Source organism: Nonomuraea sp. NPDC050478 (genome assembly GCF_044458265.1).
Classification (GTDB): Bacteria; Actinomycetota; Actinomycetes; order Streptosporangiales; family Streptosporangiaceae; genus Nonomuraea; species Nonomuraea ferruginea.
This window is the reverse complement of sequence record NZ_JBITHT010000007.1, coordinates 224,165-336,429: the sequence shown is the minus strand read 5'-3', so window position 1 is coordinate 336,429 and position 112,265 is coordinate 224,165. Positions and strand designations below refer to the sequence as shown.

Sequence of the window (112,265 nt, the reverse complement as noted above, 5' to 3'; positions counted from 1 at the left end):
CCCTGGCCGCCTTGACGGCCTCCAGCGCGGGCACCGGGTCGTGCCACTTCACCAGCCGGTCGGTGCCGAGCGCGGTCTTGCCCGCCTTCGGGTTGGTGGGCGGGGTGGCGTTGCCGGCCAGCCAGATCTGCTCCACGCCGAACGCCGCGGCGGTACGGAAGATCGACCCGACGTTGAACGGGCCGGTGACCGACTCCAGGATCAGCGCCAGGCGGTTGGCGGTGTTCCTGCGCCAGGTGCGGTTGAGCCGCTTGACGTCGGTGGGGCGCAGCTGCCTTCTCATCTTTCGACCTTCAGTACGCGGTAGGAGGCCCTGGAGGCCTCGCGGGAGGCCCGCCAGCCCTGCTCGCCGAGCCAGCGCTGCAGGGAGTCGGAGCCCAGGTGTTTCTGGACGACCAGGTGGGCGGCGCCGCCGGGGGCCAGCCGCGTCAGCCACCTGGTGAGCATGTCGTGCAGGGCCGCCTTGCCGATGCGGATCGCGGGGTTGGACCAGATCGCCTGGAACGTCACGTCGTCGGGGACCTCGTCGACATGCATCGACCTTACTTTGTCAAGGCCCGCGGCCCGGGCGTTGCGCGCCGTCAGCTCGACGGCCCGCCGGTTCACGTCGACGGCCCACACGGTCGCCTCGGGCGCCCGGGAGGCCATCGTCAGCGCGATCGGGCCGTAGCCGCAGCCGAGGTCGAGCAGGTCGCCGTGCGGGGGCGGCGGCGGGACCGTCTCCAGCAGGATCTTCGTGCCGAGATCGACCCGCTCGGGCGAGAACACGCCGCTGTCGGTCTCCAGCCGCAGATGGAGGTCGGGCAGGACGAGGTCGGCCTGACCCGGCCTGCTCTCGGCCCCCGGCCGTTCGGAGAAGTAGTGCCCCACAGCGGAGAACGTTACGGGATCCGGCTGCCGAACAAGACCGCCGCGCCCCCGACCAGCAGCCCGGCGAAGAGCGCGGCCAGGATGAACTGCTGGGTGATCTCCTGTTCGACCACCTTGTAGCCGAGCGAGGTGCCGATCTGCTCGTAGACCTCGCGCAGCTCGCTGCCGGACTCGGCGGTGTAGGCGCGGCCGCTGGTGCCGTCGGACAGCGCCTGCAGGGTCTGCTTGTTGACCGGGACGTTCACCGGGCGGCCGTCGATGGAGACGGTGCCGTCGGGGGTGCCGTAGGCGATCGTGGAGACCGGCACGTGGGCCTGCTGCGCGGCGTCGGTGGCCTCGCGGACCGAGCGGCCGGAGGTGTTGTCGCCGTCGGACAGCAGTACGATCGCCGAGGGCGGCGGGTCGCTGGTGGCGTCCTGGTCGAAGGAGCGGACCGCGTCGAGCGAGTTGAAGACCGCTTCGCCGATGGCGGTGCCTGGCCGGGTGCTCAGGTTGCCGATGGCGGTCGCCACGGCCTGGTGGTCGGTGGTGGGGGAGATGACCACGTTGGCGGCGCGGGCGAAGGCCACGACGCCGACGTTGAACCGGTCGGGCAGCTCCTGGACGAACGCCTGGGCGGCGGTCTTGGCCGCGGAGATGCGGTCGGGCTCGACGTCGCCGGCGTCCATGGACAGCGAGACGTCGAGCGCGATCATGATGGTGGCGCGGTCGCGCGGCACCCGTACCTCGCCGGCGGGCCGGGCGGCGCCGACGACCAGCAGCGACATCATGACCAGGAACAGCACGGGGGGCACGTGGCGGCGCCAGCCGGGGCCGCTCGGCGCGACGAGGTTGAGCAGGGCCAGGTTGGTGAAGCGCACGGTGTAGCGGCGCCGGGCGAACTGCGCGGCCACGTAACCGGCGATGAGGAGCACCACCAGCACGAACAGCCACAGCCAGGCGGGCGACAGGAACGTCAAGGGTTCACCTTCCGGTGTGCCAGGTGGCTCATGCGCCGCTGGCGCAGGACGAACTGGGCGACGTCGAACACCCAGTCGCGGTCGGTGCGCAGCACCAGGTGTCCGACGCCCGCACGGCGCAGCGCGAGGCGGGTGCCCTCCCGCTGGAGGGCGGCGGCCTCCGCGTAGTCGCGGCGGATTTTCGGGGAAAGGTGCACTTCGCGTACCTTCCCGGTCTCCGGGTCGGCGAACGCGACGCGGCCCACGTCGGGCAGTTCGAGTTCGCGCGGGTCGATGACCTCGACGGCCAGCGTCTGGTGGCGGGCCGACAGGCGGCGCAGCGGGCGCTCCCAGGGGCGTTCCGCGTCGGGGTCCAGGGTGGGTGCGGCATCCAGGAAGTCGGAGACGATCACGCGCATGCCGCGCCGCCTGCGGGTGGCGGCCAGGACGTCGATGCCCTCGGCGAGGTCGGGCGGGTCGGCGACCACCTGGCCGCGCGGGGCGTCCATGAGCGCGCTGAGCAGCCCGTACAGGGCGGGCCTGCCGGTGCGGGCGGGCATGCGGTGGATGTGCTCGTCGTGGATGACGAGCGCACCGAACCGGTCGGCCATCCGGCTGGACAGGAACCCGATGGCGCCGACGGCGGCGACGACCAGGTCGCGCTTGTCGGTGTCGGCGGTGCCGAAGTCCATGCTGGGGGACAGGTCGGCCAGCGCCCAGGTCTCCAGCTCGCGGTCGGCGACCAGGTCGCGCACGTGCGGGACGGTCGTGCGGGCGGTGACGTTCCAGTCCATGCGCCGCACGTCGTCCTCGCCGGGCACGTAGACGCGGCTGTCGCCGGCCTCGCTGCCGGTGCCGGGCAGCAGGCCCTGGTGGGCGCCGTGCAGCAGCCCGTCGAGCCGCCGGGTCACGGTGAGCTCCAGGCGGCGCAGGGCCTGTTCGGCTGTGCTCATTCGGTGCTCATTCGGTGCTCATTCGGTGCTCATTCGGCTCAACGGTTCTGGTTCCAGACGACGAGGGGCGGGGGGACGGCGTGCAGGATCTGGCGTACGACCTCTTCGGGGTCGACGCCGTCGGCGAGGGCGTCGAAGGTGAGCATGAGCCGGTGGGACATGACGTCCACGGCCACGTCGCGCACGTCGTCGGGCAGCAGGTAGTCGCGGCCGCGCAGCACGGCCAGCGCCCGCCCGGCGGAGACGAGGCCGAGCGTGGCGCGCGGGCTGACGCCGACCTCGATGGTGTCGACCAGGTCGGGCAGGCCGTACTCGGCGGGGGAGCGGGTGGCCATGACCAACCGGACGACGTAGTCGGCGACGAGCTGGTGGACCGAGACGTTCTCGGCCGTCTCCTGCAGCGCGGTCAGCCGTTCGGGGTCGAGCACCCGGGAGGGCGCGGGCGGGGTGACGCTCATGCGCTGGAGGATCTGCAGCTCCTCGTGCGCGCTCGGGTGCGGCACCCGCACCCGGAACAGGAAGCGGTCACGCTGCACCTCGGGCAGCGGGTAGACGCCTTCGGACTCGATCGGGTTCTGGGTGGCCAGCACGATGAACGGCCTGGGCAGCGGATGGGTGACGCCCGCGAGCGTGACCTGCCGCTCGGCCATGACCTCCAGCAGCGCCGACTGGACCTTCGCGGGGGCGCGGTTGATCTCGTCGGCGAGCAGGAAGTTGACGAACACCGGGCCCAGCTCGACGTCGAACTTCTCGGTGGACGGATGGTAGACGCGGGTGCCGACGATATCGCTCGGCACCAGGTCGGGCGTGAACTGGATGCGGGCGAACGTGCCGCCCACGACGGTGGACAGGGTCGAGGCGGCGAGGGTCTTGGCGACGCCGGGGACGCCTTCCAGCAGGCAGTGACCACGCGCCAGCAGCGCGACGATCAGCCTCTCGACCATGTGATCCTGCCCGACGATGACCCGCCGGACCTCGTCGAGGGTCTGACGCAGCACGTCCGCGTCCGTTCCGCCTGGCAACTCTTCGGCGACGCTCATGACGCTATTCCACCAAAGGTGTCGCAAACGTGCACGACGCCACGTCTGTGCTTTCATGGCAGATGTGGCCAGTCCGCTTCAGTACGGCGATCCACCACGGCTCGGGCCGTACGTGGTGCAGGCGCGCCTGCACACCGCCCCGGCCGGTTTCGTCTACCTGGGCCAGGGGCCCGACGGCCGCGCGGTCTCACTGGCCCTGCTGACGAGAGGCGCGGCGTTCGACCCCGCGGCGCGCGACCGGTTCGTCACCGCGATCAGGCAGGCGGCGCCGGAGCAGGAGCGGCCGGGCGTGCGCGGCTGGTTCGGGCGCGGCGGCAGGTCGCGGACCGCGGTGCTGGACGAGACGCCGCCGGTGCTGGCGATCAACACCGGCCGGGCGCCGTGGGTGGCGGTCCCGTACGCGCCGGGCCGCCCGGGGGCCGAGCGGTTCCTGGACCCGGTGATGGTGGGCGGCACGCTCATCGGGCAGGCGCACGGCCCGGACTTCGTCCCGTACTGGCTGACCGACCGGGCGCCGGCGCTGGCGCCGCCGGTCAGGCGGCGGCCGCTCACCGAGACGCGCAATCGGGTGCTGATGGCGGCCCTGGCCCTGGTGCTGCTGCTGTTGCTGGTGACGGTGTTCCTGCTGCTGATGCTGCTGGGACGCTCCGGCGGCGACCCGATGCCGCAGCCGCTGCCGCCGACGCAGTTCCTGCCGACCCCGCCGCCGACGCCGACCTCGCCGGAGCCGCAGGAGCCGACCCCGTCGCCGTCGCCCTCGCCGTCGCAGAGCGGTGAGCAGACGCCCGGCCGCTCGCCCGGTGACGACTCCTCGCAGGATCCGCAGCTTTGACTCTCCCGTAACGGGAGGCTTTAGCCTCGCCATCATGGAGTTCATCGTTCACGACACCGTTTCCGCCATGGCCGCGACGCTCGGGGAGCCGCTGGAGCGGCGGCCGGACGCGCTGCGGGAGATGCTGGCCCCGATGCGCGAGGTGATCCCGATGCCCGGCGACATCGTCGACATCCACCACCAGGGCGGCGGTTTCCGTGTCGACGGCGAGGACCCCCGCTACCTGGAGGCGCTCGACCGGCTCGCCGCGGCGGACGTGCTGGGCCAGGTGGAGCGCGAGCTGGAGCGCGCCTCCGCGGCGCTGGGGCACCTGAAGCAGGCCGAGACGCTGCAGGTGATGTTCGTGCTCGGCAACCCGGACAACGCCCATCTGATGGGCACTGCGGGCGGCTACTACGGCATGGGCGGCGCCCCCGGCTGGCTCTACCTGCTGGCCTGGCCGGACGAGCGGGTCATCGGGCGGATCGCGCACTGCGCCGTGCACGAGTTCCACCACAACGTGCGGTACACGAACGTGGAGTGGGACCCGGAGAACGTCACCGTCGGGGAGCACGTGATCTCCGAAGGGCTGGCGGAGGCGTTCGTGCGCGAGCTGTCGGGGCCGGAGGCGATGGGGCCGTGGTCGTCGATGGTGACCGGCGCGGACTTCGACCTGGCGTACGAGCGGATCATGGCGGACTTCGGGCTGCGGGGCATGTGGAACACGCCCGCGTACGTGCTCGGCGACGACGCGACCCGGGCGTTCGGGCAGGAGCCCAAGGGGATCCCCAACATGGCCGGGTACGCGGTGGGGCTGCGGCTGGTGGACCGGGCGCTGGCCGGGACGGGCATGACGGTGGCGGAGCTGTCGGGGCTGCCGGTCGCCGAGATCGTCCGTACGGCCGGGCAGGGGCGCGCCGGTCAGCCGGGGGAGACGAAGCCGGACTCGTAGGCGGCGATGACCGCCTGCGTGCGGTCGCGCGCGCCGAGCTTGGTGAGCACGTTGCCGACGTGGGTCTTGACGGTCTCGGGGCTCACCACCAGCTCGGCGGCGATCTCGCCGTTGGACAGCCCTCTGGTCATGAGCCGCAGCACGTCGCCCTCGCGCCCGGTCAGCCGGTCGACGCCGGGCACGCGGGCGCCGGGCCGTCGCGCGGCGAGCGCGCGGATGGCGGCGGGGAACAGCAGCGACTCGCCGGACGCCACCAGCTTCACCGCCCGCACCAGCTCCTCCGGCCTGGCCCGCTTGAGCAGGAACCCGTCGGCGCCGGCGCGCAGCGCGTCGTACACGTAGTCGTCGTTCTCGAACGTGGTCACCACCAGGACCTTGGGCGGCTCCTCCAGGGCGGTCAGGCGGCGGGTGGCCTCGATGCCGTCGAGCGCGGGCATGCGCACGTCCATGAGCACCACGTCGGGCCGTTCGCGCCGCACCACCGGCAGCACCGCGGCGCCGTCGGCGGCCTCGCCGACCACGGCCAGGCCCGGCTCGGTGTCGATGATGATCCGCAGCCCGGCCCGGATGAGGTCCTCGTCGTCGGCCAGCACGACCCTGATCGTCATGGCTCCGACCGTAGCGGCAGCCGGGCCGAGACCCGCCAGCCGCCCCCGTCAGGCCCCGCCGTGATCTCGCCGCCGAGGAGCCTGACCCGCTCCCGCATCCCCTCCAGCCCTCTGCCCCCGCCCCGCGTGCCGTGGTTCGCGCCGGTGCGGTTGCCGATCCGCAGGCAGAGGTCCCCGTCGCGGACGTGGGCCGACAGGCTGATCGGGCCGCGGCCGTGTCTGATGGCGTTGGTGAGGGCCTCCTGGACGATCCGGTAGGCCTCGCGGGAGACCACGGCGGGCACGGACGACAGGTCGCCCACCTCCTGCCGCACCTCGGCCCCGGTGGAGCGCACCAGCGCGTCCAGGTCCGCCAGGGTGGCCCGCGGCGCCCGGTCGCGGTCGTCGCCGGCGCGCAGCACGCCGAGCACGTGGTCCAGGTCCTCCAGGGCGGCGCGGGCCGACTGCTCGATCGCCGCCAGCGCCGTCCTGGCGGTGCCGGGGTCGCGGTCGAGGACCCGGCCCGCGGCGGCGGCCTGGAGCGTGACGACGCTGAGCGCGTGCCCCACCGAGTCGTGCAGCTCGCGGGCCAGCCGGTTGCGCTGGGCCAGCACGCGGGCCCGCGACTCGGCCGCGGCCAGCCGCTCGGCCGGGGTGGGGCCGAGCAGCGCCGGGGCGAGCCTGGCCAGCAGCCCGCCGGACGCGGACACGAGCAGGACGAGCAGCGCCAGCATGGCCAGCCCCGCGGCGGGCCAGCCGATCGCCGACCAGCCTGGCTGCACGCGCACGCCGAGCACGTCGGCCGGATCGCCGGTGAACGGCAGCGCCATCGTCACCGCCGTGAACGGCACGATCGCGAGCGTGCAGCCGCTGGCCAAGCCGCCGATCGCCAGGTGCAGGGTGTACCAGGCGGCGGTGCGCCGGCGTTCCTGCCAGGAGCGCCGGCCCTCCTGCGGGGCGGTCTCGACCGCGACGCCGAGCAGGCTCTGCGCCGCGTTCACCTCCAGCGCGCGCACCGGCAGGAACAGCCCGGTGAGCGCCACCACCGGCAGCGCCGCGGCGAACACGCCGAGCTGCAGGGGCAGCAACAGCAGGGTCGTCGACTCCCGCTGCGCCCATCCGGCGATCAGCACCCCGGCCATCATGTACGGCATCAGCAGCGCCCCGCCGAGGATCAGGCACGCCCACCGCCGCGCCAGGCGCCGATTCCATGTCACACCGGTGATTCTATGTCGAGCTTTATTCGCTCTCGGTGGAATGCGCTTTCGGAGAAATGCGCCCAAGGCGAAAAGATTCCTTAGTCGAGGGCGCGCGGGTCTAGCGTCGACCATGCAATTGGTTCGAGTCGGAAAGGGCGACGTCCATGACGGAGAACGCGCGCACGCAATGGCCTGACCAGCTCAGCCAGCGCCTTCTGAAGGAACGCATCCTCGTTCTCGGCCAGGAAGTCGACGACGACATATGCAACCGGCTGTGCGGTGAGCTGCTTTTGCTGGCGGCCGAGGATCCCAAGCGCGACATCACGCTTTACATCAATTCGCCGGGCGGTTCCGTGCAGGCCGGCATGGCGCTGTACGACATGATGCAGTTCGTGCCGTGCGACGTGGCGACGGTCGCGATGGGGTTCGCCGCCTCGATGGGGCAGCTGCTGCTGTGCGCGGGCGCGCCCGGCAAGCGCTACGCCCTGCCCAACGCCCGCGTCGTGATGCACCAGCCGCTCGGCGGCATCGGCGGCTCGGCCACCGACATCCAGATCCAGGCCGAGAACATGATCTACACCAAGCGGCGGATGGCCGAGATCATCGCCCACCACACCGGCCAGCCGCTGGAGCGCATCCAGGCCGACTCCGACCGCGATCGGTGGTACACCGCGCAGGAGGCTCTGGAGTACGGATTCGTCGACCACATCGCCGAAGGGATGAACTGACATGAGCGGGCGATACGTCCTGCCGTCCTTCACCGAGCGCACCTCGTACGGCATCAAGGAGATGAACCCGTACAACAAGCTCTTCGAGGACCGGGTGATCTTCCTCGGCACCCCCATCGACGACACCGCGGCCAACGACGTGATGGCCCAGTTGCTCACGCTCGAGTCGATCGACCCCGACCGGGACATCAACCTCTACATCAACTCGCCGGGCGGTTCGTTCACCGCGATGACCGCCATCTACGACACGATGCAGTTCGTCCGGCCGGAGATCCACACCGTCTGCGTCGGCGAGGCGTCCTCGGCGGCGGCGGTGCTGCTGGCGGCGGGCACGCCGGGCAAGCGGGCCGCGCTGCCGCACGCCCGGATCCTGCTCCACCAGCCGGCCACCGAGGGCGGCCGGGGCCAGTCGAGCGACCTGGAGATCCACGCCAGGGAGATCCTGCGGATGCGCGACCAGCAGGAGGAGATCCTGGCCCGCCACACCGGGCGCACCGCGCAGGAGATCAGGCGCGACATCGAGCGTGACCGCGTCTTCACCGCCGAGCAGGCGCGCACCTACCGGCTGATCGACGACATCTACGCCTCCCGCAAGCGGTCCCTGGTGACCGCCCGCTGAGCCGCGGGCGCCCGGAAGATGGGCTCCGGGCGCCCGCACCTGTAAGCCCTGGACCCGTGCCCTCCGGCGCTGGACGAAGGTCGCTACGCTTGCGGGGATTTGTCGGGGTCTCGGGGGAGAAGTGGCGTGCCGCTGGAGCAGGTCCTGATGTTGCTGGTGGCCGCCGCCGGAGCGGGCTGGGTGGACGCCGTCGTGGGCGGCGGCGGGCTGCTGCAACTGCCCGCGCTGATGATGGCCGGGGTGGCGCCGGTCGAGGCGATGGCGACGAACAAGTTCTCCTCCGTGTTCGGCACCGCGTCCGCCGCCGTCACGTACACCCGCACCACCAAGGTGGACCGGCCGGTCGCGCTGCCCGCGGCCGGGCTGGCCGTGCTCAGCGCGGCGCTCGGCGCGTCGGCCGCGGCGGCGATCTCGGCGGAGGTGCTGCGGCCCCTCGTGATGGTGATCCTGCTCGGCGTGGCGGCGTTCGTCACCCTGCGCCCGGCCATGGGCGCGGTCGCCCGCCCGCAGCTCCGCACCCGGGCCCGCGTGACCGTGGCGGTGCTGACGGCGGGCGTGGCCATCGCCTTCTACGACGGCATCATGGGCCCCGGCACGGGCACGTTCCTGATCATCGCGTTCACCGCCCTGCTCGGCCTCGACTTCGTCTCCGCCTCCGCCTCGGCGAAGATCATCAACACCGGTACGAACATCGGCGCCCTGCTGTTCTTCGGCTGGCACGGCCACGTGCTGTGGGTGCTCGGCCTCGGCATGGCCGCCTGCAACATCGCCGGCGCCCAGGCCGGCGCCCGCATGGCGATCCGGCGAGGCACGGGTTTCGTCCGGATCGTGTTGCTCTGCGTCGTGGCGGCCATGGTGTCCCGGCTCGCCTGGCAGCAGTTCGGCTGACGATCAGGTGACGCGTTCGTACGGACACCGTCAGCGGGCGCGCAGGGCGGCGGCGGCGAGGGCGACGAAGGCGGCCAGGATCGCGGGGATGGCCAGGGCCCGGGGCAGGCCGGTCAGCTCGGCGGCGGCGCCGATGAGCACCGGGCCCGACAGGAAGCCCAGGTAGCCGATGCTCGCCGTCCTGGCCAGGGCCCGGCCCGCGAAGGCCGGGTCGCGGTGCCCGGCCGCCGAGAAAACCTGCGGCACGATGCACGACAGCCCGGCCCCGAACAGGCCGAACCCCGCCACGCCCGCCACCGGGTGGCCGACGAGCAGCGCCATCCCGAGCCCGGCCGCCGCCAGCAGGCCGCACGCCCGGACCAGCGGCACCGGGCCGAACCTGGCCGCCAGCCGGTCGCCCGCCAGGCGGCCCGCCGTCATCATGATGGAGAAGGCGGCGTAACCGGCGGCGGCGAAGCCGGCCGCGGCCCCCATGTGCTCGCGCAGGTAGACCGCGCTCCAGTCGGCCGCCGCGCCCTCGCCGACCAGGCAGCAGAACGCCAGCACGCCCAGGAACACGATCCCCTTCGGCCGGCTCCCCGGCCCGGCGGGCTCCCTGACCGGCGGCGGGCGCAGCGCCCACAGCGACGCCCACAGCGCGAGCGCGGTGATCGCCGCGCCTGCCGACCAGAACGTGACCGCGGGGGAGAGGCCGGCCTGCGCGAACACCCCGCCGGCGGCGGCGCCCGCGAACCCGCCGAGGCTGAAGACGGCGTGGAAGGAGGACATGACGCGCCGCCCCCACGCCCGCTCCACCACCACCGCGTTGGCGTTCATGGACACGTCCAGCACGCCGTGCACCGCGCCGAAGGCCAGCAGGGCCAGCGCCAGCGTCGCCAGGTTCACCGCGTACGCGGGGGCGACCAGGGCGGGGCCGTGCAGCAGCGCGGCGGGGATCATCACACGGGCGCTGCCGAACCGGTCCACCAGCCGGCCGACCGCCTGCATGCCCGCCATCGCGCCGGCCGCCAGCCCCAGCAGCGCGAGGCTCAGCTCGCCCTCGCCGAGCCCGAGGTCCTGCTTGATGGCCGGGATCCGGGCCGTCCAGGTGCCTATCGCGGCCCCCGCCAGCAGGAACAGCAGGTAGACGGCGACCCTGGCGCGCCGGACGTCGCCCGGGTCGAGGCCCGTGTCCCCGCCTCCCGCACCGCCACTTCCCACCGGATCGGTCGCGGGGTCCTGGGGAGGTCGGCGGTTGTGGCCGGGTGCGGCGGTCTCGGGGTTCTCAGGGGGCCGGGGGGCGCGGCCGGGTGTGGCGGTCACGAGGGTTCCTGGACGACGCGGACCGTGACCCCTGCCGCGAGGAGGGCGTCGTGCTCCTCGCGGGGGATCCCGTCGTCCGTCACGACCACGTCCAGCCGCGAGATCGGGCACACCGCGCCGAACGCCGTGCGCGCGAACTTGCCCGAGTCGCACACCGCGATCACCCGCCGGGCCGACGCGATCGCCGCCCGCTTGATCGCCACCTCCGGCAGGTCGTGCGCGGTCAGCCCCTGCGCGGCCGACAGCCCGCAGCAGCCCACCACCGCCGTGTCGAACCGCAGCGCCCCGATGGACGTCTCGGCCAGCGGGCCCATGAAGTTCAGCTCGCCCGGCCGCACCTCGCCGCCGGGCAGCACCAGCCGCACCCGCGGCGCCGCCGACAGCAGCGACACCACCTGCAGCGCCAGCGGCACCACGGTCAGCCGGCGGTCCACCAGCGCCCGCCCCACCTCGGCCGCCGTGGTGCCGCCGTCGAGCACCACCGCCTCCCCGTCGGCGATCAGCGAGGCCGCCTCGGCGCCGATGCGCCGCTTGGCCTCCACCGCCTCCCGCTCCCTGAGCGCGTACGGCGGCTCCTCGCCGCGCAGCAGCAGCGACAGCGCGCCGCCCCTGATCCGCCGCACCACCCCCTGCTGGGACAGCTCCTCCAGGTCGCGCCTGATCGTCATCTCCGACACCCCGTGCTCCTCGGCCAGCTCGGCGACGGAGACGGTGTCGTTCGTCCGCAGGGCGTTGAGTATGCGATGTAAACGATCCATATGTTCATATAAACATGGACAATGTGCGCTCTACAATAGGTGCATGCGCGCCAGCCGTCTGCTCTCCCTCCTCCTGCTGCTGCAGACGCGCGGCCGGATGACCGCGCCCGAGCTGGCCGAGGAGCTCGAGGTGTCGATCCGTACGATCTACCGCGACGTGGAGGCCCTGTCGGCCGCCGGCGTGCCGGTCTACGCCGACCGCGGCCCCGCCGGCGGCTACCAGCTGCTCGACGGCTACCGCACCCGGCTCAACGGGCTGACCGCCGAGGAGGCGTCGTCGCTGTTCCTGGCCGGGCTGCCGGGCCCCGCCGCCGAGCTGGGCATGGCCGAGCTGGCCGCCAACGCCGAGCTGAAGCTGCTGGCCGCGTTGCCGCCGGAGCCGCGCTCGCAGGCCGCGAGGATGCGCGAGCGGTTCCTGCTGGACGTGCCGGGCTGGTACCGCGGGCCCGACGACGTGCCCCACCTGAGCGAGGTGGCCGAGGCGGTGTGGGCGCAGCGGCCGCTGCGGATGACCTACCGGCGCTGGGGGCGGCAGGTCGTCGAGCGGCTCGTCCACCCGTACGGGCTCGTGCTCAAGGGCGGGTCGTGGTACCTGGTCGCCGCACCGCCCGGCGAGAGCCCGCGCACCTACCGGGTGGCGCGCGTCCTCACCCTCGCCGCCGAGCCCGGCCGCTTCGACCGGCCGGAGGGCTTCGACCTGGCCGGGTTCTGGAAGGCGTACGCGGCCGAGTTCCGCGAGCGGATGTACACCGCGACCGCCGACATCAGGCTCGCCCCCGGCATGGAGGAGCTGCTCGCCTACACGATGGGCCAGGACGTGGTGGCGGGCGCCCTGGCCGGGGCCGCCGAGCCCGACGCCGAGGGGTGGCGGACGCTCACCCTGCCGGTCGAGTCGATCACCCACGCCCGCTGGCTGCTGCTGCGCATGGGCGCGGGCGTGGAGGTGCTCGGCCCGCCCGAACTGCGCGCTCTGATGGTGGAGGCGGTGGCGGAGCTGCGGAAAATGTATGAGTAAGTCGGGCCCGTTCCTGGCACGATGCCCGGTATGTATCTCCTAGCGTTCATCGGCGCGTGTGTCCTGGTGGCGATGGCCCCGGGCGTCAGTACCGCCGTCATCCTGCGCCAGACGCTCCGCTCCGGCCGCGGCTCCGGCATGGCGGCCACGCTCGGCAACGAGACCGGCATCCTGCTGTGGGGGCTGGCCGCCGCCTTCGGCCTGTCGGCGCTGCTGCTCGCCTCACAGCTCGCCTACGACGCCATGCGGGTCACCGGCGCGGTCGTCCTGGTGGTGATGGGCGCGCAGGCGCTGTGGCAGGCCCGTAAGGGCGGGGCCGCCGCCGTCGAGGTCGCGCCGGTGGACGGGCGCCGCCGCGCGTACCTGGCCGGGCTCGGCACGTGCGTGGCCAACCCGAAGGCGGCGGTGTTCGCGATGTCGTTCCTGCCGCAGTTCGTGCCGCAGGGCGCTGACGTGCCGCTCACCCTGGTCACGCTCGCCGTCGTCTGGGTGCTGGTCGACATGCTCTGGTACGGGCTGCTGGTGTGGGCGGTGACCCGGGCCAAGGACCTGCTCGGGCGGCCCGCGGTCAAGCGGCGGCTGGAGCAGGTGTCCGGCGCCGTCCTCGTCGGGCTGGGTGTGCGACTGGCGCTGGAGGGCCGATGACGATCTGGTACGAGCGGGCGGGCGAGGGCGAGCCGGTGGTGCTGCTGCCGTCGAGCGCCGCCGACGCCGGCATGTGGGACGGCCAGTGGGACGCGCTCGCCGCGCGGTTCCAGGTGATCAGGGTCGACTACCGGGGGTTCGGCCACACCCCGTACCAGGCCGACCGGCCCTACAGTGACGCCGGCGACGTGGCCGAGGTGCTCGCCGAGCTCGGCGTCGAGCGGGCGGCGCTGGTCGCCTCCTCGTACGGGTGCCGGGTCGCGCTGCAGCTGGCCGGCCTGGCCACCCGGCTGGTGCTCATGAACCCCGGCTCCGGCCTGCCCGAGACCGAGGACGTGGTGGCGTTCGGCGAGGAGGAGGACCGGCTGCTGGAGGCCGGCGACGTCGAGGGCGCCGCCGAGCTGAACGCCCGCACCTGGCTCGGGCCGGAGGCGGACGAGGCCACCCGGCGGCGGGTGGTGGAGATGCAGCGGCACGCGTTCGCGGGGCAGCTGGCCGCCGACCCCGAGCCTTCGCAGTTCTCGCCGGAGTACGACCTCGACGCGATCACGGTGCCCGCCCTGATCGTCACCGGCCCGTACGACCTGCCGTACTTCCGCGCCGGCGCCCGCCACCTGGCCGGCCGGCTGGCGGACGCCGAGCTGGTCGAACTGGAGTGGGCCGGCCATCTGCCCGCTCTGGAGCGGCCGGAGGAGGTCACCCGGCTGTTGCTGGACTACCTTTAGACCATGGCGGACGATCTGGCCGAGCTGGTGCGGCAGGCCCAGGACGAAGACCCGCTGCGCGCGCTGCAGGCCACCGCCGCGCTGCGCCGCGAGATCGAGCGGGTGGAGGCCGTCCAGGTGCGGCGGGCCCGGGTGGCCGGCCTGCCCTGGGCGCAGATCGCGCACGCGATCGGCGTCACCAAGCAGGCCGTGCACAAGAAGTACGGCAAACGCTAGGCCCACCGGCCGGCGAACCAGCCCAGCACGATGTTCCACGAGTAGCCGCGCCGGATCCGCCCGGCCACGTCGGGCGGCAGCGTGTCGAGGCCCCGGTGCTCCAGCGTCACCTCGGTGCCGCCGTCGACCTCGGTGAACGCGACCTCGATCTCCATCCGGCCGGTCGGGTTGATCAGGTCGGCCCAGACCAGGCGGTGCGGCGGATCCCAGGTGAGGATCCGGCCGGTGTCGACGTGGCCGCCGTCGGACCACAGCTCGCGCAGGTAGCCGTGCTGGAACCGGATGCCGACGGCCCGCTCCGGGTCGACCCAGCTGTGCCGGCCGCGCACGTACCAGGCGTCGATCTCGTCGGTGAAGACCCGGAAGGCGGTCGCGGGGTCCACCGGCACGGTGACGCCGGCCCTGACGGTGTTCACCGGCCGCGCTCCACGTGGTCCTTGAACGAGCCGAGCTGCTCGGCCCAGAACGCCTGCACCTGGTCGAGCCAGGCCTGCAACGCGGTGAACGGCTCGGGCCGCAGGGTGTAGACGCGCAGCCGGGCGTCGTCGCCGCCGGCCTCGGCGCGTACCAGGCCGCCCGCGCGCAGCACCCGCAGGTGCCTGCTCAGCGCGGGCGCGCTCATGCTGACCGCCTCCGCCAGCTCCCCGGCCGGCCGGGGGCCGTCACGCAGCAGGTCGATCACCTTGCGCCGGGTCGGGTCGGCGAGCGCGGCCAGCGTCGCGTCCAAGTCGTTAACGTGTTGGTTAATCGTTGCCTTCTCGGTTAGATTAGTGCTTAACGTTGTCGTTGAATATTATCGCGGAGGTTTCGCGTATGCCTACCGAGCTCGGCTACTACACCCTGTCGGTGAAGGACCTGGACCGGGCGGCGGCCTTCTACGGGCCGCTGTTCGGCTGGGAGTTCACGCGCGAGCACGAGACGTATCTGCACGTCACCAACAGCACCCTGCCCATGGGTCTGAACGCCGGCGGCCCGTCGTCCCAGCCGAACCTCTACTACAAGGTCGACGACCTCGACGCCGCCATCGCCCGGGTCCACGAGCTGGGCGGCACCACGGACGAGCCGTACGAGAGCAAGTCGGGCCGCGGCTGCGCCTGCACCGACGACCAGGGCACGGTCATCAGCATCTGGCAGCCCGCGCCCGGCCTCTAGCCTCCTTCCGGGCCCCGGCCGCCCGGCCTGGCCGGGCGGCCGTACGGTGCGTCCCCGGTGAAAGGCCCCGCTCGCGGACAGGAACTGACCGCTAGATCTCCTACCGTTCGGACGTCACCGACCGAAGGAGATCCGCATGACCATCCTCGTCACCGGCGCCACCGGCAACGTGGGCCGCCCGCTCGTGGAGCGGCTGCTGGCCGCCGGCCACCGGGTGCGCGCGCTCACCCGCGACCCGGCGCGCGCGAACCTGCCGGAAGGCGCGCGGGCCGTCGCCGGGTCCCTGGCCGCCGCCTTCGAAGGCGTCACCGCCGCCCATCTGATCACCTTCGACGGGGCCGACTACTCGCCCCTGGCGAACGGCCCCGCCATCGTGGCCGCCGCCGTCGAGGCCGGGGTGCGCAGGGTGACGGTGCTCCAGGGCGGGCTGTCCAGGAGCCCGCTGGAGGAGGCGGTCGCGGCGAGCGACCTGGAGTGGACGTTCGTGGGACCGGTGGAGTTCATGTCGAACGTCCTCGAATGGGCCGGCTCCGTCAAGGAGGAGGGCGTGGTCCGCGACGGGTTCCCCGAGGCCAGGAGCGCCATGGTGCACGACGCGGACATCGCCGCCGTGGCCGCCGCCGCGCTCACCTCCGGCGGGCACGCCGGGCGGGAGTACGTGGTGACGGGCCCGGAGGTGTTCACCACGGCTGACAAGGTACGGGTGCTGGGCGAGGTGCTCGGCAGGGAGATCCGCTTCGTCGAGCTGAGCCGCGAGCAGATCACCGCCGAGTGGCGGCGGCAGGGCTACTCCGAGGAGGACGTCGCGTTCTTCCTCACCGTGCGCGCCGACACCCCGGAGGTGGGCCGCACGGTGCGGCCCACCGTCGAACAGGTCACCGGACGGCCGCCCCGAACCTTCCGCCAGTGGATCGAGGAGAACGCCGCCGCGTTCTCCTGACTACGGCTTGCGGCCCACGCCCGCGTAGTAGACGGCCTCCCGGTCGGCGTAGAGCGTCTCGGGCGTGGGGCGCCAGCGCGGCAGCGCCACCACGCCCGGCTCCAGCAGCTCCAGCCCGTCGAAGAAGCCGGTCAGCTGCTCGTGCGTGCGCAGCGTGATCGGTACGGCGCCGCTCTCGTTCCAGCTGCGCACCCCGTCCTCCAGCTGCTTGCCGACCAGGCCGTGGGAGATGGCCAGGTGACTGCCCGGCGCCATGGGGGCCATCAGCCGCTGGATGATCTCCTTGGGCCGGTCGCTGTCGGGCAGGAACTCCACCACGCCCAGCAGCACCAGCCCGACCGGCTGCGAGAAGTCCAGGTACTCGGCCGCCGCGGCCACGATCTCGGCGGGCTCGCGCAGGTCGCTGTCGATGAACCAGGTGTCGCCCTGCCCCGGCCCGCGCAGCAGCGCCCGCGCGTGGGCCAGCACCACAGGGTCGTTGTCGACGTACACGACCTTGCAGTCGGGCGAGACCGACTGGGCGACCTGGTGGGTGTTGTCGGCCGTGGGGATCCCGGTGCCGATGTCGAGGAACTGGCGGACGCCCGCCTCCCCGGCCATGTAGCGCACCGCCCGGCCGAGGAACTCGCGGTTCGTCTTGGCCAGGATCGGCAGCTCGGGGACCGCCTGGAGGATCTGCTCGCTGACGACGCGGTCGACCTCGTAGTTGTCCTTGCCGCCCAGCCACAGGTCGTAGATCCGGGCCGGGCTCGGGATCTCGGTGTTCACACGGCTGAGCGGATCGTCGGTCATCGTCGTGCCTTCCGGGAAGGGGCTGTACGCGACAGAGCCTAACGCGAGGAAGATCCCAAGTCTCGATCTTGCCCCGAGAGCTCCCGTTCCGCGGGACTTCGTGCCCTCCCGGAGATGCGGGCGCCGGGACCTCAGGGGGCTGAGGTCCCGGCGCCGGTCGGTGGGCGGCCGGTCAGTCGATCGTGATCAGCCCGTAGCCGCCGTCGTAACGGTGGTAGATCAGCCGGCCGCGGCCGGTGTCGGCGTCGGCGTAGAACTCGAACGCCCGCCCGCTGACCTCCAGCCGGTCCACCGCCTCGGCGGTGGTCAGCCGGGGCGCCGGGCCCGGATCGATCGCGAGCGGCACCGCCACCTCGCCGAGCGCTTCCGGCCGCGGCTCCACCTGGGCCATCCGGTAGCCCTCCTCGGCCCGGTACAGGACGCTGTCCTGACCGCTGCCGGCCTCGGTGAACAGGTAGAAGCCGAAGTCGAGCTGCTCCATGTCGAAGGCGGCCTCGTCCGGGGTGGCCCGGTAGGCGGCCAGCGTCTTGCGGCGGACGATCTCCCGCTCGGCGTCCGCCGGGCGCGGCAGGACCGGCAGCGAGGACTCCCGCCGCTCCGGCGAGTAGCGTCCGCGCGTCTCCTCCCAGTGCCTGGCGGTGCGCCGCAAGCGGGTACGCGCCCGGTCCTCCAGCAGGTCGAGTGCCTGGTACATGGACGGGCCGGCGGCCTGGGCGCGGATCAGGCGCCCGTTGACGTCGAGGTTGGCCTGCGCGGTGTACGGCCGCTTCGCGTCGGGAGCGTCCGGGGCGGTCAGCTTGACCCGCGCGAACAGCACGGGCTCGCCGGCCAGCCGGGTGAGCGCGGCAACGGCCTCCCTGGCGTGCTCGACGGCTCCCTGGCGGACCGGGCCACGTGTCTCGACCCGAACGTCGGCGGGGTCGATGGCGACCGGCGCGTTCCGGCGTCTCATGTCGTGCCTCCTTCTGCCGTTCCTTGCGAGCTCAGCCAACCGCGGAACGCCAGGACGCCGGTAGAGGAGAAAGACCATCGGAAAGGGACCTTCAGCCCTACGCGTCTCGTCGGCCGTGACCTCGGCGGTTGCGTCTTTCCGACGCAGTGTTGGTATCTTGCCAACGGCGCGTCGGGAAGTCGGGGCGCTCGTCCGTCCCGTGAAATCCCTTCCTGTGAAGGAGTGCCATGTTCCTGGCCTGGCGCGAGCTGGTCTTCGCCCGCGCACGTTTCGGCCTGATGGGCGGAGTCGTCGCCCTCATAGCGATCCTCGTCGTCCTGCTGTCCGGCCTCTCCTCCGGGCTCGTCAACGACGGTGTCTCCGGGCTCCAGCGGTTGCCCGTCACCGCGTTCGCCTTCGCCGAGGGGACCAAGACCGACTCCGCCTTCTCCCGCAGCACCGTCAACGTGAACCAGGCCGAGACGTGGAAGGGCCGCGACGACGTCGGCGACGCCGTCCCGTTCGGCAACATGCTGGTCAACGCCAAGGTCACGACCGCCGCGGGCGCCCAGACGCCGATCGACCTGGCCCTGTTCGGCGTCGACCCCGGCTCGTTCCTCGCACCCGCCGTCTCCGACGGCGCCGGACTCGGCGACCCCGACGGGATCGTGGTCAGCCAGACCGTCCTGGACGACGGCGTGGCCATCGGCGACACCGTCGTCATCGACCGCCTGGGCACCCGGCTCAAGGTCATCGGCACCACCGGCGACCAGCGCACCTTCGGCCATGTCGACGTGGCGTACCTGCCGTTGCGCGCCTGGCAGCAGGTGCACGCGGGCGCCGGGCCGGGTGACGAGGCGCGCGAGGGAGCGTACGAGGAGGCCACGGCCATCGCCCTGCGCGCCCGGGACGGTAACGAGATCGACCTGTCCGGCGGCGACGCCGCGGCGGGCACCACGAGCATGACGCTGGAGGACTCCTTCGGCGCCTCCCCCGGCTACACCGCCGAGATCTCCACGCTCACGCTCATCCAGGTCTTCCTGTACGCCATCTCCGCGCTCGTCGTCGGGACGTTCTTCACCGTGTGGACGATCCAGCGCAAACACGAACTCGCCGTCGTACGGGCCATGGGCGCCTCGACCGGCTACCTCATGCGCGACACGATGATCCAGGCGACCGTCATCCTGACCGTGTCCACCGCCGTGGGCTTCCTGATGGGAGTGGGCGGCGGCGCGCTGCTCACCACCACCCCCATGCCGTTCGCCCTGGAGGCGGGCCCGCTCGTCGTCGCCGCCCTGCTGCTCGTCGGCCTCGGCCTCGCCGGCGCCGCGGCGGCCGTGGGCCGCATCGTCCGAGTCGACCCGCTCGCAGCCCTGGGAGGGCAGAGATGACCACCAGCCACACGTCCCCGCGCCCGGACTCCCGCCGGACCGGCGCCGAGGAACGCGGCGGCCTGCGGGTGGAGGGCGTCACCCTGGCCCTCGGCGACGGCGACGCCACCGTCACCGCGCTCGACGACGTCCACCTCCACGTGGCGTCCGGCGAGTTCGTCGCCGTCGTCGGGCCCTCCGGTTCCGGCAAGTCGAGCCTGCTCGCGGTCGCCGGCGCGCTCACCACGCCCGACACCGGCCGGGTCCTGCTCGACGGCGTCGACATCTCCCGGGCGAGCTCCCGGGAGAAGGCACGCCACCGCCGCGAACGGATCGGGTTCGTCTTCCAGTCCGGCAACCTCATCCCGGCCCTCACCGCGCTGGACCAGCTCCGCTTCGCGCTCGACGTGGCGGGCAGGCGCGCGGGTGACGGTCACGACCCGCGAGAGCTGCTCGACCGGGTCGGCATGGGCCACCGCGCTGGACACCGGCCCCATCAGCTGTCCGGCGGCGAGCGGCAGCGCGTGGGCATCGCCCGCGCACTCGTCACCCGCCCGGCGGTGTTGCTGGTGGACGAGCCGACCGCCGCACTCGACCGCGCCCGCAGCGACGACATCGTCACGTTGCTCGCGCACGAGACGCACGAATCCGCCGTCGCGACGATCATGGTCACCCACGACCACGATGTGCTCGGCCACTGCGACCGCGTCCTGTCGATGGTCGATGGGAGACTGTCGGAGTAGGCCGACCATGGTGGAGGAGGGCACGTGCCGCGCATCCGGGCGTCGACCGTCGCCGAGCATCGGGCCGCCCAGCACCGGGCGCTGCTCGACGCGGCCAGGGAGATCCTCGCGGAGACCGGCCGGCCGCCCACGCTGAGCCGGGTCGCGGCGCGCGCCGGGCTGGCCCGGCCCAGCCTCTACCAGTACTTCCGGTCATCGGAGGACCTGCTCAACGCGGTGGTGGAGGACGTCTTCCCCCGCTGGTCGGCCCGGGTCGCCGCCGCGATGGACGCCGCCGCGACCCCGGCCGACCGCGTGCTCGCGTACGTGCTGACCAACTTCGAGCTCATCACCGAGGGCGAGCACGCGCTGGCCACCGTCCTCGCGGAGGTCGCACCGGGCGACACGGTCGCCGAACAGAGCCGCACCATGCACCAGCAGCTCCTGGAGCCGCTCGTGGAGACGCTGCACAGCCTCGGCGTCCCCGCGGTGCCCGAGACGGCGGAGATGATCAACGCCATCGTGTTCGCCGGGTCCCGGCTGATCGAGTCCGGCACCGACCTGCGGACCGTCTGGGAGTCGGCCAGGGCCCTGCTGGAGCCGTTCCTGCGCGCGACCGGCACGGGCCCGGCCCCTCCCGAGGCGACGTGACCGCCGGCCGGCCGGGGGCGCCCGCCCCCGGCGTACGGGTCAGGCCGCGGGGGCCTGGTGGTAGACCGAGTGCCACACCTCGTTGCGGATGCGGGAGAACTCCGGTGACAGCCGCACCTCCTCGGTGCGCGGGTACGGCAGGTCCACGTCGATGATCCGGTGGATGCGGCCCGGCCGCGCCGCCATGACCACGACCCGGTTGGCCAGATAGACGGCCTCGTCCACGTCGTGCGTGATGAACATGACCGTGCGCCGCTCCCGGCTCCACGTGTCCAGCAGCTGATCCTGCAACTGCACGCGGGTGAGCGCGTCCAGCGCGCCGAACGGCTCGTCCATGAGCAGCACCTGCGGCCCGACCGCGTAGGCGCGGGCGATCGCGCAGCGCTGCTTCATCCCGCCCGACAGCGTCTTGGGCAGCGCGTCGGCGAAGTCCGTCAGCCCCACCAGGTCGATCGCGTGCTGGGCGCGGCGGTGCCGCTCCTCGGCGGAGATCGGCTGGAGCCTGAGCCCGAACTCGACGTTCTTGCGCACGGTCAGCCACGGGAACAGCGCGTACTGCTGGAAGATCACCCCGCGGTCCGGCCCCGGTCCGGTGACCGGCGCGCCGTCCAGCAGGATCCGGCCCGTCCCCGGCTCGACCAGCCCCGCCGCCATGCCCATCAGCGTGCTCTTGCCGCACCCCGACGGGCCCACGACGGTGACGAACTCACGGTCGGCGATGTCCAGGTCCACCCGGTCGAGGGCGAGGAACCGGCCGCCCTTGAGCTCGAACGTCTTCGACACGCCCTGGAAGGAGATCTTGGTGTTCATCGGCGTTCCTGCCATCCGGTGAATCGGCGCTCGGCCAGCAGCAGCAGCCGGTCCATGATCAGGCCGAGCACGCCGATGCTGATCAGACCCACGAAGATCGTGGGCAGGTCGTAGTAGAGCTGCGCCTGCTGCATCCGGTAGCCCAGCCCTTCCTGGGCGGCGATCAGCTCGGCCGCCACCAGCGTCCCCCAGGCCGCGCCCAGCCCGATCCGCATGCCGACGATGATGAAAGGCGTCGAGGCCGGCACCACGACCTTCAGGAAGATGGTCCGGTCCGAGGCGCCCAGCACCCGGGCGGCGTTGATGAGCGTCTTGTCCACGTCGAGCACGCCCTGGAACGTCGAGACCACGCTCGACAGGAACGCCGCCAGGAAGATGACGAACACCTTCGGCGTCTCGCCGATGCCCATCAGCAGGATGGCCAGCGGGATGATCGCCAGGGGCGGGATCGTACGGAAGAACTGCACGTACGGCTCGATCAGGGCACGCGCGGTGGCGTACCAGCCCATCAGGAAGCCGACAGGGATGGCGAGCAGGGTGCCCAGCGCGAAGCCGGTGAACACGCGGCGCAGGCTGGCCAGCATGTCGTTGGTCAGGGTGCCGTCGGCGACCAGCTCGACGCCGCGAGCGGCCACCTCGACGGGGCCGGTCAGGCCCGTGATGCCGGACATCGACAGCGCCGTCCACGCGCCCAGGCCCGCCAGGACGGCGACCACGTTCAGGACGAGGGTGCGGCCCGGCCGCCGGAGCCGGCGGCCGGGGGAGGGGGGAGGGTCGGTCACGCTCACGGCGGTCATGTTCTGGGACTCTTCATGGCTCAGTGGAGATCCTCTTCGGTGGCGCAATAGCCCACAGGGTCCTGAAATATTGGGCTTTTTCGGACAAATCACGGTAGTGCGGGACGGAGGTGGGCGGGGATCGACGGCTCCTCGTGCAGCAGGAGCGCGATCGCGCCCATCGCCGAGGCGTTCACGCCGAGGTCGGCCTGGGTGACCTCGATCTGGCGGGGCGACCGGGGCAGCGCCTGACGGGAGATCGCGTCCCGGATGGGGTCGAGGACCAGGCTGCCCAGCGCGGCCAGCTCGCCGCCCACCACGACCAGCGCGGGGTCGAGCTGGGTGACCGTGCCCGCCAGCACCCGGCCCAGGTCGGCCGCCGCCGAGGCGACCACCTCGCACACCGCGGGCACCCGGTCCTGAGCGGCGGTGACCAGCTCGTCCAGGCCCGCCAGCGGCACCCGGCGCGCGGCGCAGGCGTCCAGCAGGCGCTGACCGCCGATGCGGCCCTCCAGGCAGCCCCGGCCGCCGCAGTGGCAGGGCGGGCCCCCGGGGTCGAGCGAGACGTGGCCCACCTCGCCGCCCGCGCCGTGCGCGCCGCGCAGCAGCCTGCCGCCGGCCAGGAACCCGCCGCCCACGCCGACGGACCAGCGCACGTACACCATGTCCCGGACCGGCCTGGCCACCCCCCAGGTGGCCTCGGCCAGCGCCGCCAGCCTGGCGTTGTTGTCCACCGCCACCCGCACGCCGAACTCCTCGGCGACCCGCAGGGCGAGCGGCAGGTAGCGCGCGGGCACCCCTTCCGGCAGCCCGCCGGAACCCGCGCGCGTTCCCGACGGTCCGGCCGGTCCCGCAGATCCGGCAGTGCTGGATCGCGCGTGGGGTCCGGGAGGTCCGGCCACGCCCGCCGGTCCGGCATTGCCGGACCGCGCGTGGGGTCCCGCAGGTCCGGCCGCGTCCGCGGAGTCCGAGGGGTTGGACGGCGCGTTCGCGGGTTCCCAGGGGCCGGACGGTGCGTCCGTGGGTTCCCACGGGCCTGACGGTGCGTCTGCTGGTTCCGAGGGGGAGGGTGTGGTCGGTGCTGGGGTGGGGACGTGGTCGTCGAGCACTCCGACCAGGCCCAGCCCGACCGCCTCCAGCGCGCCCAGGCTGATCCCGCGCTCCGCGGCGACCTCGCGGACGAGCCGCACCGCCGCCTCCGCCTGCTCCGCCGGGGCGGCGTCCTCGCGCAGGGCGGCCGAGGCGGTGGCGACGACCTGGTGCGCGGCGTTGGCCACGGCCAGCCGTACCCGGCCCCGCCCCAGGTCGAGGCCCAGGAGCAGGCCGGCGGCCGGGTTGAGCGAGACCAGCGCGGCGGGCCTGCCCCGGCCGCGCGGCTCGGCAGGCACCGCCTCGGTCTCGATCACCGCATCCCTTTCCATCAGGTCGGAGATGATGGCGAACAAGGTCGTACGCGACAAGCCGGTGCGCTCGGTGAGCTGGGCGCGGCTCAGCGCGCCCGCCGAGCGCAGCGCGGACAGCACGGCGTCCTCGTGCACCCGCCGCAGCCGCTGCAGCGCGTCAGTGGGGGTCGACATGGCACCATGATGGTGGGCGACGGATTTCTGTCATCTTCTCGCGGAAAATCAGCCCGCGGCCGCCGACGCGTACAGGTCGGCGGTGAAGTACGTGGCGGGGTCGGGTGACTCGGTCAGCTTGCCCATGGTGACGAAGATGTCGGCCAGGCCCTTGTACCATCCGGCCACCGAGCCGTCCTCGGCCATCTTCCGCAGCTCCGCCGTCGGCACGATCTTCGTCACCGCCGAGGCGCCCTTGAACTGCTCCCCGGGCGCCTTCAGGAACGTGGCCGTCAGCGTCTCGGCCTCGGCCGTGTTGGCCGCCACCCAGTCGTTGCCCTCCTGCAGCACCTTGAGCACCTTGGTGACGGTCGCGGCGTCCTCGGCGACCAGCTCGTTGCGGGCCACGAAGGAGCTGGGGAAGCTGAGCGCGGGATAGTAGTCCTCGCTCTTGGTCAGCTCCACCAGGTCGGGCACGTTCTTCTTGATGGTGTCGATCAGCGGGTACCAGATGGCCGCCGCGTCGATCTGCTTGCCGCTGAAGGCGGTCACCACGGTGCTCGGGTCCATGTTGACCTTCTCGACGTCCTTGCCCGTCAGCCCGGCCTCCTTCAGCGCCAGTTCGAGGATCATGTCGCCGGAGGTGCCCTCGGGCACGCCGATCTTCTTGCCCTTGAGGCCGGCGATCGAGGAGATGCCGGAGCCCGGGTGGACGATCACACGGTCGGCCATGCCCAGCATGTTCGGGGCGATGATCTTGGCCTTGCCGCTGGCGGGCAGCCAGGTGGCGCCGGAGCCGATGTAGCCGAAGTCGATGTCGCCCGAGCCGAGCGCCTGGATCTGCAGCGGGCCGTTGGTGAACACCTTCAGCTCCGGCTCCAGCCCGTGCCTGGCCCACAGGCCCTGCTTGTCGGCGGCGGCGAGCACCGCCGCGCCGGCGAAGTCGGCGATGTAGCCGAAGCGCACCTTCGCGGGCTCGGCGCCGCCCTCCTCGGAGGAGGAGCCGCACGCGGTGACGGGCAGCAGGATGGCCAGGGCCGCGAGGGCGGCGGCCAGTATGCGAGGACGCCTCATCGGGAGGTCCTTTCTGGGTTCACGGGTGGGATGACGGGCGGCATCAGGCCACCTCGTCAGCGACGCCGTCCACGTCGGGGGCTCGGCCCTCGCCGATGTCGGCCATGTAGCTCATCCAGCTGTACGCGGGATCGCCGCGGCGCAGCAGCTCCTGGTAGAGCCGCGCGGTCATGTCACGCCGGACCGCCGCGTAGGCGGGCACGGCGTAGACGTTGCGCAGCTCGTGCGGGTCGCTGTCCAGGTCGTACAGCTCGTGCACGCCTTCGGGGTTGAACACCAGCTTGTGGCGGTGGTCCCGGATCATGCGCTGGGAGTAGGGGAAGTGGTGGCCGTGGAACTCGGTGACCACCGAGTCGCGGCCCTCGGGCGGCTCGCCGCCGATCAGCGGGAGCAGGCTCGCGCCGTCGCACGGATCCTGCGGCGGCAGCCCGGCGAGGTCGAGGATCGTGGGGTTGAGGTCGATCAGCGTGGCGAAGGCGTCCACGGTCCGCGCCGGGGCGCCCGGCACCCGGACGATGCCCGGGATGCGGTAGATGTCCTCGTACATGGCGGGGCCCTTGTCGTTGAGCCGGTGCGCGCCCGTGAACTCGCCGTGGTCGGCCGTGAAGATCACCGCCGTGTCGTCCCACAGACCCAGCTCGCGCAGGGCGGAGAGCAGGCGCCCCACCTGCGCGTCGATCAGCGACACGTAGCCCCAGTAGGCGGCGATCAGCCCGCGCCAGGCGTCGGCGTCGAAGTGGTCGGCCGACCAGTACTCGGAGTAGCGGCGCTGCACCTCGGGTTTGCCGTCGAAGGTCTCGGCCATGGACTCCGGCAGCGGCACCCGCTCCGGGTCGTACATGTCGTAGAACTCGTCCGGGATCAGGTACGGCAGGTGCGGCCCGTACCAGTGGCAGGACAGCACGAACGGCCTGTCGCCGCGGTGGAAGTCGCCGGCGTAGCGCTCCAGCAGTTCCAGCGTGCGGTCGGCGAGGAAGGTCTCCACCGTGGCCGCCGCTGGCTGCTTGAGGCGGCCGGCGATCAGGTGGCCGCGGCCGGTGCCGTTCTGGGCCGTGCCGAAGACGGGCCGCTCCACCGCGAACGGGGGATGGCCGTGCTCCTTCAGCCAGCTCTGGTAGGAGGGGTGGTGGAACGGGTTCAGCGCGCCCGGCAGGTGCTCGCCGTCCATGCCGTAGAACTCGGGGCCCCGTTCGCGGCCGATGTGCCACTTGCCGACGTGGCCCATGTTGTAGCCCGCGACCAGCAGGGGCTCGGACATGACCGGCTGGCCGGCGGCGACCTCGTCGCGTCCGCCGCCGTTGCGCTCCGGGTTGACGAGCATGCCGTGCCGGAACGGGTGCAGGCCGGTGAAGAGCGAGGCCCGCGCCGGGGTGCAGATGGCGGTCGGCGTGTAGAACCGGTCGAAGCGCGTGCCCTCCGCCGCCAGGCCGTCCAGCGCGGGCGTGCGGACCTCCGGGTTGCCGTAGCAGCCGAGAGTGTCCACCCGATGCTGGTCGGTCATCAGGAACAGGACGTTGCGTGGACTGGTCACCCGTACTCCGATCGCTCATTTTTTCCTGGGCGTTTACGTTAAAGGTGACCAGCGCTGACCGCAAGAGGGGCGACCTGGGCGTTACCGCTACTTTATTTCCGCTCTCTTGACGTTAATCGGCAAGGGTGATCACACTGTGCGAACCACCGCGCATCGATAAGGAGTCCCATGCGCCGCTCCCTCGTGGCCCTAGCGACCGCCGCGCTCTTAACTCCCGCACTCACCATCCCCGCACCGGCCCAGGCCGCCGCCGGGCCCGTCAACCTCGCGCTCGCCGGCGCCGCCACCGCCTCCAGCGTCGAGCTGGACCGCGCCGACTTCGCGGCCGCGCACGTCAACGACGGCGACACCGCCACCCGCTGGTCATCGAAGTACCAGGACGACAACTGGGTCCAGGTCCAGCTCGCCGCACCCGCCAAGGTCGACCACGTGACACTCCACTGGCCGAACGCCTGCGCGCGCGACTTCGTCCTGCAGACCTCGGCCGACGGTCAGACCTGGACCGACGTCGCCTCGCTGCGGCGCGACACCTGCCCGCGCACCGACGTGATCGACGTGCGCTCCGCCGAGCCGGTCTCGTACGTGCGCGTGCACGGGAAGCAGCGCTGGGCCGCGTACGGTTACTCGATCTCCGAGTTCGAGATCTGGGACGGTCCGCCCGCCGCCCCCGAGCCCACGCTCGGCCTGCTGCCCAAGCCGGTGTCGCTCACCGAGACCGGCGGCGCCCCGTACACGCTGCACCGCAACACCCGCGTCCTGGCCCTCGGCGACGGCGCCCAGGCGCCCGCGAACCACCTGGCCCGCCTGCTGCGCCGGGCCACCGGCCACAAGCTGACGGTCGCCGCCGCCGGTCGCGGCCCGGCGCCCATCGTCATCGAGGTCGGCGCCGGCAAGGCGCCCGAGGGCCACGAGGCCGAGGGTTACACGCTGTCGGTGACCGCCGCCGAGGTGCGTATCCGTGCCGCCACCCCGAACGGCGCGCTCCACGGCGTCCAGACGCTCCGCCAGCTCTTCCCGCAGTGGGCCGAGTCGGGCGAGGTCGTCGGCGCCGAATGGACGGTGCCCGCCGTGGAGATCACCGACTACCCGCGCTTCGCGCACCGCGGCATGATGCTCGACGTCGCCCGCAGCTTCTACCCGGTGGACGAGGTCAAGACCTACATCGACGCCGCCGCCCAGTTCAAGGTCAACCGCCTGCACCTGCACCTGACCGACGACCAGGGCTGGCGCATCGCCCTCGACGACCCGGAGAGCAACCCGTCCGGCATCGACTACGGCGCCATCACCGAGGTCGGCGGCGCCACCGCGATGACCGAGCGGGGCACCGAGCCCGGCATCACCGGCTTCTACACCAAGGCCGACTACGCCGAGATCGTCCGCTACGCCGGCGAGCACGGGATGACCGTCATCCCCGAGGTCGACCTGCCCGGCCACGTCAACTCGGCGCTGCACTCCATCCCGCAGCTCAACACCCCGGGCGCGCGGCCGGCACTCAAGCCGGGCGAGACCACCGTCCCGCACAACGGCACCGGCGCCGTCGGCTACTCCTCCCTGGACGCGCACAGCTCGGTCACGTACGAGTTCGCCGAGCACGTGCTCACCGAGATCGCCGCCATGACCCCGGGCCCCTACCTGCACATCGGCGGCGACGAGGCGTTCTCGACCAGCCACGCGGACTACGTCAAGATGGTCGACGCCTTCACCGGCAACGTGCGCGCCCTCGGCAAGACCGTCGTGGGCTGGAACGAGTACGCCGGCACCGCGCTGCCGCGGGACAACGCGGTGGTGCAGTTCTGGAACGGCAACCGGAACGCCGTGGCCGCCGCCGTGAACGACCGCGGCGCCCAGGTCGTGCTCTCCCCGGCCGCGCACGCGTACGTGCCGCAGAAGCAGGATTCGCGCCAGCCCGAGGGCGGCACCTGGGCGTGCGGCGGGCCGTGCGGCCTGGACCGCCACTACAACTGGGACCCCGGCACGTACATCCCCGGCATCCAGGAGAGCAGCGTGCTCGGCGTGGAGTCGGCGGTGTGGGGCGAGTTCATCCGCCGCGTCGAGCAGGCGCAGTACTACGCCTACCCGCGTCTGATCGCCACCGCCGAGGTCGGCTGGACACCCCAGGACCAGCGGGACTACGCCGACTTCAAGAACCGCCTGGCGAAGATGGGCGGCAGGCTGACCGTGCAGGGCACGAACTTCTTCCCGACCGCCGACGTGCCCTGGCGGCTGGAGATCCTCGGCGGATCGGTGAGCACCCGCACCGGCCGGCCCACCGGCGCCTCCTGGACCCTCACCGCGCCCGGCCACACCGCCGCCGGCCTGGAGGCGGCCGTCACCTGGAGCGACGGCGTCCAGGAGCCCGTGACCCCGGCCACCACCAGGGAGGGAAGCATCCCCGGCATGCGGATCAACGCCGCCTTCACCGTGACCTCGGCCAGGACCTTCAGCCGGCCCGGCACCTACACCGGCACGCTGACGGTCCGCACGCCGGGCGGCGCGCCCGTCACCGGGGACCTGACGGTCACCGTCACGGGGTGAGCTCACCCTTCAGGCACAGCAGGAGACCGCGCGTCAGGGCGGTGGACGTGAAGCCGGACCCGGCGAGCGCGGCCCGGACCTTGACCGCGATCTCCTGCGCCTTGGCGGCGCCCGGCGGCTCGTAGAACAGGTAGAGCGAGCCGCCGGGCGCGAGCGCCTGCCTGACCGCCGCCAGCTCGGCGGCGGGGGAGCGGGTCCAGAAGACGTTCACGTTGACGGCGAACACCTTGTCGTACGGGCCGCCGGGCAGCCCGCCGCCGTCGAGCTCCGCCTGCTCGATCACCGCGGCGCCCGCCTCGACGTGGCGGGCGTTGCGCTCGCGTGCGGCCTCGACCGCCGTCGCCGACCGGTCGATCGCGGTGACGGAGGCGGAGCGCTCGCAGAGCAGTCCGACGGCGACGCCTCGGCCGCAGCCGATCTCCAGAACCCGCTCGCCCGGCCGCGTTTCCAGGGTCTCGACGGCCCACAGCAGCCTCTCCGGCACCTTCATGGCGGCGAAACTAGCACCGCGCCCGGTGTCCGCCTGCCGGACATAACGTTTATGTCAGCTTTTGTCCTGGCAAGAGTCATACGCCAGCTTGAACCGCGAGACACAGGAGCCGACCGTGCACCATTTCGCGATCGCCACCGTCGCCGAAGAGAGCACCGACTTCCGCCGGGTCCTGTGGACCGGGGAGAAGGTCCAGGTCGTCACCATGACCATCCCGCCGGGCGGTGAGATCGGCGAGGAGGTGCACGAGGACACCGACCAGATCCTCACCTTCGTCTCCGGGACCGGCGAGGCCCGTGTCGGCGGTGAGGTCCGTCCGGTGAAGGCGGGCGACCTGGTCGCCGTCCCGGCGGGCACCCCGCACAACTTCGTCAACACCGGCGCCGCACCGCTCGTGCTCCACACGGCGTACGGGCCGCCCGAGCACGCCGACGGCACCGTGCACAAGACCAAGGAGGAGGCCGACCTGGCCGAGGCCGGCGAGGTCTCGCGCTAGAAGGACAGGCCGGTCGGGAAGCGGCAGTCGCCGGAACGGCAGTCGGCGAGGCTCCGGGCGGCGAGGTCGCGGGCCCGGGCCAGCTCGGCGATCCTGGCGTCGATGCGCTCCACCACCGCTTCCAGCCGCCACCGCTCGCTCGCGCAGGTCGCGCCGCCCGCGTCGTGGGAGCGCAGGGCGCCGGCCACCTCGTCCAGCGTGAAACCCAGCTCCTGCAGGGCCTTGGCGGCGCGGATCCTGGACACCGCCGACGCGTCGAACACCCGGTAGCCCGACGGTCTGCGCCCCGCCGCCGGCAGCACGCCGCGGCGCTCGTAGAAGCGGACCGTGTCCACGCTGACCCGGGCCTCGCGGGCCACCTCGCCGATCTTCACACCGTTCTCCTCTTGACTCTGAACCTAGGTCCAGACTCTACGCTCCGGAAGTGACGGAAGGAGAGCACATCATGGACACCCCACCGATCGTCTGCGACATGACCACCGCCCGCGACACTCCCGAGGAACGGCTGGCCGAGTACCGGCGGCTGTTCGGCGAGGCGCTCACCGGACGCGAGCGGACCGCCGGGGGCATCCGGTTCCGGTTCCGCGCCGGTGACGGGGTCGAGGAGTGGGTACGGGATCTCGCCGCGCGGGAGAAGGCGTGCTGCGCGTTCTTCACCTTCGAGGTCACGGCGCCGGGTGACGAGGTGATCTGGGACGCCGCCGCACCCGATGACGCGGGGCCGATCCTGGAGGAGTTCTACCTGCTGCCGGAGACGGCGGTGGGCCCGGCCGAGCTGCTGCGGCGCATGGAGGAGCGTGGGCTCAGGATCCACCAGGGCTGAGACGACTGTGACGCCTCCCTCGCGGGAGGCGTCACAGAGCGGGTCAGGCCGGACGGCCCAGGCTGCGGAGCTGGTCGGGGGTCAGGGCGGAGACGTTGTGGTCGATCGGCTTGTCGGAGTACTGGTGGATGGTCCACGACTTCCAGTCCGCCGGCGGGGTGATCTCGCCCTTGGGCTTGCTGTAGTGGGCCACCCAGAGCGGGTACTCCGACAGTCCCGCGCCGTAGGTGTCGGCGAAGTGCCAGCCGCTGTAGAACAGCGGCGTGACGCCGGTCTTGGCCTTGACGTGCGACAGCCAGGCCTTGGCCCAGGCGTTCACCTCGGAGACGGACCTGCCGTTGGTCGTCTCCAGGTCCAGCACCAGCAGGTCGCCGGGCTTGGCGGGCTGGGAGTTCACCACCGAGAGGAAGTGCTCGGCCTCGGCGATCGGGTTGTTGCGCGGGTGCGCGTAGTGGTAAGCGCCGCGCACGATGCCCTTCTTGTCCAGCTCCTGCCAGTGCCGGGCGAAGGTCTTGTCGGTGAAGCCGGTGCCCTCGGTGGCCTTGATGATGCCGAACTCGGCCGGGCTGGCCTCCCAGTCGTGGTCGGGCTGGTAGTTCGACACGTCCTGGCCGTACGTGAGCTGGGCCGCCTGCTGCTGGGCGATGGCCGGGTTCGGCTCGACGGGGGCGGCGGCGCCGCCGGTGGCGGCGATGGCGGTGCCGGTCACGCTGGCGACGGCGGTGGTCCCCGCCAGCAGCGCGCCGGCGAAGGCGTACTTGAGACGGTTGCTGGGACGGTACTTCAGCGCAGCGGCAAGCCGAGGCTTGGGCATGAGGAAATGACTCCTTGCTTCCATGCCGCCTACCGGGTTAGCTGACGGGTTCGGAGTTGGAAGTCCCCTACGGACGCTGGCGTCCGATTCACCCCAGGAAGTGGGTCCCCGGCTCCGCGAGACGCGGATTCGGCGGCCGTGCGCTGCCCTGGCGTGAGGGGGACACCGTCAGGACAGCGCACGGTCCGGTCAATCGATGCGGCAACAGAGTTGAGGTATCACCGCGAATACGCAAAAGGTATATATGCAGACAAAAATATTGCAAGTATGACATATCCGGTTTGGAGGTTCGGACCCGGGGTAACACCCCCGAAACCCCTTGTACGTAAGGGAATCCGGCCTCCGGGTAAAATCTCCCGCCGGTGCCGTCACGGCGCCGCGAAAGTGCCCTGCCTGCGCACCGTGTGCCAGCGCAGCCGCACCCCGAGCAGCGCGGTCGCCACCGACTGGAACACCACCAGATACATCAGCTGCCGGTACACCAACTGCTGCAGCGGCAGCACCCACAGCGCCGACACCCGCTCCCGGTCCAGCCGCAGCGCGTACCAGCCCGCCGCCGCCTGCACCACCACGAACCCAGCCCACACCGCCACCGCCGGCAGCGGGTCGCCGACCGCCGTGTGGTAGACGGCCATCAGGTCCACCACCGGCGCCAGCAGCGGCAGCAGCACGTGGAACAGCGCCAGGTAACCCAGGCAGCGGCGGCCGAACGGACCCGGCTCGGCCAGCGCGCGGCGGTGCTTCCACATCGCCTGCATCGTGCCGTAGCACCAGCGGTAGCGCTGCCGCCACAGCTGCCCCAGGGTCGCGGGCGCCTCCGTCCACGCCAGCGCCCGCTCCTCGTACACCACCCGCCAGCCCGCCCGGCACAGCGCCATCGTCAGGTCGGTGTCCTCGGCCAGCGTGTCGGTGCTCACCCCGCCGAGCCCGACCAGCGCGCCGCGCCGGAACGCGCCGATCGCCCCCGGCACCGTCGGCATGCAGTCGAGCAGCTCGAACGCGCGCCGGTCCAGGTTGAAGCCGATCACGTACTCGACGTGCTGCCAGCGGCCGATGAGCCCGCGCCGGTTGCCGACCTTGGTGTTGCCGCTCACCGCGCCCACGCGGGGGTCGGCGAGCCGGCGCACGAGATGCCCGATCGTGTCCGGCTCGAACACCGTGTCACCGTCGACCATGACGAGGAACTCGTGGCGCGCGTGCCGGATGCCGGTGTTCAGTGCGGCGGCCTTGCCGGCGTTGTCCTGCCTGATCACCCGTACTCCCGGCAGCCGCGGCCCGGCGGCGGCCTCGGCGGTGCGGTCCGTGGAACCGTCGTCCACCACCAGCACCTCCACCGGCCCGGGGTACGCGGTCGCGACGAGCGAGCGCACGGTCGCGGCGATCCCCGCCTCTTCGTTGTACGCGGGCACGATCACGCTCACCCCCGGCGGCCGTTCCCAGGTCAGGGCCGGTCCCGGACCCCGGGAGCGCCGGGCGTGCACCCGGGCCAGCACCACCAGGAGCAGCAGCCGGGCCAGCGTCAGCACGCCGGTGGCGAACAGCACCCACCACAGCGCGTCCGTGAACGCGTTCGCCGCGCGCTGCGCCAGGCCGAGCGCGGCGCCGGCGATCCGCTCCGGCTGCGCGGCCGGCCGGTGCGCCGACGGCATGCCGAGCGCGGAGGTCAGCGTCTCGGCGCGGTAGCCGGCCCGGTCCAGCCGGTCGAGCAGGCGGCAGACGGCCTCGACTGTCTGGGCGCGGTCGCCGCCGGAGTCGTGCATCATCACCACCGCCCCGCGCCCGCCCCGCGGGAACGCGGCCCTGGCGATGCCGGCCGCGCCCGGCCTGCTCCAGTCCTCGGTGTCGAGGTCGGCCAGCGCGATCAGGTAGCCCTCGCGGCCGAGCATCGCCAGGGTGTCCCACTGCTCGCCGGTGATGGCGTCAGGGGTCGAGGAGTACGGAGGGCGGGCCAGCATCGTGTGCAGCCCCGTCGCCCCGGCCAGCGCCTTCTGGGTGAGGTTCAGCTCCAGCTCGGCCCGCCAGGCGGGGACGGCGGACAGGTCGGGATGGGTGTAGGTGTGGTTGCCGATCTCGTGTCCCTCGGCGACGATCCGGCGGGTCAGCTCCGGATGGGCGGCGATCTTCGAGCCGACCGTGAAGAACGTCGCCTTCGCCCCGTGCTTCTTCAGCGCGTCCAGCACGAGCGGCGTCCACTCGGGGTCGGGCCCGTCGTCGAACGTCAGCGCCACCGTGCGGGCCTTCGGGCGGGCGCCGGCCGGCTTGTCCCCGGTCAGGTCGAGCACCGGGCCGCTGCGGCGCACCGGCTCCAGCCACGACGCCGGGTCCCCGCCGCCTCGCTGGGGCCCGGTCTCGCCGACCACGTTCTTGACGAACCCGTCGAGCGTCAGCGCGCACCCCGCCAGCGCCACCCCGGCCAGCAACATCAGCCAGTGCCCCGAAGGCTCCACACCCCGCCCGGCCACCCGCCTCCTGCCCCGCCGCCGCCCACCCCGACGGACGTCACGCCCGTACGCCGGACCGGGCACCCGATCCGCCGCCTGCCCGATCGTCCCGCCGAGACCCGGGTCATGTGCCTGCCCCCATCCGGGCGCGGGAGCGCTGTCCGGTTGTGGGACGGGGCGTCTGCGGCGGGGGGTCATGAGGGGGTTCCGGGGGTGGTGGGGTTCCGGGTCTGGGAGGGCTCGCCGGTGGGGTCCGGGGAGGGGGTCGCGGCGGGTTCCGGTTGCTGGGTGGGGGTGGTCTCGCCGGGGGGTGCGGTGTCGCGGGCCGTCTCGGGTTCCACGGCCGCGCCCGTGTCCGGGGGCTCGGACGTACGGGACGGCCGCGCGGACGGTGAGGTGGGGCGGGCGGACGGGCTCTTGGCTCGCGTACGGGAGGGCGCGGCGGTGGTGCGCCGGCCGGAGGCGCGCGTGGGCGCTGACCGGGTCGGCGCCCGCCGGGACCTGGACCGGGAAAGGGACGGCTCAGGCTCAGCCTGCTCGCTGCCGGGACCGGCGTCTTCGGAGGGCGTGCCGCCGGGCGGCGGGCTCGCGTGCCGGCTCGGCCAGCCGCCGGCCGGCAGCGGAGTGTCCGCGAGCACCGCGCCCACGAGCGTCACCGTCGCCGCCAGAGTGAGCGTGCTGACCAGGACCGCGCCCATCGTGAACCACCTCCTCCGCCGGCCGCTGTGGTCGACGAAGACCGCGCCGCTGGGCGGCGAGGGTTGCTCTCGGGCGGGGGTGAGGGGCGACATGGCCTGCTTCTGGGAAACCGGGGGGTGGGGACAGCTGATCATGTATAGACGATCATGCTGACGTCAAGTTGATGCTCGAACACAAGTTCGTAAAAATCAATCTATGTATAACGAGAAGAAAATAGTTGACCGACGCCGTCGTGGGCGCCCGCGTGCGCGGCCTGTACGCCGACCCTGGCAAGATCCACCAGGTCGAGGGCGAGCACTTCGCGGTCCACGGCCCGCTCAACGCGCCGCGCCCGCCCCAGGGCCACCCGCTGCTGGTGCAGGCCGGGCTCGTCGGAGGACGGCAAGGAGTTCGCCGCCCGCCACGCCGAGGCCGTCTTCACCGCGCAGCAGACGCTGGAGGAGGCGCGCGCGTTCTACGCCGACGTGAAGGGCGGGCTGGCCCGTCACGGCAGGCGGCCGGACGAGCTCCTCGTGCTGCCGGAAATCTCGCCGATCACCGGGTCCACCGAGCGTGAGGCGCTGCGCCTGGAGAAGGAGCTGGAGGACCTCGTCATCCCCGCGTACGGGCTCACCCAGCTCTCCCCCATGACCGGCATCGACCTGACCGAGGACGACCTGGACGGCCCGCTGCCCGACGTGCCGGCCGGCACCGAGGGCGCGCGGAGCCGGCGGCGGCTCGTCGTCGACCTGGCCAGGCGCGAGCGCCTCACGGTCCGCGGGCTCCTCCTTCGTCGACCACGTGGTGCCGGAGCCGCGGTCCAGAGGGCTGTTCCGGCACGAGTACGAGGGACGCACGCTGCGCGGGCACTACGGCCTCGACCGGCCCGCCTCCCGTTACACGGCCGGGCAGGAGGCGCTCGCATGACCTGCGGACGTCGTTTTTGACAGGATGAGATCATGACGATCCTGCCGCTGAGCCCCGACGAGCTGCTCACCACCACCCGCAGCGTCCGCAAGCGTCTCGACCTGCGCCGGCCCGTGCCGGCGGAGCTCGTACGCGAATGCCTGGAGATCGCCCTGCAGGCGCCGAGCGGCGGCAACCGCCAGGGCTGGCACTGGATCGTGGTGACCGATCCCGGCCTGCGCGCCCGGATCGGCGACTACTACGGGCGTTCCGTACGCGCCTACCACGCGTCGGGGTCGTCCGCAGGGAAGCTGTTCCAGGACGACCCGGACCGGGCGGCGACGCAGCGGCGCATCTCCGACAGCTCCGCCTACCTGGGCGAGCACATGGGGGAGGTGCCGGTGCTGGTCATCCCGTGCATCGAGGTGCCCGGCGGCGGGTTCCCCGAGGGAAACCAGGCGGGGCTGTGGGGGTCGCTGCTCCCCGCCGCGTGGAGCTACATGCTCGCGGCGCGGGCGCGCGGCCTCGGCACCGCCTGGACCACCCTGCACCTGGCGTACGAGAGCGAGATCGCCGAGCTGCTCGGCCTGCCGGCGGAGGTCCGGCAGGGCGCCCTCATCCCGACCGCCTACTACACCGGCGACACCTTCAAGCCCGCCCCCCGGGTCCCGCTCGACCAGGTGCTCCATCTGGACGGCTGGTCGCGTCCCGGGCCGTCCTGATCCCGCGCTCCGCGGCTGGTTCTATGGCAAAGTAATCGGAAATACATAGATTGGCCAAGGAGAGGGTGGATCCACATGAGCGCCTCCGGTACGGGGCCTAGTCTCGGGCGCATGCCGATCGATGAGAACGCCGCCGCAGCCTGGCTTCCCGACCCCGCCCGCTCGGTGGTCGCGGTCGTCCCGCCGGGCGCCGGCGACGGCCACTGGGCGGGCGCGCCCTGCGCGGTGGCCGCCGACGGGTTCGTCTACCTCGCCTACCGGCTGCGCAGGCCGGTCGGGGAAGGGCGCGGCCACGCCGTCGTGGTGGCGCGCTCCGCAGGCGGCGAGCGGTTCGAGACCCTGCTGACCATCACCAGGGACGAGATGGACGCCGAGTCCCTGGAGCGCCCGTGGCTGACGACGACGGAGGACGGGCGCTGGCGGCTCTACCTGAGCTGTGCCACCTACGGGAGCAAGCACTGGCGGGTGGAGGTGCTGGAGGCCGCGGCCCCGGCGGCCTTCGACCCCCGGCTGCGCGCCACGGTGCTGCCCGGCGACCCGAAGACCGGGGTCAAGGACCCGGTGATCGTCCGCCGGGGCGGCACCTGGCACCTGTGGGCCTCCTGCCACCCGCTGACCGGGCCGGGGGAGGAGGACCGGATGGTCACCGACTACGCCACCAGTGCCGACGGCCTGGCCTGGACCTGGCACGGCACCGCGCTGACCGGCCGTCCCGGCTGCTGGGACGCGCGCGGCGTCCGGGTGAGCGCGGTCCGTTTCACCGATGACGGCGTGCTCGCCTTCTACGACGGGAGGGCGAGCGCGGCGGAGAACTACGAGGAGCGCACCGGCGTCGCGGCCGGGACGGACCCGGCGGCGCTCACCCCGCTCGGGTCCGAGCCGTTCGCCGCCTCGCCGTACGCGGGCGGCGGGCTCCGCTACCTGGACGTGGTCGACCTGCCGGACGGCGGCGTTCGCCTCTACTACGAGTACACCCGCTCCGACGGGGCGCACGAGCTGCGCACCGAGCTGCGGCGCTGACCGGCGTGCACCCCGGCGCGGTGAAGACGCGCGATCAGCCGCTCCGGCGGGGAGCCGAGCAGCATCCCGGCGCGGCCCCGGCCCGCGATCACCCGATCAGGGGGCGGCCGTTGCGGGCCTGGCGCTGGCCGTCCGGCCGCACGCCGAACTGCCCGCCCGAACGCTCCCTGGGCCGCACCCAGTCGCCGAAGTCCTCGCCGGTGACGCGCTGCAGCAGCTCGATGTCGTCGGCGAAGCGCGGGATGAGCTGCTGCCGCTGCTCCCAGGTCAGCGGGCGGCGGGCGGCGGACCGCCGTTGCAGCAGGTGCTCCACCGGCTCCGTCAGCGCCCGCGCCAGCCCGTAGGGGAGCGCGCGGCCGGTGCGGGCCAGCGCCCGCAGGGCCGCGGAGAGCAGCAGGTGCCTGCCGCCCGCGTCCGGGTGCGCGGTCACGTTCTCCCTCGGCGCCTCGGTCAGCAGGCCCTGGTCCACGCCGAGGAAGGCGCAGATGCGGTCCAGCGTGTGCGCCGGCCGGTCGACCAGGTCGCGGTAGCGGAAGACCAGCACCTGCTCGCGTGGGAACAGGGTGAACAGATGGGCGAGTTGCTCGCCGTACCTGCCCAGCCGGACGTAGTGCCAGAAGTGCGCCCAGCCGTCCGCGACGCGCCGCTCCTCGGCGGCGCACGCGCGCACCACGTCGCCGATCGGCTCCAGCCCCGCCGACCACAGGTGGGTCCAGTTGGAGTGCGCCCGCTCCACCGGGTCGCGCAGGATCGCGATGAGCCGCGCGTGCGGGATCGCCGCGTGGATGCGGCGCTGCGCGTCCAGGTCGTAGAGGTAGAAGGGGGTGGCCTCGCCGCGCGCCGCGCCCGGCGGCGCGGCGGCGAACAGCGCCTCGTAGTCGGCTCTGCGCCACACGTGCTCCCGGTAGGTCTGCTGGTCGCCGGGCCCGCCGCGGTCCGGCGGCGGGCCGTCCGTGAGGAAGAACTTGGGTTCCTTCACGGGCGGCAGGTAGAGCCCGGGGTGCTCGCGGAGCGCGGCGTGCAGGGCGGTGGTCCCGGCCTTCGGAGCGCCGATCACCAGGAAGTCCGGCAGGGGCATCGTCATCGTCCTTCCGTCGGTATAACCTTATTTTCCTACCAAAAGTATGGGATAATCTAGCCGTGAGCCTGGATGAGATGCGCCCGCAGAGAACCAGGGCCGACTCCCCGCTGACCGCCGCCATCTCGGCGGGCCGGTGGATCCGTTCCGCCGCCGTCGACGACGACCACGGCAGGCACTGGCTGGCCAACCCCGACGCGCGCGGCAGGTCGGCCGTCACCCCGGAGCCGTCCTCCCTCTATTCGGGAGCGGCCGGCATCGTGCTGTTCTTCCTGGAGCTGGCCGCCGCCACCGGGCACGAGGCGTACCTGGAGGACGCCCGGGCCGGCGCCCGCAGGCTCGCCGCCACCTGGCGCGAGCAGCGCGACCCCACCCTGTACCACGGGCTGACCGGCACCATGGTCGCGCTCATGGAGGCCGGGTGGGCGCTCGGTGACGACCTGTTCGAGGTGGAGGCGGCGGCCATCGCCGACGAACTCGTCCGCAGAGGGCGCGAAGGCGGCGACGGCGTCGGCTGGTCCCGCGAGCCGGCCCAGCGCGGCGACGGCGGCATCGTCCTCGGCCTGCTGCGCGCCGCCGCCCACTTCGGCGCGCCCGCGTACGAGGAGGCGGCCGTCGAGGCCGGGCTGCGCATCGCCGCGCTGCCCGTGCCGGGCCACCGCTTCGGCGACTGCGCCGACCTGCCGCTGGACGCGGTCACGCCGGGCTTCCTGGCCGGCACCGCGGGCACCGCCTTCCTGCTCGCCCGCCTGTACGGGGTGACGGGGGAGGAGGTCTTCCTGCGGGCCGCGCGCCGGGGCGCGAGTTTCGTCCGCGAGCTCAGCGTCGTGACCGGTCAGTGCGCGGTCGTCCCGCACCACGTGCCGCAGGCCAGGCAGCTGCACTACCTCGGCTTCTGCTCGGGGTCGGCCGGCGTGGCGCGGATGTTCTACGAGCTGCACCGGGTGGACGGCGACCCGGGCGACCTGGAGTGGGTGGAGCGGCTCGCGAACGGCGTGGTGCGGAGCGGAGTGCCGCGCCGCCGCACCGACGGGTACTGGAACGTGGCCTGCCAGTGCTGCGGCACGGCGGGCCTGGTCGAGCTCTTCGTCGGCCTGTGGGCGGCGACCGGGCGGCGCGCGCATCTGACCTTCGCCCGCTCGCTGGCCGACGACCTGATCAGCCGGGCCACCGACCACGACGGGCGGGGTTACCGCTGGTATCAGGCCTACCGGCGGCTGCGGCCCGCCGAGGTGACGGCCGACACCGGTTACCTGGTCGGCGGGGCCGGCATCGGGGCCGCGCTGCTCCATCTGGACGCCGTCGAGCACGCGCGGCGCGTCATCCTCCTCCCCGACAACCCGTTCCCCGCCATCCCGGTGCCGTCCGCGGCCCTATAGCGTCTATTTCATGTATTTCAGATAGGAATAACTCATGCCAGAGCACGACTACCCCGGCGACGTCCACTGGTACGACCTGCCGGACGACGAAGTGGAGCTCGACGAGGCCCCCGTGCCGCAGAGCCGGCTGAGCCGTCTCATCCCCTGGAGGGCCGCATGAGCCTCGTCGTCCTGGTCGGCAACCCCCGGGAGGGCTCCCGTACGCGCGGCGTGGCCGTCGAGGCCGCGCTGGCGGTCGGGGAGCGGGTCGGCCTGCCGGCGCCGCACGACGTCATCGACCTGGCGGGCCTCGGTCCGCACCTGCTGTCGCCGATCCCGTCGGCCGACGTGGAGGTGGCGCTGGAACTGGTCGCCGAGGCGAGCGTGCTGGTGGTCGCCAGTCCCACCTACAAGGGCACCTACACCGGCCTGCTCAAGGCGTTCCTGGACCGGCTCCCGCCCCGGGCCCTGGCCGGCACGGTCGCGCTGCCGCTGCTGGTCATGGGGGATCCGGCCCACTCTCTGGCGGTGGAGGTCCACCTGCGGCCGCTGCTGGTGGAGCTGGGCGCCACCGTGCCCACCCCCGGCCTGGCCGTGCTGGAGTCCCGGCTGCCCGATCTTCCGGAGATCCTCGCGGGCTGGGCGGAGCGGGTCGCCCCCCAAGCCAGTATCCAGTCCAAGAAAGTAGGGATTTAGGGCTTGACCGAGCCCCGTCCCTGCTTCAGGATTAACCCTACAAGTTAAGTAGGATTTATCGGAAAGGGTCGATCGTGCGAGCACTCCTCCTGCTCGGGCTGGTCGGTTTCGCGGCCCAGCTCGTCGACGGAAGCCTGGGCATGGCCTATGGCGTCACCTCCACCACACTGCTTCTGGCGATCGGCACCAACCCCGCCGCGGCCTCGGCGACCGTGCACCTGGCCGAGATCGGTACCACGCTGGCCTCGGGCATCTCCCATTGGCGCTTCGGCAACATCGACTGGAAGGTCGTCGGCAAGATCGGCGTACCGGGCGCGATCGGCGCGTTCGCCGGCGCGACGTTCCTGTCCAGCCTCTCGACCGAGGTGGCGGCCCCGGTCATGTCGCTCATCCTGCTGACCCTGGGCGTCTACATCCTGGTCCGCTTCACCGCCTACGGGCTGCCTCGGGGCAACCTGGGCAAGCCGCTGCGCAAGCGGTTCCTGGCCCCGCTGGGACTGGTCGCCGGGTTCGTCGACTCGACCGGTGGCGGCGGCTGGGGCCCGGTGGGCACCCCCGCCATCCTGGCCAGCGGCCGGCTGGCGCCGCGCAAGGTGATCGGGTCGATCGACGCCTCGGAGTTCCTGGTGGCGATCGCGGCCAGCGTGGGCTTCCTCGTCGGCATCGGCTCGGAGAACATCGACTTCGCCTGGGTGGCCGTGCTGCTGGCCGGCGGCGTGATCGCCGCGCCGATCGCCGCGTGGCTGGTCCGCCACATCCCGCCGCGCATCCTCGGCTCGGCGGTGGGCGGCCTCATCATCCTGACCAACGTGCGCACGCTGCTGCGCAGCGACTGGATCGACGCCTCCGGCGGCGTGCAGACCGTCGCCTACCTGGCCATCGCCATCCTCTGGGCCGGCGCGATCACCTACTCGGTGCGCGAGTACCGCAAGGACAAGGCCAACGAGTCGGTCGACGCGTACGAGGCCGAGCTCCGCAAGGAGGAGCCCACCGCCTCCGCCTGACCCACCGGACCGCCCGCAGGGCCCGGCCCCCGCCTCCGGGAGCCGGGCCCTTTCCGACCAGCACGGGAATCCATGAGAATCTCCGCACGCACCCAGTACGCCCTCGCCGCCATGATCGCCCTCGCGGAGGCCGGCGGCCCGGTGCACGCCGAGCGGGTCGCCGACTCGCAGGAGATCCCCCGCAGGTTCTGCGACAACATCCTGCTCCAGCTGCGCCGCGCCGGCCTGCTGCACAGCCAGCGCGGGCCCGACGGCGGCTACTGGCTCGCCCGGCCCGCCGCCGAGATCTCCCTGGCCGACGTCATCCGCGTGACCGAGGGGGTCGAGCAGGCCACCCGGCAGTTCCCCCGGGCGGCCGCGCCCCTGGACGCGATCTGGGCCCGCCTGCGCGACCACGAGAACTCCCTGCTCAGCGAGGTCACCCTCGCGGACGTCATGGCCCGGTCCGCGCCCTCCTAGAGCGCCCATGCCCTCTCATCCGGGGGCACCCCCAGATATTTCATGCTTTTCCAGTAGGTTATACTTGTTTTCGTCTCCGTTCCGTTCCCTCGAAGGGCGATTTCCCCATGTCACGATCCAGACTGCGATCCACAGCCGTGGCCGGCGCCGCCATGCTCGCCGTCGTGGGGCTGCTCGGCGCCTGTGGCGGGGCGGGCCCCGCCGGGGCGGCCAGGGCGGCGGGCGAGCCGGTCTACGGCGGCACCCTCACCTACCTGGAGCACCAGCCGCCGACCTGCCTCTACCTGCCGGCCGCGGGCTTCTATCCCAACGGCGGCATCCTCAACCAGATCACCGACAAGCTCACCTGGCAGAACCCGGAAACCCTCGAGATCGAGCCGTGGATCGCCACCAGGTGGGAGGTCAGCGAGGACGCCACCTCCTACACCTTCCACCTGCGCGACGGCGTGACGTTCAGCGACGGCACCCCGCTCGACGCGGAGGCCGTCGCGGCCAACTTCGACGTGTACGGCCTCGGCGACGAGAAGCTGAAGCTCCCGGTGGCCGAGTTCGTCAACAACTACGAGCGCAGCGAGGTCGTCGACCGGCTGACCGTGCGGTTCCACTTCGCCAAGCCCTCGCCCGGCTTCCTCCAGGGCACCTCCGTCATCGGCGCGGGCCTGGTCTCCAAGAAGACCATCTCGCTGCCGTACGAGGAGCAGTGCCAGCTCAAGAACATCGCCGGCTCCGGCCCCTTCACCGTCAAGCACCAGGTCGTCGACAAGGAGGTGCACCTGGCCGCCCGCGAGGACTACGACTGGGCGCCGCCCTCCTCCGAGCACCAGGGCCGGGCGTACCTGGACGAGATCAAGATAATCGTGACGCCGGAGGACAACGTACGCGTCGGCGCCCTCACCTCCGGGCAGGCCGACTTCGTGCGATACGTCCAGGCGTACGACGAGGAGACCGTCAAGAGCGCCGGCTTCACCATCTACGCCGAGCCCACCAGAGGCGTCAACAACGGCCTCTACCTGCGGCCGGGCAACAGCATCCTGAAGGACCCCGACGTCCGCCAGGCCCTGCTGGCGGGCACCGACGCCCGCGAGGTCGTCGACACCCTCTTCACGCCGAGCTACCCGGTCGCCACCTCGGTGCTCAGCCACCTCGCCCAGGGCTACGTGGACCTGTCGCCGCGGCTCGCCCACGACCCGGACAAGGCCAACGCGCTGCTCGACAAGGCCGGCTGGGCCCGCGGCGCCGACGGCGTCCGCGAGAAGGACGGCAGGAAGCTGCGGCTCGGCGTCTTCGTCGCCGGCCCGCAGCCGCTGTCGAAGCAGACGCTGGAGCTGATCGGCCAGCAGTGGGCCGAGCTCGGGGTCAGGCTGGAGATCCGCCCCGCCGACGCCGGCACCCAGGCCGTCGACATCAAGGACGCCGAGAAGACGCCCCTGCAGCACTCCATGGTGGGCCGCGCCGACCAGGACGTCATCAAGAGCCACTTCCACAGCGAGAACCGCGACGCCATCCTGTCCGACGACGAGAAGCTCGACCGGCTGCTGGCCGAACAGTCCGCCGAGCCCGACGTCGCCGCGCGCAACGCCAAGGTCGGCGAGATCCAGCGTTACGTGATCGACCAGGCCTACGCCATCCCCCTGTTCGAGGAGCCGCAGGTCTACGGCGGCGCCCCGCACGTGCACGGGATCGCCTTCGAGGCCGTGGCCAGGCCCTGGTTCTACGCGACCTGGAAAAGCTAGATGACCAGATACGTCCTGTTCAGGGCAGGTCAGGCGGTCCTCGTGCTGTGGGCGGCCTTCACCGCCGCGTACGTCCTGCTGCGGCTGCTGCCCGGCGACTCCATCCTGATCAAGTTCCAGAACCCCGAACTGGGGCTGTCGCCGCAGCAGATCGCGGAGATCCGCGCCCACTACGACGGCGGCGCCTCCGCCCTGGCGACCTACCTCGACACCCTGTCCGGCTTCCTGCGCGGCAGCCTCGGCTACTCGATCGACACCGGCACGCCGGTGACCGAGCGGCTGGCCGAGGCACTACCGGAGACGGCCAGACTCGCCTCGGCCGGATTCGGGCTGGCGGTGCTCATCGCGGTCGCCATCGCCTTCGCGGCCGCCTCCAGCAGGTCCTCGTGGATCAGGGGCGCGCTGCTGTCGGTGCCGTCGCTGTTCGTGTCCGTGCCGGTGTTCTGGCTGGGCATCCTGCTCATCCAGGTGTTCTCGTTCCGGCTGGGCCTGGTGCCCGTCATCGGCGGCAGCGCGGCCCAGCAGCTCATCCTGCCGGTGCTGACCCTCGCGGTGCCCATCTCGGCGCCGATCGCCCAGGTCCTCGCCCGCGCCGTCGACCAGGTCAGGGCCCAGCCGTTCGTCCCCGTGGTGGCGGCCAAGGGCGCCTCGCGGCAGTGGATCCTGTGGCGGCACGTCGCACGCAACGCGACGCTGCCCGCCCTCACCATGGCGGGGCTCGTCTTCGGCGAGCTCATCGCCGGCTCCGTCGTCACCGAGACGGTGTTCGGCCGCAACGGCATCGGCCGGCTCACCGAGCAGGCCGTCAACGCGCAGGACACGCCGGTGATGCTCGCCGTCGTGGTGCTCGCCGCCGTCGGCCTCCTGCTCGGCACCCTGCTCGGGGTGCTGGCCGGCTCGGCCGGCGGGCTGGCCGACGACGCCGTCATGCGGCTGGTAGACGTCCTGCTGTCGGTGCCGGGCCTGCTCCTGGCGCTCACGGTGATCATCCTGCTCGGTCCCGGCACGGTCAACGTGGCCATCGCGGTCGGCGTCGGATCGGTCGCGGCCTTCGCCCGCCTCACCCGGTCCGAGGTGGTACGGGTGCGCCGCACCGACTACGTGGAGGCCGCGTTCGGCAGCGGCGGACGCTACCCGGCCGTGCTCTGGCGGCACGTGCTGCCCAACTCGCTCGGGCCGGTCGTCGCCCTGGCCGCGCTGCAGTTCGGCCTGGCCATCCTCGCCATCTCCACGCTCGGCTTCCTCGGCTACGGCGCCGAGCCGCCCACCCCCGAATGGGGGCTGCTCATCGCGGAAGGACGCAACTACCTGGCGACGTCGTGGTGGCTGACCACGCTGCCGGGCGCCGTCGTGGTCGCCGTCGTGCTCGCGGCCGGCCGGATCAGCCGCTCGATCGGAAAGGACACCCCATGAGCCTGCTCGACGTACGCGATCTCGCCGTCTCCTACGACGGGCGGCGCGCGGTGGAGGGCATCTCGTTCACCGTCGATCCGGGCGAGGTCGTGGCCCTCGTCGGCGAGTCGGGCTCCGGCAAGTCGACCACCGCGCACGCCGTCATCGGCCTGCTGCCCGGCAACGCCACCGTCGACCGGGGGCGGATCCTGCTCGGCGACGCCGACCTGGCGACCTGGTCCGCGCGGCGGATGGAGGCGCTGCGCGGCGCCCAGATCGGCCTGGTGCCGCAGGACCCGGCCAACTCGCTGAACCCCGTCAAGACCATCGGCGCCCAGGTCGGCGAGGTCATGCGCATCCACGGACGGGGCGACCGGCGGGAGATCCGGCGGCAGGTCGTCGAGCTGCTCACCCGCGTCGGCCTGCCCGACCCCGAGACGCGGGCCCGCCAGTACCCGCACGAGCTGTCCGGCGGCATGCGCCAGCGGGTGCTCATCGCCATCGCGATCGCCCTGCGGCCCAGGCTCGTCATCGCCGACGAGCCGACCAGCGCGCTGGACGCCACCGTGCAGCGGCGCATCCTGGACCTCGTCGACGACCTGCGCGCCGAGTTCGGCACGGCCGTGCTGCTGGTCACGCACGACCTCGGCGTGGCCGCCTCCCGCTCCGACCGGCTCGTCGTCATGAAGGCCGGCCGCGTCGAGGAGCAGGGCCCCACGGCCGCCGTCCTCGCCGCCCCCGAGGCCGCATACACGGCGAAGCTCCTGCGGGACGCGCCCGCCCTGTCCGTACGCGAGTACCGGGAGGCGGAGCCGGCCCCGCGCGAGCCCGCGATCGTGCTCCACGACCTCGTCAAGGAGTTCCGGCTCGGCCGGCGGCCGTTCCGCGCCGTGGACCGGGTCTCCTTCGAGGTGCCGCGCGGCACCACCCACGCGCTGGTGGGGGAGTCCGGTTCCGGCAAGACCACCACGGCGCGCATGGTGGTGCGCTTCACCGAGCCCACCTCCGGCACCGTGACGATCCCCGGAGCCGGCGAGGGCCGCCGGTTCCGCCGCCACGTGCAGCTCGTCCACCAGAACCCGTACGGCTCGCTCGACCCGCGCCAGTCCGTGGCCGAGATCGTCGCCGAGCCGCTGCGCAACTTCCGGCTCGGCGACCGCGCGGCCCGCGCTGCCCGGGTCGCCGAGTTGCTGGACCGGGTGGCGCTGCCGCGCGACCTGGCCGGGCGCCGGCCCAGGGAACTCTCGGGCGGCCAGCGCCAGCGGGTCGCCATCGCCCGCGCGCTGGCCGTCGAGCCTGGCGTGCTCGTCCTCGACGAGGCCGTCTCCGCCCTCGACGTCACCGTGCAGGCCCAGATCCTCGACCTGCTCGAACAGCTCCAGCGGGACCTGGGGCTGACCTACCTGTTCATCTCGCACGACCTCGCCGTCGTGCGGCAGATCTCGCACACCGTCTCCGTCATGAGCGAAGGACGCATCGTGGAATCAGGCACCACCCGGCAGGTCTTCACCGAGCCCGGCGACCCCTACACCCGTGAGCTGCTCGCCGCGATCCCGGAGCCGGTGCGATGAGGCTCGGATTCTTCACCCGGCTGCTCGACGACGTGCCGCCGGGTGAGCGCTACCGGCTCGCCGCCGAGCAGATCCGGCACGCCGAGGCCGCCGGCTTCGACACCGCCTGGGTCGCCCAGCACCACTTCGACGGCGACGAGGGCGGCCTGCCCGCGCCCCTGGTCTTCCTCGGCCACGTGGCCGCCACTACTAGCCGCATCCGGCTCGGCACCGGCATCATCACGCTGCCGCTCGAACACCCGGTGCGGGTGGCCGAGGACACCGCCGTGCTCGACCAGCTGACCGGCGGCCGGCTCGAGGTCGGGGTGGGCAGCGGCGGCACGCCCGCGTCGTTCGCCCCGTTCGGCCACGACAGCGCCGGCCGGGCCGCCCTCTACGCCGAGCACCTCGCCGTGCTCATCGCCGCCTGGTCCGGCGCGGACCTGGGCGGCGGCAACCGGCTCTACCCGCCGGCGCCGCGACTGCCCGGCGCGGTCTGGGAGGCGACGTTCTCGGCCGCGGGCGGCGCCCGCGCGGGCCGGGCCGGGCACGGGCTCATGCTGTCGCGCACCCAGCCCAGGCCCGCCGACCGGCCGCAGGCGACCCTCGCGGAGATCCAGCGGCCCATCGTCGACGCGTACCACGACAACCTGCCGCCCGGCGCCGTCCCGCGGATCATGGCGTCACGGACCGCGTTCGTGGCCGACAGCAGGGCCGAGGCGCTGCGCTGGGCCGAACGCGGGCTCGGCCGCGGCAGGCTGCCGTTCGAGCTGCCGGACGGCGGCCTCGACACCCGGATCGCCGCCTTCGACGTGCACGTCGGCACCCCGCAGGACGTCATCGACAGCCTGCGCGCCGACCCGACCCTCGACCGGGCGACCGACCTGGTCCTCCAGGTCCACTCGGTCGACCCGCCGCACCCTCTCATCCTCCGCTCCATCGAGCTCCTCGCGACCGAGGTCGCCCCGGCGCTCGGCTGGACCCCCGCCCAGGAAGCGAGCCGCACATGACCGCCGACGTCATCGACCATCTGGCCGGGGTCGCGCCCGGGTCGCCGCTCGACGGGCTGCGCCGTCGGCGGCCCGCCGCCCGTGAGCACGCCCAGCGCTCCTTCGACGCGCTGTTCGCGCCCGGCTCGGAGACCGAGGTCACGCTCGTCGAACGGGACGCGGTCGCGGCCTTCGTGGCCGGGCTGCACCGTGACGACCCCGCCGTCCGCTTCTACGCCGACCGGCTGGCCGAGCTGGCGCCTCGCCTGGCGGACACCGTACGGGCCGAGACCGCGGCCGGACTCACCACCGGACCGTACGGGATCGACCCCGCCGTGCCTGCCGACGGCGCCGAGGGACTCCGCTACCGCGTACGGAATCCCGGCGCGCTGGGTGTCCGCCTCACCGCTGCGTTCGAGCACACCCACCTGCTCGTGTTCCGGCCGCGCGAGGCGAGCCGGGAAGCGCTCGGCGCGCTGGAGAAGGCGGGCTGGAGCACCACCGGCATCGTGACACTCTCGCAGCTCGTCGCCTTCCTCAGCTTCCAGATCCGGGTAGCGGCCGGGCTGCGGCTGCTCGGCCGTACGGAGGTGGCGGCGTGAGTGTCGTAACGAAGAACCGGGTCGATCGTGCGGGGGTGGCGGGCGTGGATGTCGTGACGCTGGAGCGGCTCGATCGTACGGAGGTGGCGGTATGAGCGGTTTCACGCTGGAGCGGCTCGGGTGGGCGCCGTGGCTGGAGCCGCTGAGCGCGGAGGAGCTGACCGACGAGCACCATGAGGCGCTGGTCGACCGGGCGCGCGCCGCGTCGCCGTACTTCCTGCTGCTCGCACGTGACCCGCACGTGCTGCAGGCGCGGACGCACACCGACAACGACATCTTCCACAACACCGACGGCGGGTTGCCGCGCGCCGAGCGCGAGTTGGCGGCCACCGCCACGTCGCGCCGCAACGGGTGCGTGTTCTGCGCGTCGGTGCACGCTCGGTTCGCCGCCCACTACGCCAAGCGGCCGGACGACGTGCGGCGGCTGCTCGACGAGGGCGTGCAAGCGCCGCAGGACGGCAGATGGCGGGCGATCATCGACGCCTCGGTGGCGGTCGCGGCCACCCCGGGCGAGCTCGGCGCGGCCCACGTCGAGGCGCTGCGCGCGGCCGGCCTCGACGACCTGGCCATCAGCGACGTCATCCACGCCGCCGCGTTCTTCAACTGGGCCAACAGGCTCATGCTCTCGCTCGGCGAACCCGTCAAGGAGGACCAGTGACCATCGACCACCTCGTCTACGCGGTGCCCGACCTGAAGGAGGGCGTCGCCGCCTTCGCCGCGCTGACCGGCGTCGAACCGGTGGCGGGCGGCAGCCATCCCGGCGGCACGGCCAACCACCTCGTCGGCCTCGGCTCCGGCCGCTACCTGGAGATCATCGGCCCCGACCCGGATCATCCGGGTGCCCGGCCGCGCGCGTTCGGCCTGGAGAACCTGCGCGAACCCCGCCTGGCCGCCTGGGCGATCAGGCCGGACGACCTCGACGAGGCCGTCCGGAGGGCGCGCGGGAAGGGCTACGACCCCGGCGAGGTCCAGCCGCTGTCCCGGCGCACCCCCGGCGGCGTCCTGCTGGAGTGGCGGCTCACCAGGCGGGACGATCCGGCGGCGGTCAGGCCGGTGCCGTTCCTCATCGACTGGGGCGGCACCCCGCACCCGGCGGACTCCGGGCTGCCACAGCTGGAGCTGGAATCCCTGACCGCCTCCCACCCCGACCCGGACGCCCTCCGCCGCGACCTGGCCGCCGTCGGCGCCTCGCTCGACGTCACACAAGGCCCCGAGCCCGCGCTCCGCGCCGTCCTCACCACCCCGCTCGGCCCCATCACTCTGCACTGAACCGGAAACGAGAGCATGAGCACCCTTCGCGAGTACCTGTCCCAGAAGCGCGCCGCCCTGCTGGCCCGCCGCGCCGCCCCGGTCGGCGGCCCGGTGCCCCTCCACGCGCACGTCACGGCCGAGGGCCGGAGCGGTGTGCGGCGCATCCGCATCCGCGACCACCGGATCCTCAGCGACAGCGGCCCCGACTTCGCCGGCTACGACCTCGGCCCCGGGTCACCGGAGCTGCAGGCGGGCGTGCTGGGCAGTTGCGTCACACACATCTTCCTGATCAAGGCAGCCGAGCTGGAAGTGCCTCTGGACGCCCTGGAAGTGGACGTACGGGCCTCGTACGATCCCAGAGCCCAGCAACCGGGCGAGAGCGGCGTCCCGGTCCACCCGTACGGCTTCCGCTACGAGGTGCTGATCGACTCGCCCGCCTCCGACGAGGAACTGGACCGGCTGCACGCCGAGGTGGAGCGAGTGTGCCCGATACTCAACCTGCTCCGCGCCCCACAGCAGATCACCGGCACGATCGTACGATCACACCCCACCGCGGCGGCATGACCACCTCCCGATCGCCTCACCCGGGCGGCACGCGACCGTGAGATCGGCACCCGCGCCCCCAAGCGCCGACCACGCCCCCGGAGCACCTGCCGGTCCAGAGGACCAGACGCGTTCCCGAGCGCACCCGCGCCTGCTGATCCCGAGGATCAGGCGCGCTCCCGAGCGCGACCGCGCCTCCAGTCGCGCCTGCTGATCTCAAGGCTAAGGCGCGTTTCCGAGCATCACCGCGCCTGCGGAAGCGCCTGCCGGCCGCGAGGGGCAGGCGCGTCCGGCCTGGGGTGAGCGCCCGCAAGCGCTCGCGGACGTCGCCCGCTCGATCTGCCTCGCCTGCGGGGAGAGCCTGCTTGTCACAAGGACCAGGCGTGCTCCTGAGTGCCACCACGCCTCCAGGCGCCTGCTGATCCAGAGGATCAGGCGCGTCCGGCCTGGGCCGAGCCCTCACAGGTGCTCGCGGACGCCGCCCGCTCGGTCTGCCTCCTCAGATCTCCTGTGCCAGTTGTGGCTGTCGTGGGGCACGAGCGAGGTTCCGGCGTGTGCGGGTGTTTGTGGCTGTGGTGGGGCTGGCTTGGTCTGTCCTCTCAGGTTTCCGGTGTCTGCAGGTGGTTGTGGCTGTGGTGGGGGTCGCTCGAACTGTCCCCGCAGATATCCGGCGACGGTAGGGGGTCACGATGGGGCTGGCGGATGGGGTTCGGGTGGTTGGAGGCGGTTGCGGATCTCGGTCACCTGCCGGGGTTCGGCGATCCCGTCCCAGGGCGCGAGCGCCGCCAGGCCCGCCGCGCGGTGCTGGCCCGCCTCGGCGCGGCAGAGGGCGGCCAGTTGCAGGTGGGCGAGTGCCGTGGTGAGGCCTTCCGGTGGCAGTCGCGGCTCGGCCTCCCGCAGGAGCGCGACCGCTTCCCGTTCCAGCGCGACCGCCTGGGCCGGCAGGGCGGACGCCTCCTCCAGCACCGCCACGGCCTCACGTTCCAGCCGCGCCGCCCGGTCCGGGTGCGCCGCCGCCTCCCGTCTGAGCCGCGCCGCCTCTCCGGCCAGCGCCGCGGCCCGGTCCGGGAGGGCGGCCGCTTCCGCCGCACAGGCCGTCGCCCGCTGCACCCGGCAGCGGGCCCGGCCGATGTCGTCCGCCGTCCGCTCGTACAGCCGCTCGGACTCCTTCCAGTGCTTCATGGCGTCCCGAGCGTGGTCCAGCTGCCAGTGGGCGAGCCCCAGCAGCTCGTGGGCGTGCGCCCGCGTGCGCTCGTCGGCGCTCTGCTCCGCCTGGTGCAGCGCCTCGAACAGGACGGCCCGCGCGTCCGCGTACAGGCGCCGCGCCTCACCGCCGTCCAGCGGCTGGGCGCGGCGCATGAGCAGCGCGGCCACGTTGACCAGCCTGATCGCGTGGCCGGCCGTGTCACCGTGGGCGAGCGCCTGCCCGTACCGGACCAGGGCGGACTCCACGGCGGTGAACTCGTCGCCGGAGGCGAGCAGGATCGTCGCGTGCGTCAGGTGCAGCTCGGGCGGCCACGCCTCGACCGCGCCCCACGCCGCCGCGGCCCGGTTGAAGTGCTGGCGGGCCTTCTCCGGATTGCCGAGCGTGATCAGCGCCTTCGCCTGACGCAGCTCGGCCGCCGCCCGTACGCGCTCGTCGCCCAGCTCCCACGCCGCCCAGGCGAGCAGGGCGGCCGCCCGCAGCCGGTCCTCGTGCCGCTGCTCCAGCGCGAACCAGGCCTCCAGCGCCGCGCCGATGCGGCCGAGCGCGCGTGCGGTCTTGCGTACGGGCTGCTCGCGGGCCAGCACCTGCAGCAGCACCCGGTCCTCGGCGGCGAACCAGGCGCCCGCGCCCGGATCGTCGGGCAGCAGGGAGGCGTACGCCTCGGCCTGGGCGGCGAAGTGCTCGACCAGCCGCCGCCAGGCCGCGTCGTCGGCCGAGCCGCTGTCGTGGAACGCGCCGATCACCCGGACGCGCGTCATGCGCACGTTCTCGACCAGGCCGCGCCCGGACAGCTCGGCGATGGCGTCGTCCGCGGACGGCACGCCGAGCAGGGCCGCCGCCGCCCGATGGTCGACCTCGGCCACCGGCAGGCCCGCCAGCAGCACGAACAGCCGCTTGGCGGCCGGGTCCACCCCCTGCATGCTGCGCTGGAGCACGAACCTCAGCCTCTCGTCCACCGGCAGCCGGCTCAGGTCGTCGACCAGGGCGGCGAGCGTCACACCCGGGTTCCGCGCCAGCCACCGGCCGAGCTTGACGATCTCCGCGGGGCTGCGCACGCACGCCTCCACCAGTGACCGCAGCGCCAGGGGGTCGCCGGTCACCCGGTCGTCGCGGACCTGCGCGGCCAGCAGCGCCTCCCCGTCCTCCGCAGAGAGCGGGCCCACCTGGACCGGTTTGATGTGCTGGGGCAGCTCTCCGGCCAGCTCGCCCGCGATCACGATGTGCGCGTCCGGCACCCGGGGCGGCAGCCACGCGACCTGGCTCCAGGTGCTCACGTTGTCGAGCAGCAGCACCCGGTCCCTGCCGGAGAGCGCCTCCTTGATCAGCGGCGCGGCGTCGTGCGGCTCCTGGATCAGGCCGGGCTGGCTGCCGAGCGCGCGCAGCACCCGCTGGGCCACGCTCAGCTCGGTCTCCGGCCGGTCCCGGTCGGGGCCGCGCACGTCCACGTACCGCTGCCGGCTCTCCTCAGGGGCCAGCTCCCAGGCGGCGTGCACGGCCAGCGTGGACGTGCCCGTGCCGGTCCCGCCCTGCACCACCACGACGCCGCTGTCGTGCGACCGGTCCACCACCTCGCGCACCTTGTCCCCCCGCCCGAGCAGCGGCTCCACCCGGTCCGGGAAGGACATCTGCCCGCCGACGGGCAGCGGCGGCGGCGTCTCGCGGGCGCGCAGGCGCCGGGTGAGGTGCGTGCCGAGCCCCGCCACGACGGGCGCGACGATCGCGAGCGGGATGAGCAGCGACGCGGGGAGCACCGCCACCACGGCGTCGATCGCCTTCCCGCGTAACTCGTCCTGCAGGAGGAGCACCAGCTCACCGGCCGTCACCAGCCCGGACAGGCCGAGCTCGGGCAGGTGCGCCCGCGCCTGCCGGGAGGTGCGGTCCAGCCAGAAGCGCAGCCGCTCCTTGCGCGACATCCCGGTCATGCGCGCACCCCGCCCGTCAGCCCGCGGTACAGCAGGCGCCTGGTGACGATCACCAGGGCCACCGGCACGGCGGTCGCGATCACCGACTGGGCCGCCAGCGTCCCGGCCGTGCTCATGAAGTGGCGATTCTGCTCCAGCAGGATCAGCGGCAGATGGTCGCCGGCCGGCCAGTTGAGCAGCAGCCCGACCAGCGTGTCGTTCCACACCAGCACGAACGCCAGCACCCCGGCCAGCACCACCGACGGAGACCCCTCGCGCACCGCGTGCACGAGCGCCCACCGGTGCCGGGCCATCACCGGCGCCCGCACCCGCGCGAACCCCCGGTGCAGCACCAGCACGGCCAGCGGGATGACCAGCGCCGCGTGCACGGTGACCAGCGCCAGGGTGGAGCCGACCAGCCGGCTGAGGGACTCCTGCAGCGGCACCGCGAACGCCTGCGGCGGCAGCGCCGCCAGCGCCACCGCCACCAGGAGCACCGGGCGCCAGGCCCTGCGGGGCACCAGGTGCTCCTGTGCGAGCACGTACGCGGCGGGGACCGCGGCCAGCAGCACCAGCGCGACCACCACCACGGTGCGCACCAGCGTCGTCAGCAGGGCGCCGGTGAACCCGCTGTCGGCGAGCGCGTCCCCGTACGAGCGGAGGTCGGCCTGGATGTGCCACCATCCCGACACGGCCGCCGCCTCCGGAGCGCGCAGCGAGGTGAGCACGAGCACGACGAACGGCAGCAGCCAGAGCGCCGCCAGCGGTCCCATCAGCAGCCGCCGGCGCGAGCGCCGCCCGTGCGGGGCGGCCCGCTGTTCCGGCCAGGTCACCTGCCGGCGCAGCCCGGCCAGCGCGGGCAGCGCGAGCAGCCCGACCAGCACCGACAGCAGCACGGCGAGCGCGGCGGCGGGCCCGGTGCCCAGGTCGCTGTGGTGCCGCCACCAGAACTGGCCGCCGGGCTCCACCCACGGCTGCATCGAGCCCGGCGCCCCCATCAGCACCAGGTCGAACACCCGGGCCGCGGCCACCACCGCCAGCAGGTACGCCAGCGACGCCGCCCCGGCCAGCGACGGCAGCACGATCGACCAGATCTGGCGGCGCCGCTCCAGCCCGAACGCCTGCGCCATCCGCAGCAGGCTCGCCGGCATCCTGGCCAGCGCCTCGTGGAAGACCAGGAACGCCACCCCCGACCACTGCCACAAGAACGCCAGCCCCAGCACCAGCCAGATCCAGCCGAGCCCGAGGAAGGCCACGTCGGCGCCGAACGCCGCCAGCACCGCGTTGACCGCGCCCCGCTGCGGGTTGGTGTCGAACAGCAGGCGGAAGATCGCGCCGGTGGTGAGCGGCGAGACCACCGCCGGCAGCACCAGGACGACGCGGAGCACGCCGCCGAGCCGTGGGCCGACGTCGCGTGCCAGCCAGGCGAGCCCGAACCCGGCGGCGCACACGAGCACGGCCAGCCCCAGCCAGACCAGCGAGTTGCCGAGCGCCCGCAGCACGTCGGGGTCGGCGAGCACCCGGTAGTGGCCGAGCCCGTCCGACAGGCTGATCAGCACCGTGGCGGCCAGCGGCGCGAGCAGCACCCCCGCCGCGAGCAGGACCGCCAGGAGCAGGTAGCGGGCCGCCCGCCAGCGGCCGATCCCGTGCTGGGCCGCCGGGCCCCGGGTGTCGTGGTGCGGCGCCACCTCGTACAGGAACGCGTCCTCGCTCACGCCGCCCCCTTGCGGGCCGTCGCCACCAGCCGGGCGGCCGCCGCGGCGGCGGCCGCCGCCGGACGCTCCCGCGTCACGGTCGCCGCGGTGAACAGGTCGGTGAGTATCAGCCACAGCCCCCGCCCGTCGCCCCCGGCGAGCGGGCCGGTCAGCCGGTCGGACAGGTCGTACCGCGCGTTCCGCGCCTGGACGAGCTCGCTCGCGGGTCCCCGGAGCCCCGGCGGGGACACCTCCGGCGGGATGTGCGGAGCCAGGAACCCGCCCTCGCCGGCCCACGCCTCCAGCGGAGCGGGCCGGTCGGGGCCCGTCAGCCAGGTGACGAACGCGGCCGCGTCCGGGTCGCCCGCGTTCAGCGCGAGCGCCACGTCCCCGCCCACCACCAGCGGCGGCCCGGCGGCGGCCGAGGCGGCGGGGAAGCGGAAGTGCGCGGCCGTCACGCCCGCCGCGCCGTAGCGGGCGATGACGGGCCAGGCGAAGTCGGGCGCGGCCACCAGATCGGCGGTGCGGTAGGTGAACACGTCCAGGATCGAGTCGTGGAACTGCAGGGTCAGCGCCCGGCGGCCCTGCTCCGCGGTCATGCCCGCCTGCCAGACGGCCGCCAGCAGCTCCAGCGCCTCCGCCACCTCGGCGGACCCCCACAGCTCCGCCTGGGAGCCGAGCCCGGGGTACGTGCCGGGGCTGCGGGCCAGCAGCACGTTCTCGAACCAGTCGCTGAGCATCCACCCGTCGGCCGCGCCGATCGACAGCGTGCCCCGGGGCCGCGTCCACGCGTCGAGCGTCTCGGGAAGCGGGAGACCGTGGTCGTCGCGGTGCCACACCAGCGACTTGTGCGCGATCTTGAACCAGGCGCCGAGCACCCGGCCCGGCACCGGCGACACCAGCCGCCGCCAGAACTCCGGCTGGGGCGGCGGGTCCTCCAAGGGCCTGATCCCGGCCCGGATCCCGGGCTCGTACAGCATGCCGAGCCGGGGGATGACGGCCACGTCCGGCGCGACCTCCGTCGACGGCCCGCGCAGCAGGGCGGCGATGTTGTCGCCCGCCGAGTAGACGGTGACCGTCCGGTGCGGGTAGTCGCGCGCCACGGTGAGGAACCGGCGTAACTCGTCGCCGCTCCACACCACCGCGACCCGCAGCGGCCTGGTCCCGGCGCACCCGGCGGCCAGCCCGGCGGCGGGGATCGCCGCGAGGAACCGTCTACGGCTGAGCACCCGCCACCTCCTCGTCGGTCACGTCCCAGTCGGTGACATCCCAGAACAGCGTGGGAGGCGCGAGGCTCGCCACGCGGGTGCGGTCGTCGGTGATCACCAGCACCGCCAGCCCCGGGTCGGCGCTCAGCGCGGCGCTCACCGCCGCGTGGCACGGCCCGAACCCGGTACGGTCCTCGATCACCACCACCTTGACCGGGCGGTGCCGGCACAGCACCCGGGTCAGCGCGACGGCCAGCCGCTCGTCGTGCGCCAGCTCGTGCGGCCGGGCGTGCAGGAACCCCTCGATCTGCGTCCGCCTGGCCATGTACGCGACCCGCCCTTGGACCCGGGCGCTGGCCCGCTCGTCGAAGGAGGTGAGCACGAGGTTCTTCTCGACGGTCAGGTGGGGGAGCAGCCCCGCGCCGGCGGGCACCAGCCCGATCTCGCGCTCCCACGTCGCCTGCGTGACCTGCTCGCCGCCGATGGTGATCACCCCGTCGTGGCCCCAGGACAGGCCGAGCAGGAAGTCGGCGACCAGGTCGGCCTCCTCGGCGTCGTGCGCGACGAGCACCGCCGTCTGCCCGGACCGCACGGCCAGCGGGTCGGGCGTCAGGCCGCGCGGCCGGCCGTCGGCCTCCCAGTGAAGGCCTTTCACCCGTACGAGCGGCTCCCGGGCACTGCTCTCTGTCCCGTCCACCAATTGACATTTACCCGAACGAAATCCAATGGAGAAGCCGAACGGCGATTCCTGCGGAAATGTCGCCGCGAGGAATCCCGCTCTTGACAAACGGTTGTTATATCGATTCAATCCGGGCATGTCTCCCCCCAGCAGTGCCCGCCGGTTCCTGGCGGCCGCCTCCGCCGCCCTGCTCTCGCTGACCCTCGCCGCCCAGCCCGCCGAGGCGGGCCGCGACGGTCATGGCCGCCACGGCGGCGTCCAGCTCGAACGCCTCGACCGCGGCCTGGTCGCGGTCCCGACAGGTCAGGGCGTGTTCCTGAGCTGGCGGTTGCTCGGTGACGAGGTCACCGGGCACGGTCGGTGGGGCATGACCGGCACCGACTTCCGCGTCTACCGCGACGGCCGGCCGATCGCCACCGTCACCGACAGCACCAACTATCTCGACAGCGCGGGCACCGCCACGTCCTCCTACCGGATCGCCCCGATCGTCAAGGGGCGGGAGGGGCCACGCGGCCCTGCCGTGACGCCGTGGGTTGAATCGTTTCACGATCTTCCCTTGAAGAAGCCCGCCGACGGCGTCACCCCGGCCGGCGAGGCGTACACCTACTCCGCCAACGACCTGAGCGTCGGCGACGTCGACGGGGACGGCCAGTACGAGTACGTCGTCAAGTGGGACCCGTCCAACTCCAAGGACGTCTCGCAGCGCGGCTACACCGGCAACGCCTACATCGACGCCTACGAGCTCGACGGCACCCTGCTCTGGCGGCTTGACCTGGGCGTCAACATCCGCGCGGGGGCCCACTACACCCAGTTCCTGGTCTACGACTTCGACGGCGACGGCCGCTCGGAGGCCATGCTCAAGACCGCGCCCGGCACGAAGGTCACCCGCTACGGCCGCGACGGCCGCGTGCTGTCCGAGCGCCACATCACGATGCCCAAGAAGGACGTCAGGGCCGGGTACTCGCACGCCGACGACTACCGCAAGAGCGCCGCCGGCTACTTCGACCACCTCGTCGAGATGTTCCAGGGCTGGCACGAGCACCCCGAGGTGGTGGCCGGGCGCTGGCCCGCCACGCTGGAGCAGGCGTTCGGCATCGAGCCCCGGCACGCCTACCCGCTCTCCCGCGAGTCGGCCGCCGACCTGGCGACCTACTTCGTGGACGTGTACGCGCCCGCCCGCAGTGGCAACAACCGGTTGCGGGAATTCGAGGGCTTCATTCTCACCGGCCCCGAATACCTCTCCGTCTTCGACGGCGCCACCGGCAGGGAACTGCAGACCATTCCCTACAAGCCCGGCCGCGGCGACGACGGCCTCCTGTGGGGCGACTACGCCATGGCCAGGGTCGAGCCGGGCAACCGCGTCGACCGCTTCCTGTCCGCCGTCGCCTACCTCGACGGCGAGCGCCCGTCGGCGGTCTTCGCCCGCGGCTACTACACCCGCTCCACGCTGGTCGCCTACGACTGGGACGGCAGGCGGCTCAAGGAGGCCTGGTACGTCGACAGCGGCCACGTGCCGATGGACAACCCGTTCAACGCCTCCCCGCACGGCGTCGACGGCACCGACCCCGAGTACGCCACCCTCACCACCCAGGGCTTCCACTCGCTGAGCGCCGCCGACGTGGACGGCGACGGCAAGCAGGAGATCGTGTACGGGGCCGCGACCATCGACCACGACGGCGGCCTGCTGTACTCCTCGTTCGCCGAGGGCCCGCCCGGCAGCGCCGTCCCCGGCCAGAACGTGCGGCTCGGCCACGGCGACGCCATGCACGTCGCCGACCTCGACCCGGACCGCGAGGGCCTGGAGATCTGGACGGTGCACGAGGGCGGCCGGTGGGCCCCGTACGGCTGGGCCATGCGCGCCGCCGCCACCGGCGAGGTGCTGTTCGGCGGCTACAGCGGCGTCGACACCGGCCGCGGCATGGCCGGCGACATCGACCCCGCCGTCCGCGGCCTGGAGGCGTGGTCCTCGATGCCGCCGGACCAGGCCATCGACGCCGGCCTCTGGTCGGCCCGCGGCGACCACCTGGGCAGGAACGTGCCCGGCACCAACATGAGCATCCGCTGGGCTGCCGACATGACCACCCAGGTCGTCAACGGCACCGCCACCACCGTGCTGCAGACGCCGACCATCGACGACTGGAAGCGCGGCACCCTGCTCACCGCCGAGGGCACGCTCACCAACAACTGGACCAAGGGCAACCCCGGCCTGGTCGCCGACGTGCTCGGCGACTGGCGCGAGGAACTGCTGGTGCGCACCGCCGACAGCACCGCCGTACGGATCTACCTGAGCACGGAGGTCACCGACCGCAAGCTGTACACGCTGATGCACGACCCGCAGTACCGCGCCGAGGTCGCGCGCCAGCAGACCACCTACAACCAGCCCGCCTACCCGAGCTTCTACCTCGCCTCGGACATGGACTGGTCGAAGGTGCCGATCCCGCGCATCCGCACCCCGCGCAAGTAGGGGACGCGACCCCTCCGCCGGCCTGGCGACGGCCGGCTGGGGGGTGACATCAGCGGCCGGCCTCCTGCTCCGCCTCGCCCGCCCGGCTCTGGTACGCGATACCGGGCCGTGCCGGGACCAGGCGCAGGGTGCCGGCACGCTGGGCCGACCGGATCCACACGGTTCCGGCGGGCAGGAGGTCTTCGAGGGCGGCGCGGTCGCGCAGCGGCGCGAACCGGACCACGGCGGTGGGCGCCGAACCGAGGTCCAGCAGGGGCAGGTCCTCGGCCGCGCAGAGCTGCCACATGGTCGCGTGCGCGTCGGCCCCGGCGGCCGCTATCAGCTCGGGCAGTTCCTCCTCGGGTAGGGCGGCCGCCTCCCCGTCCCGTTCGCGGGCGAACGGCGGTGGAGCATACACCCCGTGCTCGGACGCGTGCGCGTGCCAGACGGCGAGCAGCTCGGTGGTCACGACGCGGGCGCACTCGGCATGCTCGGCGGTCGAACCCGCCGCCAGGGCTCGCACCCGCGGCGCCATCGCCCGCTCCACCAGGTCGGCGAGACAGCGCTCGATCCGGGGGTCCGGCCGGGGCATGACCTGCGCCGAGGAGACGTGGTTCCGGATCACCGCGGAGACCTGTTCGAGCGCCGCGCCCATCCGGGCCGCCGCGTCGGCGGTGGCGGCCCGCGCCCCCGCCCGCGCCCAGTCCCCGGCGGCGGCGGTGGCGACGGCGAGCAGGCCGCCGACCGCCCGCTCCGCCGAATCCAGCCCGCGATCCCGGGCCCAGGCGCCGGCTCTGGACCGCCATGAGGCGCGCGCGGCCCCGAGCGCCAGGGTCAGCGCCGCGACGAGCAGCGGGGCCCAGACCGCCGGCGGCAGGGGCGCGGGAATCGCCCTGATGGTGATCACGGTCCCGCACACCACCCCGGCCGCCCCCGCCGTCGCGTTCGCGACGAGCGCGCCGGCCCGGGCGCCGAGCCGTCCGCCAGGACCACGCGTCACGGTGAGCGCCACCAGCAGGGTCCAGAGCGCCGCCATCAGCACCCCGCCGGCCGGGCCGAAGGGGGCGAACGTCGCGAGCGCGGCCGTCACCAGCCCGATGACCGGCAGCCACCTCTGCGGCTCCGGCATCGGCAGAGGATGGAGCAGCCGGGTCAGGAGCTCGTCGGGGCAGGCCCGGCGCAGGTCGGGGAGACGGGCTCCGCTGCCCGCCGGCGTCAGCCTCTCCTGCCACTCGTCCAGGCCGCCGATGAGCACGGGCAGGGACGCTCCCGCCCGCAGCCCGCGGGTCAGGTAGCCGCTGATGGTGTCACGCGCCACCGCGGGCTCGAACTCCTCGAAGCCGGGGAGGACGACGCCGGCCCGCTCGATCGCCTCCTGCTGACGGCTGGTGAGGCCCGTGGTGGTGTGCGCGGCGGAGAGAAGGTCTTCGAGCCGCGCCCGCAGCGCTTTCAGGTGGCGGCCGGCGCCGGCCGCGACCGCCTCGGCTCCGGGGGCGCCGGTGAACAAGGAGGCGCCGTCGATCAGCTCGCCGGCCACCGCGGTGGCCTCGGCGACGGCGGTCCTGGCCTCGTCGGCGGCGACCGCCAGCGGCCCGCCGGAAAGGAGCCGGATCGGCCGGCTCTGCCCGTGCTCCTCGCCGCAGGGGAGCTCCGGCGCCCGTCCTCTGCCCGGCGCCAGGATGCGGGCGGCGGCCGAGGCCATGGCCGGCTGGAGATCGCCCGCGTCGCCGCTCGGTCCCGCCAGCCGCAGGCCGGGGTTGGCGATCAGGTTCGGCGTCCGCCGGACGCGGCTGAGGGTCCCGTGGAAGACCTCCGGCTGGGACAGGACGTCGAGCAGCCGGAGCAACTCGGTCTCCGGCCCACTCCGCTTCCTGCGCGCGGCGGGAGCCGCGGCGGCGAGCTCCCAGTCGATCCCGCACGGGTCCGGCACCCAGATGATCCCCGCGCCCTGAGCGAGGCTGCCCGGCACCTCCAGTCTCGGGGGGTTGCCGTCGATCGGCCCGACCGCGACGCACAGCAGTTCGTCGGTGTACCCCGAGGACGTCAGCGTCTCGTACGCGCGCTGATGCGCCTTCAGCGCCCGGGCCTCGTCGACCAGCAGGAGCAGCCGGAGATCGGGCTGCTTCTCGTCCGACAGCAGCGCCCCGGCCCGCGCGACCGCCTCGTCACCGGTGGTGGAGCGCAGGTCGAGCCGGATCACACAGCGGTTCACGAGCCTCCTCCCGGGCGGCGGCACGCCCCGTGGAGAAGACGGGCGATCGTCGGCGCCAGGGCCACGCGTCCGCGGGATGCGCGACAGGTCCTGTGTCGCACGCCTGCATTCATAGAGGAATTCCTCAGGTGAATCCCCGGCACGTGGAATGTCGGGGGATGGTCATCCGGCCGCGAGTAAGAGACGCTCTCGCCTCTGTACGGGTTCTCGCACTGGCCAGTTTCGGACACTTCCAGGCGGAAAGTTGTCGTTTTGTGACCATCCGATTTATCGTGATTGTGGCAAATGCTTGATATATCCGAATTGTGTCAAGGCTGGACGTGAAGGGCGCGCGCGAGATACAGCGCCCCACATCGCTGGATCTCCATCCAGGATGGGAAATAGCGGATATCGGCCAGATATGTGCCACGCCGCAGTGGTGACCGTCCCCGAATATGAGCGACGCCGACTCAGGTGACGCCATCCCCATGTATCGCCGCCGGCGGATCCGAGAACGAGAGGGCTCGCGAAACTCGCCGACGGCGGGGCTGCCCCTGGAGAAGCACGCAGCAGCATGCGTGACACCGATTACGGGAGCATGGCGAGTTGCCGGCCCTGGGCGACGAGGACGCCTTTGGTGTCCCAGATCTCGAAGTCTTCTTCGTGATATCCGTTGATCAGGTGACGCGTGGTGGCGCGACAGGCGAGCCAGCCAGGAGCGGGCCGGGCCCGTAGATGCGCGGTCAATTCGAGCGTGGCGGAAGCGAACTCGCCGACGGCCAGCACGGCCGGAGGTGCGGCATCCAGCAGCAAGGGCAACGCGTCTGGATCGGCGTGGCGGCCGTCCCGGAAGCGCATCCAGAACTCTATTCCGGCATGCTCGGCGGGCTTCCCCCGCCACCAGCCGGGCACCTCGGCGAACCGGAACTCCACACGTTCGGTGATGCTGACACCGTCCAGCGACTTGCCGCCGAGCGGATCGACGCAGTCATCCGGGTCCGGGAGGACCGGCGGCTCGCCGGTGACGAGCGTACGTCCGTCGGCCTGGTCGAGGGTGCCGAAGGTGGCCGTCGCCCGCAGTCGTTCCTTACCTTCCTGCGACAGCACGACCTGGCCCGTGGCGACACGCCGCCCGGTCCGGATGATCTCGGTGCGCAACTCCGCCGGTCCGATGACCGCGGGGCGCAGGAAAAAGGCGGAGCCGACGAGCACATCGGGGAACGGCATCTCCTGCTTCAGCGCACGCAGACACATCGCCATCAGGTAACCACCGTTCGGACCACCGCCAAGCGCATGCCAGCGATCAGTGACGATGCCCGCATATCGGTTGGCGGCCACGAAATCGGTGCGGGAATCGACATCGAACGCGGACAGGGATGGGGCTGTCATCGTCTCCTCCGGGGTCATGCGGTGCTCCGGGTCATCGCGAGCGGTAGTGATCGCTCCCTCGGCCATTTTCATGCGCACTCCCCGCACGGTCGATGACCTGGCAGGTAAAGCGCCCCTCAGGTGAAATGACGCCCGACCCCGGCATGGGCGGAGTCCGGAAGTGACAGGTCAGAGCTTCAGCTCGAGCTGGATCCAGTAGACGCTGGAGATGTACTGGGAGAAGTCCGCGACGATCTCGGGCGCGTACGCGTCCTGACCGCGGAGCCGCACCTGCAGCGGGCGTCCCTCGTAGGACGCCGAGACGCGGTAACGGGCGATGGGGACGTCCACCAGGCCGGACCCGTCAGGGGTGCGGACCGCCCTGCGGGTGATGACCTGACCCTGCGAGCCGTCCAGCAGCGTGCTCTCGGGCGTGAGCGTGAGCTCGACCTTCTCGTCCTCCAGGAACGCTTCCGGGTTCTGCGGGTCGGTCATGTCCAGGTGGAACAGGACCGACCCGCCGTAGTGGCCCAGGCCGTCGGCCTTCTCGCCGGTGAGCTTCCAGGTGAAGTCCCTGATCGCACCGGTCGGGCCGGCGAACGAGGAGTCGTCGTCCGGCGACAGGTCGACCTGGTACGAGGCGCCGTTGTGCTCGACCGTCATCGAGGCCGTCACGTGGAACGTGGCCGCGATGTCGGTCTCGACCCGGTAGCGGCCGTCGGCGTCGGTCGACACGATGAGGTTGCTGTTGTAGAGCAACTGGTTGTCGGCCACGACTTTGGCCCCCTGGACCGGCCTGCCGTCGGCGCCCACGACCCTGCCCTTGAGCACCCCCGGCTCGACGCCCATGCGATCCCCCTCTTCCCGCGCGGTCTCGGCCGGCTCTCCCGCCCGCGTGTCCGTGGTCATCGGGGCCATGGGTGTGATCACGCAGCCGCTCAGGCACACCAGCAGAGCGCCCGCCGGCACCAGTCTCCTCATGGCGGGCCAACCTAGATCATCTGACTTGCAACCGACTTGGAACTCACCTCCGGAGCCACGCACCCGGCGGGCAGCGCGAACCAGCGCAGCCGCTCCGCGTCTCCGGGCAGCCGCGCCTGGCTCGCGTCCGGCTCGTCCGGAAGGGCCGCGAGCAGCTCGCGCGCCCGCGCCAGGTAGCCGGCCAGCGCGTCCTCCCCGGCCCGCGCCCCCGGGACCGGCCGCTCGCCGGAGCGGAACAGCAGGTCGGACAGGCTGACGGCGGGTTCGGCCGCCTCGCGGTGCCGCCACAGCCCGGTACGGAGGTCGAACCGGTAGTGGGGGAGCAGGCGCCGGCCCCGGGAGGCGACCAGGTCGACGGCGTCGACGACGTAGTCCGCCACGGTGTCGGACATGAAATAGGCGAAGGTGACCCGCGCCCAGCCGGGCTTGACCCCTTCGTACCCGTACCCGATCTGGTCGCGCAGCTCCGCCGACCGGCCGGCGCCGATGCCCAGCAGCCGGTGCCCGTACGGGCCCGCGCAGGAGCAGCCGCCGCGCGCCTGGACGCCGAACAGGTCGTTCAGCACGGCGACCACGAAGTTGTGGTGCAGGTAGAGCCCGTCTCCCGCGCGGACCCGCAGCGAGAAGATCGGCAGCCTGCGCGCGGGCCCGTCGCCGAGGATCTCGATGTCCGGGTTGCGCCGCCACCGCTCCAGCGCCCGCTCCCGGAGGCGCTCCTCGCGCTCCTGGATGAGGCCGGTGCCCACGGCCTCCTTGAGCGCGAAGACCAGCCCGGCGCGGATCGACTCGACGATCCCCGGCGTGCCGCCCTCCTCCCTGGCGACCGGATCGTCCAGGTAACGGTGCTCGCCGGGGCTCACGTAGCGCACGGTGCCGCCGCCCGGCGCCGTCGGCACCCGGTTGCGCACCAGGTCCCGCCGGACGACCAGCACCCCCGGCGTCTGCGGGCCGCCGGGGAACTTGTGCGGCGACAGGAAGATCGCGTCCTTGTGGTCGGCCCGCCCCGGCGCGCTCGCCGCCATCCGGATCGGCACGTACGGCCCGGCCGCGGCGTAGTCCCAGAACGACAGCGCGCCGAACTCGTGCAGCAGCGCGGAGACCGGCTCGGTGTCGGACAGGATGCCGGTCACGTTGGAGGCGGCCGAGAAGCTGCCGATGAGCAGCGGCCGGTCCGCGTGCCGCACCAGCTGGGCGCGGAGCTCGCCGAGATCGATGCGGCCGTCGCGGTCCTGGCCGATGGCGACGGTCTCGGCCCCGGACTCGCGCCAGGGCAGCTCGTTGGAGTGGTGCTCGTACGGCCCGACGAACACCACCGGCCGGCCGCCCGCGCGGGTGGCGCGGTCGCGCAGCTCCAGGATGGCGACGAGCTTGTTGGCGGCCCCCGTCGCGCCGGATCCGCAGAACAGGACCACGTCGTCCGGGCCGGCGCCCACGGCGTCGTGGATGATCCGCCGGGCCTCCTCCCGCAGCCGGGTGGTCTGCAGGCCGGTGCCGGAGCTCTCGGTGTGCGTGTTGGCGTAACGCGGCAGCACCCGGGCCCTGATGAAGTCCTCGATGAAGCCCAGGGACCGCCCGGAGGCGGTGTAGTCGGCGTAGGTGATGCGGCGCGGCCCGTACGGGCCGTCGAGCACCTCGTCCTCGCCGATGACGCCGCCGCGGATGCGCTCCAGCAGTCCCGGGTCCCCGGCGGTTCCCGTGGCCTGGCCGCCGGTGTGGGCCGCCCGGGTCTCGACCCACGTCGTGCGGCAGGCGGCCACCAGAGTGCCGTCCGGCTCGTACAGCCCGGCGGAGGCGAACAGCTTGCGGCGCTCCCTGCCATCGCGGCGGGCGACGACCACGTACGTGACGCCGGCCCTGACCGGGCGGCGCAGCCGCGCGGTCATCCTGCCGAGCAGCGCGGCGCCGCCCGGCGCGAGATGCGTCCAGCCGGTGGGGCAGTCGAGCGCCGCCCACACCGACGCGGGCGGCAGGACCTCCTGCCCGCCGGTCAGCTCCGGGTCGGCGAACCAGGTCGCGGCGAAGACCTCCGGATCGGCCGTCGGGCCCGGATGGACGCGCAGCCCGTCCTCGCGCGGGCCGCATACGAAGCAGCCGGGGAACGGGTGGCTCCGATGGCCGGGGAAGCGCCGCTCGGCCTCCGCCGCGGCGCGCAGGGACACGGCGGGCGGCGGCACCGGGTCCCCGGCGGCGGGTCTGGCCTCGGCCAGCAGCAGATCTCCCGCGAACAGCCCGAGCCCGTCCGGCGCGTGCGCCACCCGTAACGGCGTCTCGACCGGCGCCGGGGCGCGCAGCGTCACCTCCACCGGCCCCGCCGCGCCCAGCTCGCCCGCCAGCAGGCCGGACAGCCATCCGCCGTTCACCACCCCCGGAGGACCACAGAACCGGCTCATAACGCTAAAAGTGCATATATCAGCCATAAGGGCAGAATGGACCGACCCGGTTTCAGGCCAATAGCCGGACGATTGACGTGAACACCCCCGGCAGCCCCCGCGCCGCCGGGACCACCAGCCGCGCCGTGGCCGGCCGCCGCGCGACCTGCACCAGCGCGCCCGTCAGCAGCCGGTGGGTGCGCGACAACCGCCGCCACGCGCCCTCGTACTCCTCGGGCCGGTTTTCAGCCAGACAGCGGGCCAGGATCTCCGCCGAGCGCACGGCCAGCGACACCCCCTCACCGGTCAGCGCGTCCACGTACCCGGCCGCGTCGCCCACCAGCAGGACGCGCCCGGCGCGCCGCGCCCGCGCCCGCTGGCGGAACGGCCCCGCGCCGCGCACCGGCGTCACGGCGGGCCCGCGCAGCCGCTCCGCCAGAGCGCCGAACCCCGCCAGGTGCTCGTCGTACGTGCGCCGCACGGAGCTGAGGATCGCCACGCCCACCAGGTCATCGCCCACCGGGGTGACGTACGCCTCGCCGTGGCCCGACCAGTGCACCTCCACGAAGTCGGTCCACGGCGCCACCCGGTAGTGCCTGCGCAGTCCGTACCGCCGCATGCCGCCGGGCGGCGCGTCCAGCCCGAGCGACCGGCGCAGCGGCGAGTGCAGCCCGTCGGCGGCCACCAGCCAGCGCGCCCGCAGCCCGGCGGCCTCCACCCCGTCGCCGTCCTGGACGGCGTGCGCGATCCGGCCGGTGATGGTCTTCACGCCGAGGTCGGCGGCCCGCCGGGCGAGCGCGGCGTGCAGGGCGACGCGCCGCGCGCCCAGCCCCATGGCGGGGCCGAACGTCGCGCGGACCCCGCGCCGGTCGTCCAGGTAGTGGATGCCGCGCAGCGGACGCCCCGGCACCGTCACCCCCATCGCGGCCAGCGCCGCCACGCCGCCGGGCATGACACCCTCCCCGCACGCCTTGTCGACCGGGCCGGCGCGCGGCTCGACGACGACCGCCTCCATGCCGAGCAGCGCCGCGTGGATGGCCGTCGCCAGCCCCGCCGGGCCGCCACCGGCGACCAGCACGTCGATCACGTGGCGGGCCGCCCGGCCGGCATGAGCGCCGCGTTCTCGGTGCGGATGCGCACCGTCAGCAGCGCCGCGTTCAGCACGGTGAACACCAGCGCCGTCACCCACGCCGTGTGCACCAGCGGCAGCGCGAACCCCTCCACGACCACCGCCACGTAGTTCGGGTGGCGCAACCAGGTCAGCCGGTACGGGCCGCGCGTCACCAGCGGCAGCCCCGGCACCACGATCACCTTGGTGTTCCAGCGCGGCCCGAGCGCGGTGATGCACCACCAGCGCAGCCCCTGCGCGGCCACCACCAGGACGAGCATCGGCCAGCCGAGCTCCGGCAGGAACGGCCGCCCGGCCAGCCACACCTCCAGCGGCGCCCCGGCCAGCAGCGCCGTGTGCAGGAGCACCATCCACGGGTAGTGGCCGCGGCCGGTCTCGACGCCGCCGCGCGCCATGCTCCAGGCGGCGTTGCGCTTGGAGACGACCAGCTCGGCCAGCCGCTCCAGGCCGACCAGCAGGATGAGGACGAGATACCAGGTCATGGGGTCACCAGCGCAGCAGGACGAGTTCGGAACAGAAACCGGGGCCCATCGCGATGAGCACCCCCCACGTGCCGGGCTCCGGCCGCCGCGTGGCGAGCGTCTCGCCCAGCACGTGCAGCACCGAGGACGACGACAGGTTGCCGTGGGCCGCCAGCGAGCGCCAGGTGACGTCGAGCGCGCCCGGCGGCAGGTCGAGCACGTCCGACACGGCCTCCAGGACCTTCGGGCCGCCCGGATGGCACACCCAGGCCGACACCTCGCCGGCCGTCACCCCGTGATCGCCAAGAAACGCGTGCACGTCGTCGGCCAGGTAGCGGCGCACCACCTCCGGCACGCCCGCGTCCAGCACCACCCGCAGACCGTCGCCGCCCACCTGCCAGCCCATGACATGCTCCGAGTCCGGATACAGATGACTGCGAGTCGCCACCACGACAGGCCCGGCCGCCAGGTCGTCTGTCTCGTCCGGAGCGCGCCCGTCGCCGCAGGCCACGACGGCGGCGGCGCCGTCACCGAACAGGGCGCTGGCGACCAGGCCGGCGGGGGAGCCGTCGCCGCGCTGCACGGTGAGCGAGCACAGCTCCACCGACAGCAGCACGGCCACGTGGCCGGGCCAGCCGCGCAGGTAGTCGTGCAGCCTGGCGATCCCGGCCGCGCCCGCGACGCAGCCCAGCCCGAAGACCGGCAGCCGCTTGACGTCGGGCCGCAGACCCAGCGCGCCCACCAGCCGGGCGTCGATCGACGGCACGGCGATGCCGGTCACCGACGTGAACATGATCATGTCGACGTCGGACGGGACCAGCCCGGCGCCGTCCAGCGCCGCGCGGACGCTCTCCAGCCCCAGCTCGACCGCGGCGGTCACGTACGCGTCGTTGGCCGCGCCGAAGCCGTCCAGCTTCTCGTAGTCCTCGATCGGCAGGGCCAGGTTGCGGTACTCGACGCGGGCGCTGCGGTGCAGCCGGTCGAGCAGGCGGCGGTCGGCGTCCGGAGGCAGGCAGACACGGGCCGCCATGTCGGTCAACTCGGCCTGTGCGTATCGATTCGGGGGAAAGGCGCAGCGAACTGCGGCGATATGGGTCATGGAGGGCTCCCCTGGGCGGGCGGCCGAAAACACTCGTCGATGCCACGGTTCCCCCCAGGTTGATCTGCTAAGCCCAGCGGGCGGTCTTCCCTGTAGATCGGCCGGTCAGGCCCGGTCAATTCGTCACCCGCCGCGAGCGCCTGCCGAAGGGATCTCCCGAGTAGCATCGGCCTGTGACGGACGACGGGCGCCGGATGATCGCCGGGCTGGCGCGCGGCTGCCATCCCGGGCCCACCGTGGCGGTCACGGCACTGGTCACCGCGCTCGCCGCCGCCGCCGGGCACGGCGCGGCCGGATGCCTGCTCGTGGGCCTGGCGGTGCTGTCGGGCCAGCTGTCCATCGGCTGGTGCAACGACGCGGCCGACGCCGGGCGCGACGTGGCGGCGGGGCGTGCGGACAAGCCGGCGGTCGACGGCACGATCACGCCGCGTGCCCTCTGGATCGCGGCGGCGGTGGCGCTGGCGTGCTGCGTGCCGCTCTCGTTCGCCTCGGGGCCGCTCGCCGGCTCCGCGCATCTCGCCGGGGTGCTCGCGGCGTGGGCGTACGACCTGGGGGTGAAGGCGACCCTGCTGTCGTGGGTGCCGTACGCGGTGGGGTTCGGGGTGCTGCCCGCGTTCGTGACGCTGGGGCTGCCGGGGGAGCCGTGGCCCGCCTGGTGGGCGACGGCGGCGGCGGCCCTGCTCGGGGTGGGCGCCCACCTGGCCAACGTGCTGCCGGACCTGGCGGACGACCTGGCGACCGGCGTGCGGGGCTGGCCGCAGCGGCTCGGCGCCGCCCGTCTGCGCGCCCTGCTCCCGCTCCCGCTCCTCGCCGCCACCTGCCTGCTCGCCTTCGGCCCATCCACCACGACCCCTCCCACCGCCGAACCTCCGGCTGCCACGGGCCACTCCGCCGTGCTCTCGGACGGCTCGTCCCCATCGGCCCCGGCAAGCACGGATCCGTCCGCCGACGAAGCGGACGGTCCGGCCTTTCCCGGCCTCGCCCGTACGAGCCCCATGGCCTGGATCGCGCTGGCCACGGCCGTCGTCCTGACGGCTGCCGGGCTTCTGCTGGCCCGCAACCACCCCCGGGTGCCGTTCGCGGCGGCCGTCGCGGTGGCGGGCGTGGACGTGGCGCTGCTGCTGACCGGCGGTGCCTCCCTCACCGGCTGATGGCGGGCGGATACACCTGTCAACGGCCGCGTCGGTGGTGGCGGACGGTGTCGCGCAGCCAGCGGGAGGCCACCGCGTACGCGAGCGGGACGGGCACCGTCCCCGACCCCAGCCCCACCTCCACCAGCAGGTCGAACACTTCCTTGCGGTGGGCGGCGGTGGCGATGGCGGCGTCGATGAACCCCGGCGACTGCGCCAGCCGGGCCAGCACGTCCGTGGTCCGCAGGTGCCGCCCCAGCGCCGCGCGCAGGCCGCGCCGGTAGACGGGCAGCGGGTCGCCGGGCGCGTCCGCGGCCGCCTCGCCGGCCAGCCGCCCCGACAGCAGCGCGTAGTAGATCCCCTCGCCGGTCAGCGGGTTGATCAGGCTCGCCGCGTCCCCGGCGAGCAGCACCCGCCCGGCACCTGGAGCCGGCCGGCCGGTGGACAGCGGCAGGTGGTGGGCGCGCAGGTCGCGGGCGGGCCGGTCGGGCAGCAGCTCGGCGAGCCTGCCGTGCAGCACCTGCCGCCCCGGCAGCCCGGTGGCGTGCAGCCGGGGCAGCAGCATCCCGAACCCGACGTTCGCGGTGCCGTCGCCGATGGGGAACGACCACGCGTAGGCGGGCCAGCCCGCCCGCTGCATGGCGATGAGCTGCACGTCGTCCTCGTCGGGGACGTCCGCGTACCCGCGCACGGCGATGGCGGTGTGCCGCTCCGGCGTGACCGGGAGCCCGATCAGCCGCCGCACCGCCGAGTTGGCCCCGTCGGCCGCGACCACGACCCGCGCCCGGATCCGGCCGTCGATCACCACCACCGGCCCGGCCTCGGCCAGCTCCCTGACCCGGTGGCGCCGCACCTCGGCCCCGGCCGCCCGGACCGCCTCGACCAGCCGGGCGTCGAAGACCCGGCGCGGCACCACATGGTTGGGCCGCGCCGCGGTCGCCGACACCCGCGTGCCGCCGGGGGAGACCACGGTCAGGCGGGGCGTGGGCCGGTAGTCGTCGATCAGCCCCGGCACGCCCAGCCTGGCCAGCTCGTCACGCCCGTGGGCCGCGATGCCGTCGCCGCACGCCTTGTCACGAGGGAAGTCCGCCTTGTCGAGCACCAGCACCCGCGCGCCGGGCCGCCGCCGCAGCGCGCCGAGCGCCGCCGCGGAACCGGCGGGCCCGGCGCCCACGACCACGAGATCCCACACGTCCTCCATGGGAGGACTCCTGCCCCGGCGCGGGACTCAGATCACTTGCCGAACCCCGCCGTCAGGCCGCTCAGCAACTGGCGGCGGCCCACCACGTACAGGATCAGGATCGGCAGCGTGGTCAGCACGACCGAGGCGAGCACCGCAGGCACGTTGACGCTGTACTCCCCCTGGAACGACCAGAGCGCGAGCGGCAGCGTCCGCTTGTCGGGGCTCTGCGTCAGGATCACCGGCAGCAGGAACCCGTTCCAGATCTGCAGCGCGTTGTAGATCGACACCGTCACCACGGCCGGCCGGGTCAGCGGGAAGGCCAGGCGCCAGAGCGTGGTCTGCTCGCTCGCGCCGTCGAGCCGCATCGACTCGAACAGCTCCTTCGGCACGTCCCGGATGAAGTTGGCCAGGACCAGCACCGACAGCGGGATCGCGAACGCGATCGACGGCAGGATGAGCGCCAGCAGGCTGTCGTAGAGATGCAGCCTGATGATGATCAGGTAGATCGGGATGATCGTCGCCTGCAGGGGGATGGCCAGGCCCATGAGGAAGAGCCAGTTCACCGACTTCAGGAAGCGGTTGGTGCTCGCCCGCACGATCGCGTACGCGGCCATGAACGAGAACAGCACCGCCGGGACCACCGAGCCGACGGCGACGATGAGGCTGTTGAGGAAGTACAGCGGGAAGTCGGACTCGATGACCAGCTGGTAGTTGTCCAGCGTCGGCGCGGTGGGCGGCGCCATCGGGTTCGACAGGTAGTAGTCGCTCTGGGCCTTGAAGCTGGTGATGACCACCCAGTAGATCGGGATGATCACGATCGCCAGCCAGAGCCACGAGATCGTCCCGCCGATCCAGTTCTTGGTCTCGCGCAGCCTGGGCCTGCGGCGGCGGCGACCGGACGGCCGCATCACCGTCCGCCCCGGCTTGTCGGACAGCGTGGTCGCCATGTCAGGCCCCTTCCAACTGGCTCGCACTGCCGTCGCGCCCGCCGAGCCTGCGCAGCACGAGCGCCAGGGCCAGGCCCACCAGGACGAGGATGACGGCGATGGCGCTGGCCGGGCCCATCAGGTTGGCCTGGTATCCCCGCTTGTACATGTCGAGCGCGAGCACCCTGGTCGCGTCGCCGGGCCCGCCCGCCGTCAGCACGAAGATCAGATCGAAGAGCGTCAGCGAGCCGACCACCATGAGGGTCGAGGACGTGATGATCGTGTACTTCAGCTGAGGCAGGGTGATGCTGAAGAACTTGCGCACCCGCCCGGCTCCGTCGAGCTCCGCGGCCTCGTACATCGAGCGCGGGATCTGCCGCACCCCGCCCTGGTAGAGCAGCGAGTGGAACGGGATGAACTGCCAGGACACCACGAAGATCACCACACCGACGGCGAGGGGGCCCTCGCCGAGCCAGTCCTGCGCCAGGAAGTCCAGGCCCAGGCCGGCGCCGAGCCCGAAATTCGGGTCGAGCAGCGCCTTGTACGTGATCGCGATGGCGGCCGAGCTGAGCAGCAGCGGGATGAAGTACAGCACGGCGATCAGCGCGCGGTAGCGCTGATGGCCCGCCAGGAACACCCCGATGAGGATGCTGGCCGGCGTCTGCACCAGCCACGACAGGGCCATGATGAGGAACGTCACCCACAGGGCGTGCGGCAGCCCGGGATCGCTCAGCACCGCGCTCCAGCTCGCGAGCCCGCTGAAGGAGATGTCCTGGCTGAGCCCGTCCCACGTGGTGAAGCTCAGCGCGAGCACCCCGAGCAGGGGGATCACGCCGAAGGCGACGAAGACGAGCAGGGCGGGGACGGCCAGCCACACCAGGGAGCCGCTGCCGCGCACGCGGGTCGCGGCGGGCGGTCTCCCTCGGGGTGGAACGGTGACGATCGTGCTCACTTGCCGATGACCGCGTTCATGTTGGTGGCGAACTCCTGCGGCCCGATCGACAGCTGGAACAGCTTGGCGATGTTGTCGAGCAGCACCTCGGCGGCGGTCGGGCTGAGCGCCTGGTCCCACGACTGCTGGAAGACCTTGGCGTTGTTGGCGATGCCGACGACGAAGTTGAGGAAGTCGGCGTCCTCGGAGCCGGTGAAGAACTTCTCCGAGCCCTTGATCACGGGAACCGCGCCGGTGCCCACCCACTCCTCGGCCGACTTGTCGCTGATGACCTCGGTGGAGAAGAACTTCTTGGCGATCTCCTTCTGCTCGGCCGTGGCCTTGGCGGAGATCGACATGTACTGGCCGGGGTTGCCGACGGTGTTGCCGGGGTCGCCCTTGCCGCCGTCGATCGGCGGGAAGTTCATGTAGCCGAGGTTACCGCCGGAGACGAAGTCGCCGCCGTCCTGCTTCATGCCGCCGTAGGTCCAGCCGCCGTGGAGCATCATCGCGGCCTTGCCGGTGTAGAGCAGCGCCTGGTCGGCGTTGGAGTCGGCGGTGATGGAGGAGAAGCCCTTGATGAAGCCGTCGGCCTTGATCAGGTCCTGCATCTTGGTCAGCGCGTCGATGGCGACGGGGTTGGACCAGGCGTCCTTCTCCGCGTCGAACACGGCCTGGAACACCTCGGGGCCGCCCATGCGGTCGAAGAGGAACTCCAGCCACATCATGTTGGTCCAGCGCGACTGCCCGCCCAGCGAGAACGGCGCGATGCCCTTGGCGTTGAACTTGGGCACCAGGTCCATGATGTCGCCCCAGCTCTGGGGCGGCTCGGCGCCGATCTTCTCGAAGGCGCGCTTGTCGTAGTACAGGACGATCGGCTGCATCGTCTCGCAGGGGATCGCGTAGATCTTGCCGTCGACGGTCGCGGCGCCGAAGGACGAGGGGAACAGCTTGTCCTTGACGGCCGCGTTCTCGTCGAACCACGAGGTGAGGTCCTCGACCTGGCCGGCCTGCACGTAGCTGCGCAGACCGCCGCCGCCCCAGCCCCAGATGATCGTGGGCGCCTCGCCCGCGCCGATCGCCGTCTTGATCTTCGTCTTGAAGGCGTCGTTCTGGAAGGTCGTCCCCACGATCTTCCCGTTGGGGTTGGCCTGGTTGAACCGCTCCATGGTCCGCCTGCGGACGCCTTCCTGCGGCTCCGTCGACAGGTACCAGTAGCTGGCGGTGGCGCCACCACCGCCACCGCCGCTGGTGCTCGTGCTGCCGGGGCCGGAGGTGCCGCAGGCGGCGAGCGCGGCTCCCAGGGGCAGGCCCATGGACAGGGCGAGGAAGTTGCGGCGAGACGTTGTCCTGGATTCCACGCTGATCTCCGTACTCGAACGCCGGGGGATGGTGCCGCGGCTCCACAGTGTCGAAACATTTTCGAAACGACCGCGTGGCACGCCAATCTAGATTTCGGCCGAAGGGGTGTCAACCTCTCCCCGCACGAAACTCCCTCTCGGCAAGAGCGAGACGAGTGGGATACGCTCGCACGGGCGCCACGCTGGGTGATCTGGAGCCGAGAGCGCTCCCACGCCACCCCCGCGCAGCGCGTCCGAAATGTTTCGAAACTTTGCGGCAAGAGCCGCCTCTAAGGAGAGCGATCAATGACGGCTCTAGATCGGCCGGCGGCGGGCCAAGCCCTCCGTCCCTGGCAGGATCCCGCGCTTCCGGTAGGGGAGCGGGTGGACGCCCTGCTGGCGGAGATGACGGTGGAGGAGAAGGTCGCGCAGCTCGGCAGCCGGTGGGAGGGCAACACCATGGGTGAGCCCGTCTCCGCCCCCGATCCGGGCGACGGCGGCACCGGCAACGTGGCCCCTTTGCAGGACGTGTTCGCCGCGTCGAACACCTCCCCGTTCCAGGAGGCGGTCCGCCACGGCATCGGCCATCTGACGCGGGTGCACGGCAGCCGCCCGGTGAGCCCCGCCGAGGGCGCCGCCGAGGTGGTCCGGTTGCAGCGTGAGGTGATCGCGCAGTCCAGGCTGGGCATCCCGGCGCTGGTCCACGAGGAGTGCCTGACCGGTTTCACCACCTACGGCGCGACGGTCTACCCGGCGGCGATCGCCTGGGCCGCCACGTTCGACCCCGAGCTGGTGGCCCGGATGGGCGCCGCGATCGGGCGCGACATGCGCGCCCTCGGCGTGCACCAGGGCCTGGCGCCCGTGCTGGACGTGGTCCGCGACTACCGGTGGGGCCGGGTCGAGGAGACGATGGGCGAGGACCCGTACCTCGTCTCGATGATCGGCTCCGCGTACGTGCGCGGGCTGGAGGGCGCGGGCGTCATCGCCACGCTCAAGCACTTCGCCGGCTACTCCGCCTCGCGGGCGGCACGCAACCACGGCCCGGTGCCGATGGGCCGGCGCGAGCTGATGGACATGATCCTGCCGCCCTTCGAGTCGGCCATCGAGCTGGGCGGCGCCCGCTCGGTGATGAACTCCTACTCCGACGTCGACGGCGTCCCCGCCGCCATCGACCCGTGGCTGCTGACCGAGGTGCTCCGCGACGACTGGGGGTTCACCGGGACCGTCGTCTCCGACTACTGGTCGATCCCGTTCCTGGCCACCATGCACCTCGTGGCCGCCGACGCCGGCGAGGCCGGGGTCCAGGCGCTCACCGCCGGCCTCGACGTCGAGCTGCCCGACACCCTCGGCTTCGGCCAGCACCTGGCCGAGCGGGTGCGCCGCGGCGAGCTGCCCGAGGAGCTGATCGACCGGGCGGTGCGCCGCCTGCTCACCCAGAAGGCGCAGCTCGGGCTGCTCGACCCGGACTGGACGCCGCAGTCCTCGGTGACCGGCGCCGAGACCGTCGAGCTGGACTCGCAGGCCAATCGGGAGCTGGCCCGCGAACTGGCCGAGAGGTCCGTCGTCCTGCTCGACGCGGGCAGCGCGCTGCCCCTGCTCGGCGAGGGCCGCACCGCCCCGCGCCGGATCGCCGTCGTCGGGCCGTGCGCCGACGACCCGCGCACGTTCATGGGCTGCTACGCCTTCCCCAACCACGTGCTGCCCCGCTACCCCGGACTCGGTCTCGGCATCGACGCGCCGAGCGTGCTCGACGCGCTCCGCGCCGAGCTGCCCGGCGCCGAGATCGCCTACGAGCGCGGCTGCGACGTGCGCGACGGGGACCGCTCCGGGTTCGCCGCCGCTGCCGCCGCGGCCCGCGACGCCGACCTGTGCGTGGTCGTCGTCGGCGACCTGGCCGGCATGTTCGGGCAGGGCACCTCGGGCGAGGGCTGCGACGCCGACGACCTGCGCCTGCCCGGCGTCCAGGAGGACCTGGTGACCGAGCTGGCCGCCACCGGCACGCCGGTCGTCGTGGTCGTCGTCTCCGGCCGCCCGTACGCGCTCGGCGAGATCCACCCCAGGGCGGCCGGGCTCGTCCAGGCGTTCATGCCCGGCGAGGAGGGCGGCGCGGCCATCGCGGGCGTGCTGTCCGGCCGCGTCCAGCCCGGCGGCAGGCTGCCGGTGCAGATCCCGCGCACCCCCGGCGGCCAGCCGCACACCTACCTGCAGCCGCCGCTCGGCGCCGACAGCGACGGCATCAGCAACCTCGACCCGACCCCGCTCTTCCCCTTCGGGTACGGGACCTCCTACACCTCCTTCGAGCTCGGCGAGTTCCGGATCAGCGACACCGAGGTGCCCACCGACGGCGAGTTCACCGTCTCCGTCCGGGTCCGCAACACCGGCGCCCGCGCCGGCGACGAGGTCGTCCAGCTCTACCTGCACGACATGCTCGCCCAGGTCACCCGGCCGGTGCGGCAGCTCGCCGGGTTCGCCAGGGTCCGGCTCGAACCGGGGGCCGCCGCCGACGTGCGCTTCCGCGTGCACGCCGACCGCACCGCCTTCACCGGCCGTGACCTGCAGCGGATCGTCGAGCCCGGCGACATCGAGGTGCTCGCCGGCACCTCGGCCCGCGACCTGCCGTGCGCCGGCACCGTCCGGCTCACCGGGCCGCTGCGGGCCGTCGGCCACGACAGGCGGCTGTTCACACCGGTGGACGTGCACCCGGCGGGGGATCGGGACTAGCCGTGCCGGCCAAGCGCGCCACGCTCGCCACGATCGCGGCCGCCGCCGGCGTGTCGGTCGCGACCGTCTCGAAGGTGCTCAACGGCCGCAGCGACGTCGCGCCGGCGACCCGCTCGCTGGTGCTGTCGGCGCTGCGGCAGCACGACTACGTGGCCCCGCCGCCCCGGCGCGACGAGACCGCGGGCACCGTCGAGCTGCAGTTCGACTCCGACCTGAACGCCTACTCCAACGAGATCATCCAGGGGGCGGTGCGGGCCGGCGGCGAACTCGGCGTGTCCGTCGTGATCAGCATCCGCAAGGGCTCCGAGCGCACCAGCAGGTGGGCCAGGGAACTGGCGGCGACCGGCCGGCGCGCGCTGGTCGCCGTCACCAGCGAGCTGACCGCCGCCCAGCTCGCCGCCCTGGCCGAGGCCGGCCTGCCCCTGGTGGTGATCGACCCGCTCAACCTGCCGCGCACCCGCGTGACCAGCGTCGGGTCGACCAACTTCGCCGGCGGGCTGGCCGCCACCCAGCACCTGCTCTCCCTCGGCCACCGGCGCATCGCCTACCTGGGCGGCCCCGCCACGGCGGCGTGCAACCAGGCGCGGCTGCACGGCTACCGCGCCGCCATGGAGGCCGAGGGCGTGGCGGTGCGCCAGGAGTACATCCAGCACCGCAGGTTCCGCTACGGCGACGGCGTCGAGGCCGGCGCCTGCTTCCTCGCCCTCCCCGAACCGCCGACCGCGATCTTCGCCGGCTGCGACGAGACCGCGTTCGGCGTGATGGAGGCCGCACGGGCGCGCGGCCTGCGCGTCCCCGACGACCTCAGCGTCGTCGGTTTCGACGACACCCAGATAGCCCGCATGGCCTCACCACCGCTGACCACCGTCCGCCAGCCGCTCCGCGAGATGGGCGGCGTCGCCCTCCGGCGGGCCCTGCGCCTGGCCGCCGGCGAACGGATCGACTCCCACCACATCGAGCTCGCCACCGAACTCGTGGTACGCGGCTCGACCGCCCCCGCCGCACCCCGGCAGTAGCCCTCATGCCAGACCGAGCTCGGCGACGGCCGTGCGGATCCTCGACTCGATCGACGGCTTGTTGTGGTGCAGATGGAGGCGGTCGAGGGTGAGCACGCCCCGCAGCCGCGCCGCGTCCAGCGCCAGGTGGCCGAGGACGACGTCGAGGTACGCGAGAGCGTCCGTCTCGGCGAAGGGCGCGAACGCCTGGCTCATCCGCAGGCACTCGGCGTACGCGTCCGCGAGGTCGGCGGCGGCGCACGCCCTGCTGGACAGCATCCACATGCGGAGCAGGGCGTGCGCCGGCGACTTCGCCTGGTCCTCCCAGTAGCCGGCGACCGTCGTCAGGGATCTGCTCAGCTCGGGCGCCAGCGGGGCCACCGCGTGCAGCAGCAGTTCCTCCTCGTACCCGCAGAGGAAGTGGAGGCTCCTGGCCGCCATCTGGAAGTCCTCGTACATCCAGGAGACGTGCCCGCGGTCGGTGTCCTCCGGCGCCTTGTCGTAGGTCCAGTAGAGGTCGCCGTCCGGCGGGGACGAGGTGTCCCGCCCCGCCCAGCGGATCAGCACCGTGCGCTCGCCGTCCCTCCAGGTGCGTTCCACGTCGAGCACCCGGGCCAGGTTCACCCAGGCGTTGTAGGGGACCTGCGACCTCCAGAAGCGGGTGAGGCTCCGCCACCTGCTGACCACCTGCATCGGCTCGGGGAAGAGCTCCTTGCCGCCGACGGTGCCGCCGCAGATGGCGAGCAGGATGAGCAGGTTCAGGCTGTAGACGGCCAGGCGCATGGGCAGCGTGCGCAGCTCCTTGACGCGGCCGGGCCGGTAGGAGCCGTACTGGGAGGACGTCCGGGCGTAGAGCGCGTCGCGGAAGATCTCCAGCAGGGTGGTCTTCAGCAGTTCCCGCGTGTCCGGGGGCAGATCGGCCAGGAGGTCCTGGAGGAATTCGAGAACGGACTCCCGGGCCGAGAGCGGGGCATGGGATAACAGGGCGTGCAGGAAGTCGTCGTCGTGCCGGACGGGCCGCGCGTGGCTCCGATGCCCGCGCGCCACCTCGGCCAGCTCCAGGATCTCCAGCACCGTCAGCCGGGCCACCAGGTATTCGCCGAAGGTGGAATGCAGGAACTCGTAGCTCTTGCGTTTCTTGGTGTCCTGTATCGCCTGGGACTCGTGCACGAAGAAGAACTTGCCCACGACGAGCTCGCCGGGATCGAGAGGCGCCTGGAACTGGTTCGTCTTCCGTGCCGCCGTCTCGGACAGGAGTATGACGAGATCGCTGGACAGCTCGTCGCCGGTGACCCACTGGCTGTTGCGGTTGAACATGGCGAACGCGACCACGGACAGCCGGGTGAGCTCCCGTCTGACGGTCCAGTTGACGTCCCGGTCGGGCAGGCCCCGCCCGCTCTTCAGGGCTTCGCGCTCGGCGAACCGGACGAGGAGCCTCTCGTAGAGTTCGGCGCGGCCCAGACGCACTCCCACGAGCCGGAGCGCGTTGCCGTCCATGTCGTACCGCCCCAGCATCGTCAGCAGCAGGGGCTGGGCGGCGAGTTCCCTGAGCCCGCGCACCGTGTCCAGGTCGAGCGGTTCCAGCCGGCGGCTGTGGAAGTAGCCGGTGTGGCGGGCGTTCCACATGCCGACCCACTGCGCGATCTGGCGGTCCCCGAAAGGCTCCAGGTGGATCACCACGGTCTCGCTGGGCAGGCGGGCCCGATCGGCGACCACCGTCCGGCTGGTGACCATCACCGCGGTCGGTCGTGACTGCTCCGCCTCCCGCGCCTGGAACGCGGCCACCTTCTCCAGATAGTCCGAACTGCTGACGCCCGTCACCTGCAGAAGCTCGTCGAAGCCGTCGAGGATGATCACGGCGACGGTGTTCGTGTCCGGACGGTGCAGCATGGGCCAGTGGATGGACTCCCCGGTGGCCTGCCGTACCGCGCTCTCGATCTGCGTCTGCAGGTCGTGCTCGGCCTGCACTTCGCGCAGTGGCACGCGGACCACGAGGAACTCCTCGGGCGGGAGCTGAGCCGCCACGATCTTGGTGAGCAGGGACTTGCCGGCTCCCGGCTGCCCGAGGACGAGCAGGGGTGACTGGGTGGCGGCGGGGTGGGTGAGATAGCCGAACAGGAACCCGCGGAGATCGTCCCGCACCGGGAAGGCCTGCCACCAGCGTTGTTCGGCGGGCCGGGCGGCGCTGTCCGTCACCGCCTGCCGGAAGGACGGGACGATGTACGCCTCGGCCAGGGGCGGCATCCGCACCTCAGGGGGAAGATCGGCCACCGAGACGATGGGCTTGTCCAGCAGGGCCTGGTAGGAGCGGGACAGCGCGGCCCGGACTCCCTCCGCCCGCGGGCCGGTCGCCACCGACAGGAGGTCCCGGCGCAGGTCGGTCAGACCGGCTCCGAGGTCGCCGATGAGGGCCCGCGTCGCCTGGTGGTCGGTGCGGTTCACCCAGGACCCGACCTCCGGCACCTCGGTGCTCAAGCGGTGGAAGAGCTCCTGATATGTCTCCAGGGCGGCGGTGGGCACCTCGTCGAGGAGCCACCGCTCCGCCCGCTCGCGCTCGGCCTCACGGAGTTCCTCCCAGAGCCGCAGGCCCCGCAGGAAGTCCAGCAGCCGCTCCGCGAGGCCCTCGTAGTACGCGCCCAGGAAGACCAGGACCCGTTCGTGGGTTGCGTGGGACCCGGGCAGGGGAGCTTGGCGCGCAGGAGGTGTTCCGCGAGGTCGCCCAGCCGGTTGGACGAGGCGTCGGGAGCGCCGGCCAGGCGTGCCTGCTCCGCCTTGAACAGGCTCAGGCCCGGACCGAGGAACCGGCCGCCCTGCCTGACCGTGTCGAAGAACCCGGTGAGGACGATGACGGCGTGCGCGGCGGCGACCCGTTGCGTCCGCCGATACCGGCCCAGCCCGAGCCGTCTGTCTTGCAGGGCTGCACTCGCGTCCCGGCTCAGCCGGGCGAACTCGGCCTTGGCGTCGAACAGCCCGAGGAAGAACTCCGGCTCGACCCCGGTGAAAGCCAGCAGGAAGCCACCGGTCAGCCGATCGAGCCGGCTGACCACCTCGCTCGGCTGACCGAGGAGTTTCATGGCGTCGGTGTAGCTGAACCAGCCTGCGGTTACGGGTCAAGCTTCACCACAAAGGGTGATCGGTCGTCCACGCTTTCGACTTTGATGTGACTCCCGGGTTATACAGCGGAAGTCCCCGGCGCCGTATTAAGTGCTGTCGGTAGCGCGAGAAAAGGTGTTTCCCTTTTTCAGCAGTCTTCGCACGGGGTGCCTTTGTCGAACCGCGCGTAGTCTTCGGCGAAGGCCTGTCTTGACGGCATCTATCGTTCGTATGCTGCCCCTTATTCGAGCAGTGCAATCGTCCGATCGACGCATGAGGCGGGGAGGGCGGCGCGGGTGACCGACGGACCGAGTGTCACGATGACAGGTGCCGGTGACCATCCCGAGGTGTGGAAGGTCCCGCCCCGCAACAAGAACTTCACCGGGCGCGAGGAGCTGCTCAACCGGCTGCGCAGCGACATCGCCGGCAAGGTCACCGCCGTGGTCCCGCACGCCCTGTACGGTCTCGCCGGTGTCGGCAAGACACAGGCGGCGGTCGAGTACGCGCACCGCTTCCGGCAGCACTACGACCTCGTCTGGTGGGTGCCCGCCGACCAGCCGGGCCTGGTCCGTACGACGTTGGCGCAACTCGCCCCTCGCCTCGGCCTGCCCGAGCCGTCCGCGATGGGCATCGAGGAGGCCGCGGCCGCCGTGCTCGACGCGCTCCGCCGCGGCGTTCCGTACTCCGCGTGGCTGCTGATCTTCGACAACGCGGACGAGCCCGCGGACTTCACCGACGTCATCCCGTCCGAAGGTCCCGGGCACGTTCTCGTCACATCCCGCAACCATCGCTGGGAGAACGTGGTCGACACCGTCGCCATCGACGTCTTCCAGCGGGAGGAGAGCGTCCAGTTCTTCAAACGGCGGATGCGCCGCGCGATCACCGACGAGGACGCCACCCGGCTCGCGGACGCTCTCGGCGACCTCCCCCTGGCGCTCGAACAGGCGGCCGCTCTGCAGACCGAGACCGGCATGCCGACCGACGAGTACCTCAGGCTCCTGGAGGAGCGGACGAGCCGGCTGCTCAGCGAGGGCAAGCCTATCGAGTACCGGCACTCCATGACGGCCGCCTGGGAGCTGTCCATGGCGCAGCTCAAGAAGCAGTCGCCCGAGGCGATGGAGCTCCTCCGCTGCTGCGCGTTCTTCGGGCCCGAGCCCATCCCGCGGGCGGTCTTCGCCCCGGTCGAGGGACCGGTCCGCGCGCAGACGGCCGAACTCGTGGCGGACCCGATCCGCCTGGGCAGGGCCATCGGCAAGCTCAACAAGTACGCCCTGGTCCGCATCGACAACGAGAGCCGCCTGCGCACGCTTCAGGTGCACCGCCTCATCCAGGCGCTCGTGCGCGAGGAGCTGCGTCCGGAGGAGCACCAGTCCATCCGCTCGGAGGTCCACTCGCTGCTCGTGGGATGGGCCCCGAGCGACCCGGACGTGCCGGCCGCCTGGGCCCGGTACGACGCCCTGCTCCCGCACATCGCGCCCGCGAAGGTGGCGGAGAGCCTGCGGCCGGGCGTGCGCGACTTCGCGCTCAACGTCGTCAACTACCTCAGCGCCTCCGGCAACCACGTCTCCATGCGCGAACACGTGCGGGTGTTCAGGGAGCAGTGGACCAGGGACTCGGGCCCGGAGGACGTGTACGTGCTCAAGGCGACCAAGGCCGAAGGCGACCTGCTGCGCTACCTCGGGAAGTACAACGAGGCGTTCGAGCTGAACACCAGGACGCTCGCCTCGCTGCGTCAGGCGGTCGGCAACGAGAATCCCGAGACCCTGGCCCTGCTCAACGGGATCGGGGCCGATCTCCGTGCCAAGGGGCTCTTCCGCGAGGCGCGTGAGCATGACACCAACTCCGTGAACCTCCACAAGAAGGTCCTGGGGCCCGGACACGTGCGCACGCTGCGGGCGATGAACAACCTGGCGATCGACCACGGGCTCCTGAGCGACTACTGGAAGGCCCGGGAGATCCTGGAGGAAGCGCTCCGGACCCAGCAGGGCGAACGCCAGGACCAGACGGGAACCGTCCTGAACCTGTGGAACAGCCTGAGCCGGGCGGTGCGCGGCTGCGGCGAGTACGAAGAGGCGTGCGACATCGGCCACGACGCCCTGGCCTACGGGCAGGAGCAGCTCGACGCGGATCACTACCGCATCCTGCTGGCCAAGAAGGACCTGGCCATCTCGCTGCTACGGGCGGGCGACAGGGCGGAGGCGCTCGAGATGGCCCGGGAGGTGCACGCGCGGTACGTCCGGCTCTACGGTCTGGAACATCCCGGCACTCTCGCCGCCGCGGCCTGCCTGTCCAACTCCCTGCGCGTCAACGACGAGGCGGAGAAGGCCTTCAAGCTCGCCGTCGACACGATGGAGCGCTTCCCCAAGCTGTACGGCGCCGAGCACCCCTACACCTGCGGCTGCGTCAGCAACGTCGCCCTGCTGCACCGGGTGAGAGGCCGGCCGGAAGAGGCCCGCAGGCTCAACCAGCAGGCGTTGGAGGGCATCGAGAAGAGGCTCGGCCGCGACCACCACTACTCCCTCATCATCGCCATCAACCTCGCCAGCGACCTGGCGGAGCTGGGCGACCTGGAGGCCGCGTGCCGGCTCGGCGAGGACAACCATCTGCGGTTGACCGCCCTGCTGGGCGAACGGCACCCCACGACCCTGGCCGCGGCGTCTAACCTGTCGGCGGACCTTCGCGCGTCGGGACGTGAGGAGGAGGCCGAGATCCTCTTCGAGCGGACCATGGAGCACTACGCCGCCACCCTGGGCAGGGAACACGCGGACGTCAAGGTGGCGGCCAACCAGCGCCATCTCGACCTGGACATCGACCCGCCACCGATCTGACGCCGTCAGCCGCCGGGACCGGCCGAAGCCTGGCGGGCCTTCCGGTCGGCGTCGAACCGGCGCCGGACATGGGTGATGAGCCGGTAGAGGTCCAAGCAGTAGACCGACGGGTTGCGGAAACCCGCGCCCGGACGGTAGCGGTGGGAGTAGAGCCCCGCGCCGCAGATCTGGTGGATGTCACACGCCGCGCACGTGTCGGACAGCGCCCTGGCTCCGATCTGGCGGGCGGCCACGGCGGGCAGGAGCAACGCCCGGTCGAACGGGTCGCGCAGCACGTGCAGAGGTGTCGCGGCGGCGCCGGGATACGCCGCCTTGAGGGTGTCCACCTGCTCGATGCCGCCGTTGGTCTCCACCACGACGTGCGCGGCGGGAGACAGCCCCACGGACTCGCTGCGAGAGGCCCTCCCCGCCGCCAGCAGCATGATCTGGTGGAAGAGCCTGATGTGCGTCTCTCTGCGCGGCGCCTCGTACCACCTGTCGAAGATCCGGATGAGCCACTCACCGTAGTGCGGGTGCTCGGGCGACCAACCCGGCGGGGGCGTGTTCCAGTTGCCGTGGGGGAGGAGGAAGTCGACGAAGGGCGGGCCGACCTCCAGGAGCGCCTCGTAGGTGGCCACGGGGTCGTTGGCGAGGTCGATCGTGCAGAGCAGCCCTCCGAAGAGGTGGCGGTACTTCTCCGTGGTGAGCAGGTCGAGCCGGGCCCGGACCTCCTCGTAGCTGCCCTCGCCCATGGGCCGGCGGCGGTGCCGGTCGTGCTCCTCGCGACCGCCGTCCAGGCTGACGCCGACGCGCACGCCCAGGTCGGCGAACAGGTCCAGGAACGGCCCGTCCAGCAGGGTGCCGTTGGTCTGCACCTGCGCCGTGAGCCGGACGCCGGGAGGCATCGCCTGGCGCAGCGCGGACACCGCGTAGCGGAGGTGATCGACGCCGGCGAGCTGCGGCTCGCCGCCATGCAGGACGACCTCGACCAGGTCCAGGCCGTGCGAGCGGGCGTGCTCGGCGATCCGCGCGGCCGCGCTGTCGATGATCGGCCGGGACATCCTGCGCGGCTGGAGACGCCAGCCCTGATCGGCCATCTCGTACATGTAGCAGTAGTCGCACGCGAGATTGCACCGGCTGTGCAGCTTGAGGACGAACTGGTGGAACGCGGTGGGCCGCCAGCCGCCCTCCAGAAGCCGCTGGACATCGAGATCCGCAGGCCACTCGACGCCGGGAGCGGCGTCGGCGCCCCCGTCGTCCAGCACGCTGATCAGCTCCCCGGCCGAGGACGAGCGGCCCCAGGTACGGCAACGAGAGTTCCCGAGCCGCGAGGTCGCTAAACGCGCTGCCGCGTCACTGTCCCGTCGGCCCGACGCAGCATGCCGGACGTGATGAATCACCGTTCGTGGTCGCGCCACAGCCCGCCGACGTGGATGCGGGTCACGGTCGCGCGATCACGCTGGAATCCCACCTCGGCGGCCAGCTTCAGGCACGCCTCGTTGCCGTGCTGGATGTCGGCCTCGACGCGGTCCAGCGCGAGCAGGGTGAACGCGTAGCCGAGGCCCAGTCGCACGCCGTCGCGCATGTAGCCCCGGCCCGCCGTGGCGGCGAAACCGCCGAAGCCGATGGTGGCCCGGTGCTCGTCGCCCCGGACGATGCCGCGGAGGTTGACGAACCCGGCCAGCCGGCCCGTGTCGCTCACGCACACCACCAGGCCGACCGCCGTGACACCGTCGAAGCGTCCCACGTAGTCCTCGAACGCCTCGGCGGACGTCGGCGGACTGACCCAGCCGTGATGGAGGCTCCGGCTCGCGCCGGACAGCGCGACGAACTCCTCGGCGTCGTCCGCCCTGACGCGCCGCACGGTGACGCGGGAATGTCCAGACACCCGCCCATTGTGCTGGGGCGAGATCGATCAGCGCAGTACCCTCGCGACGGAACCTTGGGTCTTGCCGGAGTCGCCGGTTCGGCCTTCAATGACGGCCATACGGCGATCACCGGAGGAACCGATGCGTGGCTCACGGGCGTCCGCAGTTGTCCTGGCGATGGTGCTCACGACGTTCGTGGCCGCCGAGCCGTCGCTCCCGGCGGTCGCCGGCCCCGCCGATCCGGAGCCCGCCTCGCTGGTGACGCTCACGGTGCCCGACCGGGCCGCGCTGGAGCGGCTGGTGGGCTCGGGCGCCGACCTCACCGGCCGGGTGCGGCCGCAGCCCGACGGCAGCATCCGCGTCGACGCGGTGGTCACCCCCAGCCGGCTGGCCGAGCTGCGCCCGCTCGGCGCCACCCTGGCCACCGGCACCCCGGCGCCCGCCCCCGAGGACCGCGGCGGCACGAAGGACCGCATCGTGGTCGAGCGGGCGGTGTGGTTCCAGTCCCGCGACGGCTACTTCCTGTCGGTCGAGGCGTCCAGCAGCGCCGGCGCCGACGCCGCGCTCACCGTGACCTGGAAGGGCAAGGGCGGCGCGACCGGCCAGGTCGAGATGGTCCCGTACGTGGACGCCGGCGCCTATCTGGGCCACCAGTTCAGCGTCCCGGTGCCCGCCGGCGTCAGGCCGGACCGCGTCACCATCACCTCCGCCGCGGGTGGCGAGGCGGAGGCGCGGGTCGGGGAGTGGCCCGACGGCGAGCGGCCCGACCGCGACCGGCCGGGCTACCAGAAGGACTTCATCACCCAGTACATGCCGCCCGCGCAGCTCAACGCCCGGATCAAGGACCTGCACCGCCGCTTCCCCGCCCTCACCGAGATCATCGAGCTGCCCCACCTGACCAACGGCTACCGGCGCCACGCCCAGGCCCTGATCGGCACCCCGCCGGGCGCCGCCGTCGTGGTCACCTCGCGCGCGTACGGGTCGGAAGGCGGCAACGACCTGGCCGTGGAGCTGTCCGACCCGGGCGCGGCCGACCGGCCGCTGGAGGTGGTCGTGGACGGCAAGCAGGTCAGGGTCAGCCTGGCCACCGACGGCTCCGGCACTCCGGTGAGCACCGCCGCCGAAGTCGCCGCCGCGATCACCGGCGCGCCGGGCAGCCCGGTGACCGCCGCCACGTACCGGACCGACCCGGGCGCGGGCGTCCTGGCGCCCGCGCCGCTCACCCAGCTCAGCGACTTCCTCGGCGCGCCCGCGGACGTGTCGCGGGAGCCGTGGCGGGTGCTGGCGCTGCGCATCGGCACGCACCGGGACGGCTCGCGCACCGGCGTGCTCGCCTACGCCCAGGAGCACGCCAGGGAGTGGGTGACGCCGCTGGTCACCATCGAGGCGGCCGAGCGGCTGCTGCGCAACTACCCGCGCGACCCGGCCACCAGGAAGCTGCTGCGGCGCGCCGACATCTTCATCGTCCCGACCGTGAACCCCGACGGCGCCAACTACTCCTTCTACGACTTCAACGCCCAGCGCAAGAACATGACCAACCACTGCCCGGCAGCCCAGTCCGACCCGGCGCTGCGCAACACCTGGGGCGTGGACGTCAACCGCAACTACGCGGTCGGTTCGCTGTTCGACGGCTACTTCGGCGCCTCGGCCAACTGCCAGAGCGGCACCTACGCCGGGCCGGGCGAGCACTCCGAGCCGGAGAGCCGCAACGTGATCTGGCTGGCGGAGACGTACCCGAACATCCGGTTCGCGCTCAACGTGCACAGCTACGGCGGCTACTTCATGTGGCCGCCCGGCGCCTACCGGCTCGACGGCCGCGTCACCCTGCCCAGGCCCAGCCGTCAGCAGGAGGCGTACTTCCTGCGCTCGGCCCGCACCATCCTGGAAGCCATCGCCGCCGAGCGCGGCACCGTCACCTGGCCGCAGCAGACCGGGCCGGTCACCGACGTGCTCTACTCGGCCGCGGGCAACTCCGCCGACGAGCTCTGGTACGACCACGGCGTCTACGGGTGGGACTTCGAGGTCGGCAGCGACCTGTGGAATCCGCGGACCGGGGCCTGGGAGGGCGTCGGCTTCCAGCCGCCGTTCGCCGAAGGCCACGCCGAGGCCATGGAGTTCGCCGCCGGCCTCATCTCCCTCATCGGCGTCGCCGCCGACTACCGAGAGAGCCGGTGAACCATACCGCGGTGATAGGGGCAAAGTGCCTGGTCCCCGGACGATGCCGTCGCGTCTACCGTGACAGCACCCCCACTGTCCGAGGAGACACGATGCCAAGACCCCTCCGTCTCGCGCTCTCTCTCATGCTCACCCTGGCCTTCCTGCTGGCCACCACACCCGCGCAGGCCACCGCCCTGGTCAGGGTGCTCCGCTACGACGCCAGCCGGGCGGCGGAGTTCCGCGGCGCGGTCGACCAGGCCGCGCAGATCTGGAACGCCAGCGTCGTGAACGTCCGGCTCGTCGCGGGCACGCCCGCCGACTTCGTCGTCGTCGCCGACAACGGCTGGCCCCGCGCCCAGCCGACCAGCCTGGGCCGGGGCCGGATCTGGATGGGCCGGCAGGCCACCGACCAGGGCTACCACCCGGTCCGCATCGCCGCCCACGAGATCGGCCACATCCTGGGCCTGCCCGACCGGCGCACCGGCCGCTGCACCGACCTGATGTCCGGCTCCAGCGCCCCCGTGAGCTGCACGAACGCCAACCCGAGCGCCGCCGAGCGGGCCGAGGTGGACCGCAACTTCGCCGGCAGCACCCCGCAGGCCGAGTTCGGCAGGCTGTACGTGGACCGCTGAGCCCGGCCGTGACCGGGGCGTACGACCGGCCCGGCGACGCGGCCCGCTGATCGATCGTCCCTAGACTGGTGCCGTCCCGCAGCCCCGTCCCAGAGGAGCAGACGACGTGACGGCACCGATGCGGCTGGCGCCGGTGATCCAGCCCTACGCGTGGGGGTCGCCGACCGCCTTCCCCGAGTTGTTCGGCACCCCCGCGACCGGCGAACCGCAAGCGGAGATGTGGATGGGCGCCCACCCGGCAGCCCCGTCCACCGTGGGCGGGGTCCCGCTCACCGAGCTGATCGCCCGTGACCCGCTGGGCATGGCCGGGGCGTCCGGCCCCGGCCTGCCCTACCTGCTCAAGGTGCTGGCGGTGGCGGGCCCACTGTCGCTGCAGGTGCACCCGACGGCCGAGCAGGCGCGGGCCGGGTTCGCCCGCGAGGAGGCCGCCGGGGTGCCGATCGGCGACCCGGCGCGCACCTACCGCGACCCGTTCCCGAAGCCGGAGATGGTGTGCGCGCTCACGCCGTTCCACGGGCTCTGCGGCTTCCGCGCGCCGGACGAGGCGGCGGACCTGCTGGAGAGCCTGGACATCCCCGAGACGGGCCGCTGGGTGGAGACCCTGCGCGCCCGCCCCGCCGGTGAAGCGCTCCGCGAGGTCTTCCAGGACATGCTCGGCGACGCCTCCAAGGACGCCCGCGAAGCGGTGGAGCACGCCCTGACGGGCGCGCCCTCCCGCGGCGGCTCCGGTCCCGCGGGCGGGCTCGCGGTGTACGCGGAGCTGGCGCGCGCCTATCCGGGGGATCCGGGTGTGGCCGCCGCGCTGCTGCTCAACCACGTACGGCTCCAGCCCGGCGAGGCGATCTTCCTCGGCGCCGGGGTGCCGCACGCCTACCTGGGCGGCGTCGGGGTCGAGATCATGGCCAACTCCGACAACGTGCTGCGCTGCGGCCTGACCGGCAAGCACCGCGACGTGCCCGAGCTCATGCGGATCGTCGACTTCACGCCCGCGCCGCCGCACCGGGTCCGGCCGTCCGCGGACGACGGGCGGCACGGCTACCACCCGCCGGCCACCCAGTTCGCGCTCGTCCGCCACGACCTCACCGAGGGGGCCGCGCGCACCGTGCAGGGCGGGGTCCCGCAGATCCTGCTGTGCACCGGTGGCCACGCCGTCGTAGGCGGGCTCACATTGGGGCCCGGCGAGTCGGCGTTCGTCCCGGCGAACGCCCCGGAGCTGCCGCTGACGGGGGAGGGGACCGTGTTCCGCGCCCTGCCCGGCGGCTGACGCGGAGGCAGTTGCCTTCTCGTGGAGTCTGACGTAACCTACAAATGCAGTTGGAGGTTAGCGCCTAGCCAGCGAGGAGGTTCAGACATGCTCCTGACGACCGTCGACCCGTTCCTGCAGGAGTTCGAGCGCCAGTTCGACCGGCTCACCCGTCAGGCCTTCGGCGCCGGCGGAGCCGTCATGCCGATGGACGGCCTGCGCCGCGACGACGACGTGGTGCTCCGCTTCGACCTGCCGGGCATCGACCCCGGCTCGATCGAGGTCACCATCGACCGGGGTGTCCTCAGTGTCAGCGCCCACCGTGAGGAAGAGACCGGCGCGGACGAGCGTCTCTTCGTCCGCGAGCGTCCCATGGGCGCGTTCACCCGCCGGATCTACCTGTCGGAGCACCTCGACAGCGACAAGATCGACGCCGCCTACGCGGACGGCGTCCTGACCGTGCGGATCCCGGTCCTCGAGCGCGCCAAGCCGCGCAAGGTCGAGATCCAGCGCGCGGACGTCAAGGCCATCAGGCGCTGACGCCGCACCGCGCGGGGGGCGGCTCCCCGCCCCCCGCCCCGGAGGAGGCCATGATGTCCCAGCTGCCGATCGACGACGATCACGCGCCGCTCTACACGCTCGGGCAGGTGGCCGACATGCTCCGGGTCCAGCAGGCGTTCCTGCGCCGTCTCGACCAGCACGACGTGATCAGCCCCCGGCGCTCACCGGGCGGCCAGCGGCGCTACTCGCGCCGCGACATCCTGGTCGTGCGCCACGTCATCGGGATGACCGACCAGGGGATGACGCTGGTCGCCGTCCGCCGCATCCTCGAACTGGAGGCCGAGCTCGATCGGCTCCGCGAGGAGCTGGCGGAGGAGCGGCGGCGGCAGAGCCGGCCGGACTGACCGCCGGTCGCTCGTCACACCGCCGTGAGGTGGATCAGCACCGCGTCGTCCGGAGACAGCGACGGGATCCCGATGCCGGACACGCCCAGCGCCCGCCCGGTGAGCACGTGCTCGCCCGTGACCCAGACCGGGTCGCCGTTCCGCGGCCGGGAGCGCACCGGCGTCAGCGGGCGGACGCGGTAGGCGGTGCCGGGGTCGAGCCCCGGCAGCCGCAGCAGGCCCGGTGGCCAGGTGACGGGCAGCGCCAGCATGGCGACGGCGAAGATCGCCTCGGAGCCGTCACCGGCCACCACCCCGTGCGCCTGGAAGCCCTCAGGCGCCTCGTCCAGCCGCACCGCCGTCCCGGTGTGCAGCAGCTCCCGGTGCCGCTTGTGCAGCTCGATCCAGGCGGCCACCTCGGCCAGCTCGGTCTCGGTCAGCGTGGTGAGGTCCCACTCCAGCCCGAAGTGGCCGAAGAACGCGGTCACCGCGCGGAACGGCAGCGCGTGGACGCGGCCGGTGGTGTGCGAGCGGGGCGCGCCGACGTGGCTGCCGATCAGCTCCGGCGGCAGCAGCTGCGCGGTCCAGCGCATGATCTGCTGCCGTTCGGTCGAGTCGATGCAGTCGCTGGCCCAGACCCGGTCGGTGTGCTCCAGGACGCCCAGGTCCACCCGGGCGCCCCCGGACGAGCAGGACTCGATCTCCAGCCCCGGACGGGCCGCGCGGATCTCGGCCAGCAGCCGGTAAAGGGCGAGCGTCTGCTCGTGCACCGCGGGCCTGCCGGTCTCCGCCCAGCCCGCGTCGACCAGGTCGCGGTTGTGGTCCCACTTGACGTAGTCGATGTCGTACTCGCCGATCAGGGCCAGCAGCCGTTCCTTGACGTAGGCGTACGCGTCCGGGTGCGCGATGTTGAGCACCTGCTGGTGACGGGCGGTGGGCGGCAGCCGGTCACCGGCCCCCATGATCCACTCGGGGTGGGCGCGGGCCAGGTCGGAGTCCGGGTTGACCATCTCCGGCTCGAACCACAGCCCGAACTCCATGCCGTGCGCCCGCACCCGCTCCACCAGAGGCTTGAGCCCGCCGGGCCACACCTCAGGGTCGACGTACCAGTCGCCGAGCCCGGCCCGGTCGTCGCGCCGGCCCCTGAACCAGCCGTCGTCCAGCACGAACCGCTCCACGCCGATCCGGGCCGCCCGGTCGGCCAGCTCGGTCAGCCGGTCCAGGTCGTGGTCGAAGTAGACGGCCTCCCACGTGTTGAGCACCACCGGCCGCGGCGCCGGCGGATGGGACGGGCGGGCGCGCAGGAAGCCGTGGAAGCGGTGCGCGGCCTCGTCGAGCCCGCGCCCGTACGCGGCGTACATCCACGGCCCCGGGTACGACTCGCCCTCGGCGAGCACGACCTCGCCCGGCAGCAGCAGCTCGCCGCCGCCGAGGTGGGTGCGGCCGGTGTGGACGCGTTCGGCGTAGGAGAGGTGGTTGCCGCTGAACGCGACGTGCACCCCCCACACCTCGCCGCGCCGGAAGCCCGCGTCCGGAGTGGTGGCGAACAGCACGGTCGCGGCGTCGGCGCCGGTCCGGCCGTGGCGGCCCTCGCGCAGGTGGGTGCCGACGGTGATCGGCCGCCGCTGCGGGACCCGTTCCTTGGACCAGCGGCCGGCCTGGTCGAGCAGGTCGGTGGCGACGGCGGGCACCGGCAGCGCCAGGTGCAGCGCCTCCAGCGTGTACGGGTCCGCGTGGTCGTTGCGCAGCCCGGCCCTGGCCCGCAGCAGCCCCGAAGGATGCAGCTCGACGGTGAGCGACAGCGTGAGCCGGGCGCGCGGGTCGGCGGCCTCCGCGGTGAGCGCCCGCACCCCGCCGCCCTCTTCGAGCCCGTACGTGACGGCGGTGAAGGCGGGCGACCAGTCGCGCCCCGCGCGGTGACCCCGCAGGCCGGGCATGCCGGTCCAGCCGGTGCGCGCCTCGGGGACCAGGCCGGTGCGTACGGGGACGTCGGAGGTCAGGTCGAGGCGGGGGCGCAATGAGGAGGCCAGCGCGGCCAGCGCCCGGTCGTCGAGCGGGCCCAGGTCGGGCCCCCAGTGCAGGATGGCGGGCAGGGCGTCGGAGGGGCATTCGATCACCACGGAGACCCCGGAGGCCCTGAAGTGGTGGATGACAGGCTCCATGCGCGTCTTTCTGGGTGAGGGGACAACGCTCGGCTCGATCGTTTCACACGGTCCCGAGACGTCCCCGTGATGATCGTCTGCGAGGATGCCCCGATCCTGTACTGATCATGAAGGACATCCGATGAAGCGTGCCATAGCCGCGCTGGCGGGCGCCGCCGCCCTCCTCGCCGCCGCCCCCGCCCACGCGACCGCCCCGGCCGACCCCGTGAAGGTCCTGCAGAAGCGGCTGGCCAAGGGCACGGGGCTGAAGTTCACCGACACCATCTCGTACATCGACCTGGAGGGAACGACGGCGGCGCTGCGCCGCACCGGGAAGCTGACGCTGGACCGGAAGGGCGCCGCCGCCGTCGAGGTGCGTGCCCGCACCGTGAAAAACGACGCGGACCACCTCGGAGGCATCGTGGACGACGAGCGGGTGATCGCCGTCGGCAAGCGGACCTACGTCAAGGGGGGCATCCTGTCCCGCAGTGCGCCGGAGGGCAAGACCTGGGTCAAGCTCCCCCGCGCCTCTCTCGGCCTGGGCGGTCGATACAGCCAGACGATCAACCCGGCCGAGCCCGCCACGCTGAAGGCGCTGATCACCTCCGGCGAGAAGTCCGGGCGCACGTACACCGGCAAGATCAGCGAAGGAGAGCTGTGGAAGATCTCTTCCTGGTTCCGGCTCTCCAAGGTGATCAAACCCACGGATCCGGAAGTGCTGGAGTACCGGCTCACGCTGAGCGCGGGCGAGCTTCCCCAGAGGCTCGTCACCACCTTCCCCGCCGCGTCCGGACCGTGGCGGCGCAGCCACAACGGCGGCGAGACGATCAGCGTCGACACCCGCTACACCGGCTGGGGGAGCAAGGTGCGCATCAGCGCTCCGGCCAGGAGCCAGGTGCATGAGGTGAAGCGCTGAACAGCTCGTGACCTCCTGGGCCGAGCCTGCCCGCCAGCAGCCGCCCCGCGCCCGGCAGCGCGGCCAGCCGCAGCAGCCAGTCGCGGGCCGCGATCCGGCCCCGGCTCGGCGGCGCCATCCACTTGACGAACCGGCGGCCGAACCGCTGCACCCGCGCCACGGGCCCGCGCATCCGCGCCTCGTAACGCGCCGCCGCGGCGGGCACGTCAGGTCCGCCACCGGTCAGTTCCTCCGCGAGCACCCGGGCCGCCGCCATCGCCAGCGACGCCCCGTGCCCGGCGAACAGCGACACCGCCTGGCAGGCGTCGCCCAGCAGCACCACCCGGCCCCGGCTCCACGCGTCCATCTCCACCTGGCTCACCTGGTCGTAGTACAGCTCCGGCGGGTCCGGGCAGTGCGGCAGCACCTGTGGCAGGATCCAGCCCAGGTGCCCGTACCGCTCACGCAGCGCGGCAGCGGGGGCGGCGGGCCAGGCCGGATCGGGCTCGCGGTGCAGGAACAGCATCGCGAGGCGGCCGCCGCGCAGCGCGTACGCGCCGGCCATCATCCCGGGAACGGTCAGCATGCGGTAGCGCACGCCCACCCGCCGGCTCAGCTCCTCGTGGTCGAGCGAGTACGCGGCCACGTGGTGGCCCAGGTAGCGCACGAACCGCTCCCGCGGCCCGAAGACCAGCTCCCGCACCCGCGAGTGCACGCCGTCGGCGCCCACGAGCAGGTCGGCGTCCCGCCACGTCCCGTCGGAGAGCAGGACGCGCACGCCGCCTGAGCCCTGCTCCACCGCGTCCACGGTGAGCCCGTACCGCACGGGCGAGCGCACCCGGTCGGCGACGGCCCGCGCCAGATCGCCCCGGAGCAGGCTGGTCACCCCGTACGCGCCGGGCGGCAGCGTCAGCCGGCTGGTGGTGCGCCCGTCCCCGTCCACGTAGCCGAGCTCGTTCACCTCGTAACGCAGCTCGCGCAGCCTCTCGCTCAGCCCCATCCGCGCGGCCACCTCGGCACCCGGGCCGTAGAAGTCGATCATGTAGCCGCCGTCGCGGAACGACCCGGCCCGCTCCACCAGCTCCACGTCCCACCCGGCCCGCTCCAGATGCCAGGCCAGCGTCAGCCCCGCGATGCCGGCGCCGCACACCACCGCTCTCATCGCGTCCCCTCCCGCACCAGGGCCAGCAGCGGCGCGGCCAGCCGGTCCGGATCGAGGGCGGGGTCGAGCGCGCGATGCAGCACGATGCCGTCCATCGCCGCCGCCAGCACGGCCGCCACCGCGTCCGCGTCGCCCTGGTGCCCCCGCTCGCGCAGCCACGCCGCCACGACCGTCCGGAACCCGCCGACCTGCCCGCGCAGCCGCTCCCGCAGCTCCGGGATCCGGGTGGCGGCCAGGTAGAGCTCCGCGACCAGCAGCGACGCGGGGTCGGTGCCCGGATAGCGGCCCAGCTCGGCCACCATCCAGCGCACCCCGTCGCCGAGGTCGGCGTGCCGCGCCAGGCCGCCTGCGAACTCCTCCAGCAGCCGCCCCGTCACCTCCGTGCCCGCCTCGGCCAGCAGGTCCGTCACCGACGAGAAGTGGTAGTGCACCACCCCCGGCGCGACCCCCGCCCGCTCGGCCACCATCCGCGTGGACACCCCTCCCCAGCCCGCCTCCACGATCAGTGGGACGGCCGCGTCGAGCAGCCGCCGCCTCGTCGGAACCGCTGTCATACACCCTCCTTTTGGACGAACGCCTTGGACGACTGTCCAACACACTACGCGCGAAGGCCCGGAAAGGTCCAGCGGAGGGATCTACTCAGGAGAGATGGCGGCGCAGCAGCAGCATCGCGGCGTCGTCCGGCAGCGGCCCGCCGACGTGCTGGATCAGGTCGGCGCGCAGCGCGTCGAGGGCTTCCTGCGGCTCACCGGCCAGCAGGAGCCCGGTGCGGTCGGTCAGCGGGTAGAAGTCGCCGGTGCGGTTGCGCGCCTCGATCACCCCGTCGGTGAACAGCAGGATCTGGTCGCCCACGCCGAACGCCACCCGGTGCGGCTTGGGCCGGTCGGTCGCGAGCGCTCCGAGCCCCAGCGGCAGGCTCTCCTCCGGCGGATCCACCGTGATGATCTTCCCCTCGCCGCGGATCAGCAGCGGCGCGGGATGCCCGAAGTTCAGCAGCGAGATCTCCTCATCGTGCACCTCGGCCAGGATCGCCGTCACGAACGTCTCCGCGCTCAGGTGGCGGCCCAGGCTGGCCTCCAGCCGCTCGCCCACCTCGGTCAGCTCGCTCATGTCGTACGCGGCCTCGCGGAAGGCGCCGAGCACCCACGCGGCGGTCTCCACCGCGGTCAGCCCTTTGCCCTGCACGTCGCCGATCAGCAGCCGCACCCCGTGCGGTGTCGTGACCACCTCGTACAGGTCACCGCCGATCTGCGCCTCCGCCGCCGCCGACGTGTACGACAGCGCGATCCGCAGGTCGGCGGCTCGGCGCGGCACCGGCCGCAGCAGCACCCGCTGGGCGGCCTCGGCGACCAGGCGCACGTTGGCCAGCTCGCGCTCGCGGCGCAGCCGCAGCCGGCTGACGATCATGCTGGCCGCGGTGACGCCCGCGACCGTGGCGATGGTGATGTTGTTCTGCCGGGTCAGCAGCGTGCCCTGGTATTGCGCCAGGGGCACGCACAGCGCCAGCGCGGCCACGCCCACGAAAGCGGTCCTGCGCACGCTCCCGTATACGGAGGCGAACGTCGGGCCCAGCGTCAGCAGCGGGAGAAAACCCAGATCGCGGCCGGCCATCAGGTCGGTCACCGCCACCGCGAGCAGCACGGCGAACGGCAGGTAGCGCAGCACGACCTGCGATCTCACCGGAGCCCCTCGCCCCGTCGCCGCCCAGTCCCGACCCGCGCTCCCAGCACTTTCCTCCCCGAGCGTGCACGAACTCCCGGCCGTGAGACGTCAACGGCGCGCCGAGACAATCATGGCCGATCAAGGCGGTTTCGTTACCGACCGTTTCCCAATCGTAAGTCTTGCCTGCCGCGCGCCCCGGGAAAGACGCGCGGCTATCTGGACCGGATGCTCAGCGGGCTTCGTGCCGCTGACGGCAGGGCACGCAGTGCCGGGTCAGCGGCCTGATCTTCAACCGCTCGAACGGGATGCTGGTGCCGCAGTCGGCGCAGCGGCTGTAGCTGCCGTCCGCCAGCCGCTCCAGGGCGTCGCGGATCTCGGTGATGGTCCGCTCGGTGGAGGCCAGGTCGGCCAGCACGCCCTGCTTGGAGCCGTCGTCCGTGCCACCGCCTCCCTCCACCAGTGCCCGGAGCTCGTCCAGCCTGGAGGCGCGCCACATGAGCTGGCTCTGCAGGTTCTCGCTGATGGTCTGGACCTGGACTTCGCTGAGCATGACGTGCTCGTCGTGCTGGGTCATGGAATGCGTCCTTACGTGAGAGAGAGGTGTTCGTAGCTGCGGAAGAGGGGACGGCGCTCAGGCCGTGGGAAGGGCGAGCAGTGCCGCCATGGGAGGCAGGCACAGCCGCGCCAGCCCGCGCACGGTGGCGTGCGCGGGTTCGGGGGCGCTGCTCACCGTCATGCGCAGCCTGGAGCACAGGCGCCCCGCCAGCCCGGCTTCCGCCGCGCCGCCGCCGGTGAGCATCAGCCCGCCCTCGCGCGCCGCCGGGCGCAGCCGGGCCGGCAGGCGGGCCAGGAGTTCGGCCGCCATCTCGGTGACGCGGTCCTGGACGTGCGCGGGCAGCGACCCGTCGCCATCGGCGGGCAGCTGGACGGCGACGGCGTCGGTGACGGCGGCGTCCCTGATGACCACCGCCTCGATGATGCCCGCGCCGACGTCCATCAGAAGCCGGGGGCGCGGGCCGGTGATGTCCAGGCCGCTGCCGAGCGCGGCGGCCAGCGGCTCCTCCACCACGGTCGCCGCACAGCCTGCGGCCCGCTCGACGATGCCGGTGACCGTGGCCCGCTCGGCGGGCGAGGCGGTCACCGGCACGCCCACCAGCACCCGGCCGGGCGTCCGCGCGCCCTCGGGCAGCGCGGTGCGCAGCACCTGGTCGACCAGCCGCGCGCAGGCGGCGACGTCGGCGACCAGGCCGTGCCTGACCGGCCGGGCGGAGCCGGGCACGCCGGACGGCTCGTCGACGATCGAAGGGTGGCCGAAACCGATCAGGCGGATCCGCGCGGTGCCGAGATCGACCGCGGCCCTGTCGTCCAGCCAGGAAACGCGGCCGTTCCCGGTCACGTCCCGTTCCCCGCCTCGTCTCCGGCTCCAGGTCCCGGCGGGACGACCGCCTCGGGCCGGCTCCGCTCCGGGACTCCCGCGGGGGCCGGGCGCGGCGCCGGGATCTCGGTGGCGCCGGAGTGCCCCTGCCGCTCCCTGGTGCCGGCGCAAGCGAGGCAGAGCTGCTCGTGCGGGATGCGGCGCAGCACACCGTACGGAATGAAGGCGCCACAACGCACACAGGTGCCGTACAGGCCGCGGTCCATCCGGGCGAGCGCCGACTCGATCGCGTCGCTCTCCCGGCGGGCGAGCCCGGCCAGCGCCGCGGAACCCGCCGTCACGGCGGCCGACAGGTCGGCGCGAGCGGCGGCGAGCCGCTCCTCCAGCAGGTCGCGCAGCTCCTCAAGCCGCGCACGGTGCTGGTCGTAGTCCTGCATGAGTGTCTGCAATGAAGCCATGAGGCATCGCTCCTAGCCTGAGAGATCCGGCGCGTACGCCGAGGAGGCCCCGCGCCGCGACAGCACGGGGAGGGAGGATCTCTAGACGGGCGGCGGGCTCCGGGAGCCGGCCGCGCGATGACCCGGCTGCTGGGGGCCGCGGATGGCGGCCGAGCCCGCTTCCGGCCAGGACGGGGCGTGCCTGACGGACACCGTCTCGGCACGCTGGCGCGCCGGCCACAGGCGGGGCAGGTGCTCCGCCCTGACCTGCTGGTGCGGCAGCGTCGACACCGCCGTCACCTCCGACCCGGGCGTCATCACCCCCGCGGTCTGGACGCGCTGCTGCACCGGGTGGACCCCGGCCCAGCGAGGCGTGGAGGCGACCATGACCAGGGCAAGCAGCAGCAGGCCCACCACCGCGAGAAACGGGGTGGAGCCACGTGTGATGCTCCGGGTCGCCATGAGGCCGACCATAGCTCACTTTCCTGGTGGAAGCACCGGTCAAAGTCGCCTGATCAGGGTGGCGTCCGCACTCTGGAACGGGCCCGGGAAAGCACCCCTGAAAGGCGCCGATACCGGCGAGGCGTCCGGTGCTGGGGCGGGCACGCCGTAGGGTGGAGGCTTACGCGCGTGAGTGCCTTCGCGGCGCGCGTGTGCCAGCATGGAGATCGGATCCAGCCGTCCGGTCGCGTACCGCCGGTGGACGGGACGATCCCGCTGATCGTCCCGGTAAGATCATCGTCACCGATGGCGGCGGCTGCGCAGCGGGGAAGCCGCGTTCCGTGCGGCCCGGCCGGATCTCCGGCGTCCACACCGCAAGCACGTCAAGATCAAGGCAGCGACGAGGAGGGACCGTGCGCACCAGGGTGCCCGCAGCGCTCCTCCTCATGCTGTCGTGGTTCCTGCCCGCCCCCGCCCACGGACAGGTCGTCCAGGTCGTCACCGCGCAGGGGGTGACCCAGCAGGCCCAGCAGGGCAGTCACCACCCGGGCGCGCGCAAGTCGCCGCTCCCGCCGTCCACCGCCCAGGCCCGGACGATCTCGTACGAGATGAGCGGCGGCGCCGCCCTGCTCCCGCCCGGCCCGCCGCGTCCGTCGCTGCACGCCGCAGCCGCCGAGCGGCCGCACGCCTGCGCGGGGTTCACCGCCGCCTGCCAGGAGACCACCCCCGCTCGCGCGCCCCCTTCCTCCACGGCGCTCTGAGAACACCTGGTCCCTTCTTTCCTCTCAAGCCCGTGGAGGCTTCCCATGTCACGTGCGCCGCTCTGGCGCGCACTGGCGGCTTTCGCCGTCATCGCGACCTCATTGGTCCTCGCCCTCACCATGGCGCCGCGGCTCGGCCTCGACCTGCGCGGCGGCACCCAGCTCGTGTTCGAGACGCGCGACTCGCCCACGATGAAGGCCGACTCCGAGGCCACCGACCGCGCCCTCGACGTGCTCCGCCGGCGGGCCGACGCGCTCGGCGTCGTCGACCCCACCCTGGTCCGCTCCGGCGAGCAGCGCATCATCGTCGAGCTGCCCGGCGTGCTCGACCCGGAGCAGGCGGCCGAGGTCATCGGCAAGACCGCCCAGCTGTCCTTCCACGCCGTGAAGGGAGTGGCCCAGGAGGGCGAGAAGGCGGAGAACGGCGAGATCGTCGTCGCCGACGAGAGCGGGCAGCGTCTCAGGCTCGGCCCGCCGGTCATCAGCGGTGACGGCGTCAGCGACGCCAACGAGCGCAGCGACCCCCAGCAGGGGCCGGGCTGGTGGGTGAGCGTCCAGTTCCGCGACGCCGCCGCCTGGCAGAAGCTCACCGGGGAGGTCGCCTGCTTCGAGGCGGGCGACCCGCGCCGGCGGCTCGCGATCCTGCTCGACAACGAGATCATCTCCTCCCCGCAGCTCGACCCGTCCATCGCGTGCCGGGCCGGCATCCCCGGCGGCGGCACCGACATCACCGGTGACTTCACCCTTGAGGAAGCCCGCGAGCTGGGCGTGCTGATCAAGGGCGGTGCGCTGCCCGTTCCGATGGAGCTGGTCGAGCAGCGCACGGTCGGCCCCACGCTGGGCGCCGACGCCATCGAGGCCAGTGCCAAGGCCGGCGTGGTGGGTCTGCTTCTCACCACGCTGTTCATCGTCGTCATCTACCGGATGGTCGGCCTCGCCGCCGCCCTCGCGCTGGCCTGTTACGGGCTGATCTCGTACGCGGCGCTGGTGGCGATGGGCGCCACGCTGACCTTGCCGGGCCTGGCCGGTTTCGTGCTGGCGATCGGCATGGCCGTGGACGCCAACGTGCTGGTGTTCGAACGCGCCAGGGAGGAGTACGCGGGAGCGCCCAAGCGGGGCCTGCGCCATGCGCTCGACCGCGGGTTCAAGATGGCCTGGAGCGCCATCGCCGACTCCAACATCACCACCCTGATCGCCGCCGGGCTGCTGTTCTGGCTGGCCTCCGGGCCGGTCAAGGGCTTCGGTGTGACCCTCGGCATCGGTGTGCTGGCCTCGCTCGTGTCGGCCATGCTCATCACCCGCGTGTTCACCTCGCTGATCATCGACCGGATGGGCCCGCGCGTGTCCGGCCTCGGCTCGGTCGGGCGGGTCAGGACCTGGCTGACCAAGCGCGACCCGCAGGTCATGGCCCGCAAGACGCTCTGGCTGGGCATGGCGGTGGTGGTGACCGTGGTCTCGCTCGCCGGGCTGTTCGCCCGCGGGCTCAACTTCGGCGTCGAGTTCACCGGCGGCCGGCTGGTCGAGTTCTCCACCTCCACCCCCATCACGGCCGACACGGCCAGGCAGGCGGTCGCGGACGCCGGCTTCCCGAACGCGGTGGTGCAGGCTTCCGGCCCGGACGTCTCCGTACGGGCGGGCGAGCTGGAGATCGCCGAGGTCAACCGGATCCAGGAGGCGCTGGGCGAGGTCGGCGGTGAGGTGAACAAGAGCCGCGACGAGTTCATCGGCCCGAGCCTCGGCGAGGAGCTGCGCCGCAACGCGCTGATCGCGCTCGGCGTGGCGATCGCCGCCCAGCTCGCCTACCTGGCGTACCGGTTCCGCTGGACGTTCGGCACCGCCGCGGTCTCCGCGCTGGTGGTGGACGTGTCGGTGGTGATCGGGCTGTTCGCCTGGCTGGGCAAGCCGATCGACGGCGTGTTCCTGGCCGCGATGCTCACCGTCGTGGGTTACTCGGTCAACGACAAGGTGGTGGTCTTCGACCGGGTCCGGGAGCTGTGGGCGCTCAACCGCAAGGAGCCCCTGGCCAAGTCGGTGAACGGGGCGATCCTGCAGACGCTGCCCCGGACGATCAACACCGGTCTGGGCGCGTTGTTCATCCTGATGGCGCTGGCGGTGTTCGGCGGCGACTCGCTGCGCGACTTCGCCATCGCACTGGTGACGGGCATCATCGTCGGCACGCTGTCGTCGTCGTTCGTGGCCGGGCCGCTGGCCATCACGCTGGGCCGGTTCGACAAGCAGCCGCCGCCCGAGCCGCCGCAGCCGCGTGTCAAGCGAGCCCGCGAGGGCTCGGGCGCGGTGCTGTGACGAGCCCGTGAGGACAAGGGACGCGCCGGCGGTTCGCCGGCGCGTTTCTTGCTTTCCGGGGTGATGACCCAGGTCAGAGCCCGGCCACCCCCTCCATGCGACGCGTTTGCGGATGTTTGCCGCCGCCTTTGACCGGCGGGACACGGCAACCGCGAATAATGGCCAGCAACCATAAAGGCGAAATGGGGGGCGAAATCCGATGAGCGGCCCTCGTGATGTCCGGAATGCGCTGAGCGGCCTGCTGCGGGACGGGCAGCAGGCCACGCTGGAGGACCTGCCGAACCTGGCCGCCCGCCACGCTCCGCAGGTGGGTGTCCGGCAGTGCCTGATCTACCTGGCCGACCTGCAGCAGAGCACGTTGCGGCTGCTCGCCGAGCGGGACGGGCCGTACGGCCACCCCGGCGCGCCGGACGACGTCACCGAGGACAAGCCGCCCGACGACCTGCGCATCGACGCCACCTACGGCGGCCGGGCCTTCCAGGAGGTGCGCATTCTGCGCAAGCCCGCCGAGCGCGGCATGGAATGCTGGTGGGTGCCGCTGCTGAACGGCGCCGAGCGCCTCGGCGCGCTCCGCGTCCTCGTCGAGCGGCCGGACGACGTGGCCGAGGAGGACGTGCTCGACCTGGCCCAGTTGCTGGCTCTCCTGGTCGCCGGCCGGCGCTCCTTCAGCGACTCGTACACGCGCCTGGTGCGCTCGCGGCGGATGAACGTCGCCGCCGAGATGCTCTGGCATCTGATGCCGCCGCTCACCTTCGCCAACGCCGAGGTGACCATCGCGGGAGTGCTGGAGCCCGCCTACGAGATCGGCGGGGACGCCTTCGACTACGCGCTCGGCGACGAGATCGTCCACCTGGCCATCTTCGACGCGATGGGCCACGACGTGGCCGCCGGGCTGGCCGCCAACCTGGTCATGGCCGCCAGCCGCAACCTGCGGCGCGACGGCGCCTGCCTGGCCGCGACCAGCGAGGGCATCGAGAACATGCTGCTGCGCGAGTTCGGGGAGACGGCCCGGTTCGTCACCGCGATCATGGCCGACTTCGACCTGCGCACCGGCATGCTGTCGTGGGTGAACCGCGGCCACCACCCGCCGGTGCTCATCAGGGCCGGCCGATGGGTCACCACGCTGGACTGCCCGCCGACGGCCCCGTTCGGGCTCGGCCTGGAGCTTCCCGCGCAGGTCTGCCACGAGCAGCTCGAACCCGGCGACCGGCTGCTCATGTACACCGACGGGATCGTCGAGGCGGGACGCCACCGCGGCGAGCAGTTCGGGATGGAGCGGTTCGTCGACTTCATCCTGCGGCACTCCTGCGCCCGGCTGCCGGTGCCGGAGACGCTCCGCCGGCTCATCAAGGACGTCATGGATCACCACGAGGGCCGGCTCCAGGACGACGCCACGGTCCTGCTCACCGAGTGGCACGGCCGCGCCGGCGCGTAACGTCGCAGGTCATCGGTGTCAACCGGCTGCCTCGGGGCAGCGGTGCGGGGATGAGGTCGCACGAGGTGTCGTCGTGGCGGGAGCTGGACGACGCGATCTGCGAGGCCAGCAGGCCGCGCGGCAGCGCCCACGTGCATCCGACGCTGGTCTTCCGCGGGCTGGCCCGGAGCACGGACGCGCACGTGTCCAGCCTGTCGCGGCTGCGCGGCGACTACGCCGCCCTGGAGCGGCACCTGGTGCGCAACTTCCGCAAGTACGCCCACCGCGCCACGCCGGGGGAGACCGTGTGGGACTGGCTGGCGCTCGGCCAGCACCACGGGCTGCCGACCCGGCTGCTGGACTGGACGTTCTCGCCGCTGGTGGCCCTGCACTTCGCGACCGCGTCCTGGCCGGAGGAGGACGGGGCGCTGCTGGCCGTCGACTGCGAGCGCGCGCACCGGCTGCTGCCCGGGCCGCTGCGCGAGGAGCTGGAGCGGGAGGGGGCGCTGGTGTTCACCACCGAGATGCTCGCCCGGGTGGCGGGCGACCTGGACGGGTTCGGCCGGCTGGCCGGCGACCGGCCGTTCCTGACGTTCTTCGAGCCGCCGTCGCTGGACGAGCGGGTCGTCAACCAGTCGTCGGTGCTGTCGGCGACCTCTTCCCCCGCCTACCAGGTGCAGGAATGGCTGGCCGGGCATCCGGACCTGTGGCGGGGCTGGCTGCTCCCCGCCCGGGTCAAACTGGAGATCAGGAACCGGCTGGACCAGGCGGGCATCACCGAGCGGGTGCTGCTGCCCGGCCTGGACGGGCTGGCCGCCTGGCTGCGCCGCTACTACACGCCCGGCGAGGCCGACCGGGGCTCCTCCGAAGACGGCAGCACCACGGCCGGCGGTTCCGCCCACCGGGAGGAAGGCCGCACGGGGGCGTAGGAGTCGGCGAGGGCGGCCGCCTCCGCGATCAGCGAGGCCGTCATCCCGCCATGCTGGAACGGGAACACGTGCGCCCCCGGCACCGTCACCGACCGCCCCAGCGGGGCCGTGATGGCCAGGCCGTCGGCCCAGGTTTTCGGGCACATGTGGTCGCGCGCGCCGCGGACGACCAGCACCGGGCAGGAGATCTTGCCGATCAGGTACTCGGGGAAGTCGGACTGTGCCGAGCGGACGCACCGCAGCACCTCGGCCGGCCCGCCCCGCAGGTAGTACGGCAGCGTGACGGGCAGCACGCTCAGCGGCTCGCGCACCACCGTGCGCAGGAAGGGCCGCGCCATCCGCCGCAGCGTCCGCTGGCGCGGCGGGAACGTCGGCCCGAGCAGCACCAGCGACCTCACCCGCGCCGGGTGCGCGGCCGCGACCCGCAGCGCGACCTGGGCGCCGCTGGAGTGCCCCGCGAGCACCACCGGCCCGTCGGGCACCGTCTCCAGCCAGTCGCCCACGGCCTCCGCCACGGCCGGCACCTCGGCCGCGCACGGCCTCGGCGGCCGGTGCCCGAACCCCGGCACGTCCAGCAGGAACGCGTGCGCCCACGAGGCGCAACCGGCCAGCGTGTCCTTCATGTAGCCGACGGCGCCCAGGCCGGGCAGCAGCACGACCGTCTCGCCGCGGCGCCCCACCTCCAGGCTCCGCATCCGGCGGCCACCCACGTCGTCCCAGCGCTCGCGCATCCGCAATCCACCCACACGCGACGCCCTACCGGAATCGAGCCCGTTCAAACGTGGGCGAATTGTTTTCCGGCGGCTCCGAGGCGGGGCGCATTCATATTGATAGGGATTTTTCTCCGGGAAATGCGGGCGAGGGATTTCGAGGCTTTCTTACTGGATGTGTTGCAACCAAGGGCCGTCCTTGTCATGATGTCGTGCCCGGTCGCGGTTCCCCGTGTTTCCGGTCCCCGGGGAACGGTGCCGTCGGCCTGCTCGTAGCGACTACGGCCGATATTGCTCGAACAGCTTTCTCGCCTTGACAAGCTCCTATTCATGTGGGCCGGAAAGCGGTGTGGAATCGCGCCGATGGTGGTGGCCGGATCGCCGGACCGTGGCCGCCGGGGCCGGGATCTGACGAAAAAACGCGCGAGCCGGGAATTCTTGTCACGGGGCCGGCCGCCCTGAGGCTCGGGGGCGCCTCCGGCTCGCCGTGCGGAAGCTCACCGACGGCTGGGCGCAGCAGTGAATCACCCTATAGAGGCAGATTTGGAGATAAAGGCGGATATAGCGGACAGCGAGGCCCGGAATCGGTCCGCCGTATTTGGTTTCGGTCGCATTCGGCCGCCTCGCACGCGCGCCTATCATCCCAGGGCTGCCTGGGCAATATTTCCCCGGGTCTGATTTTTGTCGCGTCGCATGGCGGAAGAGCGTTAATCGCGGCGTTGACTCCTCCTCTCAACCTGGATATAAGAGTTCTTGTCGCACTACCGCGTTACATCGCACGAAATGTAGTGACCCTTCGTAGTAATTCCCCATTTGCTTAGTTGTTCCGAGGCATTTGTCGAGGAGCGCCGTAACATGGCGATTGACGGCCTGCACATCGAGCGACGAATCCATCACACTCCGACAACTTGCGCCGCTCCCCGCCGGGGAGGTGCTGGACGATCGCCGGCTTCTTGACGGCGGCGCAGCGGACCCCCCATCCCACGGTGCCCGCTCCCGCCCGCACGCTGTTCTGCCTGCCCTACGCCGGAGGAGGCGCGAGCGCTTACGGAGGTCTCCTCCGCGAGCTCGCCGGCCTCACGGTGACCCCCATCCAGCTCCCCGGCCGCGAGAACCGCATCGCCGAGCCGCCGGCCTTCACCGTGGGCGAGATCGCCGACGAGATCGAGCCCGCCACCGGCGCCCCGTACGCGCTGTACGGGCACAGCATGGGCGCGCGGCTCGCCTTCGAGGTGGTGCGCGAGCTGCGCCGGCGCGGCCTGCCGCCGCCCTCGCGCCTGTACGTGGGCGGCGCCCACCCGCCGCACCGCAAGGTCCCGCTCGCCGCCACCGCCGACCTGCCCGACGAGGCGTTCATCGACCAGCTCGTCCGCCGCTCGGGCGCGCTGCCCGAGCTCAAGCACGTGCCCGAGCTGCGCGAGCTGCTGCTGCCCGTGCTCCGCGCCGACTTCGCCTGGATCAAGAGCTACCGGTACGAGCCGGAGCCGCCCGTCGACACCCCGATCGTCGCCTTCACCGGCCTGGACGACGGCGAGGTGGGCGCGGCGGACATGCTCGGCTGGGCCCGCCACACGACGGCCGGCTTCCGCCTGCGCACCCTCGCGGGCGGCCACCTGTTCGTCAAGGACCGGCCCGGCGACCTGGCGGCCCTCATCGCCGCCGACCTCGCCGGCGTCCACCCCCTCCCTGACCTGGGCGAGGTCCACCTCTGGCTGGGCAGCGGACCGCTTCCGTACGGCGAACACGGAGACGCCGGGCTGACCGTCGCCACCTGCCAGGCGGCCGGCCTCGTCCTGACAGCGGCAACCCGCGCCCCGACCGTGGGCGTGGCCCTCACGCACCCGGCCGGGCCGGTCGACGCGGCGAGGTGGCTGAGCCCCGGGGAGCGGGAGCAGGTCGAAGGGGCCGCGGAAGAGGACCGGCGGTGGCTCGAACTGCGGGCCGTCACCGCGAAGCGGGCGCTCGCCGCCGCGGCGGGTCCCGGCGCCGACCCGACGGCCGCCGGGTTCCCCGATCTGGCCGATCCGGCGCCGTGGCGGGCCTCGGAAGGCCGGCTGTCCGGCTGGTGGGTCGTCCACCTGCCGGTGCCCACCGCCCGGGGCGAGGCGCCGGCCGCCGTGGCCGTGCCGTACGACCGGGTGCGGCTGAGATTCGACACGCTGCCCGACCGGGCCGGATGACGGGGTGAACGTGACCACCGCGACGCTGCTCCACGAACTCGTCACCGCCCAGGCCGCCCGCACTCCTGACGCGCCCGCGGTGCGGCAGTGGGACACGAGCCTGACCTACCGCGGGCTCACCGCCGCGGCGGGAGCGCTGGCACACCGGCTGCGCGAGCTGGGCGCCGGTCCGGAGACGCGGGTCGGCGTGTGCGGGCGGCGCACGCCCGAACTGCTGGTGTCGGTGCTGGGAGTCCTGATGTCCGGCGCCGCGTACGTCCCGCTCGACCCGTCGCACCCGCGCAAGCGGCTGGAGACCGTCATCGGCGACGCCGGGATCACCCTGGTGGTCGCCGACCAGGCGGGTCGCGGCGTCCTGCGCGACCTCCCCCTCCGCCTCGTCGCCCCAGCCCAGGGCGAGCTCCCGCCCCCGGAACCGGCCGCCGCCGCGGAGGGCTCCGCGGCGTACGTGCTCTACACCTCCGGATCCACCGGGCGGCCCAAGGGGGTCGTGGTGAGCCACGCGTCGGCGGTGGCGTTCGTGACCATGGCGGGCGCGTACTTCGGCCTGGACGCGTCGTGCCGCTCCATCGGGTTCGCGGCGCTCGGGTTCGACGTGTCCGTGCTCGACATCTTCGCGCCGCTCGCGCGGGGCGGGTGCGTCATGCTCACCGCCGACGAGGACCGGGTCGATCCCGTACGGCTGCAGCGGTTCCTGGAACGGCACCGGGTCACCTGGGGCACGATCCCGCCCGCGCTGCTGCCGCTGCTCGACCCCGACCGGCTGCCGGCGCTGCGCGACCTGCTCACCGCGGGCGAGCCGGCCGGGCCCGAGCAGGTGGCGCGGTGGTCGCGGCCGGGCCGCAGGCGGTTCCACAACTGGTACGGGCCGACCGAGACGACCGTGTGCGTGGTCGGCACCGAGCTCGACGGCGACTGGGACCGGCCGTTGCCGATCGGGCACCCGCTGCCGGGCTGCACCGCGTACATCCTCGACGACCTGCTCCGGCCGGTCCCGCCGGGCACGCCCGGCGAGCTGTGCGTCGGCGGGCCGCAGCTCGCCCGCGGCTACCTGCACCGGCCTGGGCTGACGGCCGAGAGGTTCGTGCCGGACCCGTACGGCGAGCCCGGCGCGCGGCTGTACCGGACCGGGGACCGGGTGGTGCTGGACGCGGACGGCCGGATCGGCTTCATCGGCCGGCTGGACCGGCAGGTGAAGGTCCAGGGGCAGCGGGTGGAGATCGGCGAGATCGAGGTGGTGCTGCGCGCCCACCCCGAGATCCGCCAGGCCGTCGTGGACGCCGGCACCGGAGCGGGCGGGCTGACGGAACTGGTCGCGTACCTGACCCCGCAGGAGGCCCCGGACCTGGAACGGGTGCGCGCCCACTGCCTGGACAGCGTGCCCGCGTACATGGTCCCCACCCGGGTGCTGCGCCTGCCCGCACTCCCGCTGACACCGGCAGGCAAGGTCGACCTGGCCGCCCTGCGCACCCTCGGCGACCAGCACGCCCACCCCTCCAGCCCTGAGGTCACCACGGAGGAATCCGGCCACCGGGACGCCCACGAGGAAACCGCCGGCACGCATCGAACGGCCCCGCCCACCGCCCGCGACGGCGAGCCTCGGACGGCCCATCGCGCGGCCGGCGATGGGGAGCATCGGACGCCCTCGCCCGTGGCCGACCAGCAGACGGCTCCTCGCGATGGCGAGCGCCGGTCGGCTCCTCGTGTGGCGGACGGCGAGCACGGGGCCGGTTCGTCTGCGGCCCGCGACAGCGATCACCTGGGCGGGGGTGAGGTGATGGTGCGGGAGGTGGCCGCGGCCTGGGGGGAGGCGTTCGGGGGTGCGGAGCCGCTGGCGGACGACGACTTCTTCGCCCGCGGGGGCCACTCGCTGCTGGCCATGCGGCTGACCGCGCTGCTGAGGACCCGGCTGGGCCGGGAACTGGCCGTCGAGGACGTGCTGGCGGGCAGGACCGTGGCCGGGATCGCCCGCCGGGCAGCGGCGGCGCCTCCGCTGCGGGAGGAGCCGCCCGGCGACGGACCGGCGGCGCTGTCGGCGGTGCAACGGCGGATGTGGTTCGTGGAACGGCTGGCCCCCGGCACGCCGGCGCACAACATCGCCATGGCCCAGCGGCTCACCGGCCCGCTGGACGTGGCGGCGCTGCGCCGGGCGCTGGCGTCGGTGGCCGAAAGGCACGAGGTGCTGCGCTGGCGGGTGCCCCAGACGGGCGGCGTCCCTTCCGTGACGGTCACTCCGCCCGGCCCGGTGCCGCTGCCCGTCGAGGACGTGACCGACGCGGAGCTGCGCGAACGGCTGCAGGCCGAGGCGCGGCTGGCGTTCGACCTGGCCGAGGGGCCGCTGTGGCGGGCCAGGCTGCTGCGGCTCGCCCGGGACGAGCACGTGGAGGAGCACGTGGAGGAGCACGTGCTCGTCGTCACCGTCCACCACCTGGTGTTCGACGGCTGGTCACAGAAGGTGCTGTACGAGGACATCTCGCGCGCGTACCGGCAGGAGGCGTTCCCGCCGCTGCGCGCCACCTACGGCGGGTACGTTGACTGGCTCGGCCGGCGCGACGGCGAGGCGGACCTGGCCTGGTGGAGCGGACATCTCGACGGCGCGCCCACGGTGCTGGACCTGCCGCGCGACCATCCGCGCCCGCCGGTGCAGACGTTCGACGGCGAGTCCGTCACCGCCGAGGCGGGCGCCGGGGTCAGCGCCGCCGTGCGGGAGCTGGCCGCGCGGCTCGGCGGCACCCCGTACGCGGTGCTGCTCGCCGCCTACGGGCAGGTCCTGCGGCGGCTGTCCGGCCAGCCTGACCTGATCGTCGGCACCCCCGTCGCGGACCGCCGCGACCCGGCGCTCGACCCGGTGGCCGGGTGCCTGGTGCAGGTGCTGCCGGTGCGGCTGCGGGTGGACGACGGCGCGCCGTTCTCCGCGCACGTCACCCGCTGCCAGGAGGCGCTGTCGGGTGCGCTGGCCCACCTGGACGTGCGGCTGGAGCGGCTGGTGGACCGGCTCGGGCCGGGCCGCGACCTGTCGCGCAACCCGCTCGTGCAGGTGTTGTTCAACATGTACGACTTCACCGAGCCGCGGCTGGACCTGCCCGGCGTCGCGGCGGCCCCGCTGCCTCCCGGGCTGCCCGGGTCCTTGTTCGACCTCACCTTGTACGTGGGGGAGCGCGACGGGTGCTACGTGCTGCAGGCCGTCTACAACCCCAGACTGTTCCGCCGGTCGCGCGTCGACGCTCTGCTGCACGGCTACCTGCGCCTCCTCACCGACCTCACCGCCGACCCGGCCCGTCCCGTACGCGAGTCACGCCTGCGCCCCCGTCCTGGACGAGGTGACGACGGGCCGCTCCCGGACCCGGCTGAGGTCAAGCCGCTGATCCCGGCAGGGGCGGCCAGCGCCGATGGCGTGGAGGTGGCGGCGGGGGCCCAGGCCGGGGTGGTGGGCGTCGGTGATGCGGCCGGGACGCCGGGAGCCGCGGACGGGGTGGTGGTGAGCGCCGGTGACGTGACGGGGGTCCCCGCCGGGGTGGTCGTGGGCGGTGACGTGGTGGAAGTGGCCGGAGTCCACGACGGGGTGGCGAGTGACGTGGCCAAGGTGACAGGAGTCCACGGCGGGGTGGTGGGCGCCGGTGACATGGCTGAAGTCGCCGAGGTTCAGGGCGGCGAGGTCTTCCGCGACGGCGGAGCGTCGGCGGGGGCGCAGGGCGGTCACGGGGTGTGGGGCGGTGCTTCGCCGGATGTGAGTACGGGGCTCATGGACGCATCCGGGGCGGTCCGGCTGCCGGACGGGACTGCGGTGCTGTCCGGATGGGACGGGGCCGGGGTGGTGGAGCGGGTGCTCAAGCAGGTGGCGGGTGGGCCCGAGCGGGTGGCGGTCAGCGGCGAGGACGGCGAGCTGACGTACGCGGGTCTGGCCCGGCTGGCCGATGCGGCGGGCGCGGCCGTGCGGGCGGGGGAGACGGTGGCGATCCTCGCCGAGCGTACGCGCGAGCTGCCGGCCCTGATGCTGGGCGTGCTGGCGGCGGGAGCCCGCTGGGCGGTGCTGGACACGGCGCTGCCGCCCGCCCGGCTCGCGGCCCAAGCCCGCGTGGCCGGCGCCACCAGCATCATCGCCTGCCCCGGCATCCAGATCCCGCCCGACCTGGCATGGCTCCCTCCAGCAGGAGAACCCCGTACCCCCGCTAACGGTGAGAAAGGGCCAGCCGACCTGGCGGCCCGGAATCTGACCGGTGAGGAAGGGACCGCGGGTCCTGGCGTCCTTGGCGGGAGCGGTGAGGGGGAGTCGGTCGATCTTGCCGCTCGGAAGCTGCTCGGTGAGGGAGAGGCGGGTTCCGACGTCCTGAACGGGAGTGGTGACCGGGTAGTAGCGGCCACGAACGGCAGTGGGGACCGGACAGGGGTGCTCTTAGGCGGGAGTGGTGACGGGGCGGAAGCGGTCACGAACGGGAGTGGTGACAGGGCGGAGGCGGGTTCAGAGCAGGGTGGGACGGCCTGTCGGGTGGTGGCGATGGAGGAGCGGGGGTATCTGGCGTTCACGTCGGGGACCACTGGGGAGCCCAAGCCCGTGCGGACGCCGGAGCGCCCGCTGGCCCGCTTCCTCGACTGGTACCCGCGCGCGTACGGCCTCACCGGGGACGACCGGTTCGCGCTCCTGGCCGGGCTGGCGCACGACCCGCTGCTGCGGGACGCGTTCACCCCGATGGTGCTCGGCGCCACCCTGCACGTGCCGGGCCCGGACCTGGTGCGGGACCCCGCCAAGCTGGCCGGATGGCTGCGCGGGCGAAGGATCACCGTCGCCCACCTCACCCCGCAGCTAGCCGCGCTCATCGCCGCCGCCGGGGTCCGGCTGCCCGATCTGCGGCTGGTGCTGTTCGGCGGCGACCGGCTCACCCACGCCGACGCCGCCCGGTTCCGCCGCGTCGCCCCGGACGCCCGCCTGGTCAACGCCTACGGCACCACCGAGACTCCGCAGGCGCAGGCGGTGCACGAGATCGGCGACCCGCCCGACCACGGCGACCCGGTTCCGGCCGGGCACGGCGTGGACGGCGCCGAGCTGCTCGTCCTCGACGCGGCCGGCGCGCCCGCGGCCGTCGGC

At 72.9% G+C, this 112,265-nt stretch carries 101 protein-coding genes, 2 pseudogenes and 1 riboswitch (2 of these 104 running past the window's edge); of the genes and pseudogenes, 50 read left to right on the top strand and 53 right to left on the bottom strand.

Going from position 1 to position 112,265, the window contains the following annotated elements; translation table 11 throughout:
- The 5 genes in view from ACIBF7_RS34415 to ACIBF7_RS34395 are tightly spaced (at most 38 nt apart) and all read right to left on the bottom strand, a layout consistent with a single transcriptional unit that may run on beyond the window.
- On the bottom strand, positions 1–283 hold the 5' portion of the coding sequence (locus tag ACIBF7_RS34415) for a TrmH family RNA methyltransferase (RefSeq protein ID WP_148031452.1). It extends 257 nt beyond the left edge of the window; the window shows 283 of its 540 coding nt (coding positions 1–283); the start codon lies at positions 281–283; the stop codon falls past the left edge of the window.
- Positions 280–870 (bottom strand): class I SAM-dependent methyltransferase, encoded by a 591-nt coding sequence (locus ACIBF7_RS34410; protein ID WP_148031453.1) that lies wholly within the window; start codon positions 868–870, stop codon positions 280–282. Before ACIBF7_RS34410 ends, ACIBF7_RS34415 begins: the two co-directional genes overlap by 4 nt.
- 11 nt (positions 871–881) lie before the next feature.
- The gene (locus ACIBF7_RS34405) at positions 882–1,829 is read right to left on the bottom strand and encodes a VWA domain-containing protein (RefSeq protein WP_148031454.1); all 948 of its coding nucleotides are present in this window, start codon (positions 1,827–1,829) and stop codon (positions 882–884) included.
- Positions 1,826–2,761, bottom strand: coding sequence for a DUF58 domain-containing protein (locus tag ACIBF7_RS34400; protein ID WP_148031455.1), 936 nt, complete (start codon positions 2,759–2,761; stop codon positions 1,826–1,828). Before ACIBF7_RS34400 ends, ACIBF7_RS34405 begins: the two co-directional genes overlap by 4 nt.
- A 38-nt stretch (positions 2,762–2,799) precedes the next feature.
- A complete protein-coding gene (locus tag ACIBF7_RS34395; protein WP_148031456.1) occupies positions 2,800–3,801 on the bottom strand; it encodes a MoxR family ATPase in 1,002 nt (333 codons plus the stop codon).
- Positions 3,802–3,856: 55 nt separating this feature from the next.
- On the opposite strand from ACIBF7_RS34395, the gene ACIBF7_RS34390 reads away from it, so the two are divergent.
- Together ACIBF7_RS34390 and ACIBF7_RS34385 are read left to right on the top strand one after the other, a co-directional pair.
- Positions 3,857–4,633, top strand: a complete 777-nt coding sequence (locus ACIBF7_RS34390) for a hypothetical protein (protein ID WP_397199022.1) — start codon at positions 3,857–3,859, stop codon at positions 4,631–4,633.
- 34 nt (positions 4,634–4,667) lie between these two features.
- Positions 4,668–5,564, top strand: a complete 897-nt coding sequence (locus ACIBF7_RS34385) for a DUF2268 domain-containing protein (RefSeq protein WP_397199021.1) — start codon at positions 4,668–4,670, stop codon at positions 5,562–5,564.
- On the opposite strand, the gene ACIBF7_RS34380 is transcribed toward ACIBF7_RS34385, so the two are convergent.
- Complete coding sequence (locus ACIBF7_RS34380) at positions 5,534–6,172, bottom strand: response regulator (protein WP_397199020.1); 639 nt, start codon at positions 6,170–6,172, stop codon at positions 5,534–5,536. The genes ACIBF7_RS34385 and ACIBF7_RS34380 overlap by 31 nt on opposite strands.
- The gene (locus tag ACIBF7_RS34375) at positions 6,169–7,368 is read right to left on the bottom strand and encodes a sensor histidine kinase (protein WP_397199019.1); all 1,200 of its coding nucleotides are present in this window, start codon (positions 7,366–7,368) and stop codon (positions 6,169–6,171) included. Before ACIBF7_RS34375 ends, ACIBF7_RS34380 begins: the two co-directional genes overlap by 4 nt.
- Positions 7,369–7,514: 146 nt before the next feature.
- Between ACIBF7_RS34375 and ACIBF7_RS34370 the strand changes: the two genes are divergently transcribed.
- The 3 genes from ACIBF7_RS34370 to ACIBF7_RS34360 all read left to right on the top strand — a co-directional run bounded on the left by ACIBF7_RS34370 (position 7,515) and on the right by ACIBF7_RS34360 (position 9,585).
- Positions 7,515–8,078, top strand: coding sequence for a ClpP family protease (locus ACIBF7_RS34370; protein ID WP_148031459.1), 564 nt, complete (start codon positions 7,515–7,517; stop codon positions 8,076–8,078).
- Between the two features lies 1 nt (position 8,079).
- Positions 8,080–8,697 (top strand): ATP-dependent Clp protease proteolytic subunit, encoded by a 618-nt coding sequence (locus tag ACIBF7_RS34365; RefSeq protein WP_148031460.1) that lies wholly within the window; start codon positions 8,080–8,082, stop codon positions 8,695–8,697.
- Between the two features lie 126 nt (positions 8,698–8,823).
- Entirely contained in the window at positions 8,824–9,585 is a 762-nt protein-coding gene (locus ACIBF7_RS34360; RefSeq protein WP_148031461.1) for a TSUP family transporter, read from the top strand.
- Positions 9,586–9,615: 30 nt separating this feature from the next.
- Here the strand turns inward: ACIBF7_RS34360 and ACIBF7_RS34355 are convergent, their stop codons facing one another.
- Positions 9,616–10,887, bottom strand: a complete 1,272-nt coding sequence (locus tag ACIBF7_RS34355; protein WP_397199018.1) for an MFS transporter — start codon at positions 10,885–10,887, stop codon at positions 9,616–9,618.
- Entirely contained in the window at positions 10,884–11,645 is a 762-nt protein-coding gene (locus ACIBF7_RS34350; RefSeq protein WP_219545697.1) for a DeoR/GlpR family DNA-binding transcription regulator, read from the bottom strand. The genes ACIBF7_RS34355 and ACIBF7_RS34350 overlap by 4 nt, the downstream gene beginning before the upstream one ends.
- A 43-nt stretch (positions 11,646–11,688) precedes the next feature.
- On the opposite strand from ACIBF7_RS34350, the gene ACIBF7_RS34345 reads away from it, so the two are divergent.
- From ACIBF7_RS34345 to ACIBF7_RS34330, 4 genes are read left to right on the top strand one after another with little or no spacing between them, the layout of a single operon-like run.
- On the top strand, positions 11,689–12,660 hold the full coding sequence (locus ACIBF7_RS34345; RefSeq protein ID WP_397199017.1) for a helix-turn-helix transcriptional regulator: 972 nt from the start codon (positions 11,689–11,691) through the stop codon (positions 12,658–12,660).
- A gap of 30 nt (positions 12,661–12,690) precedes the next feature.
- Complete coding sequence (locus tag ACIBF7_RS34340) at positions 12,691–13,305, top strand: LysE family translocator (RefSeq protein ID WP_397199016.1); 615 nt, start codon at positions 12,691–12,693, stop codon at positions 13,303–13,305.
- Positions 13,302–14,030, top strand: coding sequence for an alpha/beta fold hydrolase (locus ACIBF7_RS34335; protein ID WP_271277727.1), 729 nt, complete (start codon positions 13,302–13,304; stop codon positions 14,028–14,030). Before ACIBF7_RS34340 ends, ACIBF7_RS34335 begins: the two co-directional genes overlap by 4 nt.
- Before the next feature lie 3 nt (positions 14,031–14,033).
- Positions 14,034–14,246 carry a hypothetical protein gene (locus ACIBF7_RS34330; protein ID WP_148031467.1) on the top strand — a complete coding sequence of 71 codons (213 nt, stop codon included), beginning with the start codon at positions 14,034–14,036 and terminating at the stop codon, positions 14,244–14,246.
- Here the strand turns inward: ACIBF7_RS34330 and ACIBF7_RS34325 are convergent.
- Together ACIBF7_RS34325 and ACIBF7_RS34320 are read right to left on the bottom strand one after the other, a co-directional pair.
- Positions 14,243–14,662: an SRPBCC domain-containing protein gene (locus ACIBF7_RS34325; RefSeq protein WP_397199015.1), complete on the bottom strand. Its 420-nt coding sequence runs from the start codon at positions 14,660–14,662 to the stop codon at positions 14,243–14,245. The genes ACIBF7_RS34330 and ACIBF7_RS34325 overlap by 4 nt on opposite strands.
- On the bottom strand, positions 14,659–14,973 hold the full coding sequence (locus tag ACIBF7_RS34320; RefSeq protein WP_246640116.1) for a helix-turn-helix transcriptional regulator: 315 nt from the start codon (positions 14,971–14,973) through the stop codon (positions 14,659–14,661). The genes ACIBF7_RS34325 and ACIBF7_RS34320 overlap by 4 nt, the downstream gene beginning before the upstream one ends.
- An 86-nt stretch (positions 14,974–15,059) precedes the next feature.
- Here ACIBF7_RS34320 and ACIBF7_RS34315 point away from each other — a divergent pair, with 86 nt between their 5' ends.
- Together ACIBF7_RS34315 and ACIBF7_RS34310 are read left to right on the top strand one after the other, a co-directional pair.
- Positions 15,060–15,398 carry a VOC family protein gene (locus ACIBF7_RS34315; protein ID WP_397199014.1) on the top strand — a complete coding sequence of 113 codons (339 nt, stop codon included), beginning with the start codon at positions 15,060–15,062 and terminating at the stop codon, positions 15,396–15,398.
- A 136-nt stretch (positions 15,399–15,534) separates the two neighbouring features.
- Positions 15,535–16,338, top strand: coding sequence for an NmrA family NAD(P)-binding protein (locus ACIBF7_RS34310; RefSeq protein WP_397199013.1), 804 nt, complete (start codon positions 15,535–15,537; stop codon positions 16,336–16,338).
- Here the strand turns inward: ACIBF7_RS34310 and ACIBF7_RS34305 are convergent, their stop codons facing one another.
- Together ACIBF7_RS34305 and ACIBF7_RS34300 are read right to left on the bottom strand one after the other, a co-directional pair.
- The gene (locus ACIBF7_RS34305; protein WP_219545693.1) at positions 16,339–17,130 is read right to left on the bottom strand and encodes an SAM-dependent methyltransferase; all 792 of its coding nucleotides are present in this window, start codon (positions 17,128–17,130) and stop codon (positions 16,339–16,341) included. It lies immediately after the preceding gene.
- Positions 17,131–17,302: 172 nt separating this feature from the next.
- Positions 17,303–18,082 carry a sigma 54 modulation/S30EA ribosomal C-terminal domain-containing protein gene (locus ACIBF7_RS34300; RefSeq protein WP_148031473.1) on the bottom strand — a complete coding sequence of 260 codons (780 nt, stop codon included), beginning with the start codon at positions 18,080–18,082 and terminating at the stop codon, positions 17,303–17,305.
- Positions 18,083–18,309: 227 nt separating this feature from the next.
- On the opposite strand from ACIBF7_RS34300, the gene ACIBF7_RS34295 reads away from it, so the two are divergent.
- The 3 genes from ACIBF7_RS34295 to ACIBF7_RS34285 are packed head-to-tail and all read left to right on the top strand — an operon-like array spanning position 18,310 to position 20,804.
- Positions 18,310–19,452: an ABC transporter permease gene (locus ACIBF7_RS34295; RefSeq protein WP_364230768.1), complete on the top strand. Its 1,143-nt coding sequence runs from the start codon at positions 18,310–18,312 to the stop codon at positions 19,450–19,452.
- On the top strand, positions 19,449–20,174 hold the full coding sequence (locus ACIBF7_RS34290) for an ABC transporter ATP-binding protein (protein ID WP_246640423.1): 726 nt from the start codon (positions 19,449–19,451) through the stop codon (positions 20,172–20,174). Before ACIBF7_RS34295 ends, ACIBF7_RS34290 begins: the two co-directional genes overlap by 4 nt.
- A 24-nt stretch (positions 20,175–20,198) precedes the next feature.
- A complete protein-coding gene (locus ACIBF7_RS34285; protein WP_364230771.1) occupies positions 20,199–20,804 on the top strand; it encodes a helix-turn-helix domain-containing protein in 606 nt (201 codons plus the stop codon).
- Positions 20,805–20,843: 39 nt separating this feature from the next.
- Here the strand turns inward: ACIBF7_RS34285 and ACIBF7_RS34280 are convergent, their stop codons facing one another.
- From ACIBF7_RS34280 to ACIBF7_RS34260, 5 genes are all read right to left on the bottom strand, one after another.
- Complete coding sequence (locus tag ACIBF7_RS34280; RefSeq protein WP_148031476.1) at positions 20,844–21,614, bottom strand: ABC transporter ATP-binding protein; 771 nt, start codon at positions 21,612–21,614, stop codon at positions 20,844–20,846.
- Positions 21,611–22,411 (bottom strand): ABC transporter permease, encoded by an 801-nt coding sequence (locus ACIBF7_RS34275; protein WP_148031477.1) that lies wholly within the window; start codon positions 22,409–22,411, stop codon positions 21,611–21,613. The genes ACIBF7_RS34280 and ACIBF7_RS34275 overlap by 4 nt, the downstream gene beginning before the upstream one ends.
- 89 nt (positions 22,412–22,500) lie before the next feature.
- Positions 22,501–23,967, bottom strand: a complete 1,467-nt coding sequence (locus ACIBF7_RS34270) for an ROK family protein (RefSeq protein WP_397199012.1) — start codon at positions 23,965–23,967, stop codon at positions 22,501–22,503.
- 48 nt (positions 23,968–24,015) lie between these two features.
- Positions 24,016–25,020, bottom strand: coding sequence for an aliphatic sulfonate ABC transporter substrate-binding protein (locus ACIBF7_RS34265; protein ID WP_397199011.1), 1,005 nt, complete (start codon positions 25,018–25,020; stop codon positions 24,016–24,018).
- 43 nt (positions 25,021–25,063) lie between these two features.
- Positions 25,064–26,551 (bottom strand): sulfatase-like hydrolase/transferase, encoded by a 1,488-nt coding sequence (locus ACIBF7_RS34260; RefSeq protein WP_397199010.1) that lies wholly within the window; start codon positions 26,549–26,551, stop codon positions 25,064–25,066.
- Positions 26,552–26,719: 168 nt separating this feature from the next.
- On the opposite strand from ACIBF7_RS34260, the gene ACIBF7_RS34255 reads away from it, so the two are divergent.
- Positions 26,720–29,086, top strand: coding sequence for a family 20 glycosylhydrolase (locus ACIBF7_RS34255; protein ID WP_397199009.1), 2,367 nt, complete (start codon positions 26,720–26,722; stop codon positions 29,084–29,086).
- On the opposite strand, the gene ACIBF7_RS34250 is transcribed toward ACIBF7_RS34255, so the two are convergent.
- Positions 29,076–29,576 carry a class I SAM-dependent methyltransferase gene (locus ACIBF7_RS34250; RefSeq protein ID WP_397199008.1) on the bottom strand — a complete coding sequence of 167 codons (501 nt, stop codon included), beginning with the start codon at positions 29,574–29,576 and terminating at the stop codon, positions 29,076–29,078. The genes ACIBF7_RS34255 and ACIBF7_RS34250 overlap by 11 nt on opposite strands.
- Positions 29,577–29,691: 115 nt before the next feature.
- Here ACIBF7_RS34250 and ACIBF7_RS34245 point away from each other — a divergent pair, with 115 nt between their 5' ends.
- On the top strand, positions 29,692–30,072 hold the full coding sequence (locus ACIBF7_RS34245) for a cupin domain-containing protein (RefSeq protein ID WP_397199007.1): 381 nt from the start codon (positions 29,692–29,694) through the stop codon (positions 30,070–30,072).
- Here ACIBF7_RS34245 and ACIBF7_RS34240 read toward each other — a convergent pair.
- Positions 30,069–30,446 carry a MerR family transcriptional regulator gene (locus tag ACIBF7_RS34240; protein WP_397199006.1) on the bottom strand — a complete coding sequence of 126 codons (378 nt, stop codon included), beginning with the start codon at positions 30,444–30,446 and terminating at the stop codon, positions 30,069–30,071. The genes ACIBF7_RS34245 and ACIBF7_RS34240 overlap by 4 nt on opposite strands.
- A gap of 71 nt (positions 30,447–30,517) precedes the next feature.
- Between ACIBF7_RS34240 and ACIBF7_RS34235 the strand changes: the two genes are divergently transcribed.
- Positions 30,518–30,895: a hypothetical protein gene (locus tag ACIBF7_RS34235; RefSeq protein ID WP_271279983.1), complete on the top strand. Its 378-nt coding sequence runs from the start codon at positions 30,518–30,520 to the stop codon at positions 30,893–30,895.
- 43 nt (positions 30,896–30,938) lie between these two features.
- Here the strand turns inward: ACIBF7_RS34235 and ACIBF7_RS34230 are convergent, their stop codons facing one another.
- From ACIBF7_RS34230 to ACIBF7_RS34215, 4 genes are all read right to left on the bottom strand, one after another.
- On the bottom strand, positions 30,939–31,709 hold the full coding sequence (locus ACIBF7_RS34230; protein ID WP_187281150.1) for a glycoside hydrolase family 25 protein: 771 nt from the start codon (positions 31,707–31,709) through the stop codon (positions 30,939–30,941).
- Between the two features lie 11 nt (positions 31,710–31,720).
- Positions 31,721–31,854: riboswitch (cyclic di-AMP (ydaO/yuaA leader) on the bottom strand.
- A gap of 223 nt (positions 31,855–32,077) precedes the next feature.
- Entirely contained in the window at positions 32,078–34,171 is a 2,094-nt protein-coding gene (locus ACIBF7_RS34225) for a bifunctional polysaccharide deacetylase/glycosyltransferase family 2 protein (RefSeq protein ID WP_345483123.1), read from the bottom strand.
- Positions 34,172–34,344: 173 nt separating this feature from the next.
- Positions 34,345–34,941: a hypothetical protein gene (locus ACIBF7_RS34220; protein WP_397199005.1), complete on the bottom strand. Its 597-nt coding sequence runs from the start codon at positions 34,939–34,941 to the stop codon at positions 34,345–34,347.
- Between the two features lie 101 nt (positions 34,942–35,042).
- Entirely contained in the window at positions 35,043–35,270 is a 228-nt protein-coding gene (locus ACIBF7_RS34215; RefSeq protein WP_397199004.1) for a hypothetical protein, read from the bottom strand.
- A gap of 4 nt (positions 35,271–35,274) precedes the next feature.
- Between ACIBF7_RS34215 and ACIBF7_RS34210 the strand changes: the two are divergent.
- The 3 genes and pseudogenes from ACIBF7_RS34210 to ACIBF7_RS34200 form a co-directional block, all read left to right on the top strand.
- A pseudogene (locus tag ACIBF7_RS34210) lies at positions 35,275–35,775 on the top strand (hypothetical protein); the annotation flags it as partial.
- Between the two features lie 12 nt (positions 35,776–35,787).
- Positions 35,788–36,456 carry a nitroreductase family protein gene (locus tag ACIBF7_RS34205; protein WP_148031486.1) on the top strand — a complete coding sequence of 223 codons (669 nt, stop codon included), beginning with the start codon at positions 35,788–35,790 and terminating at the stop codon, positions 36,454–36,456.
- Between the two features lie 111 nt (positions 36,457–36,567).
- Entirely contained in the window at positions 36,568–37,476 is a 909-nt protein-coding gene (locus ACIBF7_RS34200; protein ID WP_148031487.1) for a hypothetical protein, read from the top strand.
- An 88-nt stretch (positions 37,477–37,564) separates the two neighbouring features.
- Here ACIBF7_RS34200 and ACIBF7_RS34195 read toward each other — a convergent pair whose 3' ends face one another.
- Positions 37,565–38,560, bottom strand: coding sequence for a sulfotransferase family protein (locus ACIBF7_RS34195; protein WP_397199003.1), 996 nt, complete (start codon positions 38,558–38,560; stop codon positions 37,565–37,567).
- A 56-nt stretch (positions 38,561–38,616) separates the two neighbouring features.
- Here ACIBF7_RS34195 and ACIBF7_RS34190 point away from each other — a divergent pair, with 56 nt between their 5' ends.
- The 13 genes from ACIBF7_RS34190 (at position 38,617) to ACIBF7_RS34130 (ending at position 50,152) form a co-directional block, all read left to right on the top strand.
- Entirely contained in the window at positions 38,617–39,933 is a 1,317-nt protein-coding gene (locus tag ACIBF7_RS34190) for a lanthionine synthetase LanC family protein (protein ID WP_397199002.1), read from the top strand.
- Positions 39,934–39,967: 34 nt separating this feature from the next.
- Complete coding sequence (locus ACIBF7_RS34185) at positions 39,968–40,093, top strand: hypothetical protein (RefSeq protein WP_397199001.1); 126 nt, start codon at positions 39,968–39,970, stop codon at positions 40,091–40,093.
- On the top strand, positions 40,090–40,608 hold the full coding sequence (locus tag ACIBF7_RS34180; RefSeq protein WP_148031488.1) for an NADPH-dependent FMN reductase: 519 nt from the start codon (positions 40,090–40,092) through the stop codon (positions 40,606–40,608). The genes ACIBF7_RS34185 and ACIBF7_RS34180 overlap by 4 nt, the downstream gene beginning before the upstream one ends.
- A 74-nt stretch (positions 40,609–40,682) precedes the next feature.
- Positions 40,683–41,612, top strand: a complete 930-nt coding sequence (locus tag ACIBF7_RS34175) for a sulfite exporter TauE/SafE family protein (RefSeq protein WP_148031489.1) — start codon at positions 40,683–40,685, stop codon at positions 41,610–41,612.
- Positions 41,613–41,684: 72 nt separating this feature from the next.
- On the top strand, positions 41,685–42,071 hold the full coding sequence (locus ACIBF7_RS34170) for an RrF2 family transcriptional regulator (RefSeq protein WP_397199000.1): 387 nt from the start codon (positions 41,685–41,687) through the stop codon (positions 42,069–42,071).
- A gap of 107 nt (positions 42,072–42,178) precedes the next feature.
- A complete protein-coding gene (locus ACIBF7_RS34165) occupies positions 42,179–43,804 on the top strand; it encodes a TIGR04028 family ABC transporter substrate-binding protein (RefSeq protein ID WP_397198999.1) in 1,626 nt (541 codons plus the stop codon).
- Positions 43,805–45,217, top strand: coding sequence for an ABC transporter permease subunit (locus ACIBF7_RS34160; protein ID WP_397198998.1), 1,413 nt, complete (start codon positions 43,805–43,807; stop codon positions 45,215–45,217).
- Positions 45,214–46,767, top strand: coding sequence for a dipeptide ABC transporter ATP-binding protein (locus ACIBF7_RS34155; protein ID WP_397198997.1), 1,554 nt, complete (start codon positions 45,214–45,216; stop codon positions 46,765–46,767). Before ACIBF7_RS34160 ends, ACIBF7_RS34155 begins: the two co-directional genes overlap by 4 nt.
- Entirely contained in the window at positions 46,764–47,756 is a 993-nt protein-coding gene (locus tag ACIBF7_RS34150; protein ID WP_397198996.1) for a putative FMN-dependent luciferase-like monooxygenase, read from the top strand. The genes ACIBF7_RS34155 and ACIBF7_RS34150 overlap by 4 nt, the downstream gene beginning before the upstream one ends.
- The gene (locus ACIBF7_RS34145; RefSeq protein WP_148031496.1) at positions 47,753–48,337 is read left to right on the top strand and encodes a CMD domain protein; all 585 of its coding nucleotides are present in this window, start codon (positions 47,753–47,755) and stop codon (positions 48,335–48,337) included. Before ACIBF7_RS34150 ends, ACIBF7_RS34145 begins: the two co-directional genes overlap by 4 nt.
- A gap of 91 nt (positions 48,338–48,428) precedes the next feature.
- On the top strand, positions 48,429–48,995 hold the full coding sequence (locus ACIBF7_RS34140; RefSeq protein ID WP_397198995.1) for an alkylhydroperoxidase domain protein: 567 nt from the start codon (positions 48,429–48,431) through the stop codon (positions 48,993–48,995).
- A complete protein-coding gene (locus tag ACIBF7_RS34135; RefSeq protein ID WP_397198994.1) occupies positions 48,992–49,606 on the top strand; it encodes a VOC family protein in 615 nt (204 codons plus the stop codon). Before ACIBF7_RS34140 ends, ACIBF7_RS34135 begins: the two co-directional genes overlap by 4 nt.
- 15 nt (positions 49,607–49,621) lie before the next feature.
- A complete protein-coding gene (locus tag ACIBF7_RS34130; protein ID WP_148031498.1) occupies positions 49,622–50,152 on the top strand; it encodes an OsmC family protein in 531 nt (176 codons plus the stop codon).
- Positions 50,153–50,815: 663 nt separating this feature from the next.
- Here ACIBF7_RS34130 and ACIBF7_RS34125 read toward each other — a convergent pair.
- Genes ACIBF7_RS34125 through ACIBF7_RS34110 form a run of 4 tightly spaced genes read right to left on the bottom strand, consistent with a single transcriptional unit; the run spans position 50,816 to position 56,838 of the window.
- Positions 50,816–53,260 carry a hypothetical protein gene (locus tag ACIBF7_RS34125; protein WP_397198993.1) on the bottom strand — a complete coding sequence of 815 codons (2,445 nt, stop codon included), beginning with the start codon at positions 53,258–53,260 and terminating at the stop codon, positions 50,816–50,818.
- On the bottom strand, positions 53,257–54,954 hold the full coding sequence (locus tag ACIBF7_RS34120; RefSeq protein ID WP_397198992.1) for an ABC transporter permease subunit: 1,698 nt from the start codon (positions 54,952–54,954) through the stop codon (positions 53,257–53,259). The genes ACIBF7_RS34125 and ACIBF7_RS34120 overlap by 4 nt, the downstream gene beginning before the upstream one ends.
- A complete protein-coding gene (locus ACIBF7_RS34115) occupies positions 54,951–56,162 on the bottom strand; it encodes a hypothetical protein (protein ID WP_397198991.1) in 1,212 nt (403 codons plus the stop codon). The genes ACIBF7_RS34120 and ACIBF7_RS34115 overlap by 4 nt, the downstream gene beginning before the upstream one ends.
- A complete protein-coding gene (locus ACIBF7_RS34110) occupies positions 56,149–56,838 on the bottom strand; it encodes an ATP-binding cassette domain-containing protein (protein ID WP_148031502.1) in 690 nt (229 codons plus the stop codon). Before ACIBF7_RS34110 ends, ACIBF7_RS34115 begins: the two co-directional genes overlap by 14 nt.
- A 118-nt stretch (positions 56,839–56,956) precedes the next feature.
- On the opposite strand from ACIBF7_RS34110, the gene ACIBF7_RS34105 reads away from it, so the two are divergent.
- Entirely contained in the window at positions 56,957–59,284 is a 2,328-nt protein-coding gene (locus ACIBF7_RS34105) for a rhamnogalacturonan lyase (protein ID WP_397198990.1), read from the top strand.
- Positions 59,285–59,333: 49 nt separating this feature from the next.
- On the opposite strand, the gene ACIBF7_RS34100 is transcribed toward ACIBF7_RS34105, so the two are convergent.
- The 7 genes from ACIBF7_RS34100 to ACIBF7_RS34070 all read right to left on the bottom strand — a co-directional run bounded on the left by ACIBF7_RS34100 (position 59,334) and on the right by ACIBF7_RS34070 (position 68,861).
- Positions 59,334–61,475: a hypothetical protein gene (locus ACIBF7_RS34100; protein WP_397198989.1), complete on the bottom strand. Its 2,142-nt coding sequence runs from the start codon at positions 61,473–61,475 to the stop codon at positions 59,334–59,336.
- A gap of 567 nt (positions 61,476–62,042) precedes the next feature.
- Entirely contained in the window at positions 62,043–62,843 is an 801-nt protein-coding gene (locus tag ACIBF7_RS34095) for a thioesterase family protein (RefSeq protein WP_397199128.1), read from the bottom strand.
- Positions 62,844–63,011: 168 nt separating this feature from the next.
- Positions 63,012–63,803, bottom strand: coding sequence for a carboxypeptidase-like regulatory domain-containing protein (locus ACIBF7_RS34090; protein ID WP_397198988.1), 792 nt, complete (start codon positions 63,801–63,803; stop codon positions 63,012–63,014).
- Between the two features lie 11 nt (positions 63,804–63,814).
- Positions 63,815–66,193 (bottom strand): aminotransferase class V-fold PLP-dependent enzyme, encoded by a 2,379-nt coding sequence (locus tag ACIBF7_RS34085; RefSeq protein ID WP_397198987.1) that lies wholly within the window; start codon positions 66,191–66,193, stop codon positions 63,815–63,817.
- A gap of 52 nt (positions 66,194–66,245) precedes the next feature.
- Positions 66,246–67,259, bottom strand: coding sequence for an NAD(P)/FAD-dependent oxidoreductase (locus tag ACIBF7_RS34080; RefSeq protein ID WP_397198986.1), 1,014 nt, complete (start codon positions 67,257–67,259; stop codon positions 66,246–66,248).
- Positions 67,256–67,783: an isoprenylcysteine carboxyl methyltransferase family protein gene (locus ACIBF7_RS34075; protein WP_219546631.1), complete on the bottom strand. Its 528-nt coding sequence runs from the start codon at positions 67,781–67,783 to the stop codon at positions 67,256–67,258. Before ACIBF7_RS34075 ends, ACIBF7_RS34080 begins: the two co-directional genes overlap by 4 nt.
- Before the next feature lie 4 nt (positions 67,784–67,787).
- Entirely contained in the window at positions 67,788–68,861 is a 1,074-nt protein-coding gene (locus ACIBF7_RS34070; protein ID WP_397198985.1) for a type III polyketide synthase, read from the bottom strand.
- A 173-nt stretch (positions 68,862–69,034) separates the two neighbouring features.
- On the opposite strand from ACIBF7_RS34070, the gene ACIBF7_RS34065 reads away from it, so the two are divergent.
- Complete coding sequence (locus ACIBF7_RS34065; protein ID WP_397198984.1) at positions 69,035–70,012, top strand: UbiA family prenyltransferase; 978 nt, start codon at positions 69,035–69,037, stop codon at positions 70,010–70,012.
- Between the two features lie 19 nt (positions 70,013–70,031).
- Here the strand turns inward: ACIBF7_RS34065 and ACIBF7_RS34060 are convergent, their stop codons facing one another.
- Genes ACIBF7_RS34060 through ACIBF7_RS34045 form a run of 4 tightly spaced genes read right to left on the bottom strand, consistent with a single transcriptional unit; the run spans position 70,032 to position 74,392 of the window.
- Positions 70,032–71,192 carry an NAD(P)/FAD-dependent oxidoreductase gene (locus ACIBF7_RS34060; protein WP_397198983.1) on the bottom strand — a complete coding sequence of 387 codons (1,161 nt, stop codon included), beginning with the start codon at positions 71,190–71,192 and terminating at the stop codon, positions 70,032–70,034.
- 32 nt (positions 71,193–71,224) lie between these two features.
- A complete protein-coding gene (locus ACIBF7_RS34055) occupies positions 71,225–72,121 on the bottom strand; it encodes a carbohydrate ABC transporter permease (RefSeq protein ID WP_271278589.1) in 897 nt (298 codons plus the stop codon).
- Position 72,122: 1 nt separating this feature from the next.
- Complete coding sequence (locus tag ACIBF7_RS34050) at positions 72,123–73,052, bottom strand: carbohydrate ABC transporter permease (protein WP_397198982.1); 930 nt, start codon at positions 73,050–73,052, stop codon at positions 72,123–72,125.
- Positions 73,049–74,392, bottom strand: a complete 1,344-nt coding sequence (locus ACIBF7_RS34045) for an extracellular solute-binding protein (protein ID WP_397198981.1) — start codon at positions 74,390–74,392, stop codon at positions 73,049–73,051. Before ACIBF7_RS34045 ends, ACIBF7_RS34050 begins: the two co-directional genes overlap by 4 nt.
- 285 nt (positions 74,393–74,677) lie before the next feature.
- On the opposite strand from ACIBF7_RS34045, the gene ACIBF7_RS34040 reads away from it, so the two are divergent.
- Together ACIBF7_RS34040 and ACIBF7_RS34035 are read left to right on the top strand one after the other, a co-directional pair.
- Positions 74,678–77,092: a glycoside hydrolase family 3 N-terminal domain-containing protein gene (locus ACIBF7_RS34040; protein ID WP_397198980.1), complete on the top strand. Its 2,415-nt coding sequence runs from the start codon at positions 74,678–74,680 to the stop codon at positions 77,090–77,092.
- A 2-nt stretch (positions 77,093–77,094) separates the two neighbouring features.
- A complete protein-coding gene (locus tag ACIBF7_RS34035; protein ID WP_219546636.1) occupies positions 77,095–78,108 on the top strand; it encodes a LacI family DNA-binding transcriptional regulator in 1,014 nt (337 codons plus the stop codon).
- Between the two features lie 3 nt (positions 78,109–78,111).
- Here ACIBF7_RS34035 and ACIBF7_RS34030 read toward each other — a convergent pair whose 3' ends face one another.
- Positions 78,112–80,562 carry an NACHT domain-containing protein gene (locus tag ACIBF7_RS34030; RefSeq protein ID WP_397199129.1) on the bottom strand — a complete coding sequence of 817 codons (2,451 nt, stop codon included), beginning with the start codon at positions 80,560–80,562 and terminating at the stop codon, positions 78,112–78,114.
- Between the two features lie 12 nt (positions 80,563–80,574).
- Positions 80,575–81,161 (bottom strand): annotated as a pseudogene (locus ACIBF7_RS34025) (hypothetical protein); the annotation flags it as partial.
- 339 nt (positions 81,162–81,500) lie between these two features.
- Between ACIBF7_RS34025 and fxsT the strand changes: the two are divergent.
- The gene (gene fxsT / locus ACIBF7_RS34020; protein ID WP_397198979.1) at positions 81,501–84,008 is read left to right on the top strand and encodes an FxSxx-COOH system tetratricopeptide repeat protein; all 2,508 of its coding nucleotides are present in this window, start codon (positions 81,501–81,503) and stop codon (positions 84,006–84,008) included.
- A gap of 5 nt (positions 84,009–84,013) precedes the next feature.
- On the opposite strand, the gene ACIBF7_RS34015 is transcribed toward fxsT, so the two are convergent.
- Both ACIBF7_RS34015 and ACIBF7_RS34010 read right to left on the bottom strand, forming a co-directional pair.
- Complete coding sequence (locus tag ACIBF7_RS34015) at positions 84,014–85,252, bottom strand: FxsB family cyclophane-forming radical SAM/SPASM peptide maturase (RefSeq protein ID WP_261808539.1); 1,239 nt, start codon at positions 85,250–85,252, stop codon at positions 84,014–84,016.
- Positions 85,253–85,383: 131 nt separating this feature from the next.
- Positions 85,384–85,875 (bottom strand): GNAT family N-acetyltransferase, encoded by a 492-nt coding sequence (locus tag ACIBF7_RS34010; protein ID WP_187281154.1) that lies wholly within the window; start codon positions 85,873–85,875, stop codon positions 85,384–85,386.
- A 121-nt stretch (positions 85,876–85,996) separates the two neighbouring features.
- Here ACIBF7_RS34010 and ACIBF7_RS34005 point away from each other — a divergent pair, with 121 nt between their 5' ends.
- From ACIBF7_RS34005 to ACIBF7_RS33985, 5 genes are all read left to right on the top strand, one after another.
- Positions 85,997–88,030, top strand: a complete 2,034-nt coding sequence (locus ACIBF7_RS34005; RefSeq protein WP_397198978.1) for a M14 family zinc carboxypeptidase — start codon at positions 85,997–85,999, stop codon at positions 88,028–88,030.
- Positions 88,031–88,122: 92 nt separating this feature from the next.
- A complete protein-coding gene (locus ACIBF7_RS34000) occupies positions 88,123–88,644 on the top strand; it encodes a snapalysin family zinc-dependent metalloprotease (protein WP_397198976.1) in 522 nt (173 codons plus the stop codon).
- A 106-nt stretch (positions 88,645–88,750) separates the two neighbouring features.
- Entirely contained in the window at positions 88,751–89,908 is a 1,158-nt protein-coding gene (gene manA / locus ACIBF7_RS33995; RefSeq protein WP_397198975.1) for a mannose-6-phosphate isomerase, class I, read from the top strand.
- An 87-nt stretch (positions 89,909–89,995) separates the two neighbouring features.
- Entirely contained in the window at positions 89,996–90,427 is a 432-nt protein-coding gene (locus ACIBF7_RS33990; RefSeq protein ID WP_148031517.1) for an Hsp20/alpha crystallin family protein, read from the top strand.
- A gap of 50 nt (positions 90,428–90,477) precedes the next feature.
- On the top strand, positions 90,478–90,792 hold the full coding sequence (locus ACIBF7_RS33985; protein WP_219546639.1) for a MerR family transcriptional regulator: 315 nt from the start codon (positions 90,478–90,480) through the stop codon (positions 90,790–90,792).
- Between the two features lie 14 nt (positions 90,793–90,806).
- Here ACIBF7_RS33985 and ACIBF7_RS33980 read toward each other — a convergent pair whose 3' ends face one another.
- Complete coding sequence (locus ACIBF7_RS33980) at positions 90,807–92,933, bottom strand: alpha-galactosidase (RefSeq protein ID WP_397198974.1); 2,127 nt, start codon at positions 92,931–92,933, stop codon at positions 90,807–90,809.
- A gap of 121 nt (positions 92,934–93,054) precedes the next feature.
- On the opposite strand from ACIBF7_RS33980, the gene ACIBF7_RS33975 reads away from it, so the two are divergent.
- Entirely contained in the window at positions 93,055–93,828 is a 774-nt protein-coding gene (locus tag ACIBF7_RS33975) for a hypothetical protein (RefSeq protein WP_364230827.1), read from the top strand.
- Here ACIBF7_RS33975 and ACIBF7_RS33970 read toward each other — a convergent pair.
- The 7 genes from ACIBF7_RS33970 to ACIBF7_RS33940 all read right to left on the bottom strand — a co-directional run bounded on the left by ACIBF7_RS33970 (position 93,785) and on the right by ACIBF7_RS33940 (position 98,905).
- Positions 93,785–94,969, bottom strand: a complete 1,185-nt coding sequence (locus tag ACIBF7_RS33970) for an FAD-dependent oxidoreductase (RefSeq protein ID WP_397198973.1) — start codon at positions 94,967–94,969, stop codon at positions 93,785–93,787. The two genes, ACIBF7_RS33975 and ACIBF7_RS33970, sit on opposite strands and share 44 nt — an antisense overlap.
- Positions 94,966–95,523 (bottom strand): TetR/AcrR family transcriptional regulator, encoded by a 558-nt coding sequence (locus ACIBF7_RS33965; protein ID WP_397198972.1) that lies wholly within the window; start codon positions 95,521–95,523, stop codon positions 94,966–94,968. Before ACIBF7_RS33965 ends, ACIBF7_RS33970 begins: the two co-directional genes overlap by 4 nt.
- An 85-nt stretch (positions 95,524–95,608) precedes the next feature.
- The gene (locus ACIBF7_RS33960) at positions 95,609–96,649 is read right to left on the bottom strand and encodes a PP2C family protein-serine/threonine phosphatase (protein ID WP_397198971.1); all 1,041 of its coding nucleotides are present in this window, start codon (positions 96,647–96,649) and stop codon (positions 95,609–95,611) included.
- A 211-nt stretch (positions 96,650–96,860) separates the two neighbouring features.
- The gene (locus ACIBF7_RS33955) at positions 96,861–97,205 is read right to left on the bottom strand and encodes a TraR/DksA C4-type zinc finger protein (protein WP_271278579.1); all 345 of its coding nucleotides are present in this window, start codon (positions 97,203–97,205) and stop codon (positions 96,861–96,863) included.
- Between the two features lie 57 nt (positions 97,206–97,262).
- Entirely contained in the window at positions 97,263–98,027 is a 765-nt protein-coding gene (locus ACIBF7_RS33950) for a rod shape-determining protein (RefSeq protein WP_148031524.1), read from the bottom strand.
- On the bottom strand, positions 98,024–98,464 hold the full coding sequence (locus ACIBF7_RS33945; protein ID WP_397198970.1) for a TraR/DksA family transcriptional regulator: 441 nt from the start codon (positions 98,462–98,464) through the stop codon (positions 98,024–98,026). The genes ACIBF7_RS33950 and ACIBF7_RS33945 overlap by 4 nt, the downstream gene beginning before the upstream one ends.
- A gap of 81 nt (positions 98,465–98,545) precedes the next feature.
- Positions 98,546–98,905: a hypothetical protein gene (locus ACIBF7_RS33940; RefSeq protein ID WP_148031526.1), complete on the bottom strand. Its 360-nt coding sequence runs from the start codon at positions 98,903–98,905 to the stop codon at positions 98,546–98,548.
- A 392-nt stretch (positions 98,906–99,297) separates the two neighbouring features.
- Here ACIBF7_RS33940 and ACIBF7_RS33935 point away from each other — a divergent pair, with 392 nt between their 5' ends.
- The 4 genes from ACIBF7_RS33935 (at position 99,298) to ACIBF7_RS33920 (ending at position 104,292) form a co-directional block, all read left to right on the top strand.
- Positions 99,298–99,645: a hypothetical protein gene (locus ACIBF7_RS33935; RefSeq protein ID WP_148031527.1), complete on the top strand. Its 348-nt coding sequence runs from the start codon at positions 99,298–99,300 to the stop codon at positions 99,643–99,645.
- Positions 99,646–99,690: 45 nt separating this feature from the next.
- Complete coding sequence (gene secD / locus ACIBF7_RS33930; RefSeq protein ID WP_345483119.1) at positions 99,691–101,949, top strand: protein translocase subunit SecD; 2,259 nt, start codon at positions 99,691–99,693, stop codon at positions 101,947–101,949.
- Positions 101,950–102,148: 199 nt separating this feature from the next.
- Positions 102,149–103,384, top strand: coding sequence for a PP2C family protein-serine/threonine phosphatase (locus ACIBF7_RS33925; protein ID WP_271279755.1), 1,236 nt, complete (start codon positions 102,149–102,151; stop codon positions 103,382–103,384).
- Positions 103,385–103,434: 50 nt separating this feature from the next.
- A complete protein-coding gene (locus ACIBF7_RS33920; protein WP_271279756.1) occupies positions 103,435–104,292 on the top strand; it encodes an FRG domain-containing protein in 858 nt (285 codons plus the stop codon).
- Here the strand turns inward: ACIBF7_RS33920 and ACIBF7_RS33915 are convergent.
- Complete coding sequence (locus tag ACIBF7_RS33915) at positions 104,196–105,023, bottom strand: alpha/beta fold hydrolase (protein WP_271279757.1); 828 nt, start codon at positions 105,021–105,023, stop codon at positions 104,196–104,198. The genes ACIBF7_RS33920 and ACIBF7_RS33915 overlap by 97 nt on opposite strands.
- Before the next feature lie 965 nt (positions 105,024–105,988).
- Here ACIBF7_RS33915 and ACIBF7_RS33910 point away from each other — a divergent pair.
- Both ACIBF7_RS33910 and ACIBF7_RS33905 read left to right on the top strand, forming a co-directional pair.
- Entirely contained in the window at positions 105,989–107,182 is a 1,194-nt protein-coding gene (locus tag ACIBF7_RS33910) for a thioesterase II family protein (protein ID WP_397198969.1), read from the top strand.
- Positions 107,183–107,186: 4 nt separating this feature from the next.
- A protein-coding gene (locus ACIBF7_RS33905) for an amino acid adenylation domain-containing protein (protein WP_397198968.1) crosses the window boundary here: on the top strand, positions 107,187–112,265 show its 5' portion. Its footprint extends 822 nt past the window's final position; only the first 5,079 of its 5,901 coding nucleotides appear in the window; its start codon is at positions 107,187–107,189; its stop codon lies off the right edge, out of view.

Coding starts and splice junctions, on each gene's coding strand:
- ACIBF7_RS34075 (WP_219546631.1), bottom strand. CDS start 67,783: ATGACCTGGTATCTCGTCCTCATCCTGCTGGTCGGCCTGGAGCGGCTG.
- ACIBF7_RS34370 (WP_148031459.1), top strand. CDS start 7,515: ATGACGGAGAACGCGCGCACGCAATGGCCTGACCAGCTCAGCCAGCGC.
- ACIBF7_RS34365 (WP_148031460.1), top strand. CDS start 8,080: ATGAGCGGGCGATACGTCCTGCCGTCCTTCACCGAGCGCACCTCGTAC.
- ACIBF7_RS33945 (WP_397198970.1), bottom strand. CDS start 98,464: ATGGCTTCATTGCAGACACTCATGCAGGACTACGACCAGCACCGTGCG.
- ACIBF7_RS34275 (WP_148031477.1), bottom strand. CDS start 22,411: ATGACCGCCGTGAGCGTGACCGACCCTCCCCCCTCCCCCGGCCGCCGG.
- ACIBF7_RS34220 (WP_397199005.1), bottom strand. CDS start 34,941: ATGTCGCCCCTCACCCCCGCCCGAGAGCAACCCTCGCCGCCCAGCGGC.
- ACIBF7_RS34280 (WP_148031476.1), bottom strand. CDS start 21,614: ATGAACACCAAGATCTCCTTCCAGGGCGTGTCGAAGACGTTCGAGCTC.
- ACIBF7_RS34345 (WP_397199017.1), top strand. CDS start 11,689: ATGCGCGCCAGCCGTCTGCTCTCCCTCCTCCTGCTGCTGCAGACGCGC.
- ACIBF7_RS34105 (WP_397198990.1), top strand. CDS start 56,957: ATGTCTCCCCCCAGCAGTGCCCGCCGGTTCCTGGCGGCCGCCTCCGCC.
- ACIBF7_RS34140 (WP_397198995.1), top strand. CDS start 48,429: ATGAGCGGTTTCACGCTGGAGCGGCTCGGGTGGGCGCCGTGGCTGGAG.
- ACIBF7_RS34090 (WP_397198988.1), bottom strand. CDS start 63,803: ATGAGGAGACTGGTGCCGGCGGGCGCTCTGCTGGTGTGCCTGAGCGGC.
- ACIBF7_RS34385 (WP_397199021.1), top strand. CDS start 4,668: ATGGAGTTCATCGTTCACGACACCGTTTCCGCCATGGCCGCGACGCTC.
- ACIBF7_RS34390 (WP_397199022.1), top strand. CDS start 3,857: ATGGCAGATGTGGCCAGTCCGCTTCAGTACGGCGATCCACCACGGCTC.
- ACIBF7_RS34330 (WP_148031467.1), top strand. CDS start 14,034: ATGGCGGACGATCTGGCCGAGCTGGTGCGGCAGGCCCAGGACGAAGAC.
- secD (WP_345483119.1), top strand. CDS start 99,691: ATGTCACGTGCGCCGCTCTGGCGCGCACTGGCGGCTTTCGCCGTCATC.
- ACIBF7_RS34305 (WP_219545693.1), bottom strand. CDS start 17,130: ATGACCGACGATCCGCTCAGCCGTGTGAACACCGAGATCCCGAGCCCG.
- ACIBF7_RS34270 (WP_397199012.1), bottom strand. CDS start 23,967: ATGTCGACCCCCACTGACGCGCTGCAGCGGCTGCGGCGGGTGCACGAG.
- ACIBF7_RS34195 (WP_397199003.1), bottom strand. CDS start 38,560: ATGACGATGCCCCTGCCGGACTTCCTGGTGATCGGCGCTCCGAAGGCC.
- ACIBF7_RS34340 (WP_397199016.1), top strand. CDS start 12,691: ATGTATCTCCTAGCGTTCATCGGCGCGTGTGTCCTGGTGGCGATGGCC.
- ACIBF7_RS34315 (WP_397199014.1), top strand. CDS start 15,060: ATGCCTACCGAGCTCGGCTACTACACCCTGTCGGTGAAGGACCTGGAC.
- ACIBF7_RS34155 (WP_397198997.1), top strand. CDS start 45,214: ATGAGCCTGCTCGACGTACGCGATCTCGCCGTCTCCTACGACGGGCGG.
- ACIBF7_RS34040 (WP_397198980.1), top strand. CDS start 74,678: ATGACGGCTCTAGATCGGCCGGCGGCGGGCCAAGCCCTCCGTCCCTGG.
- fxsT (WP_397198979.1), top strand. CDS start 81,501: ATGACAGGTGCCGGTGACCATCCCGAGGTGTGGAAGGTCCCGCCCCGC.
- ACIBF7_RS34150 (WP_397198996.1), top strand. CDS start 46,764: ATGAGGCTCGGATTCTTCACCCGGCTGCTCGACGACGTGCCGCCGGGT.
- ACIBF7_RS34230 (WP_187281150.1), bottom strand. CDS start 31,709: ATGCCCAAGCCTCGGCTTGCCGCTGCGCTGAAGTACCGTCCCAGCAAC.
- ACIBF7_RS34165 (WP_397198999.1), top strand. CDS start 42,179: ATGTCACGATCCAGACTGCGATCCACAGCCGTGGCCGGCGCCGCCATG.
- ACIBF7_RS34400 (WP_148031455.1), bottom strand. CDS start 2,761: ATGAGCACAGCCGAACAGGCCCTGCGCCGCCTGGAGCTCACCGTGACC.
- ACIBF7_RS34200 (WP_148031487.1), top strand. CDS start 36,568: ATGCCGATCGATGAGAACGCCGCCGCAGCCTGGCTTCCCGACCCCGCC.
- ACIBF7_RS34300 (WP_148031473.1), bottom strand. CDS start 18,082: ATGAGACGCCGGAACGCGCCGGTCGCCATCGACCCCGCCGACGTTCGG.
- ACIBF7_RS34295 (WP_364230768.1), top strand. CDS start 18,310: ATGTTCCTGGCCTGGCGCGAGCTGGTCTTCGCCCGCGCACGTTTCGGC.
- ACIBF7_RS33920 (WP_271279756.1), top strand. CDS start 103,435: ATGAGGTCGCACGAGGTGTCGTCGTGGCGGGAGCTGGACGACGCGATC.
- ACIBF7_RS34145 (WP_148031496.1), top strand. CDS start 47,753: ATGACCGCCGACGTCATCGACCATCTGGCCGGGGTCGCGCCCGGGTCG.
- ACIBF7_RS33955 (WP_271278579.1), bottom strand. CDS start 97,205: ATGACCCAGCACGACGAGCACGTCATGCTCAGCGAAGTCCAGGTCCAG.
- ACIBF7_RS34005 (WP_397198978.1), top strand. CDS start 85,997: ATGCGTGGCTCACGGGCGTCCGCAGTTGTCCTGGCGATGGTGCTCACG.
- ACIBF7_RS33975 (WP_364230827.1), top strand. CDS start 93,055: ATGAAGCGTGCCATAGCCGCGCTGGCGGGCGCCGCCGCCCTCCTCGCC.
- ACIBF7_RS34060 (WP_397198983.1), bottom strand. CDS start 71,192: ATGGAGGACGTGTGGGATCTCGTGGTCGTGGGCGCCGGGCCCGCCGGT.
- ACIBF7_RS34130 (WP_148031498.1), top strand. CDS start 49,622: ATGAGCACCCTTCGCGAGTACCTGTCCCAGAAGCGCGCCGCCCTGCTG.
- ACIBF7_RS34265 (WP_397199011.1), bottom strand. CDS start 25,020: ATGAGGCGTCCTCGCATACTGGCCGCCGCCCTCGCGGCCCTGGCCATC.
- ACIBF7_RS33940 (WP_148031526.1), bottom strand. CDS start 98,905: ATGGCGACCCGGAGCATCACACGTGGCTCCACCCCGTTTCTCGCGGTG.
- ACIBF7_RS34205 (WP_148031486.1), top strand. CDS start 35,788: ATGACGATCCTGCCGCTGAGCCCCGACGAGCTGCTCACCACCACCCGC.
- ACIBF7_RS33915 (WP_271279757.1), bottom strand. CDS start 105,023: ATGCGCGAGCGCTGGGACGACGTGGGTGGCCGCCGGATGCGGAGCCTG.
- ACIBF7_RS33990 (WP_148031517.1), top strand. CDS start 89,996: ATGCTCCTGACGACCGTCGACCCGTTCCTGCAGGAGTTCGAGCGCCAG.
- ACIBF7_RS34290 (WP_246640423.1), top strand. CDS start 19,449: ATGACCACCAGCCACACGTCCCCGCGCCCGGACTCCCGCCGGACCGGC.
- ACIBF7_RS34070 (WP_397198985.1), bottom strand. CDS start 68,861: ATGACCCATATCGCCGCAGTTCGCTGCGCCTTTCCCCCGAATCGATAC.
- ACIBF7_RS34235 (WP_271279983.1), top strand. CDS start 30,518: ATGGACACCCCACCGATCGTCTGCGACATGACCACCGCCCGCGACACT.
- ACIBF7_RS33925 (WP_271279755.1), top strand. CDS start 102,149: ATGAGCGGCCCTCGTGATGTCCGGAATGCGCTGAGCGGCCTGCTGCGG.
- ACIBF7_RS34170 (WP_397199000.1), top strand. CDS start 41,685: ATGAGAATCTCCGCACGCACCCAGTACGCCCTCGCCGCCATGATCGCC.
- ACIBF7_RS34350 (WP_219545697.1), bottom strand. CDS start 11,645: ATGGATCGTTTACATCGCATACTCAACGCCCTGCGGACGAACGACACC.
- ACIBF7_RS33970 (WP_397198973.1), bottom strand. CDS start 94,969: ATGAGAGCGGTGGTGTGCGGCGCCGGCATCGCGGGGCTGACGCTGGCC.
- ACIBF7_RS34250 (WP_397199008.1), bottom strand. CDS start 29,576: ATGAAGGTGCCGGAGAGGCTGCTGTGGGCCGTCGAGACCCTGGAAACG.
- ACIBF7_RS34055 (WP_271278589.1), bottom strand. CDS start 72,121: ATGGCGACCACGCTGTCCGACAAGCCGGGGCGGACGGTGATGCGGCCG.
- ACIBF7_RS34255 (WP_397199009.1), top strand. CDS start 26,720: ATGCGCCGCTCCCTCGTGGCCCTAGCGACCGCCGCGCTCTTAACTCCC.
- ACIBF7_RS34160 (WP_397198998.1), top strand. CDS start 43,805: ATGACCAGATACGTCCTGTTCAGGGCAGGTCAGGCGGTCCTCGTGCTG.
- ACIBF7_RS34380 (WP_397199020.1), bottom strand. CDS start 6,172: ATGACGATCAGGGTCGTGCTGGCCGACGACGAGGACCTCATCCGGGCC.
- ACIBF7_RS33965 (WP_397198972.1), bottom strand. CDS start 95,523: ATGACAGCGGTTCCGACGAGGCGGCGGCTGCTCGACGCGGCCGTCCCA.
- ACIBF7_RS34310 (WP_397199013.1), top strand. CDS start 15,535: ATGACCATCCTCGTCACCGGCGCCACCGGCAACGTGGGCCGCCCGCTC.
- ACIBF7_RS34095 (WP_397199128.1), bottom strand. CDS start 62,843: ATGACAGCCCCATCCCTGTCCGCGTTCGATGTCGATTCCCGCACCGAT.
- ACIBF7_RS34000 (WP_397198976.1), top strand. CDS start 88,123: ATGCCAAGACCCCTCCGTCTCGCGCTCTCTCTCATGCTCACCCTGGCC.
- ACIBF7_RS34185 (WP_397199001.1), top strand. CDS start 39,968: ATGCCAGAGCACGACTACCCCGGCGACGTCCACTGGTACGACCTGCCG.
- ACIBF7_RS34125 (WP_397198993.1), bottom strand. CDS start 53,260: ATGACCGGGATGTCGCGCAAGGAGCGGCTGCGCTTCTGGCTGGACCGC.
- ACIBF7_RS34395 (WP_148031456.1), bottom strand. CDS start 3,801: ATGAGCGTCGCCGAAGAGTTGCCAGGCGGAACGGACGCGGACGTGCTG.
- ACIBF7_RS33985 (WP_219546639.1), top strand. CDS start 90,478: ATGATGTCCCAGCTGCCGATCGACGACGATCACGCGCCGCTCTACACG.
- ACIBF7_RS33980 (WP_397198974.1), bottom strand. CDS start 92,933: ATGGAGCCTGTCATCCACCACTTCAGGGCCTCCGGGGTCTCCGTGGTG.
- ACIBF7_RS34085 (WP_397198987.1), bottom strand. CDS start 66,193: ATGAGCCGGTTCTGTGGTCCTCCGGGGGTGGTGAACGGCGGATGGCTG.
- ACIBF7_RS34180 (WP_148031488.1), top strand. CDS start 40,090: ATGAGCCTCGTCGTCCTGGTCGGCAACCCCCGGGAGGGCTCCCGTACG.
- ACIBF7_RS34335 (WP_271277727.1), top strand. CDS start 13,302: ATGACGATCTGGTACGAGCGGGCGGGCGAGGGCGAGCCGGTGGTGCTG.